Genomic DNA, 115343 nt, shown 5'->3' with positions numbered 1-115343 from the left:
CCACCAGGTTCTGGCTGCGGTCCTGATCGGCACGGGATTGATGGCCGGAGCCGATTGGCTGTCCAGGATCGCGTCCTTTCCCTACCAGGTCCCTTTGGGTCTCTTCGCTTCACTCATCGGGGGACCGTACCTGGTCTGGCTCCTGCACCGGAACAGATAGACGGAGCACATATGTCCATGGAACAAATGACGACATCAACCACTCTTCGCGCCAAGGCCTCGGTCACGCTCGCACGCCCCGTTCGGATGATGGACAAGCTCTGCGAGCATTTCGTCGAACATGGACGGGTCGACCGGTCCGCACACTCCGCCAGGGTGGAATTCGAATACGGCACTGCGTTAGTGGAAGCGCGTGACGACGCTCTCTACCTCCTTGCGGAAGGGCCTGATGCAACGGGTCTCGCATATGTCAAATGGAGCCTGGCGGAGCACATCATCGGCTTCGTCGAGGGGGAGAGCCCCCGCATCGCCTGGGAAGGAGATGGTCAGGCCGGAACGCCGCTCCCGTATTTTCGTGAGATGCACGTCGTCAACGCGACCAATGTCACCCCGCGCATGCGCCGGGTGCGTCTCAAGGGGCGCGATCTCGCACGTTTTGCAACGGGCGGCATGCATGTTCGGTTGCTTTTTCCTCCGAGCTCCGGACGTGCTCCCTCATGGCCCGTGATGGGCGAGGATGGGCGGCCCGTCGGGCCGCGCGGCGAGGATCGGCCGGTGATGCGGATTTATACGATCCGCGAGATCGATGTGGAGCGAAACGAGATTGAGATCGACTTTGTCCTGCACGAAGGAGACAACACGCCCGGCTCTACCTGGGCTTTACAGGCTCGTCCCGGCGATACAATCGGAATCATGGGTCCAGGTGGCGGCGAACTGCCCGCGGCCGACTGGTACCTTTTCGCGGGAGATGAGACGGCCCTCCCGGCCATCAGCCGCATCTTGGCGGAACTGCCCTCCGAATGCAGAGCGACCGTGCTTCTCGAAGTGGAGGATGCCAGCGAGGAGCAGCCTCTCTGCTCCAGGGCCGCACTGGACATTCGCTGGATGCACCGGAACGGAGCTCCCGCGGGAACGACGTCCCTCATCGAGGATGCCGTACGCGCGATCGACGTGCCTTCGGACGAGCGCCGCCGCTTCATCTGGGCCGGCTGCGAGCAGAAGAGCTGCCGATGTCTCAAGAGGCTCCTGCGTCAGGAATGGAAGATCCCGACCACGGAGCACCAAGTCGTTGCCTATTGGCGCGCTGGACATTCGGCCGATCAGGTTGAGCATTGACGGAGAGCCGCAACAGATCTTTCTGCTGCGGCTCACCTTGAGGCGAGCGCCAGGGGACTTATGCGGCTTTGACGCCGGACAAGAAGTGATCGACCTCCTGTCCGAGGCTGGCGGAATGCCGCGCCAGTTCCTGGGCAGCCGCGAGAACCTGGGTTGCTGCTGCTCCCGTGTCTCCAGCAGCCTGGCGAACCTCTCCGATGCTGCCCGTGACGACCTCGGTGCCGCGGGCCGCCTCGTGGACATTGCGCGAGATCTCAGCCGTGGCGGCCCCCTGCTCCTCCATGGCGGCCGCGATCGCCACCGAGATCTGGGACATCTCGCCGATCGTGCCTGCGATCGCCTGGATGGCCTGCACGGCCTCGGCGGTGACCTGCTGAACGCTGGCAATCTGGCCCGAAATCTCCTCGGTGGCCCGCGACGTCTGGTTGGCGAGCTCCTTCACCTCGCTTGCCACCACGGCGAAGCCCTTGCCGGCCTCGCCCGCGCGCGCCGCCTCGATGGTCGCGTTCAAGGCCAGTAGATTGGTCTGAGACGCAATGCTGTTGATGAGTTGCACGACGTGACCGATTTTGTCGGCAGAACCCGCGAGCATCTGCACGATTCCGTTGGTACGCTGCGCATCCGTCACGGCTCGTTCCGCAATGCTCGACGACTGAGCGACCTGTGCGGAGATCTCGCGGATCGAGATCGACAACTCCTCCGTTGCGGCTGCGACTGTCTGCACGTTGGCGGAGGTTTGCTGCGACGCCGATGCGACGCCGACGGACTGGTGCGTGGCCTTGTCGGCAACCGCGGTCATGGATTGGGCGGTCGATTCCAGGTCGGATGCGGACACGGACAGGCGACGGGTCAGGGACGAGACCTTCTCCTCGAAGTGCTGCGTGAGTTTGTCCAGCATCTGAGCGCGACGCGTCCTTGCCTCCTGCTCGAGGGCCGCCACTTCAGCTGCCTGCCGCTGTGCGATCAAGCCGCTCCTGAAGACCTGCAGGGACTTGGCCACCGCACCGATCTCGTCGCCGCGATCCTGATAGCCGATGGTGCTTTCGAGATCCCCTTCTGCCAACATCTCGACGCGGAGGGTTATCGCCTTCAGTGGCCGGAAAAGGCGCGTGGCGATCAGCAGAGCGCCAATGCACGCGAGGATAGCAATCGCACCGGCTGCAATCGTCAGCATCGACATTGTTGATGAATAGGCGTCATGGAGATCGGCAACCGGCACGCCGACATAGAGAATGCCATTGACCTTGCCGGTCTTGTCGAAGGTCGGCTGATACGCGGTGTAGAACTGAGTGCCGAAGAGCACGGTCGGGCCGTAATAGGGCTCTCCACGGCGGACATGAGCCTGGGCCGGACTGTCGGGAGCCAGGGCCGTTCCGACCGCCCGTTCGCCGTTTTCCTTCTTCACGGTTGTCACGCGGCGGATGAACGCATCCTGGGTTGCGTCGAAGGTGAAGATCGTGGCGTTCCCGCCGACATAAGACACGGAATCGTCGACGACCGCGAAATCTCTGAATTCAGTCAGCGGGGGGCTCACGATGCGAGCGACCCGTCCTTGCTCGGTCTTGACCTCGGCACCGGACACCCGAGCAGCATAAACCAGAGAAAGGCTGCGCAGATATTGTTCGGCCTTCTGCTGCTGCTGCACTTCCAGATCGGACCAGACCTGTCGGGAGGCCGCAAACCACATGGTTCCGGCCGTCGCGAAAATGATCACGGCGACGAGTGCCATGATCTTCATGGATAACGTAACACTTTTCAGCACTGAGGAGCCCCACTTTATTGTGATTTGCTCCGCGATACATCAGGGCTGGTTAATGCTGACCTACTTTAGTATGAGTATATTTACCTGTTTCTCAGAATGTCGGCGAATTCGCACCATGTTGCTATGAGTGGGCTTTGTAGCGCATCGCTCATGCAGCGTATTTGCTGCGCAGATAGTGAAGGTAAGGGCCTGGATCGAGCGGGCGACCCGTTTCACGCTCCAGCAGTTCGTCACGCGTAAAGCGGCGACCGTGCTGCCAGATCCGGGTGCGCAGTTCGTCTGCCAGGATCCCATAATGTCCGGCCGTGATCGCATCACCGAGAGACGGATTACGACCACACAGGGTGTCCATCACCTGAGCGCCCATAACATTTCCGATGGTATAGGTCGGGAACGAGCCGATATAGCCGGTGGACCAATGCACATCCTGCAGGACGCCGCGGGCATCGTCCGGTACCACAAGGTCGAGATCACGCCTGATCGCCGCGTTCCAGGCTTCTGGTAGATAGTCGACCGCAAGCGAGCCGTCCATGAGCGCGCATTCGATATCCGCGCGCAGCATGATGTGGAAATCATAAGTCAGTTCATCGGCCTCGACGCGAATGAAACCGGGCTCGACGCGCGTGACGGCGCGATAGAACTCGTCTGCGCTGACATCGCCAAGCTGATCCGGAAAATGCTTCCGCAGATCCGAGAAGTGCCTCTGCCAGAACGTCTGGCTTCGAACGATGTGGTTCTCCCAAAGGCGCGACTGGGATTCATGGGCTCCAAAGCTCGTTCCTCCGACTGCATAGAGACCAACGAGGTCAGTCGCCAGTGTCGTCCGGGTATGAGCCGCATCGACCCCCTGCTCGTAGAGACCGTGTCCGGTCTCGTGAGCGGTGCCGAAAATGGAGGCTGGCAGGTAGTTGCGGTTGTAGCGGGTCGTGATCCGCACGTCGTTGCGGGTGAACGACACTTCGAACGGATGGACGGTGGTGTCCAGACGCCCGCGCCGGAAGTCATAGCCAAGCCTCTCCGCGAGGCTCAGGCCAAAGGCTCTCTGCCCTTCCTCCGGAAAATCGCGGAACAGGAAGTCAGAGCGGGGTTGAGGACGAGCCCTTGCGGCATCCAGGATGGGCTGAAGCCCGGCCCGCAATGTCGTGAACAGCTCTTTCAGGCTCGCTGCGGTCTCGCCAGGCTCGTAGATAGACACCATGGCGTCATAGGGGTGCTCATTCCAGCCGATGCAATCGGCATAGGCCCGGGATAGCGCAATGGTCCTGGCAAGATAGGGCGAGAAAACAGCGAAGTCGCTCTTCGATCGGGCGTCGATCCAGGCCGCCTGCGCGACTGTGCGAAGAGCCGCCCGCTCCTGGATCAGAGAGACCGGAACACGCTTATGGTGCTCCACCGCCTGACGGGTCTGCTGCACCATGCGTCGTTCGGCAGCGTCCTGCCCGAAGCCTTCCGTCGCCCGCTCGGCCTCCTCTAAGGCTTTCTCTGTTTCGGGCGCAAGGAGCAGATCGCGAGCAAGCCGGGTCAGCGTCGCGATCTGGAGGCCTCGGGTTTCCGCTCCATCTGTGGGCATCATCGTGCGGGAATCCCACGTGAGCACCGATACGGCATTGAGCACATCGTTAACGGCGGCAACGCGTTCCTGGAGCGCTGCGAGAGAAGCTTGCTGGGTCATGTCTGTCGAACTTCTCGATTATTCCGTGCCGCCGGTGTTGAGATGACAGGCGGAGAACCGGCCAGGAGCGATCGCGGCCAGCGCGGGCGCCTCGCGCTTGCACCGGGGCCCCGCAAGGGGGCACCGCGGATGGAAATGGCATCCGCTCGGTGGGTGAAGCGGGGATGGAATTTCGCCGGCGATCGGGCGAAAATCCTTCCGACCCACGCCGATGCGGGGCACGCTCTCGAAGAGTGCGCGCGTATAGGGATGGTTCGGGCTGGCATAGAGTTCGGCAGTCGGCGCCAGCTCGACGATGCGGCCGAGATACATGATCGCGACCCGGTCCGAGACATGACGCACGACGCCGAGATCGTGGCTGATGAAGATTCCCGTCAGATCCAAATCTCGACGCAGGTCCATGAACAGATTGAGCACCTGCGCCTGGATGGAAACGTCGAGGGACGCCACGGGCTCGTCAAGCACCAGAAGGTCGGGCTTCATGGCAAGCGCACGGGCGATGGCAATGCGCTGGCGCTGACCACCGGAGAACTGATGCGGGAACCGCCTGCGGTAACCGGGATCGAGTCCAACGCGCCCGAGCAGATCCGCCACGTAGTCATCCGCCTCGCGGGACTTCACGATGCCGTGCGCCACCGGGCCTTCTGCCACCGTATCGCCGATCCGGATACGCGGATTGAGGCTCGCGAAGGGATCCTGGTGGATCATCTGGACACGCGTCGTCAGCTTCTGCGTGCGCCGTCCCTGCGCCTTCGCGACAGGCGTCCTATCGAACAGGATCTTGCCGTCGCTCGGCGTGTAGATCCCGGCGATCATCCGACCAAGCGTGGATTTCCCGCAGCCGGACTCCCCGACGAGGCCCACGACCTCGCCCTTGGCAACCGTGAGACTGACATCGGTCACCGCGCGCACGGTCTCGGCTTTCGGCCCGGCACCGAGAAGTCCGGCGATGCGCTCCCCGAGATTCGGATGCTTTACGAAGCGCTTCGATACGTGTGCGACGTCAAGGAGTGCGGCTGGCATGAAATGGGCTCGATCGGGTAATGACAGAGGGCGGTACGTCCGTCCTCGAAGGTCTGAACAGGCGGTGTCGTCGTGCAGGCGGGTCCCGCCTTGGCGCACCGAGGCGCAAAGGCGCAACCGGGTGGCAGGTTAGCCAGCGAGGGCGTCGATCCGGGAACCTGAGGAAGCTTGGTTCCAGGCTTATGCTCCGCGGGCACGGACGCCAGAAGACCGGCCGTATAGGGATGGCGCGGCGACGCGATTACCTCGGCGGCCGGCCCGCTTTCCACCACCTTCCCGGCATACATGACACAGATGTCGTCCGCGAGGCTCGACACCACTGCGAGGTCATGGGTGACCCAGACGAAAGCCGTTCCGGTCTGGTCGGCGAGGCGTCGCACTTCCGCCAGGATTTGACCTTGGATGGAGACGTCGAGCGCTGTCGTCGGCTCGTCCGCAATGATGACCGCGGGGCTATGCAGGAGCGCGATGGCGATGGCCACCCGTTGACGCATGCCGCCGGAGAGCTGGTGCGGATAGGAGTCGAGACGCTCCTCGGGGCTCGGAATGCCCACTTTGGCGAGGGCGTCGCGTGCTCTCGCGCGTGCCGCCTTGCGTGAGGCCCTGTCGTGAGCCCTCACTGCCGCGATCATCTGCGTTCCGATCTTGAGGACCGGATTGAGCGTCATCATCGGGTCCTGGAAGACCATGGCGATCTGGGCGCCGCGAACTTGACGCATGGCCTCGCCTCTCAGGCGCGTGAGGTCCTTTCCGTTCAGGAGAACCTCGCCGCCCGCGATCCTGCCGGGCGGCTCGACCAGGCCGAGAATGGAGTAGCCCGTGACGCTTTTGCCCGATCCCGACTCGCCGACAAGCCCAAGAATGCGGCCACGCCCGACTTCGAAGCTGACGCCGTCGACGGCCTTCAGCACCCCAGCACGGGTCTGGAACTGGGTCTGAAGGTCTTTGACACGAAGAACCGCGTCGCTCATCGGCTGCGCCTCGGATTCAGAACGTTGCGGACCTGATCGCCCACCAGATTGATCGCCACGACGGTCAGCATGAGGGCAATTCCCGGATAAATCGAGATCCAGTAGCGCCCCGACAGCAGGAACTGGAATCCGTTGGAGATCAGCGAGCCCAACGACGGCTGCGTGATGGGAAGCCCGAGTCCCAGGAAGGACAGCGTCGCTTCGAGGGCGATGGAGTTCGCCACCTGGACGGTTGCGACTACGATTAGAGGTGGCAAGGCATTGGGCAGGAGGTGGCGGAAAAGGACGTGGCGGGCTGGCAGCGGGGTCGAGAGCGCTGCCTCGATGTAGTCCTTGCGCCTCTCCGCGCTGGCCGCACCGTGAGTCGTGCGGGCGAAATAGGCATACTGCGCGGCGACCAGTGCAGCGACGAGCTGCATCAGCCCCTGCCCTAACATTGCCACGAGAACCAGTGCAAGCAGGATCGCCGGCAGCGAGAGCTGAAGGTCGATAACGCGCATGATGAGCGCCTCGATGCGGCCGCCGTAATAGGCTGCAATGAGACCGACCGTCGTGCCGAGAACGAGCGCCAACGTACCGGCCATGACACCGACGATCAAACTCGTGCGCAGCCCGTACAGGATCGCAGAAAAGATGTCGCGGCCCGCGGCATCCGTGCCAAGCCAGTGGACATAACCGCCGGACCCGACTTCCCCGGGCTCGAGACGAGCATCGAAGAGATCGAGGGCCTCCTGGTTGTAGGGATCCTGCGGCGTCACGAACGGCGCAAGAACAGCCATGAGAACCACGACGACGACCACGATCAAGGCCGCGACGGCGACCGGGCTTTGCCGGAAATCCGACCAGAAGTTGGAGATCCGGCTCCAGCCGGTCTCGGCGGGTAACGGGAGAGCGGAAGAACTGCTCATGACGCCGCCTTTACACGAATGCGCGGGTCTAGCTGGCCATAGACTAGATCGACGACGAGATTGATCATCACGAAGAGGAACACGACGAGAATGAGGTATGCAACCATGACAGGACGGTCGAGCACGGTGATCGAATCGATGATCAGTTTGCCCATGCCAGGCCAGTTGAAAACCGTTTCCGTCACCACCGCGAAGGCAAGTGTGGAGCCAAGCTCCAGACCGAAGACGGTCACAATGGGGATCGAGATGTTCTTGAGCACGTGAAGGCCGACGACCTTGCTCTCGGACAATCCCTGGGCCCGGGCGAAGCGCACGTAGTCGGAGCTCATCACTTCGGCCGTGCCTGCCCGTGTCAGTCGGATCAGGAGACCCAGCTTGAACAGCGCCAGATTGAAGGCTGGCAGGATGATGTAACTCCAACCTTCCAAAGAGGTGATCGACAGGTTCATGCCGAGCACGTGGGTGGTCGGGCCGCGCCCGCCCGACGGAAACCAACCGAGTTCGACCGCAAAGGCCATGATCAGCAGAAGCCCGACCCAGAAGCTCGGAACGCTAAAACCGAGGACCGAGAATGCCATGATCGCCTTGGCGGAGAGCGACTCCGGCTTGTAGCCTGCCCATAAGCCCAGCGGAATGCCGAGACAGGTGGCGATCAGCATCGCGGTCAGCGCAAGCTCCAGCGTCGCCGGAAATCGCGACCATATCAGGTTCAGAACGGGCAGCCGGTAGATGAACGATTCCCCCAGATCCCCATGCAACATGTTGCTCATGAAGACGAAGTATTGCTCGTACAGGGGCAGATCGAGGCCGTAGCGCTGGATCAGGGCCTCACGCAACGCCTGGTCGGATGCAGGATCGATCATGACGTCGATCGGGTTGCCGATGGCATAGACGCCCAGGAACACGATGATCGACATGGCAATCACGACCATGAGCGCCTGAAGGACCCGCTGAATAAGAAAACCAATCATGCTGTCTCGTGCATGGTGCCAGGATGTTGTGAAGTCAGGGACGAGGTGCTCAATGCTCCGGGGTGAGCATCAATCTAAAATACAAGGAGGTTAGAGTTACCTCGGGAGAAGGCGGCCGGCTGATGCCGACCGCCTGTGGATGCGATCAGCTCTTCGGCTTGATCTCATAGGCCAGGGTCTCCTGGTCGACGCGCGGAGGAATGGCGAGCATGCCCTTCTTGGCGGCCCAGACAGTCTGGATCTGAACTGTCGGGATCAACGCGCGATCGTTCATGGAAACTTCCGTCACCTTCTCGAAAAGTGCGCGGCGCTTCGGATCATCCATGGTGCGCGCGCCCTCCTCCAGCAGCTTGTCAACCTCCGGATTGGAGTAACCCTGCTTGTTGAACGCGCCGAGGCCGAGTTGGGGATCCGCCGTATGAACGAGCGATCCATACGTATAGCTCGCCTCGCCGGTCAGCGTGCCCCAGCCACTCATCCATAGGGAGAATTCGCCCTTTTGTTGCGCCGGGAAGAACACGGTTCCATTGAGCGCATTGGCATTCACCTTCAGGCCGGCGCGGGCCCACATCTGCGAGAGCGCCTCGCACACCGCGCCGTCGCCCGGGAGACGATTGTTGGTGCAGTGGAAATCGATCTCGAAGCCTTTCGGATAGCCGGCATCGGCAAGAAGCTGCTTGGCCTTTGCCAGATCGTAAGGACGCTCCGGCAGATTCTTGTTGCCGCCGAAGAAGCTGGCGGGCATCAACTGGTTGGCCGGGCGCCCCAGGCCTTCCAGCACGACGCGAACCAAAGTCTTGCGGTCGATTGCAAGGTCCATGGCCTCACGCACCTTGGGATCGCGCAACGGGTTTGCATCGATCTCCTTACCGTCGACCTTCACCTTCCTCGGCAGCGTCTCTTTCACATTCGGCGTGAGATTCAGGAAATAGACTGAATCGGCCACGAACGTATCGACGGACTTGTCCTTTTGCATCGCAGCATAATCGGTGGCCGGCACGTAGTTCACTAAGTCGACCTGACCCGACTTCAGGGCAGCCATGCGGGCAGGATCGCTTGGGATTTCCTTGCGAACAACCTTCTGCCAGGGCTGCTTCTCGCCCCAGTAGCCGTCGAAGCGCTCCAGGACGAGATCGCCCTTCGGCTCCCATGAGACGAACTTGTAGGGACCTGTCCCGATGGCGGCCTTGCCCGAATTGAACTGCTCGTTGCGAGCCTCCATCCCGACATTCTTCGATACCACGAAGAGGCGTATGAAATCGTTCGGCAGGGTCGGCGCCGGAGCTTTGGTCTTCACGTGCAAGGTATACTTGTCGGCGACTTTCGCCTCCGCAACCTGCTTCGTGTAGATCGTCATGCTCATGGGGCCGGTGACGACCGGAATGCGATCAATTGAGAACTTCACGTCCTCAGCGGTTAGCTCCGATCCATCATGGAATTTCACGCCTTCGCGGATCTTGAACTCCCAGGTCGTGTCGTCAATCGGCTTCCACGACGTCGCCAGACCGGGTTTCAGACCCAAGTTCTCGTCCGACATGACGAGCGTATCGAAGATATGGCGCAGCGCTTCTGCCTGACTGCCGAGAGTCGACCAATGCGGGTCGATCGAGTCCGGCCCAGCCCGCAGGCCCATGGTCAGCGTTTGAGCGGAAACCGAGCCGCAAAGAACGGTCCCGAGGACGAGAGCGGCAACGAGCGATCCACCAAGCTTGAAGTTTTGTTTCACTTCACTTCCCCTCTTGCTAAGACCCTGGCTTTTCGTCCAAGGTGTTCTTATCGATTAGAACGGTAGGTCACTCGATTAAGAAAAGTCAACAGCGCCTTGCCCAAACCTCAAGCAACATCTGACGCTTGTGAGAGCATCCGTTATAGCGACACGGAACGCACACCTGATGAGCGGATCCTTGCCGACCTCGCGGGAGCCCTCGACCGTACCCTGCCCGTGCCGCTCGGCATTCAGCTACGTGGGCTGATTGAGTTCGGCATTGCTCTCGGCGAACTTCCTACGGGACAGCGATTGCCTTCGGTCCGGGAGTTGGCGGAGCGGGCCGGGATCGCACATATGACCGTGGCGACGGTTTACCGCGAGCTACGCGAGGCGGGGCTCATTGAGGCGAAGCCTGGGGCAGGCACCTATGTAGGCGACGGACACAATAGCGACGGCCTCCGGTCGAGTGCAGTCCGGAAGATTCAGCGCCGGATCGAGGGCCTCTTCCACGAGGCGGAGCAACTCGGTCTGGCTCCCTCCGTCGTTTCGTCGCTAGTCAACGCCCGCGCCGCGCGAGGTCCAACGCCTTCCAGGGCATTGCGCCTCGTCATGGTGGGCAACTTCGTCGAGACGACACAGCAATACGCCAACTGCATCCAGGACTATCTTGGTCCAGGCGATACGATCGCGGTGACGACGGTCGATGCACTGCACACGGGTGAGTCCTTCCCCTCTCCCTGCGATATTTGCGTGACGCTCGCCCATCGGCGCGGCGAGGTCGAGCATCTCGTTCCGAAAGGCGTTCCAGTTGTCGGCTTGAGCTTTATCCCGGCCGAAGAGACGCGCGCACAGCTGGCCATGATCGACCCTATGGCGCGCGTCGGTATCGTGTCGATCTTCCCTGAGTTCACTGCGCTGATGAAACCGGGCGTCCTGCGCTTCGCGCCTCACGTTTCCGATGTGGATGTGCGTCTGATCACGGCACCCGATCTGGAAACGTTCCTGTCTCAGGTCGATGTGGCGATCTATGCCAGCGGGGCGGAAGTGGCCGTCAGGCAAGTGTTGCCGCCGGATCGTCGGGCCATGGAGTTCCGCTACGTGCCGGACCCCCACGCCATCCGTGCGACCCTGCTTCCCGCAATCGAGCGGTTGCGCTCGTCGATCGTTTCGCAAGAGGAAACCTTTCATGAAAATCAGTGAGATGAACTGGCTTCAGGTCGAAGAATACCTGAAGACGGATGATCGCGCGGTCGTTCCCCTCGGCTGCACGGAGCAGCATGCCTATCTGAGCCTGTCCGTCGACAGCATTCTGGCGGAGCGCGTGGCTCTGGAAGCCGCGGAACCGACAGGTGTTCCGGTGTTCCCCGTCCAGGCCTATGGTATCACGCCATACTTCATGGCCTATCCTGGGACCGTTTCACTGAGGGCAGAAACCTATCTTCGCATTATCACCGACATCCTCGATTCGCTGAAGCGCACGGGCTTCCGGCGCATTCTCTTCGTCAATGGTCATGGCGGGAACGCGCCTGGCCAAACGGCTGCCATCGAATGGATGGGCGAGAACCGGGAGTGTCGGGTGAAGTTCCACAACTGGTGGAATGCACCCCGCACGTTCGAGAAAGTGAAGCAGATCGATCCGATAGCTTCCCATGCCTCCTGGATGGAGAACTTCCCCTGGACACGTCTGGACGGTGTCGAGCAGCCGGCGCATCAAAAGCCGATGGTCGATCTTGAGCGGATGCGGACGTTCGGTCCGCAAGGAGTCCGCGAGATCCTGCAGGACGGAAACTTCGGCGGTTACTTCCAGCGATCGGACGACGACATGAACGCCATCTGGGCTGTGGCGATCGAGGAAACCCGCGCACTTATCGAGACTTGGTAGATGAACCGGAACACCATTCTTATCTGGGGCGCCGGCGCCATTGGCGGTACGCTCGGGGCATACCTCTCCCGCGCTGGCGAGGACGTGCTGCTCGTGGATATCGTCGAGCCGCATGTGGAGGCCATGAACACGGACGGACTACTCATCGAGGGCCCCGTCGAAACGTTTCGACAATCGGTCAAAGCCGCAAGGCCCAGCGACGTCGAAGGTCAGTTCAGCCGCATCATCCTGGCAGTCAAGGCTCATCATACACGCGATGCCGTCCGCTCGCTGAAGCCCTATCTTGCGGAGAGCGGCACCGTTCTCTCTGCGCAGAACGGATTGAACGAAATCATCATCGCCGAGGAGATCGGCGCCGAACGGACCATCGGCTGTTTCGTCAATTTCGGCGCGGACTGGCTGGAGCCGGGACGTATTCTTTTTGGTAATCGGGCAGCCGTCGCGGTCGGCGGGCTCGACGGCCAGACCAGCGACGCCGTGCGCGAATACCATCGTCTGCTGTCGATCTTCGAGCCGAAGGCCGTGCTCACCGACAACATCTGGGGCTATCTGTGGGGCAAGCTGGGCTACGGCTCCCTGCTCTTTGCGACGGCCCTGACCAACGCCTCGATGTCGGAGAACCTTGCCTCTGAGCGTCACTTTCCAGTCTACCGTCGACTCGGTCAGGAGGTGATGGCGGTGGCGAAGGCGCGCGGCGTTAAGCCTTTGGGCTTCAACGGGTTCAACCCGGATGCCTTCATGCCGGGGGCTGATGAAGATGCTGCCCGCCGCTCGGTCGCCGACATGGCGGAGTTCAACCGGCATACGGCCAAGACCCATTCCGGTATCTGGCGCGATCTCGCCGTGCGCAAGCGCAAGACCGAGGTGGACGCCCAGATCGCCATCATCGCAACCCTCGGCCACGAAGCCGGGATCGCGACCCCTGCCATCAGCAGGCTCGTCGAACTGATCCATCACATCGAGGATGTGCGGCGAGAACAATCCTGGTCCACTCTGGACGAAATGCTGAAGTTATGAATCTGGATTTCACTAGCCGTCGGGTCGCAGTCACTGGGGCCGCACAGGGCATCGGACGGAGCATCGTGCAATGCCTCGCATCGGAAGGCGCCCACGTCTGGGCTCTCGACCTGGACGAGGCCGGATTGCGCATCGCTTCGGAAGCAGGCGCGGTGGCAACGCGCGCCCTCGACTTGGCCGATCGTGGCGCTGTCGGTCACGTGTTCGAAGAGATGGCGGAGAGCCTGGGGGGCATCGACATCCTGGTCAATTGCGCGGGCGGGGTCCGCGGCCAGGTGGCGAAACCGATCGACGAGGTGAGCGAGCACGAGTGGCTTGTGCTCTTCGAGGCCAATGTGCATGGCGCGTTCTGGTGCTCGCAGGCCGTCGCTCCCCACATGAAGCGCCAGAAGTTCGGCCGCATCGTCAATATCTCGTCCGGAGCGGGCCTGCGCCCGAGCCTGACCGGGATTCAGGCCTACACGGCGTCGAAACATGCTCTAGTGGGTTTGACGAAGCAACTCAGCTTCGAACTTGGTCCCCATGGAATTACCGTCAACAGTGTCGCTCCGGGCTTAGTGCTGTCCAATCCGGCGACCCAGCGCCAATGGGAGAGCTATGGCTCTGAGGGCCAGTCTCGGTTGGTGGAGAGCATTCACACGCGCCGGCTTGGTCACCCTCAGGATATCGCCAATGCCGTCATGTTCCTGGCATCCGATGCTGCATCCTGGATATCCGGCCAGATCATCTCGGCGGACGGTGGGCGCTCCTGAGACCCGGGCGGAATAACCAGGTTTCAAATAACGAAATCGAGGAAGAATCATGGATGATATCGGCGGCCAACCCTGGGCTTGGGACGAGCAGACCTGGCGGAGTAAGGTCGAGCACGTGCGCGCTGGACGGCCCATGAAACCGGCGAAATGGAAGAATGGAGCCCGCTGCGCTGTCGCCCTGTCTTTCGATTCCGATCACGAAACGAACGAGTTGCGGGACGGAGGCAGATCCGTGGGCCGCATGTCGCAGGGGCAGTACGGCAATCGCCAGGGTGTTCCGCGAATTCTCAGCGCGCTTGCCCGGTTCGACGCCAAGGCGACGTTCTTCGTCCCGGCCGTGGCCGCCCTTCTCTACGAGGATGAGCAACGGCGGGTCGTCGCAGAAGGTCATGAAATCGGCATTCATGGCTGGATCCACGAATTAAACAGTCAACTTCCCTATGAGATTGAACGTGATCTCATGTTCCGCGCGGCTGATACCCTGGAGCGGATTACCGGAGTCCGACCTGTAGGCTTACGCACACCCTCCTGGGACTTCAGCCCAAGCACCCTGCAAATCGAACGGGAGCTCGGTCTTCTCTACGACTCGTCCTTGATGGCCGACGACGACCCTTATGAGTTGCTGGAAAACAGCGAGCCTACGGGCATCGTGGAGCTTCCCGTCGAGTGGATTCGCGACGATGCGGTATATTTCAACATGCATCGCTTCAACGGCCTGCGCCCGCATACCCCGCCGACGGCTGTCTACGACATCTTCTTCCGCGAATTCGACCGCGCCTATGAGGAGGGCGGCCTCTTCCTTTTGACCATGCATCCGCACGTGACGGGATACCGTTCGCGCATCTGGATCCTTGAGAAGCTCCTGGAGGAAATCACCCAGCGGTCGGATGTGTGGATTGCCACTCATGCGGAGATTGCCGCCTTTGTTAAAGCGGAATGCCCCTGATGGATCGCGCCCGTCGCGCCCAGGATGCTGGTCTCGCCTGTGGCAGCCTGCAACCAGGCAGGTTCAACAGCATCACCGATATCCCGGGTGTCAGGGTCGGCCATCGCACCCTCAATGATGGCGACATCCGAACCGGCGTGACGGCCATCATCCCGCATGGCGGCAACCTCTATCGCGAGAAGCCAGTCGCTGCCGTGCATGTCCTGAACGGCTTCGGCAAGAGCGCAGGTCTGATGCAGATCGAGGAGCTGGGTACCCTTGAAACACCTATTCTCCTCACGAACACCCTTTCGGTCGGGACCTGCTGCACGGCGCTTGTGCGCCACGCGATCTCAAGCAATCCGGATATCGGCAGAGAGACATCAACGGTCAACCCGGTCGTACTCGAGTGCAACGACGGCTATCTGAACGATATCCAGGCTCTCGTCGTTGCAGAGGACGATGCGCGAGCCGCTCTGGACATCGCTTCATCGGACGTCGCGGTCGGATCGGTCGGCGCCGGCTGCGGGATGAGCACATTCGGGTTCAAAGGCGGTATTGGCACAGCCTCCCGCCGTCTCGAGATCGACGGACAGAGCTTTCATCTTGGTGTTCTCGTTCTGTCAAACTTCGGTCGGTCAGGTGACCTGCGCCTGCCCGATGGCAGGATCATCTCGCCTGTCACACCCAGTTCTGAACCCGATCGTACCGAGAAAGGCTCGATCATCATCGTGGCAGCTACCGACATCCCGCTCAGCGATCGACAGCTCAGGCGCGTCCTGCGGCGCTCGGGGGTAGGGTTGGCCCGGCTCGGCTCGTTCTGGGGCCATGGCAGCGGCGACATCGCAATCGGCTTCACCACAGGCAATATTCTGGCTCACGACGGGAATGCGGATCTTGTCGAGATTCGGATCCTGAGCGAGCAGCGCATCGACCTTCTCTTCCAAGCCGTGGCGGACTCCACGCAGGAGGCCGTCCTTGATGCGCTGGTCGCCGCAAACTCCATGACGGGCCGCACGGGCCATCACCGTCCGAGCCTGCTCGACACTCTCGCGACACTCTCTGGGGACGTGAGCCAATGACAAGCAATCCGACCACGCAGAACGACTTTTCCTTGGCAGTTCATGGAGGTGCAGGCACCATTTTGCGCAGCAGGATGACGCCTGAACGCGAGGCCGCTTATCACGCAGGCCTGCGCCGGGCGTTGAATGCCGGCCGCGTTGTGCTGGCCGATGGCGGCAGTGCGCTTGATGCAGTCTCGGCTTCGGTCATGGCGCTCGAGGATGAGCCTCTCTTCAATGCTGGGCGCGGCGCGGTTTATACCTCGGCCGGCAAACAGGAGATGGACGCTGCCGTCATGGATGGACGTGACCGCTCCGCAGGAGCCGTGGCAGGTATCTGCGGGCCGCGCAATCCGGTCCTCGCCGCACGCGCCGTCATGGAGCATTCCGGCCATGTCATTCTCATCGGCGAAAGCGCCCTGGAATTCTGTCGGAGGCAGGGCCTTCCGTTCGAGGATCCGTCCTACTTCTACACTGAGCAACGTTGGAACGCCCTGCAGGAAACTCTGGCGATGCGCAAGAGCGGAGCCGACGACCAAGACGAGTCGCGCAAGCATGGGACGGTTGGCGCAGTCGCCCGCGACCGCAATGGAAATCTTGCCGCGGCGACATCCACCGGCGGCATGACGGCGAAGTCACCCGGACGTGTCGGCGACAGTCCCGTCATTGGAGCCGGAACATGGGCCGACAACGAAACCTGCGCCATCTCGGCCACCGGCCATGGAGAGATCTTCATCCGCTATGCGGCGGCTCACGAGATTGCCTCCCGGATGCGCTATGCGGCTCAGTCTCTCGAAGAGGCTTCGCGGGCTGTCGTAATCGACACGCTGGCACCGGCTGGCGGATCTGGTGGCATCATCGCCGTCGATCATGCTGGCAATCTGTCCCTACCCTTCAACTGCTCGGGAATGTATCGCGGCATCGTCAGGAGCGACGGCAAGCTTCTTACAGCGATCTATGACGAGCCGCTCGTTGAGTTCTCTGATCCGAATGACCAGCGGAACTGAGGCATTGAATTCGGACGCTCGTGGATGAATGATGGCGAGGCATAGCCAAGGGAGAGTCTGACGTGATCTCGCACTACGCATCGGCCGCCGTCTTCGTCACAAGCACGCTGATCTCATCCATCGCCTTCGCGCAGCAGACCACCGGGCAGACAGGGCTCTGGCCGGTCTACGAACAAAGTATCAAGAGCGCCAAGCACATCGATCTCACTCATGCTTTCGCGCCATCCCAGCCCGTCTGGCCGGGATTCGGCCATGCAGAATTCAAGGCGACAACGGCGGGCGCCGACATCCCGAACTATGTTCAGAAGGGCGAGGAATACACCTACGCCAAGCACGGATTCGTCGCCACCAGCTACATGCTCACGACAGATCAGTACGGAACACAGCTCGACCCGCCGGCTCACTGGGATGAGTACGGCGCAACGATCAGCGACCTGCCGCCGACTTATGCGCTCCGCCCGCTGGTGGTGATTCCGATCCACGAAAAGGTAGCCGCCGACCCCGGGTATCACTTGAGTGTGGAGGACATTCGCAGTTGGGAGAGCCGGAACGGCCGCATCCCCGAAGGTGCCGTCGTCATGGTCCGGTCCGATTGGTACAAGGGCTGGAGCGACCCTATCCGCTTCGCGAGCAAGCCCCATCCAGGTGTCAGCCTCGACGCTCTCAAGTTTCTGCACCTGGAGCGCAAGATCCTGTTTCATGGACACGAGCCTCTCGACACGGATACGACACCGACGTTGGAGGGCGAGTCCTGGCTTCTGCACAACCATTTCACACAGGCGGAAGGGGTCGCCAACCTGGACAAGGTTCCCGAGACGGGAGCGCTGATCTCGATCGGCTTCGCCAAGCCTCTTGGCGGCACGGGCGGTTATGCCCGCTACGTGGCTATCGCTCCAGCCGACTGGCCCTACGGGGTGACAGTGGCGGATGCACCCGGGGCTCCATTGCCGAAGCAGGCGGCACCTCTGCGTCGCGATGAGAGAGGTGTGATGCGCCCACAGGCAGGAGGCAAGTGAGGTCCATCGGCAGGAATGACCCGGCTGCCCCATGACGGCCCATTGCGTCCTGCCTATTCTCCATCCTGTGAGGGCGCCTATATTCCACCCATTCGATCCGATTCCAGAAGGAATGATCCATGCCACTCAACGAGAACCCTGTTTGGTTCATCACCGGCTGCTCCACCGGGTTCGGGCGGGAACTCGCCCAATTGGTGCTGAAGCGGGGCTGGCGTGCCGTGGTGACCGCGCGGGACATCGCGCGGGTCGAGGACCTGACCCGCGGTTATGAAGCCAAGGCTCTCGCCGTATCGCTTGACGTCACCAGGGATGATGACATTGCGGCCGCCGTGAGCGAGGCTGAGGCTCGGTTCGGTTCGATTGACGTGCTCGTGAACAACGCCGGCTATGGGTATCAGGCCTCTATCGAAGAAGGCAATGATGAGGAAATCCGTGCCCAGTTCGAGACCAATGTCTTCGGTCTCGCGGCGATGACCCGTGCCGTGCTGCCCGGCATGCGCGCCCGCCGCCACGGGCACATCGTCAACATCTCGTCCCAGGCCGGATTCATCGGCTATCCCGGCTCCGGCTATTATGCTGCGACAAAGCATGCGGTGGAAGGCCTTTCGGACGCCCTTTCCAAGGAGGTCGCTCCGCTCGGGATCAGAGTGACCTGCGTCGAGCCCGGGCCCTTTCGTACCGATTGGGCGGGGCGTTCCCTGCAGCAGCGGCGTCCGGCCATCGAGGATTACCGGGATACCGTTGGGGCCCGCCTGGAAACGACGGCAAATTATAGCGGAAAGCAGCCGGGTGATCCCGTTCGAGCGGCGGAGGCGATCATCAAGGCTGTCGAAGCGAGCAATCCGCCCAAGCACCTGGTGTTAGGTGCGATTGCACTCGATGGCATTCGGGAGAAGCTGAAGGAAACGCTTGCGGAGGTCGAGGCTTGGTCGGAGACAAGCCGTTCAGCCGACTACCCGGATGGAAACCAGTAGAGAGATCGTTACGCGTTGGGTCGAGCGTCCATTGCTCTGGCATTACCTGGCCGATCTCTCATTGTGGCATGCTCGACCCCTCACCTTCCTTCAACGGAGTACCCTGTCCATGAGCCTCGAGTCCGTTCGCGCCTTTCTGGCTCATCACGCACCGGATCTCCGAATCATCGAAATGCAGACCAGCACCGCCACCGTGGCTCAGGCGGCTGAAGCGCACGGTGTCCGACCTGAGAGAATTGCCAAGACCCTGTCCCTGAGAGTGGGAGAGAGAAGTTTCCTGGTGGTCACGAGCGGCACGGCTCGATTGGATAACCGCAAGGTCAAGGCGACTTTTGGCGGCAAGGCGTCGATGCTGGACTCCGAACAGGTTCAGGCTCTCACGGGTCACCCGGTTGGCGGAGTCTGCCCTTTCGGGTTGGCAACACCGCTGCCGGTGTATTGCGACATTTCCTTGAAGACATTCGAAGAAGTGGTTCCGGCAGCCGGCTCAATCCATACCGCCGTACGTATCAATCCGCTGAGAATGGCTGAGCTTGTCGGCGCAGATTGGGTGGATGTCTGCCAAGCGAGCGAATGACGAATTGGTTCGTCTGATAACACCACGAGCGGCCCCTCGATTCGGAGCCTTGACTAGATAATGAAGAAATCCTTCTCCGTGATGGCAAGACCAGGTTTCAGCTTGAAGAAAAGGACAGGCTTGTACTTGGATCCCGCTCCGTCCGCATCATAGGACAGGTAGCCGTTTTTCCTGTTATAGACCAAGTAATCATTTGCGTCCTGCGACTTGCCCCCGATTATCAGGTAGTCCGAGTGTAGTTTCCCTGTCTTGCGCAATTTTTTGAAGACGCCGTTCTCCAGGCGAATCGTATCGTCCTTCACGTTGAAGTCCGTGATCGTATCAACGTTGGCCCTGGCATTCAGCGCGTTCCTGAATACGAAGGTATCTCGGCCCCAACCGCCGGCGAGCGTGTCATTGCCGAAGCCACCATCGAGAGAATCATTGCCGGTGTCACCGTAAAGCCGATCAAACCCTTCTCCACCCTGCAGTGTATCGGCGTGCACTCCTCCGTAGAGCGTATCGTCCCCGCTCTGCCCGATGAGCCAATTGCTCTCCGTGCCACCATAGAGACGGTCATAACCCGCACCGCCGTCGATAGTGTCTTTGCCCATATCACCGTAGAGCACGTCGTTTCCGTCCTCACCTGAAAGCAGGTCGTTGCCGATGCCACCGTAGAGAAAGTCCTGCCCTGTGCCTCCATCGAGGATGTCGTCGCCACCATCGCCATAAAGCCGATCGTCGCCATCGAGGCCTCGGATGATGTTGGCGCCGATATTGCCGAAGATCTCATTCGAATGTTCATTGCCGACAAGATCGACCGGAGAAAAACCGCCAGCCGCTTTCAGCACTTCAACATTGTCACTCAGCGTGAACGAGACTTGCGTGATGATCGTGTCGTATCCCTGTCCGGTCTCTTCACGGACCACGTCCCAGAGACTATCGACGATATACAGATCGTTTCCATTCTGCCCGATCAAGACGTCGGCGCCGCCTTTGCCGTCGATTTCATCGTCACCGGGAGTGCCGACGATCAGGTTCGCGAAGTCGTTGCCGATGAGAGAGAGGGAATTCACCCCTTCGGCCGCCCACAGCTCCTCGATCTCTGCATCCGCGGCCATGGCGAAACTGACGGTGGTCGACACGATGTCGTGGCCGCCTGCGGGAGCCTCGAGAATGCGATCGTCTCGGCTGTCGACGAAGTAGGTGTCATTGCCGGATCCCCCGTTCAGCGTATCTGCGCCCGGGCCGCCATACAGCCGATCATCGCCGCCCGATCCTTCAAGATAGTCGGCGTTTGATGAACCGTTGAGCTGGTCGGCCCCTGTCATGATTGCATCGACACTGGCAGAGCTTTGCTCCTGAAAGCTGGAAAGCCCGCGATATGCGAACAGAGGCGATCCGCCCCATTCTCCATAGGTCAGATAGGGGACGCCATTCAGCTTGAACTCGATATAGGCTATCTGCCCCCACGCGTCTGACACGACGGGTCCTCCATAGAGAACGTCAATCATCATATGATCCACGTTCACCTGGAAGCGCGCGGTCTCCCATCCTGGCGCTGTTGCTATGCTGATTTCGCTGGTAATCGGCGTAAAAAAATCCTTCAACCGAAGTCCTGGACGCGTAGAGTTGTGAAACGTGACGACCGCCATTGTCTGTTACCAGGAGGCTTTCAGGTTGGAGAGCAGGACGACGCAGCCTGTAGCCGACTCTGTCTATTCAGGGAGCGAACGTCTTCCCTGGGGATGATCGCTCATCACCGAAGCAGCAATTCGGGTCAACGGCGTCCACATATTTAGTCCTAGTATCTCACAATCGCAATCCATGCCCCAGGTCACTTTCACGAGGCATAGGTGTCCCCGCGTCCGCGAAGTATGGTCGCACCGCTCCCGGCATCATGCTTCCGGATTGCGTTGTGCTCGCCATCAGGATCGCTGCGGGAGCGGCGGCCGGGCTGGTGACGGGTTGCCTCTCCTTGCGATCTCCTGGGTCTTGAGCTTAGGAGATTCACGAGCGGCGTCGCAAGCATCACGAGGAACGCAGACAGCCCGAAACAGGCGCCATAACCGTAATGTTGCGCGATCCAGCCTGCTCCAATGCCACCGATCATGCTGACGAGCGCATCCATGCATTGCAGCAGCGTAAAGTCGATCCCTGCCTGACGGGGATCTGAGAGCGTCATGAACTGTGCGTAAAGCGCCACAAAGCCCAGCGCCATGACAGCGGACGAACTTGCGAGCGCGAGGCAGAGCAGAAGAAAATGCGAGCCGCCCCCTGTCGATGCGACTGTGGCAAGACCAGAGAGGGTGATAGCTTGGAGGACGAGTGCAATGATCATGACGGGCCGCGAGCCCCAGAGTCGGACCAAGCCGCCGCCCAGCACCGCACAACCAAACCCGATGATCATTCCCCCGGCTCCATTGACGATCCCGAGGGCGTCCAGACCGAGGCCGGAATCGATCAGGAATGGCCCAAGCATCGCCAAGCCCCACTTTTGTGAGATAGCATAAAGGGCGGCGAGCCCTAGACCTTTGCGCATCCCGGCGCGGTTGAGTGCATCGCGGAGAGATGGGCGATGGGATCTCACATCGTCTCGAATGGCTGCAGGCGACAGGATGAAGGGTAGACCGAGCAGCACGAGAAGCGCCGCCATGACGATCATGGCCAAGGGCCAATCGAACCGCGCCACAAGGACAAGGAAAAGACCCGAACCAACCGCGGAGCCGAGATAGGCACCCCCCACCTGAGCGGCGTTGCCCCAGCCATGATATTGCGTGGAAAGGCTTTCCACAGCATGACCGTCGCATGCGATGTCCACCGTCGAGGCGGCAAAGGCAATGACCACGAACAAGGTCATCAAAGGCAACAAGCTGCTCGGGCCGACGAGTGCCGCTAGGAGGAAACAAGTTCCGGAGACCATCCCTCCGATCAGAACGATCGATCGCGATCGGCTTGGCCCTGTGGGCGGCAGACGATACCGCTCGACCGCTGAAGCCCAGAGGAACTTCAGCACCCATGGAAGAACCGCGAGATAGGTCAGCCCAATCTGATCGAGAGGCAGCCCGCGGTCACGAAGCACGCTCGGAAGAGCACTGAAGGTCACGCCTCCGATGATGCTCTGTCCGACATAGAGCCCTCCGACCGCAAGGACGACGGCAAGCGGGGAGCCGAAGCCCCGGGTGGGAGGCACGCCTGTCGCAGCCATCGTCACCACCGGTAGCGCAGGCTAGCGATCACTTTGCGGCCCTCATCCCAGTAACAGTAATTGGATGTACAGACCTGACCGTCCTCATCAAGTAGATTCGTCGCATTCACTTGGAAGCGCAGGCCCTTAAGGCTCGGGTCGAGATTTTCCAGATCGTAACGGATCGCGGCGTCGAGATAGGCGCGAGGCGCATTCTCGATGATGGGGCGGTTGAGGTTGTCTCCGGCACTTGAGCCGACATAGCGAACCCCACCGGCAATGCCGAGGCCCCTCGCCGACCCGCCCTGGACCGTATAGTCGAGCCATAGTGCGGCCGTGTGATAGGGAACGCTCGTCAGCCGATTGCCTACGGTTTCGGGGGTTAGCTTCTCAATGCGAGCATCGATGTACGAGTAGGATGCCTGGACATTCAACCCATCTGTGAGAGAAGCGACGCCCTCGAGTTCAAAGCCCTGGGAACGCAAGTCGAGTTGAACCTGCTGGTTGGTGGCGTCGATGACCTGATACACTACGGCATTCTCCTGCCGGATATCAAACACGGCCGCCCGAAGCGATGCATTGATCCCCGGCAGGTCGTACTTCACGCCAAGCTCGATCTGTTCTCCCGTCGTCGGTTCCGCAACCGTGCCGCCGAGGACCGTACCCGGATTGGGCGTGAACGATGTTCCCCAACTCACATAGGGGGCGAGACCGAAATCGGTCACATAGCCCAGGGCGGCGCGCCCCGTGAACTTGCTATCGTCCTGGTCGAATTGGAGTCCTGCGGTGTCGAATTCACTCGACAGCCAATCATGACGTCCGCCGAGAGTCAGCCGCCAGTTTCGCCATTTGAGTTGATCCTGGATGTATATCCCCGTGAGTGTCTGCGTTTGCTCCTCGCGATAATTGAGCAAAGGATCTGCCCCAACGGGGACGACACCGAACCCCTGCTTCGAGACATAGCTCAGACGGCTGACGTCCAAGCCCGACAAGATCGTGTGATCGACAGCGCCAGCTTTCAGGCGGGTCTCGAGGTGCGTGTCGGACACGATGCCCCAGTTGTTCTCTCGCGTGAGACCTGAGCCACCGAAGTAATATTCCTGGTTGGTGCCGAGCGAGGAGAACCGGGTGCGCTGACGCAGGGTGAACATATCATTGATGCGGTGCTCGAACTCGTAGCCGATCCGGCCCTGTTGCTGCCGAAAGTCGTTGTAACGCCTGTCACCAGCAAATGTGCGGGTCGCACCGATCGAAAGACTGGTGGGATTTCCGGCAGCGTCGGTCGCATAGTCGTTGAGATAGGCCGCCGTGCCACCCGTCGTCGAATCCATGAATTCGCCAAGGACGGTCAACGTCGTGGCATCGTTTGGCCTCCATGTGACGGCCGGTGCGATGAAGATCCGGTCGTCTTTGACGGCGTCGATCTCGGTTCCAGCCTCCCGCAGGAGGCCAGTCAGTCGATAAAAGACCGTATTATCGGCACTGATGGGACCCGAGAGATCGAAGTTGCCCTGCAAGCGTCCATAAGAGCCGGTTTGGATTTCGATCTCGCGAAATGGAAAAAACGTGGGACGCTTCGAAATGAGATCAACAATCCCCCCGGTGCTGCTTGCGCCATAGATCGAAGCTGCTGGCCCCCTCAGGATCGTTATTCCCTCTAGTCCGTAGGGCTCGAGGCGAAACAAGCCATTTGGACTGTTCACCTGACGCAGACCATCGCGGAAAACACCCGTATAGGTGACATCGATGCCGCGGATGGAAAACGCATCGTAGCGGGGATCGAAGCCATAGCCTCCGGTCCTGACGCCGGGCGTGTAGGATACTGCATCGAGCAAAGTCTGAGGTTTACGGTCCTCGAGCTGCTCATGCGTAACCGTCGATATCGACTGCGGTGTTTCGAGGATCAGCGTGTCCGTCTTTGTGGCGCTGCGGGTCGATGTAGCGACATAGCCGTTCGCGGTGAGGTCCCCTTCCTGCCCGCTTCTGCTCCCTTCGACCGTGACTTCCTCGAGCTGAACGGCACGTTCCTCTAGCGGTTGGGCGAAGACATCACTTGAAGTCAGCATAAGGGCCGAGGACGCCAGCAAGGCAAGGGAGAACTTCACGGCAGAAACTTTCAAAGCATGAGAATAGTTTTCGCCTAGCAGAGCTGTCCCGAACGAGTCAAATACTTTAGTTTTTAATTATTTCAATGCGAATGACCACTCAATTGAATAATTCTAAACTTAAAAATACATGTTGGCGGGCGATACACAGGCTTGCGCACAACGGCTTGCGGACTAGGTGCCGCTTAGCATCGTGCTGACCGGTTCGGCTTGGTTCACGTGCACCTGGCGCTTTCCTGTTACGGATTATTGGCAAGGATCTTCTGCACTCGTCCGTCGGATGCGACATGAAAGACACAGCTTAGAAACCGATTGCATCTAAATACTCCTATTCCTTAGAGTAACCGACTATTTAATCTTGACACTTCTTTTGTCGACTGTTGCCATACCCCGTCGCGTAGACATTCACGCCAAGTCTTCACTGCGGAATCGGAGGGACCCATGGGCCGCATCATGAAAGAGGATGACATCTTCATCTCGGGATTATTCGACCTCATGAACCTTCGATTTGGACCATCGCAGGGTCCAAAAGAAGCCTTTGGCGGTATTGAGGAAATGGCCGAACTGCAGAGAGAATTCCAAATTTTCCAGCGCGGCCGCTCCTTCCGGGACTGCGTTGCAGTTCTCAACCTCGGTGGGTTTTGGAATCCCCGGGCGCGGAACAGATGGCTGCAGTTGATCGGTGATCTCGGGGCATACGAATCGGATCTGCCCGGTGTCAACGGCAACGACCGCATCATGGATATGATGGTCGAGAACTTGGCGTCGCGCAGGCCACTCCCTGTCCTCTTTCAAGCGCATGATTCCCGCAGCGAGGACGGACGGAGAGTCATTGTGAGGAATGCTCCGACGGGTCGCTTCTATATCGAGCAGAACTATATCATCGTGTCGATCCCGATGCTTCCAAAGACAGCTCCCCGAATCGCACGGCAAAGCACGGCAGCCGCGCGGAAAGTAGCCACCAAATCAAGCAAGGCGTCGTCCAAGGGAGCGGCCAAGACTAGCCGTACGACGCCCCGGCGGAAGTAGGAGCCCGCGCTGCATGACAGCCACGGCACCCACGGAGCTTGAGAAGACTTACCGACAGATCGCAGAGTATTACTCGCGGAGACTTCGTCGCTTCGGGCCGACGCCTTTCGGTGTCGACTGGAGCTGCGTTCCCACTCAGGCCCTGCGCTTTCGGAAACTTCTCAAGATCTGTGATTTCGACAGGCCGATCTCAATCAATGACGTCGGCTGCGGGTACGGGGCTCTTCTCGGTTACATGGCGCTCTACCATTCCGGCGGTACCGTCGACTACCTTGGCGTCGACGTGTCTCTTGCGATGGTTCGCAGGGCAAGAAAGCTCTGGTCCGGAGGTATGATCCGGTTCTATCACGGGTGGGAAAGCCCTCGTTCAGCAGACTACAGCATCGCGAGCGGGATTTTCAACGTGATGCTCGATCAGCCGCGCCCAAGATGGGAGAACTTCATCGAAAGGACATTGGTTCATCTCGGTGCGACGAGCCGCAAAGCCTTTGCAGTCAACTTTGTGCACGAACCTGAGCAGGGGCGGGAAGCAACGCCCGGTCTTTACTGCGCAAGTCCTGCCCAATGGATTGATTTCTGTGAGGTGCGCCTCGGTGCAGAGGTGTCTCTCATCGAAGGCTATGGAATGAGTGAGTTCACCCTTCTCGTTTCACCCAAGGGTTCCGCCTCGAACTTATGACCTAGGCTGCACTGCGTGTTGGAGACTATGGTCGGCGGGTGGTCAAAGTTCGATCGCTCAGGCGGGGCTACGGGCATCTGGCCAAAAGCTTTTTTCGAGCGGCCCTCAAACGCGGCTTGAGGACTGTGGCGCCTGTGGTCTTAATCAACATTTCAGCCTCCGCCAACATCCTTAAGGCATCCTGACAGCGCTCACTTCCGAACTGCTCTATCAATGTGGTACTGGCAACGATCAGTGCTCGGCATTCGGTCAGTCGGGTTGCGCGGTCTCGGGATAGGCTGATCGTCCTCTCCGCCGTCAGAAGTGCTTCTCCGTAATATTGCGCATTGGCTTGGCATTCAGCCAAGCTGGCCATCATATCGGGCTCATAATCCAGCGCCGCCCGCGCCGAATGCATGAAGTTCAGCCCGTCTTCGAAGCCTTGGATTGCTGACCGAGTGTTTCCTTCCAGTTCGTGAGCCATGGCCGTGCATGCGTACGCAAAGACCTTGAGGTAGGGCGTACCATGACGCTCAGCGAGCTGACTGACTCGTAACGCGTGCTGTCTCGCCAATGTCGGATTTCCTGACAGCCAAGCCAAGTCAACATAGCCAAGATGGCTGATGAACTGGACTGTCGGATCGATCAGCCCGTCCTCGATCCCAAGCATATGGTCGAGCCAAGCCCTTCCCTCGTCGATGCGGTTGAGATGGATCAGGACTCGCGCTCTGAGGCTGAGCGTCCAATGCTCGACGCTGTAGCCGAGAAAGCGGTTTTCGAACGCCTGCACATGCTGGAGTAACGACAAGGCACGGTCGTTGGCTTCGAGAGCCTCGTTGAAGAGGCCTGCCCAGCCATAGGCTTGGCTCAGGGACGCATAGAGAGTAGCAGCCCGGCTCTGATCTGATGCTCCATCCAGTATAGCTAATGCGTCCCTGACACGGGTCACGTAATGGTCGGCGGCTCCACCACTTGCTCCGCTGATCCGTGCCTCCACGAACAGAAGCAGGGGGATCATCGAATCGTCCGTCTCCTTGGCAACAGCCAACGCCTCCTGGATAAAGGGGGCAGCATCCTTGGCGCCCATCCCCTCGCGCCATCCGAGCCATGCGATCTGGGCGCTCGACAGGATGAGCAAGGCATTGTCCCTTATGGACGGACTTTGTGCATGGACAAGGCGGTGTACGACCTGCCACTGTCTGATGGCTTGGGCGGGGTGCATCGATCCGATCCACTCGGCCGCTCTGCAAGCGTACTCGGCGGCTTTAGAGAGAATCCCAGCCATTTCGTAGTGGAAGCTGATAAGTCCGGCGACCTCCTCCTGACGTTCGGCATAGTGGCTGGCCAAGGCGGGAGCGACGAATGCATGAAGTCTGCTCCTGCGGGCTTTCAGTTGGCTTGAATAGGCGACTTCCTGGATGAGCGGGTGACGAAAGGAGTAGTAGCGACTCTCTGGCCTGTTCCGCTCCTGAAGAAGTTCGGCGACACATAGCCGGAGGAGTGCAGCCTCAATCCCGGTATCCGATTCCTGCGCACTCACGGCCTTCAATACCTCATACGGGAATTCCTTTCCGATGACTGACGCCATCTGCAGAATCGTCCGATCGAAGGAGGGCAACCTATCTATGCGCTCGCCAATGACAGCCTGAAGTGTCACGGGAAGTGGATTATCGCTGATGTCCCCGCCAAGCCGGTAATCGCCAGGCTTTCCGATGAGGACTTGGCTTTCAATAAGCGAGTGGATGATCTCTTCGGCGAAGAACGGATTGCCGTCCGAACGTTCAGCGATTCGCTCCCGAACGTCTGCCAAGTCCACATGCGAGCCAATTACGGAGGTGATCAGCCCGTCGATCTCCGTGCGGTCAAGATCCTTCAACTCCAGGATCTGGAATCTGTCCTGGTCGACCCAGGATGCCCGGTACGAGGGCCGAAAGTTGACGACCATCAACGCATGAGAATTGGCAATAGAGCCCATCAAGGTTTCCAGAATGGCCTCACTCGCTTCGTCAAGCCAATGTAGATCTTCAAGAATGATGACATGCGGTTTGGAGGCATACCTGGCTACTATCCACGAGATCGAATCCAGAAGTGCAGCGTGACGCATCTTCGGAGTCACTGCTGGCATGGGAGCGCTTTGGGCGATGCCGAGAAACTCGAAGAGAGAGGACAGCGCGTTCTCCGGTGGAGTGCCCAACCGCCCTAACTGATCCATGACATGGTGGCGCATCCGGGCCGGATCGTCGCTCGCAGAAACTCCGAGCAGCAGCCTGACAACTTCGAGGACGGGCTGCATTGGCGCAGCCTTCCCATATGGCTGAACCCTTACTTCAACGACTGGAATCTGTTCTCCCCGGCATCGGCTCGCAAACTCGAAGCAAAGCCTCGATTTGCCACTTCCGGCAGAACCGCATATCCCGACGACATGACTTTGACCGCGGAGGGCTGCCTGTAAGGAGAATTCCAGTGCAGCCATTTCCCTCTCGCGGGCTTGGAACAAGGTGAGGTTGGAATTCTTGAAGAGCTCTCCGGACGAGGCTTGCTGAAGACCGAGGAGTTCGTAAACGGTGATGTCGTAGGGCAGACCGCGGATACTCCTGCGCCCAACCAGCCTTGCGGAGCAATCTCGCTCAACGAGGTGATAACAGTCTTCGCTGAGGTAGATGGCTCCGGGCTCGGCCAACGATTGCACCCGGTTGGCGATATGGATGGCGACTCCGTAAGCCTCCCGTTCGTTGATCGCACCTGCAAACTTCGTCTCAGAAACGATCAGGCCGGAGTGCAGGCCGATTCGGACGGCCGTCGTACCGAGCGCCTGATTGATATCCGAATGAATGGCCAAAGCTGCATGACATGCCAGAAGTGCATGGCCTTCCTGAACCTGTGGCGCACCGAAGAGTGCCATGATTCCGTCACCCAGCGTGTGAATAAGCGTCCCGCCGAAGCGCTCCACAGCCTGCCGCATCAGCGACACCGGCGGCGCGAGACGCCTCATCGCCTGTTCCGGGTCCAAAGTCGAAACAAGTTCGGTCGATGCAACAATATCCGCGAACAGGATGGTGACTGGCTTGAATTCCTCCGTGCTTCCAAGCTCTGGCGGCTCAACCTCCCTGGCTGCCATGGTCGGGACGAGTGGTGCGCCGCATTGGCTACAAAACCGGGAGTTGTCCGGACTGGATTGCGCGCAACGTGGACAAATCATTACGGCCTCAGCTTGCACCGATCACTGACGGAAGCACCTCATCATTTAACGGGATGTCCCGGCAACAATGCAAGCTGCGTGTTAGGACAAGGTACCTTCAGCGAGCGCCATAACACTCAACCAAGGGCGTCTTTATGCTTTGTTGTTACAATTGCGTTTTCAATCGATTGCTTCTTGTCGCGCGTCGATGGAAGACAAGGTGTCAGTCTCGATTGAGACGGGATCCTGTATAGGTCCTCGGCCACGGTTCCTTATCCACCGACGATGAGCCTGCCCGCCGGGAATGACGAGGCACACTCGGCCTGTTCTGAACGCAAGCAGGCTGATTGCTCTCGCCTCGGACTATTGCCCCGGGGTCTTGCATCTGCCAGATTCTGCCCCCACATTGCCTAAGCCTAGGGCTCCGGGACCCTCTGGCGAGCGGGTCGCCGCTCGCGATGTCGGACGCCTCTCTTGCTACTGAGCCAACGAGCGCTCCCGCAATTGGAGGATCCATCTTGGACAACACATATTTTCGCACAGGAACGCCTGGGCTCCGCAACGGCGGCGTCCTCTCCGTTCTGGTGCGCGCATTGGCTGCAGCGGCAGCCGTTTTCGCCCTTTTGACAATAATGCTGATCGGTCTGTTCGTCCTCCTCCCGCTTCTGCTCGCTGGCGGGACAGCGTTGTATCTGTATCTTCGCCGTCGCGCCCGTCAGAATCGAGGCCGTCCTGCGGACGGCATCATCGACGCAGAGTACACGATCATCGACCGGTGATAGCCTCCGATAATCGGCTTGATCCCGGGTCGGGGACTTGGTTCAGGACGACGCCCGGGTAGGTAACTCGGATTAGCCGTCCGAGACTGTACGGCGATAAGCGGATGTTAAGGACACGTGGCGACAGTTCTCGGGCGGACTGACCCCGCGTCAGTCCTGATCATTCCGGTTCTCGCCCATCATGAAGCCCCCAACCGACGTCAAAGACCGGCACCTTGCCAGCCGGCAAGGTGCCGTCTTCGCCTTGGCCGATATGGTGCTCGTCGTCACATCGATGGGCGTCATCAAGCAGGCCGGCGCCACGTTTCCCGCCATCCAGCTCGTCTTCTTCCGCGCCGTCATTGGGCTCCTGCTCATTGCGCCCCTTATCTGGCGGTACCGAGCCGACATCTTCAACAGCCGGCAATTGAGGGGGCATTTCGGGCGCGTTCTGTGCAGCACGCTCGCGCTGACCTGCAACTACGCGGCCACCACTGCCCTTCCTCTGACTCTCGTGAACGTGATCGGCTTCACGCGCCCCTTCGTGATCATGGGACTTGCCGCCGCCATGCTCGGTGAGAGGATACTGCCGCGGCACTGGATCTCGTCCCTCATCTGCTTCGTCAGTGTGCTGTTCATCCTGAAACCCGGCTCAATGAGCTGGGACTGGGGGCTTGTGGCAGCTTTGGGCATGGTTCTGTTCGGCTCTCTGAGCGTCATCGAGACGCGCCGCCTGACCGGTGAGCATGCGGTGGTCCTGATGGTGTTCTACACCATCGGTCTCGCCGTTCTGACGGCTGTTCCGGCTGCTCTCGTCTGGGTCACTCCGCGGCTGAGCGACCTCCCCGGGTTCCTCGTGATCGGCTTGCTTGCCCAAGTAGGTCAATTCTGCTTCCTGCGCTCCCATCAACTGGCCCAGGCGAGCATCCTGGCTCCGCTGAGCTATGTGGTGATCGTCTTCTCCGCCATGGCCGATTATCTGTATTTCGGCATCGTCCCGACGTTGCCTCTTGTGATTGGCGGCACTGTGATCATCGCAGCCGCTCTCGCCGGCACGCAGGTTGGCGGATCGCGGCGCTGAACCGCCGCCGCGCTTTCGCGAGGTCTCGCTTGTTTGTTGGTGGAAGCCCGACCATGTCGCCTCCAGATAGCGCAAAAATTTGCATTTGCACCAGGATTGCAAGTTCCGCTGCGTTGCGCAAAAAATCCTTGCAACGAACAAGTGGTGAGAGGACATGACGAGAGCGAGCCTCAGCCGTCGACCACGCCAGACGGACATCGCCCGTTTTGCCGGTGTCTCGGTCAGCACCGTATCGCGCGTTCTCGCGAACGAGCCCGGGATCAGCACGAACGTGCGGGACCAGGTGATCCGGATCGCGTCCGAACTCGGCTACAACGTCCGTCCGGTACCGAGCCCTCAGCCGCAGAACCAGCGCTCGGTCGCCCTCATCCCGGTCGACCAAGCGACGGGCGGTCTGGGCGTGTTCTATGAGGGAATTCTCAGCGGCCTTCGGGGAGCCGCAGCCCGTTCCGGCGGCACCCTCCTGCCGCGGCTCGTCCGTTCCGCATCTTTAAAGGTTTCCGAGTTGAAGCAGACCCTGTCCGAGACCGAGGCGGCGGGTGTCTTCCTGGTCGGAATCGATCCGCCGGACGACCTGTGCGACTGGCTTTCGGATTCCGGGCTTCCGACCGTGTGGGTCAACGGCAACGATCCCAGCCTGCAGTTCGATTGCGTGTCGCCGGCCAATTTCTACGGGGCGCGGCTTGCGACCCAGCACCTCATCGCCGCCGGGCACCGGCGTATCCTTCATTTCACCATGTCGCACCGGCATACGATCCGGGAGCGCGTCCGTGGCTTCGAGGCGGCCACCGCGAAGGCCGGCGTGGCCACGCGGATCGTTCAGCTGCCGGCGACCGCCCCGCGGACCAGCACGGCGGCGTGCGAGGCCATGGAGGCGATTCTCCTGGAAGATGAAGGATTTACCGCCGCTTTCTGCATGAACGACATGATGGCGGTCGGCATCATGGAAGCTGTCACCAATCACCATCTCTCGATCCCTCAGGATTTCGCCGTGATGGGATTTGACGACCTGCCCTGCGCGTCCATGACCACCCCGCGCCTGACCACCATGCAGGTGGACCGGGAGGCGATCGGCCAGGAGGCCTATTACCTCATGCAGCGGCGCATCGCTGATCCGGGAGCCGATCCGCGCAAGGTCGAGCTGGCCGTCCGGCTCGTGGAGGGCGCGACGGTGCAGGCTCTTTCCAAGACGTCCGCGGACGGGGAGCTTCCCGCATGACCTATACGCCCGCCTATGCCAATCCTCTGGCGGCCAACCCTCTCAGGACGAGAGCCGATGTCGAGCAGGCGCTCCTGGACCTCTTCGACCCGCTTCTCCCTGCGTTTTCGGAAGGCGGCGCCCGGGTGAGCCTGAGCGCCACGGCGGCCCATTTCGACCAGGCGGCCGCCGATCTGGAAGGCTTTGCCCGGCCGCTCTGGGGCCTGGCTCCCTATGCCGCCGGCGGCGGAGCCTTCCCGCATTGGCCCCTCTTCGCGAAAGGCCTCGCCAACGGGACGGATCCAGAGCATCCCGAATACTGGGGCAAGGTCACCGACCGCGACCAGAGGATGGTCGAGCTGGCGGCGCTCGGATTCGCGCTCCGGCTCATCCCCCAGCACCTGTGGGATCCCCTGGACGAGCGGGCGCGGAGAAACGTGGCGACCTACCTGCTCGAGGCGCGTCCTCTCCTTTTCGCCGACAATAACTGGAAGTTCTTCCGGGTGATGATCGACCTCGGTCTCGAGCGCGTCGGGGTCGATTTCGACCGGAGCCTGACCGAGCAATACCTCCAGGAGCTTGAGGCCTTCTATCTCGGCGACGGCTGGTACCGGGACGGCAACGTCCCCAGGGTCGACCATTACATCCCCTTCGCGATGCATTTCTACGGGCTGATCTACGCGGCTCTGGCGACCACCGACGGGGAGCGCAAGCAGCGGTTCCGCGACTGGGCGCGCCTGTTCGCGCCGAATATCCGGCACTGGTTCGCGGACGATGGCGGCACGCTCGTCTTCGGCCGCAGCATGACCTATCGCTTCGCCTGCGCGGGGTTCTGGGCCGCCCTGGCCTTCGCCGACGAGGAGGCCCTGCCCTGGGGCGAGGTGAAGGGCTACTACCTCCGTCATCTGCGCTGGTGGGGCCAGTACCCGATCACGGACCGGAGCGGCGTGCTCACGGTCGGGTTCGGCTATGCCAATCTGCTGATGTCGGAGAACTACAATTCGGCCGGCTCCCCCTACTGGGCCTTCAAGGCCTTCCTGCCGCTGGCCCTGCCCGCTTCGCACCCGTTCTGGACCGCCGAGGAGGCGCCCGCTCCCGCCTTTTCGGAGCCTTCGCCGCAGCCGGAGCCCGGCATGGTGATGATGCACACGCCCGGCAATGTGGTCGCCCTGTCGTCCGGCCAGGAAAACCTGCAGATGCGGTTCGGCAGCGAGAAATACGCCAAGTTCGCCTATTCGTCCCGCTATGCCTTCAGCGTCGAGAGCGACGAGCGGATCTTCGAGGGCGCGGCGCTCGACGGGATGCTCGGCTTCAGCGACGACGGCCGGCATTTCCGGGTGCGCGAGACCAACGAGGAGGCCCTGATCGCCGGGACGATCCTCTATGCCCGCTGGCGGCCCTGGGCCGACGTTGAGGTCGAGACCTGGCTCCTGCCGGCCGCTCCATGGCACATCCGGGTCCACCGGATCCGGACGCCGCGTCCGCTCGCCACCGCCGAGGGCGGCTTCGCGCTTCCCCGGGCCGACGCCTACCGGAAGCTGGAGACGATCGAGGAGCGCACGGGCGCCGCGCGGGTGGTCGGGGCGGCCGATATGAGCGGCATCGCGGATCTTGGATCATCGATTGAGAGACGAGGAGTCGCGCTGAAAGCGCCTCCCAACACCAATCTGCTCCACCCGAAGACCTTCGTGCCCCAGTTGCGCGGCGAAATCCCAAACGGGGAAACGATTCTGGCGACCGCCGCCCTGGCATTGACCGATCGGTTCGATGCCGGCCGATTCTGGCAGGAGATACCAACCGCACCGACAATCGCGGAACTGGAAGCTCTCATCGCCCGGGACGGCCGCCGGGTCGGCGCCATCGCCTGGAGGACGACGCCATGAACGGCCGCCCCCGCGTCGCCTTCGCCATGGATCCTGTCCGTACGGAAGGTGTCCTTACGTCACCTTTGCTGGACCGGCTGGCCCGGTCCTGCACGATCCTCGACCCGAGCCCGCTCCGGTCCGTGACCGAAGGGCAGGCCCCGGCTCTGCTCCGGCAGGCGGAGATCCTCGTGACCGGCTGGGGCTGCCCGGCCATCGGGCGCGACATCCTCGAGCTGGCGCCGAACCTCAGGCTGATCGCCCATGCGGCCGGCACGGTCAAAGGCTTCCTGTCGCCGGACGTGCTCGAGGCCGGCATCGCGGTCACCCATGCGGCGGAGGCGAATGCGATCCCGGTCGCCGAGTTCACCCTCGCGGCGATCCTGTTCGCCAACAAGCAGGTGTTCCGCTTCCGCGACCTCTACCGGGCGGATCGGAACCGCTCGCGGACGTTCCCGCTGACCGCGCAGCCGGTGGGGAATTTCCGGCGCACGATCGGCATCATCGGGGCGTCGCGGATCGGCCGCCGCGTCATCGAGTATCTCGAGCCCTTCAGCTTCCGGGTCCTTCTGCACGATCCCTATGTGAGCGCGCGCGAAGCGGCCGCGCTCGGCGCCGAGCGCGTGTCGCTCGACGATCTCATGCGGCTCTCGGATGTGGTGTCGATCCACGCGCCCGCCCTGCCCTCGACCCAGGGCATGATCGCGCGCCGGCACCTGGCGCTCATGCGCGACGGGACCACGCTCATCAACACGGCGCGCGGCATCATCGTCGATCAGGACGATCTCATCGACGAGCTCAGCACCGGCCGCATCGACGCGATCATCGACGTGACCTATCCGGAGGTGCCGGAGGAATCGTCTCCGCTCTACGATCTGCCGAACGTCTTTCTCACGCCGCACATCGCGGGCGCCATCGGCAACGAGCGCGAGATGCTCGGCGAGTTCACCGTCGAGGAGATCGAGCGCTTCGTCGAGGGACGTCCCCTGCTCTCCGCCATTACCCCGGCCGCCCTGGAGACGATGGCATGACGAGGTTCCGGCCCGGCCTGTGCTCGGTCACGTTCCGCACGCTTGCGCCGAGGACCGTCGTCAGGCTCGCGGCCGAATGCGGCATCGCGGGGATCGAATGGGGCGGCGACGTGCATGTTCCTCCCGGGCAACCCGACTTCGCGCGCCACGTCCGGCGCCTGACGGAAGATGCCGGCCTCTCGGTGATCTCCTACGGATCCTACATCGCGCCGCCGAGCGACGACGAGCAGGCCTTCGCGACCGTGCTCGAAACCGCGCAGGCGCTCGGCGCTCCCAACATCCGCATCTGGCCCGGATCGCGCAACCGCGATTCCGCCACCTATTCCCCGGACGAGCGCGCCCACGCGGCCGCGCTGATCCGGCGCATGGCGCGGCTCGCCGACGCGGTGTCCGTGACCCTCGGGCTCGAGTACCATCCCAATTCGCTCACCGATGAACGCGCCTCGGCGCAAAGGCTCATGGCGGAGATCGACGACCCGAACGTGTTTCTCTACTGGCAGCCGCGCCCGGGCCTTCCCCTCGACGAGGCGCTCGACGAATTCCGCGCGGTCGGCTCCGACACGTCGCATGTCCATGTCTTCGCCTGGGACCGCGAGAAGACGCGCTATCCGCTGGCGGACCAACGCGATTACTGGACCGAGATTCTGACCAACGCTCCCGCCACACGCTGGCCGGGCGAGCGTTTCGCCATCCTGGAATTCGTCCGGGACGACAGCCCCGAACAGTTCCGGGCCGATGCGGCCGTGTTCCGTCAAGTGTTGGAAGAAGTGCAATTGTCGGAAGAAGACAAGGCGCGCCCGCCTGGCGCCGCCTGACTTCTATAACGACACTCCGGGGGGCGCGCTTCTCGCCACCTCGCGAAGAATAGATCCAGAAGCGACCGGGAGGAAACCATGAAGAATGATGTCAATCGTCGTACGTTGTTGAAATCCGCCCTCGCGCTCGGCGGCGCTGCTGCCGTCGGCGCGCCGGGCCTGAGCTGGGCGCAGGGCGAAGGCGGCCGGCTGCGCTGCACCTGGTGGGGATCGCCGGACCGCGCGCGGCGCACAACGGAGGTGGGCAAGCTGTTCCAGGAGCGCACCGGGATCGAGATCGCGGGCGAGCCCGTCGGGGCCGATTACTGGGCCAAGATCGGCACCCAGATGGCGGGCCGCAACATCGCGGACGTGTTCCAGCTCGAGCCGAGCAGCCTCGCCGACTATGCCGGGCGCGGCGCCGCCAAGCCCATGGACGAGTTCGTCGGCAAGCAGCTCGACATCTCGAGCTTCGGCGACAAGATGGTCGATCTGTGCCGGGCCAACGGCAAGATCTACGGCGTGGCGCTCGGCCTCAACTCGTTCTCGCTCTTCTACGACCAGACGGTGTTCGAGAAGGCCGGCATCAAGCCGCCGACCCACGAGACCACCTGGAAGGAATTCGCCGACATGGCGGTCGACGTCACCAAGGCGGTGGGCCGGCCGGACTATTGGGGCGCGCCCTACGGGGCCCGCTATCACTACGTGTTCGACGTGTGGCTGCGCCAGCGCGGCAAGCGCCTCTACACGGAAGACGCCAAGCTCGGTTGCACGGTCGACGACGCGAAGGAGTGGTTCGCCTATTGGGAGGACCTGCGCAAGCGCAACGGCTGCGTACCGGCCGACGTGCAGACCCTCGACCAGAACCAGATCGAGCGCAACTCGCTGGCGCTCGGCAAGTCGGCCATGGGCCTCACCTATTCGAACCAGCTCATCGGCTACCAGCTCCTGACCAAGAACAAGCTCGGGATCACCATGGTGCCGCAGGCGGGCGGAGGCGCGAAATCCGGCCACTACTACCGGCCGGCGCTGATCTGGAGCATCGGCTCGACGACCAAGCAGGCCGACAAGGCCGCGGCCTTCATCAGCTTCTTCGTCAACGATGTCGAGGCCGGCAAGATTCTCGGCGTCGAGCGCGGCGTGCCCATGTCGCCGAAGGTGCGCGAGGCGATCCTGCCGAGCCTGAACGAGGTCGAGCGCGCCACCGTCGACTACGTCAACCTCCTGGCCGACAAGGTGAGCGACTACCCGCCGCCCGTCCCGATCGGCGCCGTCGAGTTCGACAACAACGTCATGCGCAAGGTCGCCGACCAAGTGGCCTTCGGCCAGATGTCGATCGCGGACGCGGCCCAGCGCATCGTCGAGGACGGCAACGCCGTGCTGCGCAAGGTGAACTGAGGCGTCTGCCACTGCGCGCCCCACCTCTCCCCGTCATCACCGGGACAAGCCCGGTGATGACGTCGCGGGTGGTCGAGGCCGGTGACCACGTGGCGGGGTCCGGGGCCACCCTCGGCTGACACCGACGCCCGACCGTGGCACACTGACGGCGGGTGGAGACACGTCCGATGGCGCAGACCGTGACGGTGTATTTCGCGACCAACCGCATGCCGCTCACCGAGGGGAGCCCCGACAACATCGTCGGTTTCGGCTCGGAGCTCGGGCCCATCGACGGCACGGCGGTGCGGTTCGGCAGCGCGCAGGCGAGCGTTACGACGACGGGATCGCGCTTCGTGCCGGGGTCGCTCTACGTGGCGCCGGAGCAGCTCATCGGGCCGGTGATCCGGCGCGGCAGCCGCGACATCTTCGAGAAGCTGCGGCAGGACATGCAGGAGGGCGGACGGCCGACCCTGGTGGTGATCCACGGCTTCTCGAACACCTTCCAGGAGGCCATCGAGCGCGCCGCGTCGATCCTGACCTTCTACGGCATCGACGCCAACGTGTTCGCGTTCTCGTGGCCGTCCATCGGGACGCTCCTGCCGACGCCCCTGCCCTATACCGACTACTTCCACGACCGCGGCACCGCCCGGGCCTCGGGGGTCGCCATCGCGCGCACCATGCGCATCCTCTACGACTTCATCGATTCCCTGCCGCGCCGGGACCTGTGCCGCCAGCCGCTGCACCTCATCTGCCACAGCATGGGCAATTACGCGTTCCGCTACGCGGTGCAGGCCCTGATGCTGGTGCCCCAGGGCGAGCCGCGCGAATACGTGCGCACGGTCGATGCGCCGGCGACGGACATAGAGGAGCGTCCGCTTCCGGCCCTGGTGGCGCTCCCGACGGAAGCGCCCGATCCCAACCGCCTGCGCCGGACCTTCGACCAGATCGTCCTGGCGGCGGCCGACGAGGACGAGGACGCGTTCGACGATCCCAAGGAGCTGCGCTACCTGCCCCGGCTCGGCAGCCGCGTGACGGTCTACCACACGCAGAAGGACTGGATCCTCTCGACCCTTAGCTCCGTGACCAAGTTCAACGGGCCGCGCCTGGGCGTGGACGGGCCGGACAACATGGCGATGATCAGCGACAAGGTCACGGCAGTGGACGTGAGCGACGCCATCGATCCGGGCCACGATTTCCAGAGCCATCAATATTACCGGCTCTTCCCGGCCGTGCGCGACGACATCGTGGCGGTGCTCGCCGGCGAGCGGCAGGACACCATCGCCAACCGCGAACGCACCGACACCCAGCGCTACCGCCTGAAGGCCCCGTCCCGAACCACGCGGCGGCGGGGGCGGTAGGCGACGGTGCGCAACAGCGCACCCGACGACAACCCACTCACGTCATGGCCGGCCTTGTGCCGGCCATCCCGATCCTGAAAGGCGCGACGCCTCGGACCATCGAGATCACCGGGACAAGCCCGGTGATGACGTGGAGGGTTGGGTTGATCCGGTGATGACATGAGGAGGCGGCTCGCGCCTCACCGGTTCAGGCGGCGTCCATGGACGAGAAATTGCCACGCTTGCCCGCCACCGCCGCAAGTTTGGCCATATGTCGCTCTAGCGTTTCACCTCTCGCCGCCGGACCGCGCCACGGGTCGGCGGCGTCCTCAGGGAGCGACACGGCCATGACCGGGTTTACCGTCAGATGCCTCGGGCTGCTCGGGTGCTGGCTGGCCCTGTCGGTCGCCGTTCCGGCGAAGGCCGATCCCTTCTTCGTCCGGGTCTATGGCCGCACCTACAAGATCGATCCCCGCTATCCGTCCGAGGAGCCCAAGGGCCCCAAGCCCCAGGACGCCATGAAGGCCCTGCCCTCCGACCTCGGCAAGGGGCCGGGCTTCAGGCCGTCGCACGAGGAGGTTCTGGCCGAGGTGGAGGAGCGGGTCTGGATCGCCCGGAACCAGCTCGACACCAAGCTCGACGCCGCCGCCGGCGGGCGCGGCGGGCGCAACGGGGCTTCGGACCCGAAGACGGCCCGGCAGGAGATCACCGGGTCGCTGGCCGAGGGCAACGGCCAGGGCCGCTCGCCGGAACTCCAGACGCTCTACGACCGCCACCGGGCCCTCAACCTCCTGGTGCGGGAATTGCGGCGCTCCCTCGACCTGCCGGTCCGCACGCCGGATTCGGGCTTCTCCCGGCCGAAGCTGACCCCGGAGATCGAGGCGAGCTTCCGGGCCCAGAACTTCGACCCCTACGCGGCCTATATCGGCTTCCGGCGCGTGAAGGCGGCGTTCCGGTCGAACGATCCCGAGCTTCTCGCCCGCACGGCGCATTACCCGGTGACGGTGACAGGAAAGGTGCGGCGCACGATCCGCACCCGGGAGCAGCTGATCGCCGCGAGGGAGACGGTCCTGAACCAGGGCGTGCGCGACGCGGTGGCGAAAACCACGTTCGAGACCGTGTTCGTGCGCGACAAGGGCATGATGCTCGGCGACGGCGCGGTGTGGATCACGAACGACAAGACCGGCTTCGGCCTCGGCGCCGTCCAGGTGGAGTGAGGGCCGCGTCGGCGACGAGCGGGTCCCCTTTCGGGTCCGATACCCTAGATAATGCACAGGTCTGTGGATCCGATGGTCCAGCTTGGCCGTTATGCCTCAACTTGGCCGGGTTGCTCCGGCACCGTTACCCATGACGACAGACGACCAGTAAGGAGATCGGAATGACAAGGGGCTGGCACTTTGGGATCGCGGCCGTCACGGCCCTGGTGACGCTCGCCGGAACCGCCCACACGGCCAATGCCGCGCAATGCGGCAATTCCGCAGCCGGCTTCGAGCAGTGGAAGCAGGATTTCGCCCCGGAGGCCCGGGCCCGCGGCATCGGACCGACGGCCATCTCGGCCCTCATGGACACCGATTACGCGACCGCCACGATCCGGGCCGACCGCGGCCAGAAGAGCTTCCGGCTCTCCCTCGACCAGTTCATGGCCAAGCGCGGCGCGAACGTGATCGTGTCGCGCGGGCGCTCGCTCAAGCAATCGAACGCGGCCCTGTTCGCGTCCCTCGAGCAGCGCTACGGCGTGCCGCCGGGACCGCTCATCGCCATCTGGGGCATGGAGACCGCCTTCGGCACCCAGCGCGGCAACCAGCACACGCTCTCGGCCGTGGCGACGCTCGCCTACGATTGCCGCCGGTCGGAGTTCTTCACCGACCAGCTCTATGCGGCGCTCACCCTGATCGACCGCGGCATCCTCGCGAGCAATGCGCGCGGCTCCATGCACGGAGAGATCGGCCAGACCCAGTTCATGCCCAAGAACATCCTGGCCTATGCCAATGGCGGCAACCTCGACCGAACGGCCGACGCCCTGGAGGCGACCGCCAACTTCCTCAAGGCCCATGGCTGGCGGGCCGGCGCGGGTTATCAGCCCGGCGAGCCCAACTTCCGGGCCATCCAGGCCTGGAACGCCGCCTCCGTGTACCAGCAGGCCATCGCGCTGATCGGCCAGCAGATCGACGGCGGAAGCCGCCGGTCGGCGGAGCGCTAGGGCCGACGCACGCGTTCAGAGAAGCGGCAACCTTTCCACGTCATGGCCGGGCTCGTCCCGGCCATCTCGATTCGAAAAGCTCCGCGCCTCACGAAAACGGGATCACCGGGACGTGCCCGGTGATGACGTGGCGGGTGTCGGATCCGCGCCCTATTGCTTCGCCGCCGGCGGGGTCGGCTCGCCGAGCGACAGCATGAGCCGGTTGGCCCAGTTGAAGAAGGCCGCGCCGTTGATCACGTCGATGATCTCGCCGTCGTCGAGGCCGGCATTGCGCAGGGCCCCGATCTGCCGCTCGCCGAACGCGATCGGCGTATCGGTCAACGCCACGGACGCCTCGACGATGGCGTTCCAGCGCGGGTCGATGTCCGCCTCCACGCCCTCGTCGAGCAGGCGCTGGATGTCGGCGCCGCGCTTCGAGTACTGGGTGGCGAAGCGCGAATGCACGGACGCGCAGAAGATGCAGCCGTTGGAGCGGGACGTGGCCGTGGCGGCGAGCTCGCGCTCGGCGCGGGGCAGGCCGTCGCGCGTGTTGTAGAAGATGTCCTTGTCGGTCTTGGTGCGGGCCTGCAGCACGTCCGGATCGCGGGCGAGCAGGAGGAAGTACGGCGACTTCGCCCGCGAGGCGTCCACGAGCCCGGCCCAGTGCCGCTCGGTGAGCTGGTCGGCCGGGAACGGCTCGAGCCACGGCAGCCAGCCGAGCTCGTCCTGGGTGAAGGCGACGGGCTCCCGGTTGTCGGGATGCGACAGCGTTGTCTCGGTCATGGATGGCCCCCTCTCAAACGGCGCCGGACGCCAGGACGCCCGTGAAGATCTGCGTGTATTCCGTATCCGTGCTCTCGACCGCCGACGCGCCCGCGAGCGCCCGCAGGCCCGCCACGACGCGGATCTGGAACGACAGGAAGGCCACGAGCTGCGACAGGGTCACGATGTCGGTGGTCGACCAGCCGGCATCGAGAAGCGCCTGCAGGGCGGCGGGATTCGCGTCGCGCGGGTGGAACACGAGGAGATGCGCGTGCTCCAGGCCGGCCGACAGGCGCGCGCCCAGGCTCTCCCGGTTGTCGGCCGAAACCCGGTAGACCGGCCCGTCCTTGTCCTCGACGGAATGCGGGCCTTCCGGATAGCGCCCGTAGGGACCTTCCACGGCCCCGCGGGCGATCTCCGCGTCGATGATCTCGGAGAGCCGCGGATGCCCGAGCGTCTGCAGGGAGGCGGCGTAGAAATCACCCACATGGGGCTGGCGGTGGAGCCCGGCCACGAAGGTGGCGAGCGCGTAGCGCTCGAGCGCCGTGACGGTGCCGGGAACCTCCGGCTCGAACAGGGCGAGATAGCTCTTCTGCGCGTTCTCGCGCGCCTGCGGCCGCTGATCGCGCAAGCGGTCGAGGCTGGATCCCGGCCGGATCCCGGCCAGGTGATCGATGACGTCCGTCGGGGTGGTGCTCATGGGTGTCTCACGGTCCGGTGGATGGATGATGGGAGAGCATCGGACCCAAAAGTGGAAACCACTTTTGGGATCCATCCGATGCTTCTTCTCTTGGCTGGCGCATCGTTCGTCGCGGACCCGGAGGGCCGCACGATGCGCTAGCGCGGGGTTCAGCGCACCAGGGCGACGCGCTTCTCGGGCTTCGACAAAGGCGATTGCCAGCCCAGCGCCGGCGCCACGTCGCTGGCGATCAGCTCGATCGAGCGCAGGATGTCCTCGTGCGGCGGATCGACCGAATGGACCTGGAACACCAGGTCGGTCACCCGCGGCAGGGTGGTGTCGCGGCTCAACGATTCGAGCACGTCCTCGGGGGTGCCCACATGGGTGTCGAGGGCCGTGAGGATGTCGGCGAGGCTGTCGCCCGGGATCACGTGCCCCTTGGCGGCGAAGTCGGCCACCACGCGGCGCAGCCCCTTCTCGGCGAGGCGCAGGGCCTCCTCGCGGCTGTCGGCCACGAAGAGCGAGCGCGACGCCACGATGCGCGGCTCGCGGCCGTCGGGCAGCGCCTCGAGATAGGCGTCGATGATCGGATGCTGGAGATCGGGCAGCGTGGCGTGCGGCGCGTCCTTCGGCCGGGGCTGCGTGCGCGACAGCATGAGCCCGTCCCCGGCCTTGCCCGCCCGGATGCCGCCGCCGGCCGAGAAGGTCGCCTGCCAGACCCGGTCGTCGAGATCGGGCGCCACCGGATAGAGCGAATCCCCGCCCTCGAGGCTCCCGCCCGTCCAGGCGTTGCGCAGCACCGCGAGGTGCCGGTCGTAGATCTCCGACCGGCTCGCGCTCTCGAGCCCGAAGGCCGTGAAGGACGACGGGGTGCCGCCCGTGCCGACGCCGATTTCGAGGCGTCCGCCGGACAGGAGGTCGAGCACCACCGCGTCCTCGGCGACCCGGATCGGGTTCTCGAGCGGCAGGGTGATGATGCCCGTGCCGAGGCGGATCGTCGAGGTGCGCGCCGCCACGTGGGACAGGAACACCAGCGGGGCCGGAAGCCCGCCCTCCGCGGCGTGGAAATGGTGCTGCGCCACCCAGGCGGAATCGAACCCGTTGCGCTCCGCATGGATGATCTGCTCGGCCGCGAGGCGGTAGCGCTCGCCGGCGCTCGCGTCGTCGAGAAGCCGGGTGAAGAACCCGAGCCTCTTGCGCTTCGAGGATGCTGTCATGGCTTTGCTCCACTTGTCCTAAGAGAATGAGTGCGGGCCGGGATTGCGCTGGCCGGGGATCGCCTCGATGAGCTCGCGCGTGTAGGCGCTGCCCGGGCGCTGGAACACGTCCTCGACCGCACCGCCATCGACCAGGCGGCCGTTGTGCAGGACCGAGACCGTGTCGGAGATCTGGCGGACCACCGCGAGATCGTGGGAGATGAAAAGGTAGGTCAGCCCGAGCGCCTGCTGCAGCTCGTCGAGGAGCGACAGGATCTGCGCCTGCACGGTCACGTCGAGGGCCGACACCGCCTCGTCGAGCACCAGCACCTGCGGGTCGAGCACCAGGGCGCGCGCGATGGCGACGCGCTGCCGCTGCCCGCCCGAGAGCGCATGGGGCCGGCGCGTCAGGACCGACGGCGGCAGGCCGACGCGCTCGAGGATGGCCTCGACCTTGCGTGCCCTGTCCTCGCGCGGCCCGGGGTCGAAGTTCAGGAGCGGCTCCTCGACGATCTGGAAGATCGTCTGCCGCGGATCGAGGGACGCGAACGGGTTCTGGTAGACGAGCTGGATCGTCTTGCGGAAGCGGCGCAGGTTCTCCCCGCGCAGGGACGTCACATCGATCCCGTCCACCAGGATGCGGCCCGCACTCGGCTTCTGGAAGCCCACGATGCTGCGCGCGGTCGTCGTCTTGCCCGAGCCGGACTCGCCCACGATGGCGTGCGTCGTGCCCCGCCTGACCCTGAAGGACACGCCGGCCAGCGCACGGAAAACCTCTCGGCCGCCGATGGCGAAGTCCTGCACGAGGTTCTCGACCACGATGGCATCCCGGCGCGCCCCGATATGCACGGGCTTCGACCGGGCGACCGAACGCGTCTTGCCGAGCGAGGGCGCGTCGGCCAGGAGCTTGCGCGTATACTCGCTGCGCGGCGCGGCGAGCACTTCGGCGGTCGGGCCCTGCTCCTGGATGCGCCCGCCCTTGAGCACGACGATGTGGTTCGCCCGGTCGGCCGCCACGCCCAGGTCGTGCGTCACCAGGAGGACCGCCGTGCCGTATTCCCGGCGCAGCTCGTCGATCAGGTCGAGGATGCGCTTCTGCACCGTCACGTCGAGGGCGCTGGTGGGCTCGTCGGCGATGATGAGCGCCGGACGCAGGGCAATCGCGATGGCGATCAGCACGCGCTGGCGCATCCCGCCCGAGAGTTCGTGCGGATACTGCTTCGCGCGCAGCTCGGGCTGGGACAGGCCGACCCGCGCCAGAAGCTCGATCACCCGAGCGTCGATCTCGGCCCGGCTTCCCTGCCGGTGGATCTCCAGCACCTCGGCTACCTGAGCCCCGATGGTCTTGACGGGATTGAGCGAGCTCGTCGGATCCTGCGGGATCAGGCTGATCTTCTGGCCGCGGATGGTGTCGAGCCGCTTCTGCGACCAGCCCGCGATGTCGGTTCCGTTGAGCCGGATCGCGCCGCCTTCCAGGCGGCCGTTCTCGGCCAGGAGCCCGATCACCGCCTGCGCCGTGGTGGTCTTGCCGGATCCCGATTCACCGACGAGCGCCACGACCTCGCCGGGGCGAACGCGCAGCGACACCTCGTGGACGACGCGCTGGAAGCCCTCGGGGCCGCGATAGCCGACCGCGAGATCGCTGATCTCGAGAACCGGCACGTTCGCGACGTCCGCGGCCGTGGGCCTGATGGAGATGGCGCTCGTCATGGGCGGGCCTTTCCGAAGGACTGGCTGATGCGGTTCGCCGACAGGACGACGAGGATCACCACGATGCCCGGCACCGTCGTCAGCCACCAGGCGCGCGCCAGGTAGTTGCGCCCCTCGGCGATCAGCAGGCCCCATTCCGGTGTGGGCGGCGGCGCCCCGTAGCCGAGGAAGCCCAGGGTGGAGATGGTCAGGATGGCCCAGCCGAGCTGCAGGGCCGCGAAGGCGATCACCGAGGTCAGCGAGTTCGGTAGGATGTGGCGCAGCAGCACGCGGCCGAAGGTTCCGCCGCTGCCGAACGCCGCCTCGACGTAGTCGCTGGCGCGCACCCGCACCACCTCGGAGCGGGCGAGCCGCGCGAAGCTGGCGATGGACGTGATGCCGACCGCGATGGCCGCGTTGACGATGCCGAAGCCGAGCAGGATGACGATGCTGAGCGACAGGAGCAGCTGCGGGATCGACAGGAGCACGTCGACGCCGCGCATGATGGCGCCGTCGATCCGGCCGCGCGCCGATCCGGCCACGATGCCGAGCGTCGTGCCCACCAGAAGGCCGACGCCCACGGCCACGAGCGCTCCAGACAGCGAGTTGCCGGCCCCGTGGATGATGCGCGCGAGGAGATCGCGGCCCAGCGCGTCGGTGCCGAGCCAATGCTCGGCGCTCGGCGCGCGAAGCTGCTGGCGGGCCACGCCGACGGTCGGGTTGTAGCCAGTGAACCATTGCGGGAACAGAGCCCACAGGACGACGACCGCCATGACGAACCAGGCCAGGACGAGGCCGGGCTGGATGCTCCGGACGGCCTTCAGCCAACCGGCGCCCGAAGACGCGCCCGTCGAAGGGCTGTCGAGGACATCCGCCTCGTCGCGCAGGAGGCTGCGTCCGATCGTGTTCAGGCCGGTCATGCGACGGCTCCCTGTTTCACCCTGAGGCGCGGATCGAAGACGGGGTAGAGCAGGTCTACCGTGAGATTGATGAGCACGAAGGCCGCCGCCGAGAACACCACGATCGCCTGGAGCACCGCGATGTCCTGGTCGTTGACGGAGCGCTGCGTGAGCCCGCCGAGGCCGTTGAGGCCGAACACCGCCTCGGTGACGACCGCGCCGGCCAGAAGCTCCCCGAACAGGATGCCCCCGATGGTGAGCGTCGGAAGGACGGCGTTCTTCGCCACGTGCTTCCACAGGACCCAGCGATGGGACGCGCCCTTGGCGCGGGCGACCGCCACGAAGGGCTCCGTGAGCACGTGGTCGATGTTGCGCATGAGGATCTGGGCGAGCGGCGCCGAGATCGGGACGGCGAGCGTCAGCACGGGCAGGACCAGCGCCTGCCAGGGCCCGGGATTGATGACCGGGATGAGCCTGAGCTGGAACGAGAAGATCTGGATCAGCAGGATCCCGAGCCAGAACACCGGCGTGGAGATGAAGAGCGCCGGGATCGACTGGACGAACGCGCGCAGCCACGAGAACGGCGCCAGGGCCGAGAGCGCCGCGAGCGCGACCGCCACGATGACCGACAGGAGAAAGCCGAGCGACGCCAGCCACAGGGTCTGCGGCAGGTTGGCGAGGATCAGATCGCCCACAGGAACGCCCGCATGGATCGAGTAGCCGAAATTCCCGGTGAGGAAATTCGCCACCGTGTGGAGATACTGCACCGGCAGCGGACTGTCGGCCGCGTAGGCGGCCCGGATGTCAGCGATCTGCTCAGGCCCGAGGCCGAGTTCGGGATTGAGGAACTTGATCAGGATGGCGTCGCCGGGCAGGGCCTGCAGCAGGATGAAGGAGACGGTGAACGCAGCCCACAGCACGAGGGCCGCCTGCCCGATCCTTCCGATCACGTATCGCGACATGAGAGATCCCGTCTGGGTGGTGGATGAGATCGGCCCGCCGGGTCGCGCTCGGTTGCACGGCCCGGCCGGACCTCGGGTTCGTCAGCGGCGGGGCGCCAGCCAGGTGTTGTAGAAGCTGGGGCGGCCAACCGCCTCGAAGGACACGCCCTTCACGTAAGGGGCGGCCGCGAAGGCCTGCGGCTCCTCGAAGATCGGAATGGCGTAGGCCTGATCGACCACGTAGTTCTGCACGTCGCCCGCCACCGCGAGGCGCTTGGCGCGGTCCGGCTCGGAGGCGAGCCGGTCGAGGAGCTGGTTCAGCTTCTCGTCGACGAAGGCCTGCACCTTGTCGCTGTTGCCGCCCTTCTGCAGCAGCACGTTGCGGTTGGTCGGATAGTACTGGCTCTTGATCACGTCGGGATCGGCCCGGCCGACCATGGCGGGCGAGACCGGCGCCTTGGCGGGATCGAGATTGTTCACGACCGCGCTGCCCGAGTCGGCCGTGAGCACGTTCAGCTTCACGCCGATCTTCTCCCATTGCTGCGCGACGAGCTGCAGCGTCTCCTTGTTCTGCGGCTGCGGCAGGGACTCGTAGGCGGAGAGTTCGAGAACCTGTCCGTCCTTCTGGCGCCGTCCGTTCGCCCCGACCTTCCAGCCGGCCTCGTCGAGCAGGGCCTTGGCTTTCTCGAGGTCGTAGGACAGCCTCTGTGAGAGATCGACATAGCCCGACGCCGTCTTGGCGATGATCGAGGTCGCCTTCGGGTAATTGGCCGAGAACAGGGTCGAGACGATCTCGTCCGTGTTGGTGGCGTGCAGGAGCCCGCGGCGGACCCGGACGTCGGCGACGAGCGGGTTGTCGGGACGGAACACGACGGAGTTGTTCACGCCGCGGGTCGAGGGCGCGTAGATCAGGTAGCCCTCGTCCTCGACCTGCTTCTCGTCATAGGCCTGGATCTGGCGGATCACGTCGGCCTGGCCGGCCAGAAGGGCGCCGATGCGCACGCTGTCCTCGGGGGTGACGATGTACTTGATCTCGTCGAGATAGGCACGGCCCTGGTGCTCCAGCTTCGCCGGGCCCCATTTGTAGTCCGCGCGCACCTTCAGGGTGAGCTCGCGTCCGAGCGTTTCGCTCGCGACCACGAACGGGCCCGACCCGATGATCTTGGTGGCGTCGCCGAGCGCTTCATAAGGCAGCGCGAGAGTCTTCAGGGATACGAGGCCGGAGCCGATCACGGACGTGCCCTGCAGGAAGCCGGGCGACGGCTTCTTGAACGTGAACTTCACCGTCTGCGGGTCGATGACCTCGCTACGGTCGTAGTTGTTGATGACCTCCGAGACCGGCAGCTTGAGGTCCTTGTTGCCGCGTCCGAACGTGTCGTAGTTCTTGGCCACGGCGGCTGCATCGAGCGGCGTTCCGTCTGAGAAGGTCACGCCCGGGCGGATCTTGAAGGTGTATTCCGTCGCGTCGGCGTTCACCGTCCACGATTCGGCGATCCAGGGTTCGATCTCCAGGGTCTTGGGGTTCTGGTAGGTCAGCTTGTCGGTGATCTGGTTGAGGATCCCGCCATTGGGATAGAAGCCGCCCGCCGGCGGATACAGGTTGGTGTGGGCCTGCTGCTCGAGATAGACCAGCGTGCCGCCCTTCGCGGGCGCACCTTCGGCGCCCGCCGCGAGGGCGCCGGCGCTCCAGAGCGCCGCGCCGGTCAGGAACGTGGCTCCCACCAGGGCCGCAAGGCCCGCTTTGGTTCCGAAGCGCGAATTCAGTGTCACGGTCAATCCCCTTCCCGGCTGGATATCGAGCCGATCGATGCAGGAATTATCGCGACGGAACGTCCGGAAAATCAACGGGAATGTTCTTTTTTTAGAACAGGCCGGACGAGTAAAATCTTCTCTTCCAGGGCTGATCCAGGAAGGAATGTTCTTTTTGTCCTGAAATCGAGGCCCCGAAGGGCCCGCTAACGCGTCTCGGCCCGTCAGATTCTCTGCGTGATGTTCGTTTTACAGAACGAACCGGATGGTGCCGCCCCTGCCCCAGCACCCTGTTGCCGGTTCCGCTTCGGAAGCTCAGAATACCCTCGCGGTGTCCTGGGCGCACAGGCCGGCCTTCCAGGAGTTCCTGACGCCGACACCGTCATCCGCTGCTGGGAGGAGCTTGTCCCATGGTCACATCGAAGTGGATCGGAAGCGCCAGGATCACGGGCTTGCCGTCCGTCCTGATTCTCGCGGCGGCCTTTGCCGCCCCGGCCGCCCAAGCGGGTCCCTGCGGGGCGGAGATCGACCGGGTTCAGGCGGCGGTCGACGCGCGCATCGACGCCACCGCGGGCGCCGGCCGGACGGGCGCTGAGAGCACCGCCGCAACGGACCATCGCGAGCCCACCCCGGGCTCCATCGCCACGGCCGAGGCGCGGCTCGGAGACGGGGCCTCGAACGAGAAGGCCCTGGCGGCCCTGACCCAGGCGCGCGCCGCCGATCAGGCCGGCGACGGGGCCGCGTGCGAGCGGGCTCTCACGGCCGCCCGCGCGGCCATCGGGCGCTGAACCGACCGCCGCGTTAGCCGGGGCTGCGCCAGGTCCCGAGGAGCATTTCGAGAAAGCGTTCGGCGGCGGGCGCCAGGCGTGCGCCGCGGCGCCTCACGACCCCGATGGTGCGCGACACCTCCGGGTCCCCGATGGCCCGCGTCACGATGATCGGATGCTCGGCCTGCGGGGTGGCGAGGCGCGGCAGCACCGAGATGCCGAGCCCGGCCTCGACCAGCCCGAGCGACGTGGACAGGTGGGTCACCTCGTAGGACCAGCTCAGGCGCACGCCGGCCCGCACCAGGGCGGCGTCGAGCAGGATGCGGTTGCCGCTGCTCCGGCTCACCGCCACGAGGGGCTGCCCTTCCAGGTCGGACCAGGTCAGGGTCTGCCTGGCCGCCAGGGGATGGTCGCGCCGGCAGGCGAGCACGAAGGGGTCCTCCAGCAGGGGCTCGAAGGACAGCTCCGGATCGGACCCGCCCAGGAGGTTGATGCCGAACTCCACCTCGCCGCGGGCCACGCTCTCCAGCCCCTCGTTGGCCGACAGGTCGAGGATCCGGAACCGGATGTTCGGGTACTGCTCCTTGAAGCGGGCGATGACCCCGGGCAGGAAGTAGAACGCCGCCGTGGGCACGCAGGCGAGCGTGATCTGCCCGCCCCGCTGCTGGCCGATCTCCCGCATGGCGAACAGGCTCGAATCGAACTCGTCGAGCATGCGCCGCACCAGCGGCAGGAATTCCCTCCCGACGTTCGTGAGCGCCACCCGCCGCGTGGTGCGCTCGAGGAGCGCCGCCCCGACGGCGGCCTCGAGCCTCTGGATCCGGCGGCTGAGCGCCGGCTGGGACAGGTTCAGCGCCTCGGCGGCGCGGTGGAATCCTTCGAGATCGACGACCGCCACGAAGGCCCGTAGGTCCAAGGCTTCGAAATTGATGCTCATGGAGCATCAATAGCACCGATCTTTGCATTTCACAGCAGTTTCCGGATTTGAGATGTGTGGATGGCCAACCCACAAACCCGGATCTCGCTGTGTCACTTCCGTTCGCCACATCGAAGAAGAACGCCCTCGAAGTCCCCTGCGTGCTCATGCGGGGCGGGACCTCGCGGGGGCCGTTCTTCCTGGAAGCGGACCTGCCGGCCAACCCGGCCGAGCGCGACCGCTTCCTCCTCGCCGCCATGGGATCCCCCCATGGGCTCCAGGTGAACGGGATCGGCGGCGGCAACCCGATGACCAGCAAGGTGGCGATCATCGCCCCGGGGTCCCGGCCGGACGCCGACGTGGATTACCTGTTCGCCCAGGTGGCCACCGACCGGGAGCTCGTCGATTTCAGCCCGAACTGCGGCAACATGCTGTCTGCGGTCGGCCCCTTCGCCATCGAGGCCGGCCTGGTGCCGGCGCAGGCGGGCGAGACCCTGGTCAGGATCTTCAACCGCAACACGGCCACCACCGTCGAGGCCGTGGTCCAGACACCTCATGGGGCCGTGGAATACGAGGGCGAGACGGTGATCGACGGCGTGCCCGGCACCGCCGCCCCGGTCCGGCTCACCTTCCTCGACGCCCTCGGGTCCAAGACCGGCGCGCTCCTGCCGACCGGGCAGGAGCGCGAGTTCATCGACAACACTCCGGTGACCCTCGTCGATTATGCGATGCCCATGGTGCTCCTGTCGGCGGGCGATCTCGGCCTTTCCGGCGACGAGACGCCGGACGCGATCGAGGCGGACGCCGACCTGCTCGCCCGCCTCGAAACGATCCGCCGCGAGGCCGGCCTGCGCATGGGCCTCGGCGACGTGTCCGGCAGCGTCGTGCCCAAGGTCGGCATCCTGTCCCGAGCCCGCCACGGCGGCACGATCACGTCGCGCTACCTCATGAACGCGAGCCGCTGCCACAAGGGCCACGCGGTCACGGGCGCCCTCTGCGTCGCCGCCGCCTGCCGGCTGCCGGGCAGCGTCGCGCACGATCTTGCGGCGCCCGCCCTCTCGTCCCTGGTGACGGTCGAGCACCCGAGCGGCCGCATCGAGGTCGATCTGAGCATCGACCCGTCCGGCCGGATCGCGCGGGCGAGCCTCGTCCGCACCGCCCGCCGCATCTTCGAAGGCAGGATCATCGTCCCGGCAAGCGCTGTCCTTGCGCCCCCGGAAGGTCTACAACAAAGAGGAGAAAACGCTCATGACACCCACACGCCGCCTCGTCTGCTCCGCCGCCCTGGCCACGCTGGCCACGATCACGCTGCCCTTTAGCGGCGCCTTCGCGCAGGACGCCTTCCCGACCCGTCCCATGAAGCTCGTCGTCCCCTATGCGGCCGGCGGCGGCACGGACGCCATCGCGCGCCTCGTCGCCCAGGGAGTGAGCGAGAAGCTGGGGCAGAACCTGACCGTCGAGAACAACGGATCCGCCGGCGGCAACATCGCCACGCAGCAGGCCGCCAGCGCCGCCCCGGACGGCTACACGGTCCTGATGGCCAACCAGGGCCCGATGGTGGTCAACCCGCACCTGTTCAAGAGCGTCAAGATCGATCCGCTCACCGCCTTCGATCCCCTGACCCTGATCACCGCCGCCCCGCTGGTCGTGGTCGTGCCGAAGAACTCCCCGTACAAGACGGTCAAGGAGCTGATCGAGTACGGCCAGAAGAACCCGGGCAAGCTGACCTACGGGTCCGCCGGCAACGGCTCGGCGAGCCACCTCGCCACGGTGCTCCTGGCCCAGGAGGCCAAGTTCGACGCGGTCCACGTGCCCTACAAGGGGGCCGGCCCGGCGCTGAACGACTTCCTCGGCGGCCGCATGGACTTCATGGTCACCACGGTCCCGTCCGTCCTCGGCCTGATCGAGAGCCATGACGCCCGCGTCCTCGCCGTGACGTCGAAGACCCGGGCCAAGAAATTCCCGGACGTGCCCTCCGTGGCCGAGAGCGGCTGGCCGGCCTACGAGGCCACCGCCTGGTACGGCTTCGCGGTGCCGAAGGGAACGCCCAAGGACATCGCCGACAAGATCCGGACCGCAACGGTCGAGACGATCAAGAACGGCGTGGTGCGCGAGCGGCTCGAGAACGAAGGCGCGGAGCCGATCGGCAACAGCCCGGAGGAATTCGCCGCCATGATGAAGGCCGAATCCGCCCGCTGGGCCGAGATCATCGGCAAGTCGTCCATCGCCATGAACTGATCGAGAACCTGAGCGGCGGCCGCGACCGCGCGGCCGCCCGCATTGCCTGTTCACACTGGTTCCGGCATCCTGCAAGGCTCCATGGCGAGAACCGTCATGGAGCCTTTTCTGCAAGGGGCCCTTTTCCTCGCCGCAGGGCCCATCGACGGGAACGCAGCATGACGCCGGAAGAGTTGCACGCACGCCTGCCGGTCATCCGCACCATCGCCATGCCGTCCGACACCAACCCGGCCGGCGACATCTTCGGCGGCTGGCTGATGTCCCAGATGGATCTGGCCGCCGGCAACGCGGCCGCCAGACGGGCGCGAGGGCGCTGCGTCACCGTGGCGGTCGACGGCATGGCGTTCCATTCGCCCGTCCATGTGGGCGACGAGGTCTCGGTCTATGCGGACCTGATCTCCACCGGGCGGACCTCCATGAAGTTCCAGGTCGAGGCCTGGCGGCGCTCGCGCGACGGCGACGAGCAGATCAAGGTCACCGAGGCCATCTTCACGTTCGTCGCGATCGACAGCGGATCGCGCCCGCGTCCCCTGCCGCCGGGGTAGAGCCTCATCCGGAAAGGGCGTTCACCCTCCACGTCATCCCAGGGCTTGTCCCGGTGATCCCTATTGGAAGGGCACCGCGCTCGAAACAATCGGGATGGCCGGGACAAGCCCGGCCATGACGAGAAAAGGTCGGCGTGAACAGGTCGCCGCCCTCGCCTATTCCTTCACGGCGCCCGTCATCGACGACACGTAGTAATCGACGAAGAACGAGTAGAGCAGCACGACCGGGAGCGAGCCCAGAAGCGCCCCCGCCATGAGGGCTCCCCATTCGTAGACGTCGCCGCGCACGAGCTCGGTCAGCACGCCCACCGGCACGGTCTTGTTCTCCGACGACTGGATGAAGGTGAGTGCGTAGATGAACTCGTTCCAGGAGAGCGTGAAGGCGAAGATGCCGGCCGAGATGAGGCCCGGCACCGCGAGCGGCAGCATGATCCGGGTCAGGATCTGCCAGCGCGAGGCCCCGTCGACCAGCGCGCATTCCTCCAGCTCGTAGGGAATCGACCGGAAATAGCCCATCAGCAGCCAGGTGCAGAACGGGATCAGGAAGGTCGGATAAGTGAAGATCAGGGCAAGCTTCGAATCGTAGATCCCGAACTTGAAGATCATCACGGCGAGCGGAATGAACAGGATCGAGGGCGGCACCAGATAGGCCAGGAAGATCGCAAGGCCGGTCCAGCGCGAGCCGGGAAAGCGCACGCGCTCGATCGCATAGGCGGCGAACACCGACGCGGCGAGCGACAGGATGGTCGACCCGATGGCCACCACCATCGTGTTGACGAGCCAGCCCGGATAGGAGGTCTCGAACAGGAGATACTTGATGTTCTGCAGGGTCGGGCTGGCCGGCCAGAACGGATTGTAGTCGCGGAAGTTGTTCAGCTCCTCGTTGGGCTTCAGGGCCGTGATCGTCATCCAGTAGAACGGGAACAGGAGGACGATCACGAAGATGCCCAGGGGCAGGTAAACCGTGAGCAGCCTTTGCGGCGTGCGGTTCAGATAGCTCATGCCGACGGTATCGTCGGCGGCGGCAGGGCTGACGGGTCTGGCGCTCGAGGTCATGCGTCGGTTCCTCCCTGCTGCCAGCGGCGGCGCTGCAGCCCGAAATAACTGAACAGAATGGCAGAGAGAAGGAACGGCACCATGGCCACGGCGATGGCCGCGCCCTCGCCGAGCTGGCCGCCGGGGATGGCCCGCTGGAAGCTCAGGGTCGCCATGAGATGCGTCGCGTTGAGCGGCCCACCGCGGGTCAGCACGTAGATGAGCTGGAAATCCGTGAAGGTGAACAGCACCGAGAAGGTCATCACCACGGCGATCAGCGGCGAGAGCATGGGCAGGGTGATGAATCGGAACCGCTGCCAGGAGGTGGCGCCGTCCAGCGTCGCCGCCTCATGGAGCGAGGGCGAGATCGTCTGAAGGCCCGCCAGCAGCGTGATCGCCACGAACGGGATGCCGCGCCAGACATTGGTGAAGATCACCGTTGCGCGGGCGTTGTTCGGAGAGCCCAGGAAGTTGATCGGCGAATCGATCAATCCGATCTTCATGAGCGCCCAGGAGATGATCGAGAACTGGGCGTCGTAGATCCACCAGAAGGCGATGGCCGACAGCACGGTCGGAACCACCCAGGGCAGGAGCACGATGGCGCGGATGAAGGCCTTGAACGGCAGATGCTCGTTGAGGAGAAGCGCAAGCCAGAGGCCCAGCATGAACTTCAGGATCGACGCCACCACGGTGTACAGGATCGTGTTGAACACCGAGAGCCAGAAGATGCTGTCTTCCCAGAGCAGCTGGTAGTTCTCCAGCCCGACGAAGACGCCCGAGCGACCGATGCGCGTGTCGGTGAAGCCGAGCCAGACGCCGAGCCCCAGCGGGTACGACAGGAAGACGACAAGAAAAAGCGCCGCCGGGAGCATGAAGAGCAGGCCGAGAAAAGCCTTGTTCTGCATGAGCGGCGTGCGGGCGGACGCAGTCGTCGCGCCGGCGCGGGTAAGGGCGGCATCGACCATGGTGCGCCTCCAACATCATCAACAGGAAAAAGGGACGGCGCTCGCACGCCGTCCCTTCAGGTTCGTCAGACGCGGTAGTAGCGGTTCGCCCGCTGCTCGGCGCGCTTGGCCGCTTCCTCGGGCGTACGCTGCCCGGTGGCAGCCTCGGCCACCATGTCCACCATGACGTAATCCGCCATCGTGGCCGCCGAGGCATAGCCGAGCGGACCGGCGTAACCGTTGGGCCGCAGGGTCGACGACGCCCGCTTGTAGGGCTCGTGGACCGGATCCGAGGTCCAGACCGGATTGTCGATCAGGCCCTTCAGAGGCGGGCAGCAATAGGCGCTCGAACCGGTGATCCACGCGTCCATCTGCGGCTTGTCGAGCATGAACTGCAGATAGGCGCGCGCCGCGTTCGGGAACTTCGTGTACTTGAAGATCACCGCCGAGGTGGTCTGGTGCAGCTCGACGGGCTGGCCGACCGGGCCGACCGGCAGGGTCGTCGAGCGGATGTCCTGCGCCATCTCGGCCATCTTCGGGTCGTTCTTGGCCGAGTAGTAGAGCGAGACGCCGTTCGCCGTCACGGACACGTCGCCGGCCAGGAAGACGCGGTTGTTGTTGATGTCGAGCCAGCTCTCCGTGCCCGGAATGAAGGTCTGGTAGAGCTCGCGGGCATATTGCAGCGCCTTGATCGTCTCGGGCGAGTTGATGACCACCTTGCCGCTCTCGTCGACCATCTTGCCGCCGTGGCTCCAGACGATCCAATGGGCGAAGTTGTTGCCGTCGCCGACCGCCTTGCCGAGCGCGAACCCGGCCGGCTTGCTCTTCGCCTTGAGCGCCTTGCACAGTTCAAGGAACTCGTCCGACTTCTCGGGGAATTTCGAGAAGCCCGCCTGCTTGATCATGCTCTCGCGGTAGAGAATGCCGTTGCCGATCGCCGCAAGCGGAAGCGCGATGAACTTGTCGCCCTGCTTGGCATAGCCCTCGGGACCCGGATAATAGCCGCCATATTTGCTGGCGAAGCTGTTGCCGATGTCCGTGACGTCGAGGAGCTTGTCCGGATACTGGAACGGATCGTCGAACCAGACGAGCATCACGTCCGGCCCCGAGCCGACATTCGCCGCGACCGCCGCCTTCGGCCGGATGTCCTCCCAGCTCTCCTTGTCGACGCGCACCTCGACGCCGGTCGCCTCGGTGAACTTCTTCGTGTTGGCGAGCCAGGAATCCTCGTCGCCCTTCACGAAGGGGGTCCAGCGCAGCACGCGCAGGGTCGCGCCCTGCTCCGGCTTGTATTGCGGGGCGGCCGCCTGCGCGAAGGCCGGCCCGGCATTCAGAAGCCCGGTTCCCGCCGCGCCCGCAAGGCCGGCGGTCCCAAGAAGCAGATCACGTCTAGACAGGGTCATCGTTCGTATCCTCCGTAGTCCGGGATCTCTGGTGGCATGCGCAGCCGCCCCGGTTGGGCCGCGCATTTGAGGTTGATCGATCCCCGGCGCCGCCCTCCTCTCGGCATGGACGTGCGCCGTTTCGAATGGGATGAGGATTCATGCACCGGTCCGCGTCATTGCCAGGGCGCCGGGCCGGATCTTCCAGGAAGGCGTGGGCGAGAAATCATGGGCACGAACTCGCGGGACAAGGTCTCATAGGACATCCGCGATGAGCCGGCCGAACGGCGGCGAGTCGGCAGGATGGTTCGTCCGGATGGATCCATCCGGATCGGCCACCGACCGATGATACGTCCGCGTCGCGCGCTCGCCTTCAAGCATGCGCTTCCTCCAGGCCCCGTTCATTCGTCCTGCCCGTCTGGTGCGGGCTTGCGATGTTCTTGGAATGAATATTCTAGGAAGAACTCCTCCATATCAAGCAGTGAAGTCGCGGGCTTTCACAGCCGATGGATCATCAATGCGTATAGGTCAATGAACCTGACCCTTGTCGGCGCCGTCACCGGCTCGCGCTGTCGCGAACTTCGGTATCACGAGCACCGCTCAGGTCCCGACGAGCGGGATCGGGGACTTGATCTCGAGCTCGGCCACCAGCCATTCGGTGAAGGCCCGCAAAGGGCGGCGCTGCCGGACATAGCGCGGGAACACCAGGTTGTGGCCGACATACCGGACCGCGTTCGACCGGCCCTCCAGGGGCATGACCAGCCGTCCCGAGGCGAGTTCCCGCTCGGCCAGGCGGGTGGATTCGAGCGCGACGCCGAGTCCCTCCGCGGCCGCCGCGATGGCCAGGAAGCTGCGGTCGAACCGGCTCCCGTTCGGCGAGGGTCCGGAGAGCCCGTTCGCGGAAAACCAGTCGGCCCATTGGATCTGCTTGCTGTCGGTCTGGATCAGGACATGGTGGTACAGGTCCTCCGGCGTGCCGATCGTCGCGGCGAGGTCGGGCGCGCAGAGCGGCGTGATCGTTTCCTCCCCGAGAGGCACGACGATCAGCCCTTCCGTGCGCGGCGCCCCGTAGACGATGTCGGCGTCGAACTCGTCCGACGTGAAGCGCGTGTAGTCGGTTCCGGCGGCAAGCCGCACGTCCACGCCCGGATGCTGTTTCAGGAACGCCGCCAGGCGCGGCGTCAGCCACTGCGCGGCGAAGCTCGGCGCCGAGTGCAGGCGCAGGAGCATGGGGCCGCGGGTGGACACGACCTCCATGCCGCGCCGCAGTTCCTCGAAGGCCCGGCCGACATGGCGCATCAGCGCCTCGCCCTCGTAGCTCAGCCGCACGTTGCGCGTCTCGCGGTCGAACAGCGGGATGCCGAGCGCCTGCTCGAGCTTGCGGATCGCGTGGCTGACCGCGCTCGGGGTCAGGTTGAGCTCCGCGGAGGCCGCCCGGAACGACCCGGTCCGGCCAGCCGCCTCGAAGATCCGGAGGAAGGAGAGCGGAACCTGCTGAAGCATCGGATGAGTGAATCAGATTCACCAGAGGGTGTAAACGGCGCGTTTGTCCTCCCGCGCAATGCGGAAAATAATTCCTCCAACACGAACAAGAACGACCCTTCCCCTGGAGGAAACGATGCTACTCGAAGGAAAGACCGCGGTCATTTCCGGCGCGGCGAGCCCGCGCGGGATCGGCCTCGCCACCGCCCGCCTCTTCGCGCGCCACGGCGCCAGGGTGGCGATTCTCGACATCGACGGATCGGGCGCCAGGGAGGCGGCTGCCTCCCTCGGGCCGCAGCACGTCGGGATCGGCTGCAACGTCACGGACCTCGACGATTGCCGGCGCGCCGCCGACGAGGCCATCACGGCCTTCGGGCAGGTCGACATCCTGCTCAACAATGCCGGCGTCACCCAGCCGGTGAAGACCATGGAGATCGACGGGGCGAGCTGGCGCCGCATCGTCGACGTGAACCTCACCGGCGTCCTCTACCTGAGCCAGGCGTTCATTCCGCACATGCGCTCCCGCGGCCGCGGGTCGATCGCCTGCATGTCGTCGGTCTCGGCACAGCGCGGCGGCGGAATCTTCGGCGGGCCGCACTACTCGGCCGCCAAGGCCGGCGTGCTCGGCCTCGCGAAGGCGATGGCGCGGGAGCTGGGGCCGGACGGCATCCGGGTCAACTGCGTCACGCCCGGGCTGATCCAGACCGACATCACGGGCGGCAAGCTCACCGACGAGATGCGCCGGGACATCCTGAAGGGCATTCCCCTCAACCGCCTCGGCGACGCCGAGGACGTGGCCGGAGCCTACCTGTTCCTCGCGTCCGACCTGTCCGCCTACGTCACCGGCGCCGTCATCGACGTGAACGGCGGCATGCTGATCCACTGATCCGCCAACGGGAGAGATTCATGACCACGAGCCACGCGGCGCCACGGGCTCCGCAGCCGTCCCTGTCCAACGTGTCCCTGGCGGACCGCGCCTACCGCATCCGCCGCAACGCGCTTCGCATGGGCGAGGTCCAGGGCCAGGGCTACATCGCCCAGGCGCTCGGCATCGCGGACGTGCTGGCGGTGTCGTATTTCCACGCCATGCGCTACCGGCCCGAGGATCCGGAATGGGAGGAGCGCGACCGCTTCCTGCTCTCCATCGGCCACTACGCGATCGCCCTCTACGCGGCCCTGATCGAGGCCGGGATCATCCCGGAGGACGAGCTCGAGAGCTACGGCACCGACGACAGCCGCCTGCCCATGTCCGGCATGGCCGCCTACACGCCCGGCATGGAGATCACCGGCGGGTCGCTCGGGCACGGCCTCGGCCTCGCGGTGGGCTTCTCCCTGGGCCTGAAGCGCAAGCAGTCGAAGTCCTTCGTCTATTGCCTGTTCTCCGACGGCGAGCTCGGCGAGGGGTCGATCTGGGAGGGCGCCTGGTCGGCGAGCCACTGGAAGCTCGACAACCTGATCGGCCTCGTCGACGTGAACAACCAGCAGGCGGACGGCCCGGCCTCCCAGGTCACGGGCTTCGAGCCGCTGGCCGAGCGCTTCGCATCCTTCGGCTGGCATGTGCAGCGCGTCGACGGCAACGACATCGACGCCCTCGTGGCGGCCTTCGACGAGGCCAGGAACCTGGCCGAGCAGAAGCCGCGCATCATCATCTGCGACACCAAGATGGCCAAGGGCGTGCCGTTCCTCGAGGAGCGCGAGCGCAACCACTTCCTGCGGGTGGAGCCGAACGAGTGGCGAAAGGCCATCGAACTCTTGGACGCCGGGAGGACATCATGAGGCGCTCGAAATACACCCGTCCCGCCTGGCTGGGCGAACAGGCGGAAGGCGGACAGGGCACGGCGGACAGCCCGCGGCTCACCACCTCGGCGATGATCGCGTCGCTCGCCGGGCCCGACCAGCGCACCAAGCCCGCCCCGTTCGGCCACGCCCTCGCGGCGCTCGCCGAGACCCGGCCGGAGATCGTCGGCCTGACGGCGGACCTCGCCAAGTACACGGACCTGCACGTCTTCGCCAAGGCGCATCCGGAGCGCTTCTACCAGATGGGCATGGCCGAGCAGCTCCTGATCAGCGCGGCCGCCGGCATGGCCCGGGAAGGCTTCATGCCGTTCGCCACCACCTACGCGGTGTTCGCCGCGCGCCGGGCCTACGACTTCATCTGCATGGCGATCGCCGAGGAAAACCTCAACGTGAAGATCGTCTGCGCCCTCCCCGGCCTGACCACCGGCTACGGGCCGAGCCATCAGGCCACCGAGGACATCGCGATCTTCCGCGGCATGCCGAACATCGCCATCATCGATCCGTGCGACGCCCACGAGATCGAGCAGGCCGTGCCCGCCATGGCGGCCCATGACGGCCCGGTCTACATGCGGCTCCTGCGCGGCAACGTCCCGCTCGTCCTCGACGAGTACGGCTACACGTTCGAGTTCGGCAAGGCCAAGACCCTGCGCGACGGCAACGACGTGCTGATCGTCTCGTCCGGCCTGATGACCATGCGGGCCCTCGAAGCCGCCGAGGCGCTCGCGAACGACAATGTCGACGTCGCTGTGCTGCACGTGCCGACCATCAAGCCCCTGGACGAGGCGACGATCCTGAAGGAGACCTCGCGCACCGGCCGCATGGTGGTCGTGGCGGAGAACCACACGATCGTCGGCGGCCTCGGCGAGGCGGTGGCCGGCCTTCTGATGCGCTCGGGCGTGTTCCCGACGGCCTTCCGCCAGATCGCCCTGCCGGATGAATTCCTGGACGCCGGTGCCCTGCCGACCCTGCACGACCGCTACGGCCTGTCGGTCGCCGCCATGACGCGCAGCATCAAGGGCTGGCTCTAGGACGATCGTCCCCGGAGCGGACGATCCGCTCCGGGGTGCGGCCGCCTCTCCGCGCGCCGCCGTCATCACAATCGTCGACAAGCCCGGCCAACGGGCGGGACATTCAGAGGAGAACGCACATGAAGAGCACGATTTCACGCCGGACGCTGATCGCCGGAGCCTTCGCGGCACCGGCCGTCCTGACGCTGCCCCGCGGCGCCCAGGCGGCCACCAACCTGACCCTCGGCCACAACGCGGCGCCCGGCAATCCGCGAAGCATCGCCACCGAGCGCTTCGGCGAACTGGTCAAGGAGCGCACCGGCGGACGCATCAGCGTGCGCGTCGCCGGATCCGAGCAGCTCGGCAACGAGCAGTCCCTGCTCACGAGCCTGCGCACCGGCGCGGTCGACATGACCGTCAACAGCCAGGGCTCCACCTCGGCGCTCGTGCCGGAGCTCGCCGCGCTCGGCCTGCCGTTCCTGTTCGAGGACAGCGCCGCGGCCTTCAAGGTGCTGGAAGGCCCGATCGGCGAGGAGCTCGCCCAGCGCTTCTCCAAGGTCCAGATGGTTCCCCTCGGCTGGTGGGACAACGGCATCCGCCACATCACCAACAGCAAGCGGCCCGTCGCCAAGCCGGCCGACCTGAAGGGCCTGAAGATCCGCACGCCCCCTGACCCGATGACCATCGACATCTTCCAGGCGCTCGGGGCGGGAACGGAACAGATCAGCTTCGGCGAACTCTATGTGGCTCTCCAGCAGGGCGTCGTGGACGGGCAGGAGAACCCGCTGACGAATATCGCCAGCTCCAAGCTGTTCGAGGTGAACAAGTTCATCAGCCTCTCGGGCCACAAATGGGAGAGCTCGCCGTTCCTCATGTCGCAGATCACCTGGACGCGGCTGCCCGCCGCCGACCGGGAGATCATCAAGGCGGCCGCCAAGGAGGCGGGCGACCTGCAGCGCAAGCTGTTCGCCGAGAACGAGGCCAAGTTCAACAGCGAGTTCCGGGCCAATCCGAAGCTCGCCGTCAACGAAGTCGACAAGCCGGCCTTCCGCGAGGCCTCCGCCAAGGTGGTCGACACCTGGCGCGCGAAGCCCTTCGGCGAGTTCGTCGACCGGCTCGCGAAAACCGCCCGGAGCTGACGCCATGACGCGCGTCGCCCCTCTCCCCCACCACGAGCGTGAGCTGGCCACGGGGAGCGGCGCGCTCGCCCTGGCCAGGATCATCGACCGCGCGGTGGCCTTCGCCTGCCAGGCGGTGATCCTGCTCACCGGAATCGCCCTGCTGGCGATCCTCACGGCGAATGTCGTCGCCCGCTACGTCCTGGAAAGCGGCGGCTTCCGCTTCGCCCAGGAACTGCCCGAGCGCCTCTTCCCGTGGTTCATCATGGCCGGCGTGGCGCTCGCCGTTCAGAAGGGCGGCCACATGGCGGTCGAGTCCGTCCTGTCCCGCCTGAACAGGAACGGCGCCCGCCTCATGCTCCTCGTCGGCCACGCCATCATCATGGCGTCCTATGCCGTCCTGGCCTGGGAGGCGTTCGGCGTCGCCGACATCGTGTCCATCGAGACGAGCCCCGTGCTCGGCCTGTCGAGCAGCTACAGCTATTACGCTCTGGCGCTGGGCTGCATCGCCGTCATCCTGACCACCTTCGCGCTTGCCCTGCGGGTCGCCGTGCTCGGCCCCGAGGCCATGCCGACCCCCGATCCGGAGGAGACCGGCATATGAGCATCGTTCTCATCATCGTCTTCACGATCCTCATGCTGCTGGCGATCCCCGTGGGCCACGCGCTGGTGATCGCCGCCGGAGCGACGCTTGCCTGGCAGGGCGAGCTGCCCCTGATGATCGTCGCGCAGCAGATGTACCAGCAGACGCAGTCCTTCCCGATGCTGGCCCTGCCCTTCTTCATGATGGCCGGCAGCCTGATGCTCGGCGGCAAGCTGGGGCACGAGCTTCTGTCCTTCGCCACCAAGTCGATGCAGCGCTGGCGCGGCGGTCCACTCTCGACAACCGTCGTCGCCTCCGTGGTGTTCGGCGGCGTCTCCGGAAGCGCGGTCGCCAATGCCAGCGCGCTGGGCTCGGTGCTGATTCCCTGGCAGAAGAAGCAGGGCTACCCGGCCGGGCTGTGCGCGGCCAACAACGCGACGTCGGCGGTGATCGACATCCTCATTCCGCCGTCGATCCCGCTGATCCTCTACTCCCTCGTCAGCGGCGTCAGCATCGCGGATCTGTTCACGGCGGGCATTCTGCCGGGCATCCTGATGGCCGGCGGCTTCGTCCTGACCTGCAGCTGGATCGCGCGGCGGCGCGGCATCCACTCGGAGGACCCGGCCGTCAGCCGGATGGAGCTTCTCAAGCTGGCGGTGCTGAGCGGTCCCGCCCTCCTGATGCCGATCCTCATCTTGCTCGGTCTGCGCTTCGGCATCGCCACGCCGACCGAGATCTCCGTCTTGGCCGTCGTCTATGCACTGGCCCTCAGCGCCCTCTTCTACCGCGACCTCACCTGGAAGCGCTTCTATCACAGCCTGATCGAGTCCGGCATCGCGACCGGGGTCGTCATGCTGGTGATCATGGGCAGCGCCATCGTGGGCTGGATCCTGACCTTCGACGAGGTTCCGATCCGCTTCGCCGAGTGGGTCACGGCCACGATCAGCAATCCCCTGCTGGTGATCCTGGCCATGAACATCCTGCTGCTGGTCGTCGGCATGCCGCTGGACCTGCCGCCGGCGATCCTGCTCCTCGGGCCGATCTTCGTGCCCCTGGCGGCGACGATCGGGCTCGATCCGGTGCAGCTCGGCATCATCATGGTGCTCAATCTCGGCATCGGGCTCTACACGCCCCCGATCGGCACGACGCTGTTCATCTCCTCGTCGATCGCGCGATCGTCCCTGGCGGACACGACCCGAGAGCTGTGGCCGTTCTTCGGCGTGGCCATGCTGGTGCTTCTCGCCGTCAGCTACATTCCCACCCTGACGATCTACTGAAGCCAGAGCATCGCGCGAAAACTGGATCCGGTCTTTCGCGCGATGCTCTCATGAGAGAAGAAGCATCGGGGCGTCCTACTTTAGAACGAGCGGGACGCTCTCCCCTTGTCAGCTCTCCGGCCGGCACAGTACCGATAGGCACGAAGCGAGGGATCAGGAACATGACTCGGATTGCTTTTGTCGGCCTTGGCGCCATGGGACTGCCGATGGCCTCGAACCTCGTGCGAAAGGGCTTCGACGTCACCGGGTTCGATCTGAACGCCAACGCCCTCGCGACGCTCGAAGGGGCCGGTGGCCGGCGCGCGGGCAGCGCGCGTGACGCGGCCCATGACGCGGATGTCTTGATCCTGATGGTGGTGAACGCCGCCCAGGCCGAGGCCGTGCTGTTCGAGGGCGGAGCCCTGGAGTCGCTCCGCGACGGCGGCGTGGTCGCCCTCATGGCGACCTGCCCTCCTTCGGCCGTGGAAGCCATCGAAGCACGAGTCCAGCGCGCCGGAAGGCGCCTGGTCGACGCTCCCGTGTCGGGCGGGGTGGCTGGCGCCAAGGGAGCGACGCTGACCATCATGGCGGCCGGACCCCGCGACACGTTCGATCTCGCAAAGCCCGTCTTCGACGCCATGGGCGACAAGGTCTTCCATGTGGGCGAGCGCCCGGGACAGGGCGCCATGGTCAAGACCGTCAACCAGCTTCTGTGCGGCGTTCACATCGCGGTCGTCGCCGAGGCGTTCGCTCTTGCGTCCAAAGTCGGCGTCGATCTCGACATCCTGCTGCAAATCATGAGCGGGTCCGCGGCCTCGAGCTGGATGCTCAAGGACCGGGGGCCGCGCATGCTCCAAGAGCAGCCCGAGGTCACCAGCGCGGTCGACATCTTCGTCAAGGATCTCGGCATCGTGCTCGATGCGGGCCGGGACACCAGGGCGGCTCTGCCCCTGGCCGCAGCGGCCCATCAGATGTTCCTGGCGGCCTCCGGGCGCGGGGACGGCCATGAGGACGACAGTCAGGTCATCCGCACCTATCTCGCCTTGAACGGCGTTCGATGATCGGCTGCATGAGCGCGCTCGTCGGGCCATCGGATCGAGTGGCGATAGAGGATCCGTGCAGTCGCGCCGACAACACCTAGGATTGTGCTCAACAAGACCATCTCCCCCAATCGAGCCTCCCGCTTCGAGTATCGCGCGTCCTGCAGGGCGATCGGCTTGATCAACAGGTTCGCCCCGACCACGCTCTGTCTCCCGCCGGGATCGCACATCTCGTTCGATGATCGGGCTGCCCGGCATTTGCCAGGATGGAAGCTCCCCGGATGGGCCGCATTAACGTATGAGAAGCTTGGCTTTTCGCGCGACGCCTTTTCCGGATTGCGGCATGCGGCAGGGAACACGCCGTCTGCCGGAGTTGTTCGAAGCATTCGGGTTTCTTCTCTCACAGGAACTGGAACAAGTCGCCAAGCCCATTGTTGGTAGCCGGGTTGCAGCTCAGTCAACTTGTTTGCGTGAGCAGGAACAGTCCGGCTGTCTTCAGCCGGCCAGCTTCTTTCAATGTCCGAGCCGATCAGGCTAACCCCTCCTTGTGCAGGGTTGGAGCGTTCGTCCGTATGATCTCACCTGATAACGCTTCCCCATTTGGAAGCTTCTTTCTCGGCGGATTCGAGTGTTCAAGCCACCGGCGCTGGGACGGTCGACGCCTCGATCTTCTCGCCAGCACCGATCATGACCGGCTCGCGGCCCAGGATTACGAACTTCTCTCCGAGCACGGCATTCATGCGGCGCGCGACGGATTGCGGTGGCACCTCATCGAAACGGCGCCCGGCCGCTACGACTGGAGCAGCTTCCTGCCGATGCTACGGGCCGCGGAAGGCACCGGGACGCGCGTTATCTGGGATCTGTGCCATTACGGCTATCCCGATGATTTGGACATCTGGTCGCCGACCTTCATCGACCGCTTCGCGCGCTTCGCGTCTGCGGCAGCCCGGCTGATCAAGGAGGAGAGCCGGCAGGTGCCGGTCTACTGTCCCGTCAACGAAATATCCTACTGGGCGTGGGCGGGGGGCGAGGTCGGCCGCTTCAACCCTTGCGGTCATGGCCGGGGTGCCGAGCTCAAACGCCAGCTCGTGCGTGCGACGATTGCCGCCATAGCGGCGATCCGCGCCGTCGATCCGAGGGCGCGCTTCATCACGGCGGAACCGCTGATCAATGTGGAAGCGGGCCTCGGAGACGACGAGCATGCCAGAAGCGCGCATGTCTATCAGCAGTCCCAGTTCGAAGCGCTCGACATCCTCTGCGGCGCGAAGGAGCCCGAGCTGGGTGGAGCACCTGACTGTCTCGATATGGTCGGGCTCAATTATTATCCCGAGAACCAATGGTATCTCGGTGGCTCGACGATCCCGATGGGGCACCACTCCTACCGGCCGTTGCACATCCTGTTGAAGGAGGCCTATCGGCGTTATCGGCGCCCGCTCCTCATCGCCGAGACCGGCGCCGAAGGATGCGGCCGGTCGTCCTGGTTTCACTATGTCTGCTCCGAAGTGCATGCCGCCATGGATGTCGGCGTGCCGGTCACGGGTATATGCCTTTACCCGGTCGCGGATTATCCGGGCTGGGATAACGGACGGACCTGCAGCGTCGGTCTGCTGACCACCGCGGACTCGCAGGGCTGCCGCACGGTGTTCCCACGGCTTGCCCGCGAGCTCCAGCAGCAGCAGGCCCTGTTCGCCGCGTTCGACGGAGGCGAGGACGCGCCCGTGCCCTCCATCGCGGCGGAGTAGGATCGATGTGGCGTGAGGACAATCCCTTGATCAGCCTCTCCAAGTCTGGCGCGGCCCATCAGGCGCCCCCGATGCTGGCGCCGTCCACCTTCCTCCAGGGTCCGTACCGGTTCGTTCTTCACTACATCGTCGGCCGTCCATGGCAGTTCGGCGCCTTGCTTCTGACGGTCGTCGCAGCGGCAGGCTGCGCGGTTGCCGTGCAATACGTCATGAAGCTCCTCGTGGACGGGATGGCGGGGCCGCGCGAGGCGAGCGCGGCGGTCTGGTCCGCTCTCGTCCTGTTCGTGACCCTCATCGCGTGCGAGAGCATCCTGTGGCGCATCACGGCCTGGCTCGTCTGCCGCACAACCCTCAGCGTCGGCGTGGAGATGCGCCTCGACCTGTTCGGCTTCCTGAACGGGCAGCCCATGCGCTACTTCGCGGATAATCTCGCGGGCTCGCTCGGGCAGCGGCTGACCGCGACCGCGGGGAATTTCGGCGCGCTGACGAACACCGTCGCGTGGCGCATCCTTCCGCCGTGCATCGAGTTCGTCGGCGCTCTGGTCGTGTTCCTGACGGTGGACTGGCGCATGATGGTCGTCCTCGCCGTGTTCGTCACGGCGGTAACGGGAGGGCTCATTTGGTTCGGCGAGCGCGGGCGGCCGCTGCATCGGACCTATGCCGGCCACGCCGGCACCGTGGCGGGCGACCTCGTGGACGTCATCACCAACATGTGGGCGGTAAAATCCTTCTCGGCCCGCACCCGCGAGGCGCAGCGCCTCGCTCGAGGGTTCCGCGAGGAGGCTCGCGCGCAGGGGCGCAGCTGGCTCTATCTCGAGAAGGCGCGCGCACTGCACGACGTCGCCCTGTGCGCCATGGCCGGGAGCATGCTGTCCTGGGCGGTGTACCTTTGGAGTCTCGGCGACATCACCCCGGGCGACGTGGTGGTCCTGTCGGCCCTGACTTTCCGCATTCTCAACAGCTCCCGGGACCTCGCGCTCTCGCTCGTCGAGACGACGCAGTTCGTGGGCTACATCGAGGACACGTTGCGGGTGATCGCGCAACCGCAATCCGTCGTCGACGTGCCTGACGCCAGACCCCTCGCGCCTCGTGGCGGATCGGTGGAATTCCGGGATGTGAGCTTCTCCTACGGTGATACGCGGTCCGACACCGTGCACCGACTGAACCTTCTGATTCCCGCGGGTCAGAAAGTCGGGATCGTCGGGCCGTCGGGGGCCGGCAAGTCCACGCTGATCCATCTGCTGCAGCGATTGTACGATGTGCACTCCGGAGAAATCCTGATCGACGGGCAGCATCTCACGGGGGTCGGGCAGGACTCTCTTCGCGCGGCCCTGGCCGTGGTGCCTCAGGAGATCACGCTCTTTCATCGGACGCTGATGGAGAACATCCGCTTCGCCTGTCCGGAGGCCAGCGACGAGGAGGTCTACGCGGCCGCCCGTGCGGCCTGCTGCGACAGTTTCATCCGGGCGACGCCCGATGGCTACGACACGCTCGTGGGCGAGCGGGGCATGAAGCTGTCCGGCGGCCAGCGCCAGCGCATCGGCATCGCGCGCGCGTTCCTGAAGGATGCCCCGATCATCATCCTGGACGAGGCGACCTCGGCGCTGGACACCGAATCCGAAATGGAGATTCAGCGCTCCCTCGTGCGGCTCATGCGCGGCCGGACCGTGATCGCGGTCGCCCATCGCCTCTCCACGCTGACGGCGTTCGACCGCATCGTCGTGGTCAAGGGCGGCGAGATCGTCGAGGACGGAACCGCCGCGGAGCTGCGCCAGCGCGGCGGCCTGTTCGACACCATGTGGCGCCTCCAGGCGGAAGGCCTCTCCGTCGATGAAGCGGCCGAGACCGTACCCTAGCGGCCACGCGCTGCCCCGACCGGCGCGCGACCGCCCGCGATCCGATTGAACGCGGCGGATGATCTTCTACGGACCCGCTCCGGCTCGCCCCCGGGATCCATGACGCGGCATCCCGCCCAGGTCGGCGCGAATCCGGCAGGCGCCTGAAGCCCGGCGATCCTGGCGCCTCGGCGACATGACGGCAGTCATGGCCGCAACCCTGGACCACCATCCCGCGCATCCCGATGGCCGGCTCGGAAGCCCCACCCCTTCTGGCCTATTGACGGCAATCCTTTGCTCGCTCACTATGACATAACTAAAGCAAATAATCCATAATTATAGAGGAAGAGGGTGACCATGAGGATCAGGGAAGCATTGTTGTCCGGTCTGGCGATCATCGTATCCGGCCCGGTTCTGGCTCAGGCAGGCGGAGGCGTCGTCAACGTGGCGACCATCGGCGAACCGCCGACGCTCGACCCCATGGTCTCCACCGCCGATCTGGTCGGCATCGTCACCCAGCACTTCTTCGAGACGCTGTTCACCTTCGACAAGGACTGGAAGGTCACGCCGCTTCTCGCAGCCTCGCTTCCCGAGGTCACCGAGGGCGGCAAGGTCTATACGATCAAGCTGCGGGACGGCATCAAATTCCACGACGGATCCGACATGACGTCGGAAGACGTCGTGGCCTCCCTCAAGCGCTGGATGGAGCAGGCCTCCCGCGGCAAGCAGGTCGCCGGCAATGTCGACAAGCTCGAGGCCGTCGACCCGTCGACGGTGCGCATCACCCTGAAGACGCCATATGCGCCGCTCCTGGCGCTCCTGTCGTTCAACAATTCCGCGGCCGTGATCATGCCGTCGGAGAAGATGGACGTGCCCATGAAGGATCCGGTCGGCACCGGTCCCTACAAGCTCAAGGAGCGCAAGCCCGACCAGTACATCCAGCTTGTGCGCAACGAAGCCTACAAGCCGCTCGACGGCGCCGGCAACGGCTATGGCGGCGCGCGCAAGCCGATCCTCGACGAGATCCGCTTCGTTCCGGTGCCGGATCCCAACACCCGCGTCGAGGGCGCGATCTCGGGACAGTTCGACTACGTGGATTCGATCCCGGTCGAATCCTACGACCGCATCAAGAACATTCAGACGTCGAAGCCGGTCATCCTCAAGCCGTTCGGCTGGCCGGTCTTCGTGATGAACACGAAGCAGGGCGTGATGGCCAACACGGACGCCCGCATGGCCGTGCGCCTGTCGCTGAGCATGGAGGACATGCTGGCCGCCGCCTTCGGCAATCCCGAGTTCTACTCCCTCGACGGAGCCATGTATCCCAGGGGCTATGTCTGGAACACGGATGCCGGCGTCGAAGGCCGGTACAACGTCGCCGATCCGGACAAGGCCAAGGCGCTCCTGAAGAAGGCGAGCTACGGCGGCGCGCCGCTGCGCATCCTCACCAGCCGCCAATACGAGTTCCATTACAAGTTGGCCCAAGTAGCGGCCGAGTACCTGAAGCAGGCGGGCTTCACAGTCGACCTGCAGGTGGTCGACTGGGCGACCCTGACCCAGCGGCGCGGCGATCCGGCCCTGTGGGACATCTACATCACCCACAGCCCGTTCTTGCCGGAGCCCGCGCTCATCGGCCAGTTGTCGGAGAGTTCGCCGGGCTGGTGGTCGAGCCCCGCCCGCAAGAAGGCCGTCGACGCCTTCAACACGGAGAGTGACGCGGCGAAGCGCCCTGCCCTGTGGGCCGAGGTCCAGAAGGTCATCTACGACGAGACCCCGAGCATCAAGATCGGCGACTTCAACGCCCTCTCGGCGCAGTCTCCGAAGCTCGAAGGCGTGGTGCCCGCACCGTGGCCCTACTTCTGGAACGTCTCGGTCAAGAAGTAAGCACCGGCAAGCCGGGGAGCGCACGGAGAGGCGCTCCCCGCACATTCCTCAACGCAGATCGACCCATGAGCCGCTACATCCTTCAACGCCTTCTCGGCATGCTGGCCGTGATGTTCGTGGTCGTCACGATCGTGTTCATCATCGTGCGCATCGCGCCGGGCGATCCGGCCGCCGTGATGCTCGGACCCGACGCGACAGCCCAGGACGTGGCGAGCCTGCGCGCCCGCCTCGGCCTCGACCAGCCGCTCATCGTCCAGTACGGCATCTTCTTCGGGCAATTGCTCCGGGGCGATCTCGGCGAATCGATCTTCCTGAACCGCCCGGTCCTGTCCGCCCTGGCGGAGCGCGCCGAGCCGACCTTCTTCCTCACTCTCTTCTCCATTCTTATCGCGGGGCTGATCGCGATCCCGGTCGGCATCCTGTCGGCCTATTGGCGGGGCTCGCTCTTCGACCAGGTCGCCACCACGCTCGCCATGCTGGCAGCCTCGGTTCCGAGTTTCTGGCTCGGCCTGCTGCTGATCCAGTTCTTCGCCGTGCGCCTCGGCCTGTTCCCGGTCTCCGGCTACGGCGGGCCCGGCGCCGGGATCGTCACGCGGCTGTCCCATCTCGTGCTTCCCGCCCTATCGCTCGGCATCGTGTCGTCGGCCCTGATCCTGCGCTTCACGCGCGCCAGCATGCTCGACGTGCTCAACGACGACTACGTGCGCACCGCCCGCTCCAAGGGCATGGGCGAGGTCCGGGTCGTCATGAAGCACGCCTTCAAGAACGCGCTCATTCCGGTCCTGACCGTGATCGGCCTGACGGCCGCGCTCCTCGTGTCGGGCGCCGTCGTGACGGAAACCGTGTTCGGTCTTCCCGGCGTTGGCAATCTCGTGGTCTCGGCCGTGCTGCGGCGCGACTACCCGGTCATCCAGGGCGCGCTCCTGATCGTGGCGGCGCTCTACGTGCTCATCAACTTCCTGATCGACATGCTCTACCTGCTCGTCGACCCGCGGGTGCGCTACTGATGGCCGCCGTCGGATCCCCCGCCATCGTCGAGGCGAGCTTCGTCTCGCGTCTGGTGACCCGCAAGACCGTCATGATCGGTCTCCTGATCCTCGTCGTCATCGCCGCGCTGGCCATCCTGGCGCCGTGGATCGCCCCCTACTCGCCAAGCCGTCTCTCCGTGGTGAACCGGCTCAAGCCGCCGAGCGGAATCTACTGGTTCGGGACGGACGAGTTCGGCCGCGACGTGTTCAGTCGGACGATCTATGCCGGCCGGCTGTCGCTGCTCGTGGGCGCTTCGGTGGTCGCCTTCGCGGCGGTGTTCGGCGTGACGCTCGGCCTCGTGGCGGGCTTCTTCCGCCGCCTCGACACGCCGATCGCCCGCATCATCGACGCCATGATGGCCTTCCCGGACATTCTGCTCGCCATCGCGCTCGTCGCGGCGCTGGGCCCGTCGCTGGTCACCGTCATCGTGGCTCTGGGGATCGTCTATACGCCGCGCCTCGCCCGCATCGTGCGCGCCTCCACGCTGGTCATCCGCGAGCTTCCCTACGTGGAGGCGGCCCGCGCGCTCGGGGTACCGACCTGGCGCATCATGTCCCGGCACGTGCTGCGCAACCTCGTGTCGCCCATCCTCGTGCAGGGCACCTTCATCTTCGCCTACGCCATGCTGGCCGAGGCCGGCCTGTCGTTCCTGGGCCTCGGCGTGAGCCCCGAGATCCCCACCTGGGGCACCATGATCGCGGCCGGTCGCCAGTATATCGGGCAGGCCGACTGGATGACCCTGTTTCCAGGAATCGCGATCATCCTGTCGGTTCTCTCGCTTCAAATGGTCGGCGACGGTTTCCGGGATCTTCTCGATCCTCGCCTGAGAAAGGATCTTTGATCACATGACTTTTCAAGACGACTCGTCACCCCTGCTGATTTCCGGCGTGAAGCCGGTCGGCTTCGGCCGCGGCGTGCCGCAGGAGGCGACCGACATCCTGATCGGCGGCGACGGACGGATCGCCGGAATCGGCCACTCCCTCCAGGCGCCGGACGGCGCCCGTCGCATCGACGCCAAGGGCGCCTACGTGTCGCCCGGCTGGGTCGATCTCCACGCCCATGTCTGGCACGGCGGCACCGACATCTCGATCAAGCCGCAGGTCTGCGGCATCGAGCGCGGCGTCACGACCATCGTGGATGCCGGGTCGGCCGGCGAAGCCAATTTCCACGGCTTCCGCGAGTACATCATCGAACCGGCCAAGGAGCGCATCAAGGCCTTCCTCAACATCGGGTCGATCGGGCTCGTCGCCTGCAACCGCGTGAGCGAGCTCATCGACATGCGGTCCATCGATATCGACCGCACCATCGCGTGCGTCGAAGCCAACCGGGACATCATCATCGGCATCAAGGTGCGGGCGAGCGGCGTCATCGTGGGCGCCTGGGGGATCACGCCGGTCAAGATTGCCAAGAAGGTGGCCAAGATCCTCAAGCTGCCGCTGATGGTGCATGTGGGCGAGCCGCCGCCGGTCTTCGACGAGGTGCTTGAGGTCCTCGGCCCGGGCGACGTGGTGACCCACTGCTTCAACGGCAAGGCGGCGGCGAATATCATGGAGGATGAGGACCTGTTCCAGCTGGCGCAGCGCTGCGCCAACGACGGCATTCGCCTCGACGTGGGCCATGGCGGCGCGTCCTTCTCGTTCAAGGTGGCCGAACTCGCCATCGAGCGCGGCCTCCTGCCCTTCTCGATCTCGACGGATCTGCACGCCCGCTCCCTCGACAACCCGGTCTGGGACATGGGCACGACCATGTCGAAGCTGCTGTCCGTCGGCATGCCGTTCGAGGCCGTCATCGACGCCTCGACCAGGGCCCCGATGGAAGTGATCGGCCTTCCGACCGAGAACCTGCTGTCGCCCGGCACCCGGGCCGAGTTCACATTGTTCGAAGTCAACGACAGCGACCTCCGCATCGTCGATTCCATGGGCTACAACGCGCATCTGCCACGCCTGATCGAACCCATCTGGACGATCCTCGGGCAGGAGGCCGTCAAGGCGAGCCGCTATGTCCCGCCGCGCACATCCGCCCTGGAGAGCTCGGCGTGCCCGCATTGCGGATGGATCAACGCCCGATGACGGAGCTTCCCGACGATATCGTGCTCAGGGTCTCGGACCTGCGCACTCACTTCGAGCTCGGCAGCCGGGTCGCCAAGTCGGTCGATGGCGTGAGCTTCGACGTGAGGCGCGGCGAGACCCTCGCGGTCGTCGGGGAATCCGGCTCGGGGAAATCCGTCACCAGCCTGTCGATCATGCGCCTTCTGTCGTCGCCCGGACGGATCGTGGGCGGCAACATCCTCTACCGCACGAGCCAGGGCCAGGTGATCGACGTCGCGGCGCTTCCGGAGCGCAAGATGCGGGCGATCCGCGGCCGGGAGATCGCCATGATCTTCCAGGAGCCGATGACGAGCCTCAACCCGCTCTACACGGTCGGCGACCAAATCGTCGAGATGATCCGGCTGCACGAGCCGCTCTCGATGGCGGAGGCCCGTCAACGGGCCAGGCGGATGCTGGAACTCGTCGAGATTCCGGCGGCCGACCGCAGGCTCGACGAGTATCCGCACCAGATGTCGGGCGGCATGCGTCAGCGCGTCATGATCGCGCTCGCCCTGTCGTGCAATCCCAACCTCCTGATCGCCGACGAGCCGACCACGGCCCTCGACGTGACCATCCAGGCGCAGATCCTCGATCTGCTCCGCAGGCTGCAGCGCGAGATCGGCATGAGCATCCTGTTCATCACGCACAATCTCGGCGTGGTGGCGGAAATCGCCCATGACGTCGTGGTGATGTATACCGGCCGGGTGGTCGAGAAGAGCCCGGTCGCGAGCCTCTTCGCGCACCAGAAGCATCCCTACACACGCGGTCTTCTCGCCTGCATCCCGAACGCCTCGCGCGACCGGGGCGCCGCCGGCGAGCGGCTGCGCCTCAACCCGATCCCGGGCAACGTGCCGCCCGTGACGGCGCTTCCTCCGGGATGCAGTTTCGCTCCGCGCTGCTCCTACCGGATCCCGCAATGCGAAGAGGCGCCGCCGCTCATGGCCGCGGGCCCGTCCCATCTGAGCCGATGCTGGAGGCACGAGGATCTATGAGCAGCGAAACCCTCCTGAGCGTCCAGGGGCTCACCAAACGGTTCCAGACCCGCAGCGGCACCGTCAAGGCCGTCGACGGCGTCAGCTTCGACGTGAAGCGCGGGACGATCGTCGGCCTCGTGGGCGAATCCGGATCGGGAAAGACCACCGCCGGCCGCTGCGCCCTGCGGCTCGTCGAGCCCAATGACGGGAAGATCGTGTTCGACGGCGTCGATTTGCGCACGCTGCCCGAGCGGGAGATGCGGGCCTATCGCAGCAGGCTCCAGATCATCTTCCAGGACCCCTATTCCAGCCTCAATCCGCGCCTTCGCGTCGATCAGATCATCGGAGAAGCCCTCGACATCCACCGGCCTGTCAGGGGCAGCGCGCGCCGGGACCGGATCGCCGAACTTCTGCAACGGGTGGGCCTCAACCCGGATGCGGCGCGGCGCTACCCGCACGAGTTCTCGGGCGGCCAGCGCCAGCGCATCGGCATCGCCCGCGCCCTGGCGGTGGAGCCCGACTTCATCGTGGCGGACGAGCCGGTCTCGGCCCTCGACGTGTCGGTTCAGGCCCAGGTCCTCAACCTGATCCAGGACCTGCAGCAGGATTTCGGCCTGACGATGCTCTTCATCGCGCATGACCTGTCGGTGGTGGAATATCTCTGCGACGAGGTCGTGGTGATGTATCTCGGGCGGGTCATGGAACGCGGCCCGAGCCGCGAGATCTACGCGATGCCGCGCCATCCCTACACCCAGGCGCTGCTCTCGGCCGCTCCGTTGCCTGATCCGGCGGCAAGCCGCCAGAGGATTGTCCTGAAGGGCGACATTCCGAGCCCTCTCAATCCCCCGTCCGGCTGCGTGTTCCGCACACGCTGCCGCTATGCCGTCGAGGCCTGCGCCGAGATCGTCCCGCCTTTGGAGGACGTCGGCTCAAACCATCACGTCGCCTGCATCCGCCACGGCGATCCTGAAGTGATTTCCCAAGGACTGACATTGTGAACCGAGTGCAATATCTGACTGCGTCCAACCCTTACGAGCGCCTGAAGGAACTTGGCATTGCGCTGCCCAAGGCTCCGAACCCGATCGCCAATTTCGTGACGCATGTCCAGGAAGGCAATCTCCTGTTCCTGTCGGGCCAGGGTCCACAGGAAGCGAACGGGTATCTCCATACCGGCAAGGTCGGCCTCGACGTCGGCGCGGAAGAGGCCTATGAGCACGCCAAGCTCACGGGCATCAATCTGCTCGCCGTCATGCAGGACGCTCTGGGCGACCTGTCGCGGGTCAAGCGCGTGGTGAAGCTCCTCGGCATGGTGAACGCGGCGCCCGATTTCGGCGAACACCCTAAGGTGATCAATGGATGCTCCGACCTGATGATGGCCGTGTTCGGAGAGGCCGGGCGTCACGCCCGCTCCGCCGTGGGCTTCGGGTCGCTGCCCAACAACATCACGGTCGAGATCGAAGCCATCGTCGCGATCGAGGGATGAGGCGATCCGTCATGCCGCGGTCAGCGCCAGCCCAGCGTCGCCTCGATCTTCTCGGCCGCCTTACGCACGGCGTTGGTGTAGCGGTCGCGGTCCTGCACGACCCGGTGCTCGGGCAGCACGATGGAGATCGTCGCGATGCATTCTCCCGACGGCTGGCAGATCGGCGACGCGATGCAGGCGACCGAGAAGTCGGATTCGTTGATCTGGATCGACAAGCGCTCCCGCAGGGCCGCCGCCGAGGCGTCGGACAAGGCCTCCGGGTTCGTGTTGGCGCGCCCGGTGGGCGACACCTTGGAGGCATGGCGGAAGACCTCCAGCCGCTCCCCGTCCGGCAGGTGACCGAGGAGAAGGCGTCCGGACGCCGTCCAGTTCAGGGGCACGCGCGAGCCGACCTTGGACGTGACCCGGAAGTGCCCGGGACCGTCCGCCATGGCCATGACGACCATGTGGTCTCCGTCCCGGCCGCAGATCTGGATGGTTTCCTCCACCTCCCGGCACAGGTCCTGCATCTCGTGCGTGGCGACGTTCAGAAAATCGAGGGATTCCGCGTAAGCCAGGCCGTAGTGATAGAGGCGCGGTCCGAGCCAGACCGTGCCGTCGCTGCGCCGCTGCAGGAGCCGCTTCTCGACCAGGTCCTCGATGATCACGTAGACCGTCGAGAGCGGGGCTCCGACCGCCTTGGCGACCGCATAGGCGCCGGCGGGCTTCATCTCGGCCTGCAGGAAGTCGAGGATCTGCAGGGCACGATCGATGCCGCTGACGCGGGCGCCGCGGCTGCGCTTCTCGGGCGCGGCGGCGTTCGCCGCTTCAGGAAACTTGGTGTCCACTGGATCTTCTCCCGGATCTTCGGAAATTGCGGCCCACCTTCACGACCGGCCATGTTCTTCAACATAATTCCTCAATAATGGAATATACCCCAGTTTCACAACATAAAATATCGAGACAATGAGCCCCATGACCCAGAAAGACATCCGCGCCGATTTCGGCCTCCGCCCCATCATCAACGTGTCGGGCACCATGACATCCCTCGGAGCGTCCATCGTCGTGCCCGAAGCGGTCGCGGCCGTTTCGGCAATTCTTCCGCAATTCGTCGAGATCGGCGACCTCCAGAAGAAGGCGAGCCGCGTGATCGCGCGCCTGTGCGGCACGGAGGCCGGCTTCGTGACCGCATCCTGTTCGGCGGCGATCACGCTCGCCGTCGCGGGCGCCATGACCGGCTGCGATCTGGCGGCCGTCGAGCGGCTTCCCGACACGCAGGGGCTCAAGAACGAAGTGCTGCTGATGACCGGCCACATGGTCAGCTACGGGGCGCCCGTCGAGCAGGGCATCCGCCTTGCGGGCGCGAAGGTCGTCCCGGTGGGTCAGGCGACCTCGGCCTACGGCTACCAGCTCGACGGGGCCATCAACGAGCGGACGGCCGCGGCGGTCTACGTCATCTCGCACCATACGGTGCAGTACGGTCTGATCCCGCTGAAGGAGTTCGTCGAGGTGTGCCATGCGCGGGGCGTGCCGGTGATCGTCGACGCGGCGTCCGAATACGACCTGAAGGGGTTCCTGGCCACCGGAGCCGACATCGCGCTCTACTCCTCGCACAAGTTCCTCGGCGGCCTGACCGGCGGCATCGTCGCCGGCCGCACCGAGCTCGTACGCGCCACCTACATGCAGAACATGGGCATCGGCCGCGGCATGAAGGTCGGCAAGGAAGGCATTCTCGGCACCATCGCGGCGCTCGAGGCCTGGGAGACGCGCGACCATGCGGGCATCCGCGAGCGCGAGACGCGGTATCTGGAGCTCTGGGAGCAGACCCTCGCCGGGCGCCCGGGCGTGACGCCGATCCGCGAGGCCGACCCGACCAACAACCCGCTCGACCGCCTGAAAGTCGCCATCGAGCCCAAGGGGGCCCACATCACCGCATGGGATCTCGCCGATGCCCTCGCGTCGGGCCGCACGCCGATCATCGTCCGCGACCATGAGGTCGAGCACGGCTACTTCTATCTCGATCCGTGCAACCTTCACCCGGGCCAGGAAACCGTCGTCGCCGAGCGTCTCGTCGAGGAGCTGGAGAAGGCCCGTCAGTCGAACGAGATCATCGCGACGTCTCTCGACGGACGTCGGAACCGGTCCACGCAGGCGATCATGCGCTGGCCCGACTGATCATACGGCTGACACTTGGCCGGCGAGCCCGCATCCGGGCTCGCGCTCCTGAGCCTTCAGACTTGAGGGTCGCTCCGGCCCGGTCTCAGGCCGCCTGCCGGGTGAAGTGGTTCGGCCCGACTTCGACCACGCGATCCTGCAGATTCCGCGCCTCTCGGCGGATGGCCTCCACGGCGCGCGGATTGAGCCGCGCGTCCGGATCGTCGAAACGCACCTCCGGATCGGGCACCGCCGACAGGAGAAGGCGCGTATAGGGATGCTGCGGATGGGTCAGCACCCGGTGGACATCGCCCCATTCGACGATCTGGCCCGCATACATCACAAGGATGTCTTCGGCGACATATCGTGCCGTCGCCAGGTCGTGCGTGATGTAGAGCAGCGCGACGCCGAGCTCCCGCTTCATCTCGTTGAGAAGGTTGAGAACGCCCAGGCGCACGGACACGTCCAGCATCGAGGTCGGCTCGTCGGCGACGATCACCCGGGCGCCCATCGCAAGCGTCCGGGCGATGTTGATGCGCTGGCGCTGCCCGCCGGAGAGCTCATGCGGGTGCTTGCGTGTGACGGTGCCGGGATCGAGCTCCACGCGGCGCAGAAGATCGGCGATGGCGTCATCCGCCGCCCTGCCCTTGAGGTGCGGCTGGCCCAGAGCAAGCGGACGACGGAGGATGAAGTCCACCGTGTGGGCCGGATTGAGCGACGCGAAGGGGTCCTGAAAGATCATCTGGACGGCGCGCCGGTATTCCTTGAGGCCGACCGCCTCGGAATCGTTCAGGTCACGGCCGTGGAACAGGATCCTTCCGCCATCCGGCTCATATTCGCGCATGACGAGACGGGCACAGGTGGTCTTGCCGCTGCCGGACTCGCCCACCAGCGCGACGGTTCTGCCGGGATGGAGCGCGAACGAGATGTCGTGCGCGGCCCGCACGGTCTTCTCGCCGTGGCCGAAGCTCTTGCTGACCCGCTCCAGTGCGATGATCGGCTCTTGGTCCATCATCCCGATGCCCTTTCCCGCTTGATCGGATCGCCATGCAGCGACGGGAACGAGGCCCAGAGCTGCTGTGTGTAGTCGTGCTGCGGCCGGTGATAGATCTGCTCGGCCGGACCCTGCTCGACCAGCTTCCCGCGCAGCATGATGCCGATCCGGTCGCAGAACTGCACCATCAGGCCCAGATCGTGGGTGATGAAGAGCACCGAGAATCCGCGGCTGCGCCGCAGCTCGTCGATCCTCTGCAGGATCTCGCGCTGGACGACCACGTCAAGGGCGGTCGTCGGCTCGTCCATCACGACGAGGCTCGGATCGAGCGCCATGCAGATGGCGATGACGATGCGCTGGCGCATGCCGCCCGAGAACTGATGCGGGTAGTCGCGCATGCGCTCGGGCGGAATGTCGACGAGCCGCAGCATCTCGGCCGCGCGCTCCCGCGACTGCGCCTTCGTGTAGCCGCGATGCCGCTTGAGCAGGTCGTGAAACTGCGCCTCCACCCTCAGGACGGGATTGAGGGAGTTCATGGCGCTCTGGAACACCATGGCGACCTTGTGCCAGCGGAACTCCCTCAGGGCCCGGTCGTCGAGGTCGAGCACGTCCTGCCCCTCGAAGAGGATCCTGCCCTGACGGATGAGCGCGGGCGGCTTGTGCAGGCGGTTGACCGCATAGGCGATCGTGCTTTTGCCGCAGCCGGATTCGCCCGCGAGGCCGAAGACCTCTCCGGGAGCGATGTCGAAGCTGACATCGTCGACCGCCCGGAAATCGCTCTGCGCGCCGACGTAGTCGATGGTGAGGTTCTGCACCGAAAGCAGGGGATTGGCGGTCATAGACGGCCCTCCCCGCGCCGCATGAGCAGCGACCAGCGCGACAGGGTGTTGCCTGTGCGCAGGCGCGGGTTGGCGATCTCGTCGACGGCGAAGTTCAGGAGCGACAGGCCAGCTCCCAGAGCGATCAGGGCGAAGCACGGGCTCAGGATGTCCCACCAGGCGCCCACCTGCAGGGCGGAGGCGTTCTGCGCGTTGAACAGCATCATGCCCCAGGAGACCGTCTTGGGATCGCCGAGCCCGAGGAACTCGAGCGTGGCTTCCGTGATGACCGCGAAGATCACGCTGCCCACGAAGTTGATCCCCACGATGGAGATCACGTTCGGGAAAATCTCGAACAGCATGATGCGCCAGGACGGCTCGCCCAGCATCTCGGCCGATTTCACGAAGTCCTTCTGCTTCACCGACAGGGTCTCGGCGCGCGTGACGCGCGCGCCCCAGGCCCAGGACGTGGCTCCGAGAATAAGCGCGATCACCCAGGGGCTCGCCTGTCCGATGAAGGCCGCGAGCACCAGGAGCAGCGGCAGGTTCGGCACCACGAGCACCATGTTGGTGAAGAAGCTGATCACCTCGTCGGTGCGCCCTCCCCGGTATCCCGCCACGATGCCGAGGATCGTTCCCACCGCCGTGATCAGGAGGCCGGCCCCGAAGCCGACGGCGAGAGACGTGCGGGCGCCGTAGAGAAGGCGCGCGAACACATCCTGGCCGATGCGCGTCGTGCCGAGCCAATGGTCCCAGCTCGGCGGCTGGTGCGGCCGCCCGACGCGCCGGGTCGGATCGTACTCGGTCAGCCAGGGCGCGGCGATTGCGAGCGCCACGATGATGGTAACGATGACGAGGCCGGTCAGGGCCTTCCTGTTGTGCGAAAAGCTTCTCAGAACCGCTCCCATGTCAGGCCCTCCGCAGCCGCGGATCGAGCAGCACGTAGCTGACATCCACGATGAAGTTGGCCGCGAGCATGGCGAGCGTCATGATCAGCAGCTGGCCCTGGATCACCGGATAGTCCCGTGCCAGGATCGCCTGATAGAGCGTATTGCCGAGCCCCGGATAGTTGAACACGACCTCCGTCACGAGGGAGCCGCCGAGCACGGTTCCGATCGCGATGGCGAGGCTGCTCACCGTCGGCAGAAGCGCGTTGCGCGCGGCGTACCAGAACATCACGTGCCGGTCCGACAGGCCCTTGGCCCGGGCCATGACGATGTAGTCCTCACCCAGCAGATTGATCATGTTGTTGCGCATGGTCACCAGAAACCCGCCGGTCAGCACGATCGACAGCGTCAGGACCGGCAGGATGCCATGTCGGATGACACTCGAGACGTAGGCCCAGGTGAAACTCGGATCGAGCGCCGGGTCGGCCGCGTAGCCGGTCGGGAACCAGTTGAGCTCGAAGCCGAAGAAGAACAGGGCCACCAGGGCGAGCACCATGGCGGGCATCGAGGTGGCCATGATGGCGCCGACCGAGAAGACCACGTCGAAGGTGCTCCCGCGCCTCCAGGCCGCCATGATGCCGAGCACCGTGCCCAGGGTGAAGCTGATGAGCGTCGCGGTCCCCATGAGACCGACGGTCCAGATAAGGGCGCGGCCCAGCAGCTCCGTCACGGGCAGCGGAAAATACTTGATCGACCGGCCGAGATCGCCGGTGAAGACGCTGTGCAGGTAGGTCAGGTATTGCTGCCAGAGCGGCCCCTCGACGAAGCCGAAGGTGAGCTTCAGGGCCTCGAGGTTCTCGGCCGAGAGATCGCTGCCCGCGCTCGAGAACATGATCTCGATCGGGTTGCCGGGCATGAGCCGGGGCAGGAAGAAGTTGACGGTCGCCGCGGCGAGAAAGGCCGCGAGATAGAATCCCAGGCGCCTGAAAAGAAATGCCATCGAAACCTCAGGACGGGGAAGCGGACGGACCACTTCCCCATTGTGCCGGATTACTTGACCGGCTTGAGCGCCAGGAGATGAAGCAGCCGTGCGGGGTTCTGGCGTGAGATCGTCGGATTGACGAACGGGTTCTCGCCGCTGGCCCAGCCCGTGAAGCGCTTGGTGTTGTACTGGTACCAGGTCGCGCTGTTGTAGACCGGGAAGATCGGGAGGTTCTCCGCGACGATCCGCTGGGCGCTGTTCATGATGGTCTTCTGCTGAGCCTGATCGGGCGTCTGGGCGAACTTCGCCAGCAGACCTTCGAGATCGTCGTTGAACCAACGCTGCGCCGTGAAGCGGGTCTTTCCGGCATCCGACTTGGTGAAGGCGCGCTGATAGAGATAATAGGGCGAGGCCGCCACCGAAATGCTGTTGATGGCGGCGTCGAAGGAACCGCTGATCAGGTTCTGCGACCAGACCGCTTCCTCTGGCGTTCCCATGCTGGCGTTGATGCCGGCCTCGCGCATCCCCTCGATGGCGATCTGCACCGTGTCGATCCAGTCGCTCCAGGAATTCGGCACGATGATGTTGAAAGCGATGGGCGTCCCGTCCGGATTGTCGCGGAAGCCGTCCTTGTTCTTGTCGACGTAACCTGCCTTGTCGAGAAGCGCCTTGGCGCCGTCCAGATCATAGGTCGTGTACTTGCCGAACTCGGCCTTCACCTTGGGATCGAGCCACATCTTGTAGACGTCCCCGAAGGCGGTCGGATCCTCGTTCAGCGTCGGGTAGCCATAGCCCGCCACGTCGACCATGGCCTTGCGGTCCAGCGTCATGCTGACCGCGCGACGGAAGTTGAGGTCCTTGAACGCCTTGCGGTTGTTCTCGTTGGACGTCTCCTGGTTGAACAGGAACTCCACCATGCTGCCGGCCACGTACCAATATTTGTGATGCTGCGGGTCCTTGGCCACGAACGTCTTCTCCACGTCCGGCAGGAAGGCCACGCCCCAGTCGAGCTGTCCGCCGGCGGAGGCCGCCAGGATCTGGTTGTTGTCCGCAAGCTGCGGGAAGCGCATGCAATCGACGGACAGGTGTGCGGCATCCCAATAATGCGGATTGCGGCATTGATCGTAGGTCTGCGGCGTGAACCGCGTCACCTCGGTCATCGGACCGCTGCCGACCGGATTCTCGTTGGCGAAGGTGACCGGCTCGGTGATGCCCTTCCACACATGCTCCGGCACAATCGGCAGCGCGATGAGCCGGTCGACCGCCAGCGCGCTCGGCTGGCGAAGGGTGAAGCGCACGGTCTGCTTGTCGACCTGCTCGACACCGCTGATGAACTGCCAAATCGACACGAAGTCGAGCGCCGGATATTGCTTGATGTAATTGTAGGTGAAGACCACGTCGGCCGCCGTCAGCGGCTGCCCGTCCGACCATTTCAGGCCGTCGCGCAGCTTGAACTCGATGCTCTTCAGATCCTCGGCGAGCTTGTAGCTCTCCGCCAGGCGGTAGTTGGGCTTGTTGTCGTCGAGCCGGTTGAAGACGATCAGCGGCTCGTAGATGAAGTCGAGCGTGCTCTGCCGCGCTGACGTCTGGTTGAACGGGTTGAAGTTGCGCACCCAGGTCGTCGCGGGCTCGATATTGACCGTAAGCACGGACTGCGCAGCAGCGGGCAGGGTCATGGCACCCAGCATGGTCATTGCCAGGAGTGCTGAAGATCGTTTCATTGAAGTTCCCTCTTTTTATTAAACCGTTTACACGCGAAAAGCTCTATTGCGGAAGGCGGGCGAATATACCTTCTACCTCCGCATGAAGCTCGCGAACGTCTACCTTCAGCGAACCGAGCCGTCGTTTTCCGGCCTCTATCCGCTCAAGCGATTGTTGTGAAAGCGGCCGGGCGGCTCTCGCGGCCGCCAGGCTTTCTGCGGTCGTGCCGTGGCTGTGCAGGGCAATGTCGCATCCGGCGTCGAGCGTCTGGCGCACGCGCTCCGGCAAAGGCCCGCGCAGCGATTCCATGAACAGGCAATCGGAGATGAGCACGCCGCGGTAGCCGAGCTCGCCTCGGATCACGTCATTGCAGATGACGGGCGAGATCGATGCGGGTTGCTCTTCGTCATAGGCTGAATAGACCACATGGGACACCATGGCCCAGGGCGTGTCGATCAGGTCCACGAACGGCTTGAAGTCCGTCGCGACAAGGACGTCGCGGCTCTCGCGCACCACCGGCCGCTCCTTGTGGCTGTCGGTCGTGGCCCGTCCGTGGCCGGGAATGTGCTTCATGATGGGCAGGTTGCCGACCTCGAGGAGGCTGTCGACCACGACGCGCCCGAGCGAAGCCACCCGCTCGGGATCCGGACCGAAGGAGCGCGCGCCGATCACCGCGCTCGTCGTGTCGAAGACGAGGTCGAGGACCGGTGAGCACCCGCTCGCCAGTCCGAGCTCCGTCATCATGGCTCCCATGGCATGCGACGAGAGGCGCAGAGCGTGCTTGGCGAGGTCCATGTCGTGGTCGGCGAGGCGCGAGAAGTCGCGGAAGGAACGGAACGACGGCCACGGGCCGGCGTCGAGATGCTGCACGCGGCCACCCTCCTGATCCGTGAAGACCGGCGCATCATCCCGTCCGACCGCCTCGCGGAACTGGGCCACCAGGGCCTTGACCTGATCGGGCGTCTTCAGGTTGCGCCGTCCCACAAAGAGACCGTACGGATTCGTTTCGCGAAACAGGGCGACCTCGTTGGCGTCGAGAACGGGATTCGGAATGCCGACGAAGAGGGCAAGTGGAACGTTTTGGGACATCGGACTCTATGGTGTGGGAGTGAAGGGTCGTTTTGGGGACGGCGACTAGACGAGAGCGGCCGGCTTCGGCGTTCGCAGCATGTCGCTGTAGATCCCCTTGCCGGAGACCGGGATCTCGATGGCGCCGACGGTCTCGATATAGAACCGGGCCGGGCCGGGATCGCCGATGATGGCATAGGCGTAACCCATGTCCTTCATGGCCTGGAGCGTCCGGTGCAGCAGGGCTGCGCCGATCCCCTGCCCCCTCGACGCTTCCGCAACGCCCGTGGGCCCGAAGAAGCCGCGCGCGATCGCGTCGTAGCACGCGAAGCCGACGAGCTCGCCGTTGCTCAAGGCGATCAGGCAGGAGGAAGGCTGCCGCCCGATGGCGACCGCGGCTTCGCTCGCCCAGTTCTCGCTGAAATGGCGCTGAATCCAGGACAGGACCACGTGTCGCTCAGGAGCGAGAACCGGCCGGATCGTCATGTCCGTTCGTTCAGTTCGCTGCTCCAAGGCTCTGAAGCCTGAAGCATATAGACTGACAAGCAGGTCGCCCATGCCTATTCCATAATTGGGATATATCTGGTTTTATAGTAGATTATATTTGGGTCAACTTGGCTTGCTCCGTCAAGCATGTTCTCCAGGCACGCGGAAGCGGCCGGACTCGCGGTCGCGCGGAACTGTCACGAAAACTCTGATGAGAGTGCTCGTCGAGGACCACAGAAGCCGGAGCGTTGCGCGTCCGACAACGGCCGCTCACGTCCGCACGATGACGGCGCCAGAGACGCACTCTGTAACAGAGGGGCGCGAGATGACAGCGTGGCGGATCACACGGACAGAGATTACCCGTTCGTGCTCTTGCCGAAGCGCTGCAACAGTTCCTGTGACTGGCGAAGGTTCTCCTGAGCCATTTTGATCTGCCGGGTCACGTCGGCGGTCAGTCGCATCATCCGCTCACCCTGCTCTTTTGCCGTCCTGACGGATCTGGACAGCTTCGCCGGCCGTCGCCCGGCCTGATGGTCGAGAACCTCGGAAAATGGCAGTTCCAGGACCAGCTCTCCGGCGTCGTTCCTGACCTCGAAGGCGTAGCGTCTCGGATTGCGGCCCTCACGAAGCCATTCCTGCGCCATGTCCCTGGCGGCATGAAAGGCCTCCAGATAGGCGGCCTCCGAGTCGGGCAGGACCACGCCGCTCTCATCCGGGCTGACGCCCTCCGGCCCCCCTGTCAGATGAAAATAGAACCGCGGCATCGATCTCTCGTCATTCATTCGTGTGCCCGCCATGCTCAAGGATCCATCGTCGGGCGGCATCCAGATCGGCGAAGGTGGGATGATTGGGACCATCCAGCCGATCGAAGCCGGCCTCCAGAAACCAATGCCCGGGGGCAATCGGGTTCTCCGGCGAAAGATGGACCAGGACGGCCAGGAGCCTCTGGTCACGGTCGAAGACCAGCATGCCCTCCTCTTCAGCTCCCGTCGCGACGCGCACCGGCTGAAGCGTGAGGGTCATGCCGCAGCTCCGCCTTGCTTGATCAGATGAAGGTAAGTCTCGTCGAAATCGCCAACTTCCTTCAGTCTTTCCCAATTGAGAACGATCAACCGGGTGCCCCGGGTCTCGATCAAGCCGTCCGCCCTCATCTGCTGGAAGACCCGGTTGGCATGGACGGCCGTGATGCCGAGCGCATCGGCGAATTCGATCTGGGTGATCGGCAGGTCGCAGGCATGATCCTCGGCCAGTCCAACCGCCTTCAGGCGTACCAGCAGCTCGCACAGGATATGGGCCATCCGGGGGTAAGCTTCACGGCGCCCGACATTGAGGATCCATTCGCGGAAGGACGCCCCCTCCACGAGGGTTTCGCGCCAGAAGGCTGCCGCGATCCTGGGAAAGCGCAGGCAGAGATCCCATAGATCCTCATGGGTGATAAAGCCGAGGCTGCACTGCGTCAGGGTCGTCACGGTGATGTCCAGAACCTTCAGGTGCAGGCTCTGGACGTCGGGCATGTCACCGGGGATGCCAAAGGCGACGATCTGGCGCTTGCCGTCTCCCGTCACCTTGTTGGTGCAGGTCATGCCGCTGAGGATCGCGAAGGATCGGGCCGGGCGGTCGCCCTCGCGCACCACGTCCTGGTCTTCCTTGATGACCGTCACCTGGAGCGGCAGCTCAAGAAGGGCCTGCCGCTCGTCCTCCGTCAACGGAAAGATGCTCTCCAGCTTGCGAATGAGCGGATTGTGATCGGATGGGAAAGGTGCAGGCAACATCGTGTTCCCTGTTCATCGGACAGGAGTATCTTATGGCTTCGCTCGCAGCAGCAGGTCAATGCTGATGACCGCCCACCCTACAGGCCGGTGAGCACCTGTCTTTGACCCATGTTAATTTTGCATCGTCTTTCGCCCGTCGCTCTTCGAATGGCGGCATGGGGCATCACGCCGACCGGGTGGTCGGCCGTGTCGGCTCAGGGGTTGGTGGACCAGCCGTGATCGGCCGGCGCGCGTGCGGCGGACCGGCGCTCCTGCGGGCCGTGGCCGGAGGCCGGGCGCGGCAGCAGCCGGCGCGGCCCCCCGGCGCGGGCCGGGATCGCGGTGCGCACCGCCTGCTGGAGCAGCCGCAGCTCCTCCTGCAGGGCCGCCAGGCGCGCGAGCAGCTCGCCATCGCTGAGCGGCCCGGCCGGGCATTCCTCGCATTGCCCGACCGCCCGGATCTTGCGCAGCAGGGCCGGGCCGATCGCCGGGGTGGTGAGCCAGCGGGCATCCGGGATCGCCGCCACCTCCTGAAGGCTCGGGCAGCGGCCGCCGAACTCGCCGCAGATCACCGCTTGCAGCCGGGGGGAGAAGTGGCTCAGGGGAAAAGGCTCATCCCGCGACATGGGCATCGATCCTTGGGTTCTGATCGTTGGGCTTTGATCCTGGGGTGCTGATCCTGGCTCGAACGCCCCCTATCGCAGAGCCCGATCGTGTCTGCCCCGGGGCTGAATCAAGGCCAAGCCTGGGCATTCCCAACCGGCTATCCTTTTGCGCCCACGGCAGCCGTCCTGATTTGGATGTAAGAACGGTGACGTCCGCAGACCCATCGCGATGCAGGTGTGCTATCATGGCGACGTGCAATCCGTCGGGACATTCCTGGAAGAGGGAGTCGGTCATGGCACACCGGGAGCAGCACGGGAATCGGGAATCCAAGAAGCCGAAAAAGGAGAAGCCCAAGGGCGGGACGCAGCAGCCGACTAAATGGGCCGTGAGCGAGATCGTGGAGGCCCGGTCGGATTCCAAGCACTGATCGCAGCCTCACGATCCGCAGGATCGGCCCGCACCGGGATCGTGCATGCCCGGGAACGGAATCTCGGCGAGACCGCCGAAAGGATCGTCGCGACCCATCCGTTGGGGCGCCCTGCGCGAGGCCCTGTGGAGCACGCGAGCAGGCCTCAAGGAAAACACCTCATCGGGACCGGAATCGAACCTGGCCCGGCTTCGGCATTTCCTCTGTCTGGCCCGGGTTTTCCCCGATGGTTCGCCGGCATGAGACGGGCTAAGCTCCGATCAGAGCCACCAGCGGAGAGAGCCCGGCCCGCCTGCGCGCTCTATCGAATGTGGAGCCCCGTATGAGTTCGCAGACCGGGCCGGTTGCCACGACGAGGTCGGGACGTGCGAGAACAGGGGAACGCAATGTCTGTCTTCACGGCGACTGCCAGCCCGGTCCCCCGATTGTTCAGGCGGCTTCTGACGGCGGCAATCCTGTGCGTCGCGATCGGTCCGGCGGACGCGGCCGAGCTTGACGCGGCGGCCCCGTCCGGCCCTGCGGCAACGCTCATCGAGAACGTGCGCATCTTCGACGGCAGGAACTCCGTGCTGTCGGCGCCCAGCCATGTCCTCGTGAAAGGCAATGTCATCGCGCAGGTCTCGACCGCCGCGATCGACGTCCCGCGGGACGCCGCCGTCCGGGTCGTTCCCGGGAACGGGCGCGTGCTGATGCCGGGGCTGATCGACATGCATTGGCACGCGATGATGGTACGTCCGACACCCGTGACGCTTCTCTCGAGCGGGATCGGCTATTCGAATCTGCTGGCGGGGGTCGAGGCCACGGCGACGCTAATGCGCGGGTTCACCACCGTCCGGGACATGGGCGGTCCAGCCTTCGACCTCAAACGCGCCATCGACGAAGGCCTCTTGCCGGGCCCGCGCATCTATCCTTCTGGCGCCGTCATCACGATCACCGGCGGCCATGGCGACTTTCGCCCGCTCTCCGACCTGCCGAGAACCATCGGCGGAATGCTCGCACGCGTCGAGCAGCTCGGCGGTAGCATGATCGCCGATAGCCCGGACGAAGTGCGCCTGCGGGCGCGGGAGCAACTCATGCAGGGTGCGTCCCAGATCAAGCTGACGGCCGGCGGCGGCGTGGCCTCCCCGTTCAGCCCGCTCGACGTATCCACCTTCACCGAGGCGGAACTTCGTGCGGCGGTCGAGGCCGCCGAGAACTGGGGAACCTACGTCTGCACCCATGCCTACACGTCCGTCTCCATCCAGCGGTCGATTGCGGCCGGCGTCCGGTGCATCGAGCACGGGCACCTGATGGACGAAGCCACGGCCCGGCTGATGGCCGAAAGGGGGATCTGGCTGAGCACGCAGCCGTTCCTCGACCTCGGCGGCGCCGACGCTCTGGGCCCGGCGGAGCAGGCAAAGATGAAGCAGGTTTTGGCGGGAACCGAGAGGGTCTATGCGCTGGCGAAGACGCACAATATCAAGACCGCCTTCGGGACGGACATCCTTTTCTCGCAGGAGCTGGCCGAACGTCAGGGAGCCATGCTCGCGACGCTCGCCCGCTGGTACACGCCGGCCGAGGCACTCACCATGGCGACGTCGACGAATGCCGAACTCCTCGCCCTGTCCGGACTGCGCAATCCCTATCCGGGGAAGCTCGGGGTCGTGGAAGAGGGAGCGCTGGCCGACCTGCTGCTCGTCGACGGCAACCCGCTCGAGAACCTCGACCTCGTCGCCGACCCGGCCAAGAACTTCGTCGTCATCATGAAAGACGGTCGGCTCTACAAGGACACCCTGCCGAGGTGACGCCCAGTCCTCCAGGTGTTCCAGGATGGGAAACCGTGTCATCATCATAGGCGGGGTCTAGGGCTCAGATGATGCCCTCGGGGCGTTGAAGTCATCGGGACCGGAGAAGGTCCGAGCGGTCGAACGCTCATGGATTCCGGTCTCTCGAGCAACAACCGGGTTCCGCCATGATGAGGAAGCCACCGTCCGAGCAGCCGACAGGGATGATGCAGGACCCGATCGCGGATCCTCCCATTCCCTTACTCATCGACCCGCGCGGCGGCGACATCGAGGATGACATCGCAAGTCCCAAGAGCCGGTCCTTGATCGCGATTGGTGGACGACTCCTCGCGGAAATCAGCGTCGCGAAGCTCATTGTGGCTTGGATCATGCTGATCGGCCTTCCTGCGCTTCTCCTCGGACTTGCCCCACTGGTCATCCTGGGATGGGCCACCACCATATCCGGGCAACTCGCGACCGCGCTCGCAGGATTCTGGTCGCTGCTGATCGTCGGGGGCCTCGTGGCGCTTGCGTGGATCGGCGGCAGGCCCGTCCTGCGCGCGGCGGAGCAAAGCCTCTGGTCGCTCAATGCACTGGCCGTTCAGCCGGTTTATGCTCTGTTCCGGGAAGGCCTGCGCCACATCGGCGGCAAACTCGCCCCCGATCTCGAACCGCAGCGGCGTACACGTCTCTACGCTGCCGCGGCTCTGGGCGGAGGCCTGCTGCTGAGCGGCCTGTCGCTCTGGTTCGTCCTCCTCGCCTGGCCTTCATCGCGATGGATCGGGCACGCAGGCGACGTTTTCACGCCGCTCCAGCTGATCGCTCCCGCTCTCGCCAACGCGGTGGTCATCGTCGGATGCTACGTCATGGGGGCAGCTCTCGTTTGGGCGGTGGCCGATGGTTCCCTGGGACGGCCTGCCGACCTCATGACGTTCGCGGAGATCCCGTCGGGGCTCCGGACATGGCGGATCGCGCACCTGTCCGATCTCCACATGGTCGGGGAGCGATATGGATTCCGGATCGAAAGCGGCCGGACTGGACCCCAGGGCAACGGACGAATGCACCGTGTCCTCGATCGTCTCGAGTCGCTCCACCGTCACCACCCGGTCGATCTCGTCCTGATCACGGGCGACATGACCGATGCCGGGCGATCCGCCGAGTGGGCGGAGTTCCTGGACGCCGTCGGCGCTTATCCCGATCTGGCTCGGCGTTTGCTGATCCTGCCCGGCAACCATGACGTGAACGTGGTCGACCGCGCGAATCCGGCTCGGCTCGAGCTGCCGACCAGCCCGGGAAAGCGCCTGCGCCAACTCAGGACCCTCTCAGCGATCGAAGCTCTGCACGGAGGCAGGGTCTTCTGCTTCGATTCCAAGGCGGGGCGCCTCGGCCCCACTCTTTCGGAGAGACTTGCCCCGTACAGGAACGACATCGAGGCTTTTGCCGAAACGGGAGGGATCCGTCAGTCGCTGCGAGTGGCGCAGATCTGGGACGACGCATTTCCCCTGATCGTTCCGCCGACGACGGATGAAGGCATCGGCGTGGCGCTTCTCAATTCGAACGCGGAGACCCACTTTTCCTTCACGAACGCCCTTGGAATCATGTCGGCGCTTCAAGCGCAGGATCTGGTGGCCGCCATTGAGCGCTATCCCCGCGCCGGCTGGATCATCGCCCTTCATCACCACATGGTAGAATACCCCACACCAGCGCAGGCCTTCTCGGAACGGATCGGCACAGCCCTCATCAATGGATCGTGGATCGTCCGGCAGATTCGGCCCTTCGCCCGTCGCCTCGTGGTGTTCCACGGACATCGGCACACGGAGTGGATTGGTGAATGCGGAGGCGTCCGGATCGTTTCCGCCTCATCACAGGTCATGCATGCCGCGCAGAGCGAGGGCGCTTCCTTCCTGGTGCATACCCTCGCGATGGTCGATGACGGGCTTCAGCTCGCCAGGCCTGAACGGGTCGAAGTCACGTTTTCGGATGAGGATGATCGGGAAGTGGTTCATCCGCCTCGTCCGGCGGTCCCAGCTGAACGGCCAGCCATCGCGTCGCTGGATCCTGGGCACAGAAGGTGAGAAAGGCAATCGTGATCGGAAGCCCGATGAACGTTCCTGGCAGCCCCCACAGGAAGGTCCAGAGGAAGATCGAGAACAACACGACGAACGGAGACATGGCGAGCACGCTCCCGGAAAGACGAGGCTCGATGTAGCTTCCAACCACGAACTGGATCACGTTCAGGCAGGCGAAAACCGTGATGACCGCCTGCCAGGTGTCGAACTGCACCATCGCGAGCAATGTGGGGAACAGGGTAGCAATGAAGGGACCGATGAAAGGGATGTAGTTCAACGTGAAGGCAATCACCCCCCATTCCTGCGCAAGAGGCAACCCGAAGAGTTCCGCGAAGAGCCAGACGAGCGCGCCGGTCAGAGCGCTCATCACGGTGCGAACCACCATGTAGCGACGGATCTTCACAGCCCCTTCCGCGGCGCCGACAAGCAGGACTCGTGCCATGCGCTGATCCGGCAAGGTTCCGATTTTCCGCGCTGTTCCTTCGACTTCGAGCAACCCGAGGATGACGTAGACGAGAACGACGAGCCAGAAGCTCAGGGTGGTGTTCACCTGACCCGTGAACTTCTGCATGAGTCCCACGACCCAACTGATGTTGAAGTGATCCGCCCAGAGGCTCGCCACGACGATTCCCTGCTCCTCGAGCCAGGCCGCCATCTGATTGTAGATTGCCTGGAAGCGTCCCAGATTGATGAGGATCCAGCGTCCGACCCGGCTGAAGGCCCAGACCACCAGCGAGGCGAACCCGCTGAACGCAATCACCAGCAACAGGACGCTGATCGCCAGGGCGACGAGACGAGGAACGAAGGCCTGTAGACGGGCCTGCAACGGCCAGACGAGCGCGATCAGGAACAGCGAGAAGGCAACCGGCGCAATGACCGCCTCGGCAATGTAGACGGCGCCGAGGACGATGAGGGTCGCCATCGTCATCAAAGCCCAGTTCGTCGAGGCAAGGTGGGAGGGGCCACGATGCGTCTCGTCCAAGGGAACATGAGGTTGATCCACGTCGTCCCTCCCGGTCCATCGCGGCCATGACGATCAACCCTACCGTCCTTGCGGGCCGGTGCCATCGAACCAGTTCGCAGTCCAGAGCCGCTCGTCGGCGCTTCCGCAGCGCGTATTCAAGCAAGATCACGCAACAGGATACCGACAGTCCGCATCAGGAGCAAATGGCCCGACGCCGGACGTCGAGACCCCATGCGACGCAAGGGCTACGAGGGACTCGCGCACCCCCGGCGGCTGAATGCCGATCCACAATTGAGCCCGAAGGAGACAAGCCTGCGAGATCGTCGAGGAACCCGGATACCGGATCCGTGCATGTTGGCGAAGCACGACGCTTCCATCGCGATCCCAGGATTTATTGCTTGTCACCGTCTCGGAAAGAGACCATAATCCGTCGCTAAGTGACCTGTAGAATGGGCATTTTGCTCAAGAGAGTCCATGTCTCCGTCTCGGATCTCGAAGACGATTGTCACGAGCCAGCGGATTGAGTGTCGCGAGTCCCGCTCATTGCTGAGCAACTAGCCTGGTCATAGCACAGCTGTGTGTCGTGCCTCCTGTCGCGGGGCCCTCGATCTGAAGGGCGAGAAATGACAACCAGCACGGAAGTCGCATCGAAGACCTCGATGCAGCGTTTTCTCGACGGCGTTGAACGCGTGGGGAACATGGTTCCCCATCCCGTCGTCATTTTCCTGATTCTTATCGGCATCGTCATCGTGCTCTCGGCCGTGCTCAGTCTGTTCGGCGCGGCCGTCACCTTCGAGCGCATCAACCCGGACACGCACCTGGTCGAGACCGCCACCACGGAGATCCGCAGCCTCCTGACCGCCGACGGCATCCGCTTCATGTACGCGTCGCTGATCCCGAACTTCATGGGGTTCACGGCGGTGGGCCTCATGATCGTCGCAATGATCGGCGCCGGGGTGGCCGAAGAATCCGGACTCGTCACCGCTCTGATCCGCAAGCTCGTGATCGTCTCGCCGGCCTGGGCGCTCACCTACATCCTGTCCTTCGTCGGCATCATCGCGAGCATCGCGGCCGATGCGGGCTATCTGGTCCTGATCCCGCTTGCGGGCATCGCCTATCTGGCTGTCGGGCGCCATCCCCTGGCCGGGCTCGCGCTGGGCTTTGCTGCCGTGGCCGGTGCCTTCACGGTCAACATGCTGATCAAGCCGCTCGATGCCGTGCTGGTGGAGTTCACCAATGACGCGGCTCATCTCGTCGATCCGAACCGCTCCATCGGCCTTGCCTCGAATGTCTGGTTCTCCTTCGCGTCCGTGCTGTTCCTCACCGTCGTCGTCGCCTTCATCACCGACCGCATAGTCGCACCCCGCCTGGGCGCCTACGACCCGAGGCTGGCCGCGGAGGGAACCACGACGGAGCAAAGCGCCGAACTGTCGGAGCAGGAGTCGCGCGGCCTGCGCTACGCCGGTCTCGGGCTGCTCGGACTGATCGCCGTCTTCTGCCTGCTGACCCTTCCATCCGGCGCGCCTCTCCGGAACCCCGAAACGCGCGAGTTGATCGGCGACTCGCCCTTCATGAGCGGCCTGATCGCGCTGATCATGCTGATGTTCCTCGTGACGGGCTGGGCCTACGGCATCGGTGCCGGGACGCTCAGGACACTGCCCGAGGTCATCGCAGCGATCGAGAAGTCGATCAAGAGCCTCGGCGGCACGATCTTCCTGTTCTTCGTGCTGAGCCAGTTCGTGGCTTATTTCACCTATACCAACATGGGCACCGTGATGGCGCTCAGCCTGTCGGGCGCGTTGCAGGCGGCCAACATCGGCGCGCTGCCGCTGCTGCTCGGCTTCATCGTGGTGGTCGCGATCATCGACCTGCTGCTGACCGGCGCCATCGCCAAATGGGCGATCTTCGCTCCTGTGTTCGTACCCTTGCTCATGAAGCTCGGGGTCGAGCCGGAAGCTGTGCTCGCTGCCTATCGCGTCGGCGACTCGCCCATGAATGCGATCACGCCCCTGAACGCCTATTTCGCCCTCGTCGTGGGATTCGCCCAGAGATACGACCGGACGGCTGGCGTCGGCACAGTCGTGTCGCTCATGCTTCCCTATGTCGTGTGGATGTTCGTTCTCTGGACCGCCCTCTTCGCCCTCTGGAAGATGCTCGGGCTTCCGTGGGGATTGTGAACCTATCAGGCAACCGCAAACATTGGATCGAACGATGGACAGCTTTGCGCCACCCCTCGATGTCGCCGCCGCCGAGGATCACCTGATGCGGTTTCTCTCGGTCGAAGGCGTCACGGGGAGCGAAGCCCGGATCGCTGCGGCCGTTTCCGACGCCCTCAGGAAGGCGGGCGTTCCGGCCTCCGCGATCCGCTTCGATACCGCGCACAAGCGCATTCCCGTCCCGACGGAAACGGGAAACCTGATCGTCGATCTACCCGGAACCCGGCCCGGGCCGCGGCTGCTGTTCGCGACCCATCTCGACACGGTGCCGCTTTGCGCCGGCGCCAAGCCTAGACGGGAGGGCGACCGTATCGTCTCGGATGGCACGACGGCCCTCGGCGGAGACAATCGTACGGGATGCGCCATCCTCGTCGTGCTCGCAGAGACGCTGCTGAAGCACAACCTGCCGCACCCGCCGATCACGCTGCTCTTCACGGTGCGTGAGGAAAGCGGCCTTCACGGCGCGCGCGAGCTCGACCCGGTTGATCTCGGCGGGGCCGTCATGTGCATCAATGTGGACGGCCAGGATCCGAACGATCTGATCATCGGGGCGGTCGGGCAGGAAAACTGGGAGGTCGAGATCATCGGCAAGGCCTCGCATGCGGGCGTGGCGCCCGAGAAGGGCATCTCGGCGTCGCTGGTCGGCGCCATCGGGCTTGCCGAGGCGCAGCGGGAGGGCTGGTTCGGCAAGGTGGTGAAGGCCGACGGCAAGGGCACCAGCAATGTCGGCATCTTCGGCGGAAAGGACGGCAAGGCCGCCGGGGACGCGACGAACGTGGTCACCGACTATGCGTTCATCAAGGGAGAGGCGCGGAGCCCAACCTCCGCGTTTGCGACGGCGATCGCGCAGGGCTTTGAAGGGGCTTTCCGGAGAGGTCGGGAAGCGGTGAAGGACGATCAAGGCGAAATGGCCGAAATGACCTTCACCCACACACCATCCTATCCACCCTTCAACCTGGATGAGACTGCACCCGTCGTACGCCGCGCGACCCGGGCGATGACCATGCTCGGCCTCACACCCAATTACGTGTTCTCGAACGGCGGCCTTGATGCCAACTGGCTCGACAAGCATGGTGTCCCGACCGTCACCATCGGGGCCGGACAGGCGGAGATCCACACGATCAAGGAATACGTGAACCTGCCGGAATTCGCGACCGGCTGCCGCTTGGCGCTGCTCTTGGCCACGATCGAGGACGAGTGAGCGATTGAGCCCGATCACTTACATCGCCGTCATCATCGCGGCGGCCGTCGTCCTGTTCGTCTGGAACAGGCTGCCGGTCGTTGTCGTCGCGATGGCGACCGCATTGGCTCTGTGGGCCACGCAGGTTCTGACGCTGGAGCAGGCGCTCGGCGGTTTCGGCGACCCTGCCGTCATCTTCATCACCTGTCTCTTCGTGGTCAGTGCAGCTCTTGAGGCAACCGGCGTGACCGCTTGGGCTGGTCAGCTCCTGATCCAGGGAGCGGGACAGGAGAGCCGGACCCGTCTGCTGCTCCTCACGATGAGCCTCGTAGCCCTGCTCACGGCCATGATCAGCGTCAACGGTGCCGTTGCCGCCCTGCTTCCGGTCGTCATGGTCATGGCCATGCGCCTCAGGAGGAAGTCCTCCCAACTGCTGATGCCCCTTGTCTTCTCGGCCCACGCGGGATCGATGCTCGCACTCACCGGAACGCCGGTGAACGTCCTCGTCTCGGAGGCTGGGCTCGACGCCGGGGTCGGTGGGTTCGCCTTCCTCGAATTCGCCCTCGTGGGTGCCCCCCTTCTCCTTGGCACCATGGCCATCATCATCCTCTTCGGCGAACGGCTCCTGCCGCAGCGCAACGGCGCCAAGATGCCAGCCGACCTCAGTCACCATGCCAGGACCCTGGTGGAGCAGTACGGCCTCGCCGACGGCGTCTTCCGGATGCGCGTGCGCGCCACCTCGTCCTATGTCGGCCTGTCTCCGTCGCAGGTCGATCTCTCGGCCTTCCCCGGCCTGCAACTCGTCGCCGTGCATGAGGGCGAGAGCGCCGCCCCGCTGCGCCGGCCCGTGGGGGACGGCGACCACATGCTCGTGCGCGGGACGGCCGAGGCGGCGGCATCGCTCGCCAGGCGGATGCACCTCGCGTTCCGCGAGGACGGTGCGTCGGGGCAAGGTGAGGAAACGCTGTTCAACCGCCGGTCAGGCCTAGCCGAGGTGGTGATCCCACCGCGCTCTAGCCTCATCGGGCAGATCGTGTTCCCCGGCATGGTCACCGACAGCGGTGACCTCATCGTGCTTGCGGTGCAACGGGCCGGAGCTGAGACCGGCACTGGCAATCCGAACTCCGGCCGCCGCGACGTCGCCCTGCAGGCGGGCGACACCATGCTGCTCCAAGGAACCTGGAAGGCGCTCGATGTTCACCTCAGCGATCCGGACGTGCTGGTGGTGAACTCGCCCGAGTTGATCCGGCGTCAGGCGGTGCCTCTCGGACCGGGAGCCTACCAGGCGATCGCCGTCCTGGTTGCGATGGTGGTCCTGCTCGCGACCAGCCTCGTGCCGCCCGCCGTCGCAGGCCTGCTTGCGGCCGGGGCCATCGTCCTGTCACGGATCCTCACCGTCGATCAGTCTTTCCGGTCCATCGACTGGACGACCGTGATCCTGGTCGGCGCGTTGATGCCGCTGTCCACCGCGATGGTCGAGACGGGAGCGGCCGGGCTCATGGCCGTGGGACTGGTCCGTCTCGTCGGCGATGCCGGTCCCTACGCGCTGCTCGCCGGCCTCTTCGTGCTCACCGCCATCATGGGCCAGTTGATCAGCAACACCGCCACCGCCCTGATCGTCATTCCCATCGGGGCCGCGGCCGCGACCAGCATGGGCATCTCGCCCCGCCCCGTTCTGATGAGCACCGCGGTTGCGGCGGCAGGGGCTTTCCTGACCCCCATCGCGACGCCGACCAACCTGATGGTCATGGGGCCGGGAGGCTATGTTTTCGGTGATTACTGGAAGCTGGGATTACCCCTTCTCGTGTGGTTTTTCGTCATCGCGGTCTTCGTCGTGCCGCTGATCTGGCGGTTCTGACGAGCCGGATCAGCTGACCCGCACCTGCCAGGCCAGATAGGCAATGGCCGAACCGATGCTGATCAGATTCATGCCGAGCAGAACGCCTAAGAGCCAGACGGACGTCACCGGCAGATTGGCCCACAGGATCAACGAAAGCGCGATGCCCACGACACCACTGGCCAGAACCCAGCCCCAATTGGGGAAGGGACGGATCGTCAACGCGAAGACGACTTTGGAAATACCCTCCATCATGAAGAAAACGATGAGGAGGAGCGAGATTGTCGTCAGTCCTTGAGCCGGGTCGCGCAGGAACAGAAAGCCGATCAGCATGGCAAGCCCGATCGAGATCAGCTGCAGCCAGAAATGCGGCACGTGGCGCGCGCTGATGAGACTGAGCGTCTGCAGCAAGCCACTGATCACCAGAAGCCAGCCGAGGAGAACGATGACTGCGGTCGACGAGAACACAGGGTAGACGATCGCCAGGATGCCCGCGACGATCAAGAGCGATCCCTCCGCCAAGTACCACAGCGCATAGCGCTTGACGGAATGCCGCATCGCTTCACGGAACACTTCCGCCGCGGCGTCCAGCGATATCGCCATCCTATCCTCCTGCCTCATGACGCGGGTGCTGTCGAACGGTCGGTTGAACGCACTCGATGCGAGGTAGGCCGCATAGCCCGAGAACGGACAGGCATCATTCCCAATGCCTTCATCGAAACTCTCAGAGCGCCTGCGCTGGAATCGAGCCCGCCGCTGCAACCCCTTCGCTTGGACTTGGCGCATGCACCTTCGACAGGGCGGCCTGCAGTTTCGATTCCTGCTCCGGCGAAAGCGAGGATCGGATGACGCGCCCGTTGAAACCGGAGAGTTCGGCCAGCACCTTCTCGGGCTGTGACTTTCGAATGAGAAGGAACAAGGCGGATGAATCGGGCTTCAGGGTCGCACCGATGGACTTGATGAAGTCGTCGTTGATGCCGTAGTCGATCATGCTTCCGGACAACGCACCGGACCCTGCTCCCACGGCGCCTCCGATCGCAAGTCCGGCAAGGGGATTGAGGAACAGCAATCCGATGAGGCTGCCCCACATCGCACCGGAGAGACCTCCGGACGTCGCTCCGAGTCTGACGAGGTTGACGCTCTGCTTAACACGGACGGCGCCATCCGCCCCACGGATGGCCACGACGGCATCTTCCAGGTCGATGAGGTATTCCTTTTGCAGTCGGGTCAGTTCGGTCAGGACACGATCAGCATCATTCGGGTTGTCGAACCCGACGACCACCAGTTCAGCCATGGGATCCACTCCTGTAGCGCCAACAATGTGGGTCGTACCAAGACCCAAACTACCATCAAGCGGCTGCAGTGGTCTATCAGGTATTACCCTAGGATCATGACTACAAAAGCTCCGGCGTCGGGCTTGCGGCTTCTGGACAGAACTCCTCGATGCCGCTGCGGCCACCAGGCAGGAGATCGCGCCGTGAACCGAGCCTTGATGCGGCGCATTCAGCCAAATTCTGGCGGGAGAGCTGAGAGAATCCGCCTCGCAGTCGACGTGGCCAAGGTGCCGCCTGGTCGCTCTGCCCCGCCCTCTCCTTCCGGCACCCCTGAAGGTCGCTGGCAGAGGCTCTGTCACTGGGCGAACCATCCGCGCCCGTCGGCTCGTCCCGACGAGACTTGAAACGAGACTTCGGCAGAGGACTCACCAACCGAACGTGAACGATCCGGCTCTTCGTGCCGACACTATCATAAGTGAATGGCAAAGCTTTGATGCTGCACTAATGGCAATAAAGTTCTCTGTGAGAACATTCCAGGATTGATGTAGCGGTGTGGAGGCGAGAGTGGTTGCGAGCAATCCCAAGAACGGCGCAGCCCTGATCGAGCCGAATGCCATCGAGGAGATCCCCGATGGTGAGAATGTTCTGGAGGCCGAACCGACCCTGCCGCCTCATGTTGCCTCCCTTTTGGGAGAGCAGCTTCAGGCCCTGTACTCTCACCTGATGAGCGAGCCCGTTCCCAACCGGTTCATCCAGCTCCTTGCGCAACTGGATCAGGGGGTAAAGCAAACTGATGGCGAATGAGAATTCCGTCCATCAAGCAATGTTGGCCGCGATCCCTCACCTGCGCGCCTTCGCCATTTCCTTGTCCGGCAGCATCGAGCGCGCGGATGACCTCGTTCAAGTCGCTCTCCTGCGGGGACTCGAGAACCTCGATAAGTTCCAGCCCGGCACGAGCATGCAGGCTTGGCTGTTCACCATCCTGCGAAATCAGTTTCATACCGACTATCGCAGGCGTCGCCGGGAGGTGGAGGATCCGGACGGAGCCATGGCGCAGCAACTGGCTGTCATGCCCGAGCAAGGTCCGCACCTCGACTTCCGGGACCTGCAGGTCGCCCTGACGAAGCTCTCTGTCGAGCAACGCGAAGCGCTTCTGCTCGTCTCGGCTGAGGGAGTATCATATGAGGAAGCGGCCCAGATCTGCGGGGTCAATATCGGCACCATCAAGAGCCGGGTGAGCCGCGCCCGAACGCGCTTGGCAGAGCTCCTGGCGCTCGACGGCGACGATGATCTTGGCCCTGACCGTCTGGTCAGAGCTGCCCTGTTCAAACACGTACCCTAAAGTTTTCCGGGCCGAGCGCTGCGGACGATGGTGCGCGGGACGATTGAATACGGCCGGATCCGGGGACGACGCTGAGAAATTTCGTGCATCGCAGGTCACTGCGCCAGCGTGCTACAGCGGTGCGTCGGATTGTGACATGGCCGCGAGTTGAGCAAAGCGCGCAGGGTCAGCGTTAGCGGAAGAAGCCAAGGGAATCCGGTTAAGCCATGACCGGGTGAAATGGGGTTCCTCGAGCGCAGCGGACGGGAGTACGCCATGGACAGCAGGGAATCCGGGAGCAGCGATCGGGATGTGAGGCTCAAGGCGCCTGCCGACGCTCCGTTTCCCTTCGAGGCTCGGATCTCGGCCAGCGCCGAAGTTCGAACCTTCGAGCTGACGGGGCAGGACCCCGTGACGGGATCGATGACAACGCAACGGCACGATATCGTCGGTCGCGAGCAGGACCACTACCTCGACCTGTTCGAATGGATTGCGAACAGCTTCGGCTCACGCCTCCCCCGCAATCGGAGCGACGGAGAGGTGTCTTCCCACGTGTTGCCTTGCCGGGTGTTGCTCGACCGCAATATCGCGCCGGAGATCTGGTACGGGTACGGCGATCCTGCCGTCACCAAAGTCCCGGCTGCACGCACCGGCGACGGCGATTGGTACTATCTGTTCGTAACGTCCAACGACGCTCCGAACTCTTTTCCCATACTTCGCTCCCGGACACTCGATCACTGGGAGCTGTCCGGCTTTGCCTTTCCAAGCGGGAGAAAGCCATCCTGGGCGGAGGATGGGCTGAACGTCAGCGATTTCTGGGCCCCCGAAATGCACATGGTCGGCGACCAGTTCTTCTTGTGTTTCACCGCACGCGAGCACGGCGGTTCCCTGGCGATCGGATTAGCCCGCTCGTCGCGCCCGGAGGGGCCGTATGAGAGCGACCCTGCCCCTCTCGTCAGCGGCGGCGTGATCGATCCTCATTTCCTGGTCGACAGAATGGGGCGGACAATCCTGTTCTGGAAGGAAGACACCAACGACGTCTGGCCAAGCTTGCTGAGCGAATTCCTGCATTGCCGCGCGGATATGGTGGAGCGGCTTTTTCCCTTGCCCGAGGATCGCCGTGCGGCCTCGCTTGCGTCAATGCTCTGGCCCTGGGTGCGCACGCTCGAACCCATGGAGCGTTTTCTTGCACAGCAGGTCCTGATCCAGGCCGTCGTGTCGGACTTCACGGGATTCCGGCAACGACTTCAATCGCTGCCGGACGGCCGGCATCCGGACCAGACGCGGCAGGCCGTCGAGGCTATTCTCACCGCCCTGCGTACACCCATCTACGCGCAGGAATTCGATCCGGAGACCCGCTGCCTCACCGGCGACAGGGTGGTCGCACTCGAGAATGATCGTGATTGGGAAGCTCACCTCATCGAAGGTATTTGGGTCGAAGAGCACGGAGATCGGTTCTACATGTTCTATTCCGGCAACGACTTCTCGACCCCGGAATATGGAACGGGTGTCGCTGTTGCCTCCTCCCCGCTGGGCCCCTATCGCAAAATGGAGCGTCCGTTGCTGCGCTCGACGCAAGAGTGGGTGGGCCCTGGCCATCCCTCGCTTGCACAGGGACCGGATGGAGATCCGTGGCTTTTCCTGCACGCCTTCATGCCTGGGCAGGCTGGGTACAGAAAATTTCGAGCGCTCCTGGCCGTGCCGATATGCTTCGAACCCGAGACTGTGAGACTTCGCTGAGGAGTGTCGCGGAACGGGCCGCGCGTTCGCAACTGGTTGCACACGACCGATGGGATTTTGCGGATTACGCGGCGTCGACGGTAGAGCTGTGTAAACGCCGCTCCTGTCGTGGCCTCGTATTCAGTCGGACAGAGATGCATCGAATGAAACGACATTGCGAATTCGGGATATTCAATTGACCGGTCCGCATCCCACCGCTAGCCTTCAGAAAAAATACCCATGCTATCGGAGGGAATCGTGTCCAAGTGGAAAGTTGCTCTATCGGCCGCCGCGTTGCTGACTCTGGGCACCGCGCAGGCACTCGCGCAGCAGGCCTTTCCCAGCCGCTACATCACGATGATCGTTCCCTTCGCTCCGGGAGGGCCGACGGACATCGTCGGCCGTATCGTGGCCGAGCATATGTCGCGCACGCTTGGGCAGCAGGTGGTGATCGAGAATGTCGCGGGCGTGGCAGGAACGATCGGAGCAGGCCGTGTCGCCAAGGCCGCGCCGGACGGCCATACCATCCTGGTGGGGCCGATGAGCACGATGAGCTTCTCGCCGGCTCTCTATCCGAAGCTCGCCTTCAATCCGCTCTCCGATTTCGAACCGATCGGCATTGCCGCCTCCGCGCCGATCATGCTCGTCACCAACAACGCCATTCCTGCGACAAAGCTCTCGGAATTCGCCGATCACGTGAAAGCGAACGCCGGTGCGCTGACCAATGGAAATGCCGGGGTCGGCTCGACGTCCCATCTCGCCTGCCTGCTGTTGAACAATCGTGTCGGCGTCTCGGTCACGCTCGTTCCCTATCGCGGCACGGGACCAGCGTTGCAGGACGTCGTGTCTGGTCAGGTCGGCTACCTCTGTGACCAGGTGACAAGCCTGATGTCACAGGTCCAGGCCAAGACGGTCAAGCCGCTTGCGGTGCTGGCCCCGACCCGATCGCCGGTCCTGCCGGATGTGCCCACAGCAAGCGAGGCTGGCATGAGCGGCATCGACATGGTGGTCTGGAATGCCCTGTTCGCGCCGAAAGGTACACCGCCCGAGGTCATCGAAAAGCTGAACTCCGCCCTGATCAAGGCCATTACCGACCCGGCATCGCGCGAAAGGTTCCTGCAGCTGGGAGCCGAACCCCCGCCGGACACCCAGCGCTCGCCGCAGGCCTTGCGCGAGATTCATGCCGCGGACGTCGCCAAATGGGGCGAGGTGATCCGGAGCGCCAACGTTTCGGTGGAATGAAGGCTCCTTATGGAGCCTGCCTTGTCGCCCGACAGGGGGCCGGCAAGGGCGCCGGATTCGATCAGCATTCTCACGCGGGCGCTTGGTCGCGTGAGATCCATCTTGGACAGCCGGGTATAGCGTCTTTCCACAAATGCCTGTTGCAGCAGGACTCGAAACCGATACTCTGTCAGCGCGCCATAAAGCCCTGCCGTCCGCAACCAACCCGACCCGAGAGCCTCGATTTGATCATTTCACCGAGCACGATGGCCGACCAGCTGGCTGCCGAACACCGAAACGGAGTGAAATTCCACCAACTCCAGGGGATCAGGGGTCTTTCGGATGCCTATCGCGTGCAGGATGCCTATGTGGCATCGATCATCGCGGACGATACCCAGGCCGGCTACAAGATCGGCCTGACCTCCAAACGCATGCAAGACATGTGCGGCATCGATCAGCCGATCAGCGGCACGATCTTCGGCAGAAAGGTCGCGAGGAGCGGCATCCGCCTATCGTTGGCGGACTATAACCACCTCGGATTGGAATTCGAGATCTGCTGCCGCCTCGGCCGGGATCTGGTTCCAGCCGACAGTCCGGTCACCCCCGAGCAGGCTGGCGACGCGATCGATGCTGTTGCTGCGGCGATCGAACTTGTCGATGATCGCCATGCCGACTACAGCGTTCTCGATATCAACACGCTCGTCGCCGACAATTCCTGGAATGCGGGCGTCGTACTGGGAGACTTTGTGCCACCTCCCGCCCGCCTGGATGAGACGGAAGGGATTGCCTATCAGGACGGGGAGGAGATCGGACGCGGACACGGGGCGGATGCGCTCGGACATCCCTTCATACCCCTGGCATGGTTGGCAAACCACCTCGCGGCCTCGGGCCGCACCCTGCGAAAGGGCGACATCGTCATGACCGGCAGCATCGTCACGACGCGTTTCCCAAGCGGCCCCTTCACTTTCCGCTTCGACATCGGCGGGCTCGGAAGCGTTGAGGTTTACGGCGAATAGAGTGCAGCGGACCGGGGCCCTTTGGAGACGGGACAGGCAGGCGCTGCGGCGGGTCCGATTTCCGATCCCGCCGCGTCAGCCTTGTTCCGGCGCCTATTGTTTCTGAACACCCAGCCGGATGACGTTCCAGGAAGCCGGCGCGAGCTTGACCTTCACCGTCTCGTCCCAGATCTCGACCCCCTCGAGCGGAGTCGGCGCGATCGTATCCGGCGCATCCTTCGTGTTGACGGCCATCAGATCGTCATTGCGCATTTGATGTGCCTCCTTGACCGTCAAGCCGTCAAAGCCGCGGACGAGGGCTTCCACCGACAGGCTCGCGTCGAGGCTTCGGTTGAGCGCAAAGATGGTGACGCAATCGTCCTCGTGATTGTGCACGACCGACACCTTGAGATACGGCACTGCCGAGATCGGGAACCGGAGGTCGGACGTGCCGCGCGGATCGTAGTAGGTCGTCTCGTAGGTGGGCGAGCTCACCTTCGTTTGCAGCACGGTGCCGCGGCCGAAAGTGCTCATGTCCTTGAACGGATAGAAGATCGTCTGCCGCCAGGCAGGCCCGCCGGTCTCCGTCATGATGGGCGCGATGGCGTTCACCAGCTGCGCGAGGCAGGCCGACTTGACCCGGTCCGCATGGTTGAGAAGCGATATGCAGGCTCCCCCGAAGGCAAGTGCATCCTGCATGTTGTAGATTTCCTCGAGGATCTGTGGCGCGACCGGCCATCCGAGCTTCACCCGCCCCTCATTCTTGCGCCGAGTACGATACCAGACGTTCCATTCGTCGAAACTCAGCATGATGCGCTTGGGTGAACGACGACGGGCGGCGACCGCGTCGGCAATCGCCACGACCTCTTCGATGAAGCTGTCCATCAGATCCGGACTTGCGAGAAAGGCTGCAGTATCATCCGCATAGTTGTTCAGGTACGTGTGCAGGGAGATGTACTCGACGTGCTCGAACGAGTGGTCGAGCACTGTGTCCTCCCAACTTCCGAAGGTCGGCATGTTGCGCGAAGAGGAGCCGCAGGCCGCCAGTTCGATCGTTGGATCGATCCATTTCATGAGCTTGGCCGCCTCGGCGGCAATTCGCCCATATTCCCATGCGGTCTTGGTCTCCATCTGCCATGGGCCGTCCATCTCGTTGCCCAGGCACCAGAATTTCACGTTGTGCGGCTTCTCCCAGCCATGGGCACGGCGCAGATCCGACAGTTCCGTCCCGCCAGGAAAGTTGCAGTACTCCAGAAGGCGGCGAGCATCATCGGGGCCGCGGGTGCCGAGATTCACCGCCATCATGGGCTCGACGCCGGCTGCCTGACACCAGTCCATGAACTCGTTGGTCCCGAACGTGTTCGGCTCGGTGGACATCCAGGCGAGATCGAGCCTGCGCGGGCGGTTCTCCACCGGGCCGACCCCATCTTCCCAGTTGTATCCTGAAACGAAATTTCCACCGGGATAGCGGATGATGGTCGGGGCAAGCTCACGGACGAGTTCGAGCACGTCCTGCCGGAACCCGCGCTCGTCAGCGGTCGGATGCCCGGGCTCGTAGATTCCCCCGTAGACGCACCGCCCCAGATGCTCGACGAATGCGCCGAAGAGACGGGGATCCGTTTCCGCAATGGAGAAATCGCGGTCGATGGTGACTTTGGCTTCTTTCATGGAGAGACTCCGATCAGTGAGGAGGCTGCAAGCTCACTGCCGTGAGCCATCGTTGAGAGTGGGAATGGGTCAGGTTGCGACGGCAGGCACGCCACCCGTGAACCTGTCGTCCCGCCAAGCGTCATCGACCGACAGAACTGCCTGGCGAAGCTTGATCGAATAAGGATGCTGCGGGGCTGCCAGCACGGTCCGGGCATCGCCGCCCTCCACCACCCGGCCCTTCTGCATGATGATCAAGCGGTCGCTGATGTAATAGGCCGTGGCGAGATCATGCGTGATGTAGATGATCGACACTCCGAACTCGTCGCGGAGCTTCTTGAACAGGTTGATCACCGTCATGCGCAGCGACGCGTCGATCATCGAGACCGGTTCGTCAGCGACGATGAGGGACGGGTTGGACACGAGCGCACGAGCGATGGCAACACGCTGGAGTTGGCCGCCCGACATCTCGTGCGGGTAACGCCCCTGGACCTCGGCAAGCGACAGGCCGACTTTGTGCAGCGCCTCGTCCGCTCGCTCGGCCGATGCCGTGGGCGTCCGGCACTCCGTGAATCGCTGCGCCGCACTGAACAGATAGCGATCGACGCGCTTCAATGGATTGAACGCATCGAACGGGTTCTGGAAGATTGCCTGCACATGACTCATGAAGTCGAGCCGTGCGCTCCGGCTGCGGAGGTCGCGAAGATCCCGCCCTTGGAAGCGGATTCGTCCCGTGGTGGGAGCAATGCTGTTCAGGATCATGCCTGCGAGGGTCGTCTTGCCGCTGCCCGATTCACCGATGATGGTGAACACCTCAGGCTTGTCTGCCGTGAGCGAAAAGCTGACATCGTGCACGGCATGGTTCACCCTCCGCGACACGAAGCCACCTCGTGTGAAGATCTTGTTGACGTGCTCGACGTCCAGAAGGTTCGGCCTCATGCGCTCGCCTCCTTATGCGACCGTCCGGACCCTGGCAGGGTCGGCTTGAGCAACGTGGCAGGCCGTCCGATGCCCGGGCAGGATTTCGACCATGGGCGGAGCCTCGCGGCGGCAGACCTCGATGGCGAGGGGGCAGCGGGGGTGGAAGCGGCACCCCGGCGGAGGGTCGGCCAAACTCGGAGGAGAACCTTCGAGAGCCTTTTTCGGCGCCTCGTCCCCGATGCGCGGCAGGCTGGAGATCAGATGCGCCGTGTAGGGGTGCAGCGGTTTCTTGAATACGTCCCTGGTACGACCCTCCTCGACCAACCGGCCCGCGTACATGATGCCGAGGCGGTCGGTCAGGTTGGCGTGAACCGCCATATCGTGGGTCACGAACAGGACAGAAGATCCGAATTCCTGCTGGATCTCCCTTATCATGGAGAGGACGCCTTTCTGCACGATCACGTCCAGAGCCGTCGTCGGCTCGTCGGCGATGATGAACTCCGGATTGCAGACCGTCGCGAGGGCAATGGTCACCCTCTGCCGCATGCCGCCGGACAGTTCGTGCGGATAGGCCTGGAGAACCGCGGGATCAAGGTGGAGTCGGCTCAGGTGCCGCTCCACGAGACGGGTAAAGTCCGCGCCCTTCGCGCTCACGTGCGGCAGCGCGAAGTCTTCGAAGGCGTGCCTGATCCGCCGCACCGGATTCAGCACGCTCATGGACCCCTGCATGATATAGGACAGGCGGCTCCAGCGAATTGCCGACAGTTCCTGCGGCGAAAGCTTGTAGATGTCCCGTTCCCCGTCGCTGAACGCGAAGCGCACCGAGCCTTCGACCACCCTGAGCGGGGGGCGGATTGCCCCCGCGATGGTCTTGATGAGAGAGCTCTTGCCGGAACTCGACTCGCCGGCCAGACCGTAGATCTCGTTGCGGTTGATCATCAGGCTGATGTCATCGACCGCACGGACTTCACGATCGACCCCGAACAGCTTCACCTTGTAATAAGCCTTCAGCCGGTCGACCGTGAGCAGCGGCACGGTCTGCGGCGTACTCAGTTCGTTGGGCGAAGAAATCGCTCGAAGTTCTGCGATCATGCCTGCCCTCCAAGACGGCTTAGGCGGCTGCGGGGATCGATATACTCGTTCATTGATATGGCCAGCAGGAACAGCCCGATGAACAGCATGATCACGAGAAGGACCGGGAACGTGACCCACCACCAAATTCCGGAAACCAAGGCAGTGTGCTGGTTCGCCCAATAGATCATACCGCCGATGGTGGGAGTGTTGATGTCCGTGAAACCCAGAACCGACAGCGTCACCTCGATGCCGATCGACCAGTTGATATTGTTCATGGTCGTCGAGAACACGATCGGCAGGACGAACGGCAGGTGTTCCTGGAGAACGATCTTGCCTGTACTCATGCCGGAGAACACGGCCTGGCGGGTGAACTCGCGGGTCCGCAGGCTCATCGCGACGGACCGGATCAGCCGCGCATCGTAGGCCCATCCCAGCAACGCCGTGATGATCGCCAGCATCGCCCATGTCATCTGATCCCGCATGATGAAGTAGAACAGAACCAGGATGGGAAAGAGCGGCACGACGACGAACGTATCGTTGATCGACATCAGGATCCGATCCACCCAACCGCCCTTGTACCCTGAGATGAGTCCGACCGCGAGGGATATGATCCGGCTGAGGAACGCCACCACGATGCCGAACAGAAGCGTGTTCCGGATTGCGAAGGTGAGCTGCCAGAACACGTCCTGACCCCGCGAGGTCGTTCCTAGCGGATGCTCCCAGGACGGCGGCACGTCGGGCGGCACGACATAGACGTCCATCGGCGGATAGGGCGAGAAGAAGGAGCAGAGCGCAATGGCCGCCACGATGAGCACCAGGAACAGTCCGATGGCGAACTCGGCGTTGTAGCGCAGGAGGTCGCGCAGGATTCTCAGCGTGTTCATCAGCGTGCCTCCACGCGCGGGTCGATCAACGGATAGAGAAGATCGATCAGAAGAACAGCCGCGGAGACGGCCACGATCGAAACGGTGGTAATGCCGAGAACCAAGCTGTAGTCACCGGAATGCACCGCGCTGATCAGGAGCGATCCGACGCCCGGGTAACCGAAGACCTGCTCGGTGATGATCGCACCGTTGAAGATCGCACCAAGCTGCAAGGCCAAACCCGTGACCTGAGGGCCAAGCGCATTGCGCATCACATAGGACCGCATGATCTTGCTGCGCTTGACGCCGGCCAGTTCAGCGTAAACCACGTAATCTTCTGTCACAATGTTGGACACGAGCGAGCGCATGCCCATGAACCAGCCTCCGATGCCGACGGCCATCAGCGAGAGGACGGGCAGGATCGAGTGCACGGTGACATCAAGGGCAAATGCCAAGGTATTGGACCGGTCTGACGCCATCGTGGCGCCTCCGCTGATCGGCAGAACCGGCCAGAGGAAGCCGAAGATGATGAGAAGAACAAAGGCGACCACGTAGTACGGGATGGGGTGAAGCCCCATGCTGAGGACGCCGAATGCCCGAAGGATGCGGCTGTTCCGATAGTATCCCGCGAGGCCGCCAAGCAAGTTGCCGAGAAACCAGGTCAGGAGCGTCGAGACCAGCAGGAGCCCGACAGTCCAGGGAAGGGCCCGCAGGATGAGCTGCGAGACCGGAGTTGGGAAGGCCGACAAGGAGGGCCCGAAGTCGCCGACCAGAACCCGCTTCCAGAAGCTGACGTACTGCTCCCAGGGCGTGCCCTCGAGACCATAGAGCTGACGCAGGGACTGCCGCATCATCTCGATGGCTTCCGGACTGGTTGCCCCGTAGGACGTCGCGGCCGAGATCGACTGCTCGACCGGATTGATCGGGGTCATATGGGTCACCAGGTAGGTGATGTTGATCCCGACGAAGACGACGACCGCGAACTGCACGAGCCGCTTGGACAGATAGGCCAGGTAAGCCTTCATGAACCGCTCCTTGTCTTCATGGATGAAGGAGATGTCGGAGCGCTACTGCTGCTTGGGCTTCAGCCTCACCATCATCGAGCGGGAGTTGCCCCAGTTCGGCACGGGGTTGGCATAGGGATTCTCTGCCGTCGGATATCCCGTCCAGTAGGTCTCATCCATGGCCGTGAAGACATTGTAGGCCATCAGCGGAATGATCGGCATCTCGCGAACGATGAGCTTCGCGTAATCGCGGCCGAGTTCGACCGTCCTCTTGTCGTCGAAGGAGATCCGGCGCACCTCCTCGATGATCTTGTCGAGGTCCGGATTGCTCCAGCGCTGCCAGTTGCGAGGAGATTGCGTCTTGCCCGGCGCTGCGACGAACTGGGAGTGCCAGCTATCGAGGAAAAACGACAGGTCAGGATGGCCGCCGTAGGTTTCGACGCTCCAGGAAATCAGCGTCTCGAAGTCGCCGGCGATACGTCGGTCGAGCATCGTGGTGCCCTGGGCGACCTCCGTCTTCGCATCGATGCCGAATTGACGCCACTGCTGCACGATCATGGTCCCGGCTCGGGTCAGGATCGGGCGGGAATCGCCCTCGACCATGAGCTTGATGGAGAACGGCTTGCCATCGGGCGTGTACCAGGCATTGCCGCGTTTCGTGTAACCGGCCTTTTCGAGGAGCTCGGTGGCCGCCTGCGGGTTCGGCTTCCACCAGCCGTAGCCGAAGGCTTTTCTGATCTCCGCAGGATCGGTCGGGATCTGCTCCTTCATCGTGGGACGCAGCATATCGGCGATTTGGTTCCCGATGTTCGGATCGTACGGCTTGACCTTGCTTTTGCCCGTGTCGATCTCGTACGACGCAAGCCACTCCTGGAGGGGGATGTGGTAATCGTCCGGATGAGTTCCGGTCGGCGGAATTCCGATCGGGGAAAGCGTTGCCGCTCCGCGATAGGACGCCATCGAGACTGCCTTGATATCGATCAGGAGAGCCAGAGCCCACCGCACGTCCTTGTTCTGGAACGCAGGGTTCTGCATGTTGAAGATCACGGACGGAAGGGTCGGGTCAGGGTGGGCGAACGGGAAGTTCGGGAACCACGTCTTGAGGCTTGGTGACTGCTTGGTCAGGGTGAACATGCCCTCGGGCGCGATGTCATGCACGACGTCCAGGTTATGGTTGAGCTGAGCGATCACGCGTTTGTCAGGAGGACCCGGATCGATATAGGCCGCATATTTCGGCCCAGGCTCGCCGTAACGACCGAGCGTGGTGCGCTGCCAGTCGTCGCGCTTCTGCCAGATGTACCATTTCCCATCGGGGTCGAAGCTGTGAAGCTTATAGGCGCCGAGTGAAACCGGTGGATTGAAATCGAACCTCTGGGGATCGGCCGCCTTCTCGAAGACATGCTTCGGCATCATCCAGATTGCATTGAACCTGACAGTGAAGAGCGAGTGGAATCGCGAGTTCGGCTTCTTCAGCTTGAACCGAACCGTCCACGGCTCGGGCGACGACACGCTCTCGACATTCAGCCCCAGCAGAGCACTCCAGCGCATGCCGGGATTCTTGATTTGGGTCTCGACCGTGTAGATGAGATCGTCGGCCGTGAACTCTACGCCGTCGCTCCAGTAGATTCCCGGACGCAGCTTGACCGTCATCTCGGTGAAATCTGCATTGTAGATCGGCTTCTCGGCGGCAAGGGAATTCTCCCAGACCCCGTCCAGCCCCCGCTCGGGATCGATGTACCAGAGCGTATCAAGCGCGAGTTGATGCAGTCCGGTGTATTGCCCGCCGGCATTGATGGTCCAGATGTTAAACCATCCAGGGTTCTTGATCGTCCCCTCGGGATTCTCGAGGATGATCGTCTCGTTTCGCGGTACACCCGGGACGTTGGTTTGGGACAGTGCGGTGGTCGCTGCCAGGGCCAGACCAGTGGCAACGGTAAGCATGCGCAGAATTCGCATTGGCGCTCCTCCAGGTTTGATTATTATCTTTTTTCTTAGTTAGCCCCGAGTTTCTGGCATCGGTCAACAGTAGCATTGATACATATCGAAACTTTCGATACATATGAGGCTCACTGAGAGGGCGAAACGCCGTCTATAACCCTTGAGCTGAGCGACCGCATGTCGGCATTCAAACGAAAATTCCTGACCCTGGTCGCCGAGGAGAGCTCTGAGACATTGCGGGGGATCGCCTCACCGGGCCGGATTCGGATCCTCAAGCTCTTGCGGGCACGAGGGCCACTGAATGTGAACGAGATCAGCGATGCTCTGGATCTACCTCAATCCACGATCGCAACCCACGTTCAAGTTCTCGAGCGTGCCGGGCTTATCGAAACGGAGACGATCAAGGCGTCCAAAGGCCAGCAGAAAATCTGCTCGATCCGTTATGACGAGATCATCATCCGGTTTGACGATCAGGATCCACTCAAGAGCAAGGACCACATCGAGGTTTCCATGCCCATCGGGCTTTATACAAGCTGCGATGTGAGCGCTCCCTGTGGGCTCTGCTCGACGGAGAGCGTTCTCGGCGTCCTTGATGTGCCCGACCTCTTCCTCGACCCACACCGCATGAATGCGTCGCTGATCTGGTTCAGACGAGGCTTCGTCGAGTACAAGTTTCCCAACAACGGCAAGGTTCTTGGCGCCAAGATCGACAGGCTTGAGTTCGTCATGGAACTATCGTCCGAAGTTCCGGGCACGAGTCTGGACTGGCCCTCGGACATCAGTCTCTGGATCAACAATGTGAAGGTGGGAAGCTGGATCTCGCCGAGTGATTTCGGCGACAAACGCGGGCTCTACACGCCGCAATGGTGGAAGCTGGAAGGCTCGCAATACGGCAAGCTGGTCACCTGGCAGATCAGCCGAAGCGGGACATCGGTCAACGATGTTCAGATATCCGACGTGACGCTCGACAAGCTGGAACTCGATAAGCACCATGGAATTCGCCTTCGGATCGGGATCGATGATACGGCTCGGCACCCTGGCGGCATCAACATCTTCGGTCGTGGGTTCGGGAACTACGACCAGGATATCGTTATGCGAATTCACCTGAAAGAGAAGCCTGGCGCTTTGCCGTAATTTGCCAACCGCAGAGAGGCGGACGGACTAAGGTGGATCGTGGTGGGGGCCTAAATGTTGCAACGCACCATTGCTGTGTCCTGAGAAGGCGCTAGAAAGGATGCAAGCCTCTCCATTCGAAGCGATCATTCAAGCCCATGCTCTCGCCGTCACCCCAACGCGTAGGCCTCAGGCCGGACTACGCAACATCCGCTCCCATTGGCACGGAGCTTGCTTGTTGTCTGACCGTTAGCGCCGATCTCTCCCGAGGCTCTGATCACTCTCAGCACCAACGTTGGGAGCGCAAGGCTTCGGGGATCCCGGAGCGGCACAATGGATAGCAGGACACCGCAACAGTTCGACTTCCTCCAGGATGGAGGTGAGACAGGGGCCTTGATCCGCAGCTATGACTGGTCCGAGACGTCGCTCGGGCCGATTCCCAGCTGGCCGCAAAGCCTGAAGACCACGGTCGCGCTGATGCTTCGGTCGCCCGTCCCGATGGTGCTTCTCTGGGGGCCGGATGGCATCATGATCTACAACGACGCCTATACCGTGTTCGCCGCCAGCCGGCACCCGCGCCTGCTCGGTTCGAAGGTTCTCGAAGGCTGGGCGGAAGTGGCGGACTTCAACGCCAATGTGATGCGGGTCGGGATGGCCGGCGGCACACTCTCCTATCGGGACCAGGAGCTGACCCTCTACCGCAAGGGCGTCCCCGAGCGGGTTTGGATGAACCTCGACTATAGCCCTGTGATCGATGAGAGCGGCAGGCCTGGAGGCGTGCTCGCGGTCGTGGTGGAAACAAGCGACCGGGTGAAGACGGAGGCCGCCCTTCGCGACAGCGAAACGCGGCTTCGGGGCGTGCTCGACGGCATGGGTGAAAGTCTGGCGCTTCTCGACAAGGATTTCCGGATCATCGACATGAACGCCGAGGCGTTGCGCCTGGAGGGCCGACCGCGCGACGAGGTGATCGGCAAGACCCACTGGGAGGCCCATCCGGATGCCGACCCCGCCTTGGGCGATATGTTCCGGCGCGCGATGGCAACCCGGGAGCCCGTGAACATGAGGCATCGCTATGTCTGGCCTCACGGTCGGGTGAGCTGGATCTCCATGCATGCCTACCCTGTCGGCGACGGTCTGGCGGTGTTCTATGGTGACATCACGGAACAGGTGGAGTCCGAAGAGCGCCTTCGTGAGAGCGAGGAGCGGCTGCGGCTGATGGCCGACGCAGTGCCGCAGATCATCTGGATCACCGACGCCGAAGGCAATGCTGAGTTCTTCAATCGGCAATGGTTTCTCTACACCGGAGCAGTCAACGGGCCGACGACCGCAGCTCAGACTGCCCTGGACTTCGTGCATGCGGATGACGAAGCCGTAACGATGCAAGCCTACGAGGAAGCGAGACGCACGGGTGGTGTGTTCGAGGTCGAGCATCGGATCCGCTCGAAGGAGGGTGAATATCGCTGGTTCCTCGTTCGGGCCGAGCCCTACCGGGATCTCCGAACCGGTGAGATCGTCCGCTGGTTCGGGGTGTCCATCGACATTCACGGCCGTCGGGTCGCGGAAGAGCACCAGAGCCTGCTCATCAACGAGCTGAACCACCGGGTGAAGAACACGCTGGCAACGGTCCAGTCGGTTGCCTCACAGACGCTGCGCAACGCCGAGAGTACGGATCAGGCCAAGGAGGCGCTCGAGGCGCGCCTGTTTGCCCTGTCGCGCGCCCATGACGTTCTCACCCGCGAGAATTGGGAGGGGGCGGATCTGTACGATATCGTCGAGCAGGCCGTCGCCCCCTATTCCAGCCGTGGAGAGGACCGTTTGCACCTGGCAGGCTCACGGGTTCGCGTTCCGCCCCGCACGGCGCTGGCGCTGGCGATGGCTCTGCAGGAGCTGGCCACCAATGCGGTCAAGTACGGGGCTCTGTCGAATGAAACGGGAGCGATCAGGATCGCCTGGAGCGTGCAGGCAACCGGGTCTGAGCCACGCCTCCATCTGAGATGGGAGGAGCGCGGAGGGCCTGCCGTTCGGCCTCCGTCGCGGCGTGGGTTCGGCTCCCGCCTGATC

At 63.9% G+C, this 115343-nt stretch carries 102 protein-coding genes (2 of these 102 only partly in view); 58 read left to right on the top strand and 44 right to left on the bottom strand.

Going from position 1 to position 115343, the window contains the following annotated elements:
- Both fhuB and HPT29_RS11650 read left to right on the top strand, forming a co-directional pair.
- Positions 1-160 carry the end of a Fe(3+)-hydroxamate ABC transporter permease FhuB gene (gene fhuB / locus HPT29_RS11655; RefSeq protein WP_259060578.1) on the top strand. It extends 1796 nt beyond the left edge of the window, so 160 of the gene's 1956 nt are visible here — the last part of the coding sequence; its start codon lies off the left edge, out of view; the stop codon is at positions 158-160.
- A 26-nt stretch (positions 161-186) separates the two neighbouring features.
- The gene (locus tag HPT29_RS11650; RefSeq protein WP_173950299.1) at positions 187-1275 is read left to right on the top strand and encodes a siderophore-interacting protein; all 1089 of its coding nucleotides are present in this window, start codon (positions 187-189) and stop codon (positions 1273-1275) included.
- Positions 1276-1333: 58 nt separating this feature from the next.
- On the opposite strand, the gene HPT29_RS11645 is transcribed toward HPT29_RS11650, so the two are convergent.
- The 7 genes from HPT29_RS11645 to HPT29_RS11615 form a co-directional block, all read right to left on the bottom strand.
- A complete protein-coding gene (locus tag HPT29_RS11645) occupies positions 1334-3004 on the bottom strand; it encodes a methyl-accepting chemotaxis protein (RefSeq protein WP_259060577.1) in 1671 nt (556 codons plus the stop codon).
- A 181-nt stretch (positions 3005-3185) separates the two neighbouring features.
- On the bottom strand, positions 3186-4709 hold the full coding sequence (locus tag HPT29_RS11640; protein WP_173950297.1) for a carboxypeptidase M32: 1524 nt from the start codon (positions 4707-4709) through the stop codon (positions 3186-3188).
- A gap of 18 nt (positions 4710-4727) precedes the next feature.
- A complete protein-coding gene (locus HPT29_RS11635; protein WP_173950296.1) occupies positions 4728-5732 on the bottom strand; it encodes an ABC transporter ATP-binding protein in 1005 nt (334 codons plus the stop codon).
- Complete coding sequence (locus HPT29_RS11630; protein WP_173950295.1) at positions 5684-6703, bottom strand: ABC transporter ATP-binding protein; 1020 nt, start codon at positions 6701-6703, stop codon at positions 5684-5686. The genes HPT29_RS11635 and HPT29_RS11630 overlap by 49 nt, the downstream gene beginning before the upstream one ends.
- Complete coding sequence (locus HPT29_RS11625; protein WP_173950294.1) at positions 6700-7611, bottom strand: ABC transporter permease; 912 nt, start codon at positions 7609-7611, stop codon at positions 6700-6702. The genes HPT29_RS11630 and HPT29_RS11625 overlap by 4 nt, the downstream gene beginning before the upstream one ends.
- Positions 7608-8582, bottom strand: a complete 975-nt coding sequence (locus tag HPT29_RS11620; RefSeq protein ID WP_173950293.1) for an ABC transporter permease — start codon at positions 8580-8582, stop codon at positions 7608-7610. Before HPT29_RS11620 ends, HPT29_RS11625 begins: the two co-directional genes overlap by 4 nt.
- 145 nt (positions 8583-8727) lie before the next feature.
- Entirely contained in the window at positions 8728-10308 is a 1581-nt protein-coding gene (locus HPT29_RS11615) for an ABC transporter substrate-binding protein (RefSeq protein ID WP_173950292.1), read from the bottom strand.
- 96 nt (positions 10309-10404) lie between these two features.
- Between HPT29_RS11615 and HPT29_RS11610 the strand changes: the two genes are divergently transcribed.
- From HPT29_RS11610 to HPT29_RS11565, 10 genes are all read left to right on the top strand, one after another.
- Positions 10405-11490 carry a GntR family transcriptional regulator gene (locus tag HPT29_RS11610; protein ID WP_173950291.1) on the top strand — a complete coding sequence of 362 codons (1086 nt, stop codon included), beginning with the start codon at positions 10405-10407 and terminating at the stop codon, positions 11488-11490.
- Entirely contained in the window at positions 11477-12172 is a 696-nt protein-coding gene (locus tag HPT29_RS11605; protein WP_173950290.1) for a creatininase family protein, read from the top strand. Before HPT29_RS11610 ends, HPT29_RS11605 begins: the two co-directional genes overlap by 14 nt.
- Positions 12173-13189 (top strand): ketopantoate reductase family protein, encoded by a 1017-nt coding sequence (locus HPT29_RS11600; RefSeq protein ID WP_173950289.1) that lies wholly within the window; start codon positions 12173-12175, stop codon positions 13187-13189. It begins immediately after the preceding gene.
- Positions 13186-13941: an SDR family NAD(P)-dependent oxidoreductase gene (locus tag HPT29_RS11595; protein ID WP_173950288.1), complete on the top strand. Its 756-nt coding sequence runs from the start codon at positions 13186-13188 to the stop codon at positions 13939-13941. Before HPT29_RS11600 ends, HPT29_RS11595 begins: the two co-directional genes overlap by 4 nt.
- Before the next feature lie 49 nt (positions 13942-13990).
- On the top strand, positions 13991-14887 hold the full coding sequence (locus tag HPT29_RS11590) for a polysaccharide deacetylase family protein (RefSeq protein ID WP_173950287.1): 897 nt from the start codon (positions 13991-13993) through the stop codon (positions 14885-14887).
- On the top strand, positions 14887-15948 hold the full coding sequence (locus HPT29_RS11585) for a DmpA family aminopeptidase (protein WP_173950286.1): 1062 nt from the start codon (positions 14887-14889) through the stop codon (positions 15946-15948). The genes HPT29_RS11590 and HPT29_RS11585 overlap by 1 nt, the downstream gene beginning before the upstream one ends.
- Positions 15945-16934: an isoaspartyl peptidase/L-asparaginase family protein gene (locus HPT29_RS11580; protein WP_173950285.1), complete on the top strand. Its 990-nt coding sequence runs from the start codon at positions 15945-15947 to the stop codon at positions 16932-16934. The genes HPT29_RS11585 and HPT29_RS11580 overlap by 4 nt, the downstream gene beginning before the upstream one ends.
- Positions 16935-17041: 107 nt before the next feature.
- Positions 17042-17950, top strand: coding sequence for a cyclase family protein (locus HPT29_RS11575; RefSeq protein WP_210272496.1), 909 nt, complete (start codon positions 17042-17044; stop codon positions 17948-17950).
- A gap of 119 nt (positions 17951-18069) precedes the next feature.
- Entirely contained in the window at positions 18070-18924 is an 855-nt protein-coding gene (locus HPT29_RS11570) for an oxidoreductase (protein WP_173950283.1), read from the top strand.
- Positions 18925-19033: 109 nt separating this feature from the next.
- The gene (locus tag HPT29_RS11565) at positions 19034-19501 is read left to right on the top strand and encodes a YbaK/EbsC family protein (protein WP_173950282.1); all 468 of its coding nucleotides are present in this window, start codon (positions 19034-19036) and stop codon (positions 19499-19501) included.
- Positions 19502-19554: 53 nt separating this feature from the next.
- Here HPT29_RS11565 and HPT29_RS28620 read toward each other — a convergent pair whose 3' ends face one another.
- The 3 genes from HPT29_RS28620 to HPT29_RS11540 form a co-directional block, all read right to left on the bottom strand.
- Positions 19555-21135 (bottom strand): calcium-binding protein, encoded by a 1581-nt coding sequence (locus HPT29_RS28620; RefSeq protein WP_173950281.1) that lies wholly within the window; start codon positions 21133-21135, stop codon positions 19555-19557.
- 188 nt (positions 21136-21323) lie between these two features.
- Positions 21324-22562: an MFS transporter gene (locus tag HPT29_RS11545; RefSeq protein ID WP_349774725.1), complete on the bottom strand. Its 1239-nt coding sequence runs from the start codon at positions 22560-22562 to the stop codon at positions 21324-21326.
- Between the two features lie 128 nt (positions 22563-22690).
- The gene (locus tag HPT29_RS11540) at positions 22691-24772 is read right to left on the bottom strand and encodes a TonB-dependent siderophore receptor (RefSeq protein WP_259060571.1); all 2082 of its coding nucleotides are present in this window, start codon (positions 24770-24772) and stop codon (positions 22691-22693) included.
- A 441-nt stretch (positions 24773-25213) separates the two neighbouring features.
- On the opposite strand from HPT29_RS11540, the gene HPT29_RS11535 reads away from it, so the two are divergent.
- Both HPT29_RS11535 and HPT29_RS11530 read left to right on the top strand, forming a co-directional pair.
- On the top strand, positions 25214-25801 hold the full coding sequence (locus HPT29_RS11535; protein WP_173950279.1) for a hypothetical protein: 588 nt from the start codon (positions 25214-25216) through the stop codon (positions 25799-25801).
- 13 nt (positions 25802-25814) lie between these two features.
- Complete coding sequence (locus HPT29_RS11530; RefSeq protein ID WP_173950278.1) at positions 25815-26480, top strand: class I SAM-dependent methyltransferase; 666 nt, start codon at positions 25815-25817, stop codon at positions 26478-26480.
- Positions 26481-26547: 67 nt separating this feature from the next.
- Here the strand turns inward: HPT29_RS11530 and HPT29_RS11525 are convergent, their stop codons facing one another.
- On the bottom strand, positions 26548-29577 hold the full coding sequence (locus HPT29_RS11525) for an ATP-binding protein (protein ID WP_173950277.1): 3030 nt from the start codon (positions 29575-29577) through the stop codon (positions 26548-26550).
- Between the two features lie 578 nt (positions 29578-30155).
- Here HPT29_RS11525 and HPT29_RS11520 point away from each other — a divergent pair.
- The 10 genes from HPT29_RS11520 (at position 30156) to HPT29_RS11475 (ending at position 41275) form a co-directional block, all read left to right on the top strand.
- Complete coding sequence (locus HPT29_RS11520; RefSeq protein ID WP_173950276.1) at positions 30156-30416, top strand: hypothetical protein; 261 nt, start codon at positions 30156-30158, stop codon at positions 30414-30416.
- Positions 30417-30597: 181 nt separating this feature from the next.
- Positions 30598-31476 (top strand): DMT family transporter, encoded by an 879-nt coding sequence (locus HPT29_RS11515; protein WP_173950275.1) that lies wholly within the window; start codon positions 30598-30600, stop codon positions 31474-31476.
- Positions 31477-31630: 154 nt separating this feature from the next.
- On the top strand, positions 31631-32695 hold the full coding sequence (locus tag HPT29_RS11510) for a LacI family DNA-binding transcriptional regulator (protein WP_173950274.1): 1065 nt from the start codon (positions 31631-31633) through the stop codon (positions 32693-32695).
- A complete protein-coding gene (locus HPT29_RS11505) occupies positions 32692-34557 on the top strand; it encodes a DUF2264 domain-containing protein (RefSeq protein ID WP_173950273.1) in 1866 nt (621 codons plus the stop codon). Before HPT29_RS11510 ends, HPT29_RS11505 begins: the two co-directional genes overlap by 4 nt.
- On the top strand, positions 34554-35567 hold the full coding sequence (locus HPT29_RS11500) for a hydroxyacid dehydrogenase (RefSeq protein ID WP_173950272.1): 1014 nt from the start codon (positions 34554-34556) through the stop codon (positions 35565-35567). Before HPT29_RS11505 ends, HPT29_RS11500 begins: the two co-directional genes overlap by 4 nt.
- Positions 35564-36382 (top strand): sugar phosphate isomerase/epimerase family protein, encoded by an 819-nt coding sequence (locus HPT29_RS11495; RefSeq protein WP_173950271.1) that lies wholly within the window; start codon positions 35564-35566, stop codon positions 36380-36382. The genes HPT29_RS11500 and HPT29_RS11495 overlap by 4 nt, the downstream gene beginning before the upstream one ends.
- Before the next feature lie 78 nt (positions 36383-36460).
- Complete coding sequence (locus HPT29_RS11490; protein ID WP_173950270.1) at positions 36461-37759, top strand: ABC transporter substrate-binding protein; 1299 nt, start codon at positions 36461-36463, stop codon at positions 37757-37759.
- Between the two features lie 167 nt (positions 37760-37926).
- Complete coding sequence (locus HPT29_RS11485) at positions 37927-39096, top strand: alpha/beta hydrolase (RefSeq protein ID WP_173950269.1); 1170 nt, start codon at positions 37927-37929, stop codon at positions 39094-39096.
- Positions 39097-39422: 326 nt separating this feature from the next.
- Positions 39423-40292, top strand: a complete 870-nt coding sequence (locus tag HPT29_RS11480; protein WP_173950268.1) for a hypothetical protein — start codon at positions 39423-39425, stop codon at positions 40290-40292.
- Positions 40293-40453: 161 nt separating this feature from the next.
- The gene (locus HPT29_RS11475) at positions 40454-41275 is read left to right on the top strand and encodes a lytic murein transglycosylase (RefSeq protein ID WP_173950267.1); all 822 of its coding nucleotides are present in this window, start codon (positions 40454-40456) and stop codon (positions 41273-41275) included.
- 150 nt (positions 41276-41425) lie between these two features.
- Here HPT29_RS11475 and HPT29_RS11470 read toward each other — a convergent pair whose 3' ends face one another.
- The 7 genes from HPT29_RS11470 to HPT29_RS11440 all read right to left on the bottom strand — a co-directional run bounded on the left by HPT29_RS11470 (position 41426) and on the right by HPT29_RS11440 (position 49190).
- Positions 41426-42037: an alkylhydroperoxidase domain protein gene (locus HPT29_RS11470; protein ID WP_173950266.1), complete on the bottom strand. Its 612-nt coding sequence runs from the start codon at positions 42035-42037 to the stop codon at positions 41426-41428.
- A 13-nt stretch (positions 42038-42050) separates the two neighbouring features.
- The gene (locus tag HPT29_RS11465) at positions 42051-42716 is read right to left on the bottom strand and encodes a CMD domain protein (RefSeq protein ID WP_173950265.1); all 666 of its coding nucleotides are present in this window, start codon (positions 42714-42716) and stop codon (positions 42051-42053) included.
- 149 nt (positions 42717-42865) lie between these two features.
- Positions 42866-43912: a putative FMN-dependent luciferase-like monooxygenase gene (locus HPT29_RS11460; RefSeq protein WP_173950264.1), complete on the bottom strand. Its 1047-nt coding sequence runs from the start codon at positions 43910-43912 to the stop codon at positions 42866-42868.
- An 18-nt stretch (positions 43913-43930) separates the two neighbouring features.
- The gene (locus tag HPT29_RS11455) at positions 43931-45601 is read right to left on the bottom strand and encodes a dipeptide ABC transporter ATP-binding protein (protein ID WP_173950263.1); all 1671 of its coding nucleotides are present in this window, start codon (positions 45599-45601) and stop codon (positions 43931-43933) included.
- Positions 45598-46500, bottom strand: coding sequence for an ABC transporter permease (locus HPT29_RS11450; RefSeq protein WP_173950262.1), 903 nt, complete (start codon positions 46498-46500; stop codon positions 45598-45600). Before HPT29_RS11450 ends, HPT29_RS11455 begins: the two co-directional genes overlap by 4 nt.
- Complete coding sequence (locus HPT29_RS11445; protein WP_173950261.1) at positions 46497-47441, bottom strand: ABC transporter permease; 945 nt, start codon at positions 47439-47441, stop codon at positions 46497-46499. The genes HPT29_RS11450 and HPT29_RS11445 overlap by 4 nt, the downstream gene beginning before the upstream one ends.
- 81 nt (positions 47442-47522) lie before the next feature.
- Positions 47523-49190, bottom strand: coding sequence for a TIGR04028 family ABC transporter substrate-binding protein (locus tag HPT29_RS11440; protein WP_173950260.1), 1668 nt, complete (start codon positions 49188-49190; stop codon positions 47523-47525).
- Positions 49191-49579: 389 nt separating this feature from the next.
- Between HPT29_RS11440 and HPT29_RS11435 the strand changes: the two genes are divergently transcribed.
- Positions 49580-49957, top strand: a complete 378-nt coding sequence (locus HPT29_RS11435; RefSeq protein ID WP_259060561.1) for a hypothetical protein — start codon at positions 49580-49582, stop codon at positions 49955-49957.
- A gap of 13 nt (positions 49958-49970) precedes the next feature.
- On the opposite strand, the gene HPT29_RS11430 is transcribed toward HPT29_RS11435, so the two are convergent.
- Positions 49971-50873, bottom strand: coding sequence for a LysR family transcriptional regulator (locus HPT29_RS11430; RefSeq protein ID WP_173950259.1), 903 nt, complete (start codon positions 50871-50873; stop codon positions 49971-49973).
- A gap of 146 nt (positions 50874-51019) precedes the next feature.
- On the opposite strand from HPT29_RS11430, the gene HPT29_RS11425 reads away from it, so the two are divergent.
- The 3 genes from HPT29_RS11425 to HPT29_RS11415 all read left to right on the top strand — a co-directional run bounded on the left by HPT29_RS11425 (position 51020) and on the right by HPT29_RS11415 (position 53635).
- Positions 51020-52171, top strand: coding sequence for a 4-oxalomesaconate tautomerase (locus HPT29_RS11425; RefSeq protein WP_173950549.1), 1152 nt, complete (start codon positions 51020-51022; stop codon positions 52169-52171).
- Positions 52101-53090, top strand: coding sequence for a Bug family tripartite tricarboxylate transporter substrate binding protein (locus HPT29_RS11420; protein ID WP_173950258.1), 990 nt, complete (start codon positions 52101-52103; stop codon positions 53088-53090). The genes HPT29_RS11425 and HPT29_RS11420 overlap by 71 nt, the downstream gene beginning before the upstream one ends.
- Positions 53091-53248: 158 nt before the next feature.
- On the top strand, positions 53249-53635 hold the full coding sequence (locus HPT29_RS11415; protein ID WP_173950257.1) for an acyl-CoA thioesterase: 387 nt from the start codon (positions 53249-53251) through the stop codon (positions 53633-53635).
- A 156-nt stretch (positions 53636-53791) separates the two neighbouring features.
- Here the strand turns inward: HPT29_RS11415 and HPT29_RS11410 are convergent, their stop codons facing one another.
- From HPT29_RS11410 to HPT29_RS11395, 4 genes are all read right to left on the bottom strand, one after another.
- A complete protein-coding gene (locus tag HPT29_RS11410; RefSeq protein ID WP_173950256.1) occupies positions 53792-54691 on the bottom strand; it encodes a carbohydrate ABC transporter permease in 900 nt (299 codons plus the stop codon).
- Positions 54688-55635 carry a carbohydrate ABC transporter permease gene (locus HPT29_RS11405; protein WP_173950255.1) on the bottom strand — a complete coding sequence of 316 codons (948 nt, stop codon included), beginning with the start codon at positions 55633-55635 and terminating at the stop codon, positions 54688-54690. The genes HPT29_RS11410 and HPT29_RS11405 overlap by 4 nt, the downstream gene beginning before the upstream one ends.
- Before the next feature lie 65 nt (positions 55636-55700).
- A complete protein-coding gene (locus HPT29_RS11400) occupies positions 55701-57017 on the bottom strand; it encodes an ABC transporter substrate-binding protein (RefSeq protein ID WP_173950254.1) in 1317 nt (438 codons plus the stop codon).
- Between the two features lie 579 nt (positions 57018-57596).
- Positions 57597-58499, bottom strand: coding sequence for a LysR substrate-binding domain-containing protein (locus HPT29_RS11395; RefSeq protein WP_173950253.1), 903 nt, complete (start codon positions 58497-58499; stop codon positions 57597-57599).
- 115 nt (positions 58500-58614) lie between these two features.
- Here HPT29_RS11395 and HPT29_RS11390 point away from each other — a divergent pair, with 115 nt between their 5' ends.
- From HPT29_RS11390 to HPT29_RS11315, 16 genes are all read left to right on the top strand, one after another.
- Positions 58615-59364: an SDR family NAD(P)-dependent oxidoreductase gene (locus HPT29_RS11390; RefSeq protein ID WP_173950252.1), complete on the top strand. Its 750-nt coding sequence runs from the start codon at positions 58615-58617 to the stop codon at positions 59362-59364.
- A gap of 20 nt (positions 59365-59384) precedes the next feature.
- Positions 59385-60254 carry a transketolase gene (locus tag HPT29_RS11385; protein WP_173950251.1) on the top strand — a complete coding sequence of 290 codons (870 nt, stop codon included), beginning with the start codon at positions 59385-59387 and terminating at the stop codon, positions 60252-60254.
- Positions 60251-61303: a transketolase family protein gene (locus tag HPT29_RS11380; RefSeq protein WP_173950250.1), complete on the top strand. Its 1053-nt coding sequence runs from the start codon at positions 60251-60253 to the stop codon at positions 61301-61303. The genes HPT29_RS11385 and HPT29_RS11380 overlap by 4 nt, the downstream gene beginning before the upstream one ends.
- Positions 61304-61422: 119 nt before the next feature.
- Positions 61423-62421, top strand: coding sequence for a TRAP transporter substrate-binding protein (locus HPT29_RS11375; protein ID WP_173950249.1), 999 nt, complete (start codon positions 61423-61425; stop codon positions 62419-62421).
- Between the two features lie 4 nt (positions 62422-62425).
- Positions 62426-63004 (top strand): TRAP transporter small permease, encoded by a 579-nt coding sequence (locus HPT29_RS11370; RefSeq protein ID WP_173950248.1) that lies wholly within the window; start codon positions 62426-62428, stop codon positions 63002-63004.
- Positions 63001-64260 carry a TRAP transporter large permease gene (locus HPT29_RS11365; RefSeq protein WP_173950247.1) on the top strand — a complete coding sequence of 420 codons (1260 nt, stop codon included), beginning with the start codon at positions 63001-63003 and terminating at the stop codon, positions 64258-64260. The genes HPT29_RS11370 and HPT29_RS11365 overlap by 4 nt, the downstream gene beginning before the upstream one ends.
- Before the next feature lie 152 nt (positions 64261-64412).
- A complete protein-coding gene (locus HPT29_RS11360; RefSeq protein WP_210808332.1) occupies positions 64413-65300 on the top strand; it encodes an NAD(P)-dependent oxidoreductase in 888 nt (295 codons plus the stop codon).
- Between the two features lie 551 nt (positions 65301-65851).
- Positions 65852-67021: a beta-glucosidase gene (locus HPT29_RS11355; protein WP_173950245.1), complete on the top strand. Its 1170-nt coding sequence runs from the start codon at positions 65852-65854 to the stop codon at positions 67019-67021.
- Between the two features lie 5 nt (positions 67022-67026).
- Complete coding sequence (locus tag HPT29_RS11350; RefSeq protein WP_259060553.1) at positions 67027-68877, top strand: ABC transporter ATP-binding protein; 1851 nt, start codon at positions 67027-67029, stop codon at positions 68875-68877.
- Between the two features lie 336 nt (positions 68878-69213).
- Positions 69214-70737 carry an ABC transporter substrate-binding protein gene (locus HPT29_RS11345; protein ID WP_173950244.1) on the top strand — a complete coding sequence of 508 codons (1524 nt, stop codon included), beginning with the start codon at positions 69214-69216 and terminating at the stop codon, positions 70735-70737.
- 65 nt (positions 70738-70802) lie between these two features.
- Positions 70803-71744 carry an ABC transporter permease gene (locus tag HPT29_RS11340; protein ID WP_173950243.1) on the top strand — a complete coding sequence of 314 codons (942 nt, stop codon included), beginning with the start codon at positions 70803-70805 and terminating at the stop codon, positions 71742-71744.
- The gene (locus HPT29_RS11335) at positions 71744-72607 is read left to right on the top strand and encodes an ABC transporter permease (protein WP_173950242.1); all 864 of its coding nucleotides are present in this window, start codon (positions 71744-71746) and stop codon (positions 72605-72607) included. Before HPT29_RS11340 ends, HPT29_RS11335 begins: the two co-directional genes overlap by 1 nt.
- Positions 72608-72611: 4 nt before the next feature.
- Positions 72612-73835, top strand: coding sequence for an amidohydrolase/deacetylase family metallohydrolase (locus HPT29_RS11330; RefSeq protein WP_173950241.1), 1224 nt, complete (start codon positions 72612-72614; stop codon positions 73833-73835).
- Positions 73832-74845 (top strand): ABC transporter ATP-binding protein, encoded by a 1014-nt coding sequence (locus HPT29_RS11325; RefSeq protein WP_173950240.1) that lies wholly within the window; start codon positions 73832-73834, stop codon positions 74843-74845. Before HPT29_RS11330 ends, HPT29_RS11325 begins: the two co-directional genes overlap by 4 nt.
- Positions 74842-75825, top strand: coding sequence for an ABC transporter ATP-binding protein (locus HPT29_RS11320; RefSeq protein ID WP_173950239.1), 984 nt, complete (start codon positions 74842-74844; stop codon positions 75823-75825). Before HPT29_RS11325 ends, HPT29_RS11320 begins: the two co-directional genes overlap by 4 nt.
- Positions 75822-76310 (top strand): RidA family protein, encoded by a 489-nt coding sequence (locus HPT29_RS11315; RefSeq protein ID WP_173950238.1) that lies wholly within the window; start codon positions 75822-75824, stop codon positions 76308-76310. Before HPT29_RS11320 ends, HPT29_RS11315 begins: the two co-directional genes overlap by 4 nt.
- A 20-nt stretch (positions 76311-76330) precedes the next feature.
- Here HPT29_RS11315 and HPT29_RS11310 read toward each other — a convergent pair whose 3' ends face one another.
- Positions 76331-77137: an IclR family transcriptional regulator gene (locus tag HPT29_RS11310; RefSeq protein ID WP_173950237.1), complete on the bottom strand. Its 807-nt coding sequence runs from the start codon at positions 77135-77137 to the stop codon at positions 76331-76333.
- A gap of 127 nt (positions 77138-77264) precedes the next feature.
- Here HPT29_RS11310 and HPT29_RS11305 point away from each other — a divergent pair, with 127 nt between their 5' ends.
- Complete coding sequence (locus HPT29_RS11305; protein WP_173950236.1) at positions 77265-78464, top strand: aminotransferase class V-fold PLP-dependent enzyme; 1200 nt, start codon at positions 77265-77267, stop codon at positions 78462-78464.
- Positions 78465-78549: 85 nt separating this feature from the next.
- Here the strand turns inward: HPT29_RS11305 and HPT29_RS11300 are convergent, their stop codons facing one another.
- The 11 genes from HPT29_RS11300 to HPT29_RS11250 all read right to left on the bottom strand — a co-directional run bounded on the left by HPT29_RS11300 (position 78550) and on the right by HPT29_RS11250 (position 87756).
- A complete protein-coding gene (locus tag HPT29_RS11300) occupies positions 78550-79458 on the bottom strand; it encodes an ABC transporter ATP-binding protein (protein ID WP_173950235.1) in 909 nt (302 codons plus the stop codon).
- Positions 79455-80276 (bottom strand): ABC transporter ATP-binding protein, encoded by an 822-nt coding sequence (locus HPT29_RS11295; RefSeq protein ID WP_173950234.1) that lies wholly within the window; start codon positions 80274-80276, stop codon positions 79455-79457. The genes HPT29_RS11300 and HPT29_RS11295 overlap by 4 nt, the downstream gene beginning before the upstream one ends.
- Positions 80273-81163: an ABC transporter permease gene (locus HPT29_RS11290; RefSeq protein ID WP_432807290.1), complete on the bottom strand. Its 891-nt coding sequence runs from the start codon at positions 81161-81163 to the stop codon at positions 80273-80275. The genes HPT29_RS11295 and HPT29_RS11290 overlap by 4 nt, the downstream gene beginning before the upstream one ends.
- 1 nt (position 81164) lies before the next feature.
- Entirely contained in the window at positions 81165-82142 is a 978-nt protein-coding gene (locus tag HPT29_RS11285) for an ABC transporter permease (RefSeq protein ID WP_173950233.1), read from the bottom strand.
- A 50-nt stretch (positions 82143-82192) separates the two neighbouring features.
- Positions 82193-83845, bottom strand: coding sequence for an ABC transporter substrate-binding protein (locus HPT29_RS11280; RefSeq protein ID WP_371823132.1), 1653 nt, complete (start codon positions 83843-83845; stop codon positions 82193-82195).
- A gap of 43 nt (positions 83846-83888) precedes the next feature.
- Positions 83889-84914: a glycoside hydrolase family 3 protein gene (locus tag HPT29_RS11275; protein WP_173950232.1), complete on the bottom strand. Its 1026-nt coding sequence runs from the start codon at positions 84912-84914 to the stop codon at positions 83889-83891.
- Positions 84915-84959: 45 nt separating this feature from the next.
- On the bottom strand, positions 84960-85451 hold the full coding sequence (locus tag HPT29_RS11270) for a GNAT family N-acetyltransferase (protein WP_173950231.1): 492 nt from the start codon (positions 85449-85451) through the stop codon (positions 84960-84962).
- A 284-nt stretch (positions 85452-85735) separates the two neighbouring features.
- Positions 85736-86143, bottom strand: coding sequence for a DUF6894 family protein (locus HPT29_RS11265; RefSeq protein ID WP_173950230.1), 408 nt, complete (start codon positions 86141-86143; stop codon positions 85736-85738).
- Between the two features lie 10 nt (positions 86144-86153).
- Entirely contained in the window at positions 86154-86402 is a 249-nt protein-coding gene (locus HPT29_RS11260) for a hypothetical protein (protein WP_173950229.1), read from the bottom strand.
- Positions 86399-87151: a Crp/Fnr family transcriptional regulator gene (locus tag HPT29_RS11255; protein ID WP_173950228.1), complete on the bottom strand. Its 753-nt coding sequence runs from the start codon at positions 87149-87151 to the stop codon at positions 86399-86401. The genes HPT29_RS11260 and HPT29_RS11255 overlap by 4 nt, the downstream gene beginning before the upstream one ends.
- 194 nt (positions 87152-87345) lie before the next feature.
- The gene (locus HPT29_RS11250) at positions 87346-87756 is read right to left on the bottom strand and encodes a MerR family transcriptional regulator (protein WP_210804795.1); all 411 of its coding nucleotides are present in this window, start codon (positions 87754-87756) and stop codon (positions 87346-87348) included.
- A 272-nt stretch (positions 87757-88028) separates the two neighbouring features.
- Between HPT29_RS11250 and HPT29_RS11245 the strand changes: the two genes are divergently transcribed.
- From HPT29_RS11245 to HPT29_RS11235, 3 genes are all read left to right on the top strand, one after another.
- On the top strand, positions 88029-88163 hold the full coding sequence (locus tag HPT29_RS11245) for a hypothetical protein (protein WP_256439500.1): 135 nt from the start codon (positions 88029-88031) through the stop codon (positions 88161-88163).
- A gap of 386 nt (positions 88164-88549) precedes the next feature.
- Positions 88550-89947 (top strand): metal-dependent hydrolase family protein, encoded by a 1398-nt coding sequence (locus HPT29_RS11240; RefSeq protein ID WP_173947348.1) that lies wholly within the window; start codon positions 88550-88552, stop codon positions 89945-89947.
- A gap of 167 nt (positions 89948-90114) precedes the next feature.
- Entirely contained in the window at positions 90115-92001 is a 1887-nt protein-coding gene (locus HPT29_RS11235) for a metallophosphoesterase family protein (protein WP_173947347.1), read from the top strand.
- Here the strand turns inward: HPT29_RS11235 and HPT29_RS11230 are convergent.
- The gene (locus HPT29_RS11230; RefSeq protein WP_173947353.1) at positions 91895-92923 is read right to left on the bottom strand and encodes an AI-2E family transporter; all 1029 of its coding nucleotides are present in this window, start codon (positions 92921-92923) and stop codon (positions 91895-91897) included. The two genes, HPT29_RS11235 and HPT29_RS11230, sit on opposite strands and share 107 nt — an antisense overlap.
- Positions 92924-93582: 659 nt before the next feature.
- On the opposite strand from HPT29_RS11230, the gene HPT29_RS11225 reads away from it, so the two are divergent.
- From HPT29_RS11225 to HPT29_RS11215, 3 genes are read left to right on the top strand one after another with little or no spacing between them, the layout of a single operon-like run.
- Complete coding sequence (locus HPT29_RS11225; RefSeq protein WP_173947346.1) at positions 93583-95136, top strand: AbgT family transporter; 1554 nt, start codon at positions 93583-93585, stop codon at positions 95134-95136.
- A gap of 34 nt (positions 95137-95170) precedes the next feature.
- A complete protein-coding gene (locus tag HPT29_RS11220) occupies positions 95171-96376 on the top strand; it encodes a M20/M25/M40 family metallo-hydrolase (protein ID WP_173947345.1) in 1206 nt (401 codons plus the stop codon).
- 4 nt (positions 96377-96380) lie between these two features.
- On the top strand, positions 96381-98213 hold the full coding sequence (locus HPT29_RS11215) for an SLC13 family permease (protein WP_173947344.1): 1833 nt from the start codon (positions 96381-96383) through the stop codon (positions 98211-98213).
- Between the two features lie 9 nt (positions 98214-98222).
- Here HPT29_RS11215 and HPT29_RS11210 read toward each other — a convergent pair whose 3' ends face one another.
- Together HPT29_RS11210 and HPT29_RS11205 are read right to left on the bottom strand one after the other, a co-directional pair.
- A complete protein-coding gene (locus HPT29_RS11210; protein ID WP_173947343.1) occupies positions 98223-98795 on the bottom strand; it encodes an HdeD family acid-resistance protein in 573 nt (190 codons plus the stop codon).
- A 121-nt stretch (positions 98796-98916) separates the two neighbouring features.
- Positions 98917-99486 (bottom strand): DUF1269 domain-containing protein, encoded by a 570-nt coding sequence (locus HPT29_RS11205; RefSeq protein WP_173947342.1) that lies wholly within the window; start codon positions 99484-99486, stop codon positions 98917-98919.
- A 544-nt stretch (positions 99487-100030) separates the two neighbouring features.
- On the opposite strand from HPT29_RS11205, the gene HPT29_RS11200 reads away from it, so the two are divergent.
- From HPT29_RS11200 to HPT29_RS11180, 5 genes are all read left to right on the top strand, one after another.
- On the top strand, positions 100031-100270 hold the full coding sequence (locus HPT29_RS11200; RefSeq protein ID WP_173947341.1) for a NepR family anti-sigma factor: 240 nt from the start codon (positions 100031-100033) through the stop codon (positions 100268-100270).
- Positions 100260-100808 (top strand): sigma-70 family RNA polymerase sigma factor, encoded by a 549-nt coding sequence (locus tag HPT29_RS11195; RefSeq protein WP_173947340.1) that lies wholly within the window; start codon positions 100260-100262, stop codon positions 100806-100808. Before HPT29_RS11200 ends, HPT29_RS11195 begins: the two co-directional genes overlap by 11 nt.
- 402 nt (positions 100809-101210) lie before the next feature.
- The gene (locus HPT29_RS11190; protein WP_173947352.1) at positions 101211-102527 is read left to right on the top strand and encodes a family 43 glycosylhydrolase; all 1317 of its coding nucleotides are present in this window, start codon (positions 101211-101213) and stop codon (positions 102525-102527) included.
- Between the two features lie 237 nt (positions 102528-102764).
- Positions 102765-103748 carry a Bug family tripartite tricarboxylate transporter substrate binding protein gene (locus tag HPT29_RS11185; protein WP_173947339.1) on the top strand — a complete coding sequence of 328 codons (984 nt, stop codon included), beginning with the start codon at positions 102765-102767 and terminating at the stop codon, positions 103746-103748.
- Between the two features lie 140 nt (positions 103749-103888).
- Entirely contained in the window at positions 103889-104743 is an 855-nt protein-coding gene (locus tag HPT29_RS11180; RefSeq protein ID WP_259060552.1) for a 2-keto-4-pentenoate hydratase, read from the top strand.
- A gap of 93 nt (positions 104744-104836) precedes the next feature.
- On the opposite strand, the gene arfA is transcribed toward HPT29_RS11180, so the two are convergent.
- The 6 genes from arfA to HPT29_RS11150 form a co-directional block, all read right to left on the bottom strand.
- Positions 104837-106390 carry an arabinosylfuranosidase ArfA gene (arfA, locus tag HPT29_RS11175; RefSeq protein ID WP_173947337.1) on the bottom strand — a complete coding sequence of 518 codons (1554 nt, stop codon included), beginning with the start codon at positions 106388-106390 and terminating at the stop codon, positions 104837-104839.
- Between the two features lie 69 nt (positions 106391-106459).
- A complete protein-coding gene (locus tag HPT29_RS11170) occupies positions 106460-107308 on the bottom strand; it encodes an ABC transporter ATP-binding protein (RefSeq protein WP_173947336.1) in 849 nt (282 codons plus the stop codon).
- A gap of 12 nt (positions 107309-107320) precedes the next feature.
- Positions 107321-108382 carry an ABC transporter ATP-binding protein gene (locus HPT29_RS11165; RefSeq protein ID WP_173947335.1) on the bottom strand — a complete coding sequence of 354 codons (1062 nt, stop codon included), beginning with the start codon at positions 108380-108382 and terminating at the stop codon, positions 107321-107323.
- Positions 108379-109248 carry an ABC transporter permease gene (locus tag HPT29_RS11160; RefSeq protein ID WP_173947334.1) on the bottom strand — a complete coding sequence of 290 codons (870 nt, stop codon included), beginning with the start codon at positions 109246-109248 and terminating at the stop codon, positions 108379-108381. The genes HPT29_RS11165 and HPT29_RS11160 overlap by 4 nt, the downstream gene beginning before the upstream one ends.
- On the bottom strand, positions 109248-110252 hold the full coding sequence (locus tag HPT29_RS11155) for an ABC transporter permease (RefSeq protein ID WP_173947333.1): 1005 nt from the start codon (positions 110250-110252) through the stop codon (positions 109248-109250). The genes HPT29_RS11160 and HPT29_RS11155 overlap by 1 nt, the downstream gene beginning before the upstream one ends.
- A gap of 42 nt (positions 110253-110294) precedes the next feature.
- Positions 110295-112187, bottom strand: a complete 1893-nt coding sequence (locus HPT29_RS11150) for an ABC transporter substrate-binding protein (RefSeq protein WP_173947332.1) — start codon at positions 112185-112187, stop codon at positions 110295-110297.
- A gap of 159 nt (positions 112188-112346) precedes the next feature.
- Here HPT29_RS11150 and HPT29_RS11145 point away from each other — a divergent pair, with 159 nt between their 5' ends.
- Positions 112347-113303, top strand: a complete 957-nt coding sequence (locus tag HPT29_RS11145; RefSeq protein WP_173947331.1) for an ArsR/SmtB family transcription factor — start codon at positions 112347-112349, stop codon at positions 113301-113303.
- A 312-nt stretch (positions 113304-113615) separates the two neighbouring features.
- Positions 113616-115343, top strand: the 5' portion of a protein-coding gene (locus tag HPT29_RS11140) for a PAS domain-containing sensor histidine kinase (RefSeq protein WP_173947330.1). The gene runs 93 nt beyond the window's last position; the window shows 1728 of its 1821 coding nt (coding positions 1-1728); it begins with the start codon at positions 113616-113618; the stop codon falls past the right edge of the window.

It is taken from the genome of Microvirga terrae (assembly GCF_013307435.2).
GTDB classification, from domain to species: domain Bacteria; phylum Pseudomonadota; class Alphaproteobacteria; order Rhizobiales; family Beijerinckiaceae; genus Microvirga; species Microvirga terrae.
Note: the sequence above shows the minus strand (reverse complement) of the source record. Positions and strands in the feature narration are given on the sequence as shown.

What these genes read in the sequence shown, in the direction of transcription:
- HPT29_RS11390 (WP_173950252.1), top strand. Translation starts at nt 58,615, where the DNA reads ATGCTACTCGAAGGAAAGACCGCGGTCATTTCCGGCGCGGCGAGCCCG.
- HPT29_RS11590 (WP_173950287.1), top strand. Translation starts at nt 13,991, where the DNA reads ATGGATGATATCGGCGGCCAACCCTGGGCTTGGGACGAGCAGACCTGG.
- HPT29_RS11415 (WP_173950257.1), top strand. Translation starts at nt 53,249, where the DNA reads ATGACGCCGGAAGAGTTGCACGCACGCCTGCCGGTCATCCGCACCATC.
- HPT29_RS11535 (WP_173950279.1), top strand. Translation starts at nt 25,214, where the DNA reads ATGGGCCGCATCATGAAAGAGGATGACATCTTCATCTCGGGATTATTC.
- HPT29_RS11210 (WP_173947343.1), bottom strand. Translation starts at nt 98,795, where the DNA reads ATGGCGATATCGCTGGACGCCGCGGCGGAAGTGTTCCGTGAAGCGATG.
- HPT29_RS11625 (WP_173950294.1), bottom strand. Translation starts at nt 7,611, where the DNA reads ATGAGCAGTTCTTCCGCTCTCCCGTTACCCGCCGAGACCGGCTGGAGC.
- HPT29_RS11245 (WP_256439500.1), top strand. Translation starts at nt 88,029, where the DNA reads ATGGCACACCGGGAGCAGCACGGGAATCGGGAATCCAAGAAGCCGAAA.
- HPT29_RS11195 (WP_173947340.1), top strand. Translation starts at nt 100,260, where the DNA reads ATGGCGAATGAGAATTCCGTCCATCAAGCAATGTTGGCCGCGATCCCT.
- HPT29_RS28620 (WP_173950281.1), bottom strand. Translation starts at nt 21,135, where the DNA reads ATGGCGGTCGTCACGTTTCACAACTCTACGCGTCCAGGACTTCGGTTG.
- HPT29_RS11435 (WP_259060561.1), top strand. Translation starts at nt 49,580, where the DNA reads ATGGTCACATCGAAGTGGATCGGAAGCGCCAGGATCACGGGCTTGCCG.
- HPT29_RS11480 (WP_173950268.1), top strand. Translation starts at nt 39,423, where the DNA reads ATGACCGGGTTTACCGTCAGATGCCTCGGGCTGCTCGGGTGCTGGCTG.
- HPT29_RS11305 (WP_173950236.1), top strand. Translation starts at nt 77,265, where the DNA reads ATGACCCAGAAAGACATCCGCGCCGATTTCGGCCTCCGCCCCATCATC.
- HPT29_RS11500 (WP_173950272.1), top strand. Translation starts at nt 34,554, where the DNA reads ATGAACGGCCGCCCCCGCGTCGCCTTCGCCATGGATCCTGTCCGTACG.
- HPT29_RS11570 (WP_173950283.1), top strand. Translation starts at nt 18,070, where the DNA reads ATGCCACTCAACGAGAACCCTGTTTGGTTCATCACCGGCTGCTCCACC.
- HPT29_RS11240 (WP_173947348.1), top strand. Translation starts at nt 88,550, where the DNA reads ATGTCTGTCTTCACGGCGACTGCCAGCCCGGTCCCCCGATTGTTCAGG.
- HPT29_RS11565 (WP_173950282.1), top strand. Translation starts at nt 19,034, where the DNA reads ATGAGCCTCGAGTCCGTTCGCGCCTTTCTGGCTCATCACGCACCGGAT.
- HPT29_RS11235 (WP_173947347.1), top strand. Translation starts at nt 90,115, where the DNA reads ATGATGAGGAAGCCACCGTCCGAGCAGCCGACAGGGATGATGCAGGAC.
- HPT29_RS11600 (WP_173950289.1), top strand. Translation starts at nt 12,173, where the DNA reads ATGAACCGGAACACCATTCTTATCTGGGGCGCCGGCGCCATTGGCGGT.
- HPT29_RS11455 (WP_173950263.1), bottom strand. Translation starts at nt 45,601, where the DNA reads ATGACGAGCGCCATCTCCATCAGGCCCACGGCCGCGGACGTCGCGAAC.
- HPT29_RS11265 (WP_173950230.1), bottom strand. Translation starts at nt 86,143, where the DNA reads ATGCCGCGGTTCTATTTTCATCTGACAGGGGGGCCGGAGGGCGTCAGC.
- HPT29_RS11495 (WP_173950271.1), top strand. Translation starts at nt 35,564, where the DNA reads ATGACGAGGTTCCGGCCCGGCCTGTGCTCGGTCACGTTCCGCACGCTT.
- HPT29_RS11470 (WP_173950266.1), bottom strand. Translation starts at nt 42,037, where the DNA reads ATGACCGAGACAACGCTGTCGCATCCCGACAACCGGGAGCCCGTCGCC.
- arfA (WP_173947337.1), bottom strand. Translation starts at nt 106,390, where the DNA reads ATGAAAGAAGCCAAAGTCACCATCGACCGCGATTTCTCCATTGCGGAA.
- HPT29_RS11160 (WP_173947334.1), bottom strand. Translation starts at nt 109,248, where the DNA reads ATGAACACGCTGAGAATCCTGCGCGACCTCCTGCGCTACAACGCCGAG.
- HPT29_RS11205 (WP_173947342.1), bottom strand. Translation starts at nt 99,486, where the DNA reads ATGGCTGAACTGGTGGTCGTCGGGTTCGACAACCCGAATGATGCTGAT.
- HPT29_RS11220 (WP_173947345.1), top strand. Translation starts at nt 95,171, where the DNA reads ATGGACAGCTTTGCGCCACCCCTCGATGTCGCCGCCGCCGAGGATCAC.
- HPT29_RS11395 (WP_173950253.1), bottom strand. Translation starts at nt 58,499, where the DNA reads ATGCTTCAGCAGGTTCCGCTCTCCTTCCTCCGGATCTTCGAGGCGGCT.
- HPT29_RS11355 (WP_173950245.1), top strand. Translation starts at nt 65,852, where the DNA reads ATGATCTCACCTGATAACGCTTCCCCATTTGGAAGCTTCTTTCTCGGC.
- HPT29_RS11460 (WP_173950264.1), bottom strand. Translation starts at nt 43,912, where the DNA reads ATGACAGCATCCTCGAAGCGCAAGAGGCTCGGGTTCTTCACCCGGCTT.
- HPT29_RS11400 (WP_173950254.1), bottom strand. Translation starts at nt 57,017, where the DNA reads ATGACCCTGTCTAGACGTGATCTGCTTCTTGGGACCGCCGGCCTTGCG.
- HPT29_RS11225 (WP_173947346.1), top strand. Translation starts at nt 93,583, where the DNA reads ATGACAACCAGCACGGAAGTCGCATCGAAGACCTCGATGCAGCGTTTT.
- HPT29_RS11425 (WP_173950549.1), top strand. Translation starts at nt 51,020, where the DNA reads ATGCGGGGCGGGACCTCGCGGGGGCCGTTCTTCCTGGAAGCGGACCTG.
- HPT29_RS11585 (WP_173950286.1), top strand. Translation starts at nt 14,887, where the DNA reads ATGGATCGCGCCCGTCGCGCCCAGGATGCTGGTCTCGCCTGTGGCAGC.
- HPT29_RS11385 (WP_173950251.1), top strand. Translation starts at nt 59,385, where the DNA reads ATGACCACGAGCCACGCGGCGCCACGGGCTCCGCAGCCGTCCCTGTCC.
- HPT29_RS11165 (WP_173947335.1), bottom strand. Translation starts at nt 108,382, where the DNA reads ATGATCGCAGAACTTCGAGCGATTTCTTCGCCCAACGAACTGAGTACG.
- HPT29_RS11445 (WP_173950261.1), bottom strand. Translation starts at nt 47,441, where the DNA reads ATGTCGCGATACGTGATCGGAAGGATCGGGCAGGCGGCCCTCGTGCTG.
- HPT29_RS11475 (WP_173950267.1), top strand. Translation starts at nt 40,454, where the DNA reads ATGACAAGGGGCTGGCACTTTGGGATCGCGGCCGTCACGGCCCTGGTG.
- HPT29_RS11410 (WP_173950256.1), bottom strand. Translation starts at nt 54,691, where the DNA reads ATGACCTCGAGCGCCAGACCCGTCAGCCCTGCCGCCGCCGACGATACC.
- HPT29_RS11155 (WP_173947333.1), bottom strand. Translation starts at nt 110,252, where the DNA reads ATGAAGGCTTACCTGGCCTATCTGTCCAAGCGGCTCGTGCAGTTCGCG.
- HPT29_RS11620 (WP_173950293.1), bottom strand. Translation starts at nt 8,582, where the DNA reads ATGATTGGTTTTCTTATTCAGCGGGTCCTTCAGGCGCTCATGGTCGTG.
- HPT29_RS11605 (WP_173950290.1), top strand. Translation starts at nt 11,477, where the DNA reads ATGAAAATCAGTGAGATGAACTGGCTTCAGGTCGAAGAATACCTGAAG.
- HPT29_RS11190 (WP_173947352.1), top strand. Translation starts at nt 101,211, where the DNA reads ATGACAACGCAACGGCACGATATCGTCGGTCGCGAGCAGGACCACTAC.
- HPT29_RS11640 (WP_173950297.1), bottom strand. Translation starts at nt 4,709, where the DNA reads ATGACCCAGCAAGCTTCTCTCGCAGCGCTCCAGGAACGCGTTGCCGCC.
- HPT29_RS11580 (WP_173950285.1), top strand. Translation starts at nt 15,945, where the DNA reads ATGACAAGCAATCCGACCACGCAGAACGACTTTTCCTTGGCAGTTCAT.
- HPT29_RS11320 (WP_173950239.1), top strand. Translation starts at nt 74,842, where the DNA reads ATGAGCAGCGAAACCCTCCTGAGCGTCCAGGGGCTCACCAAACGGTTC.
- HPT29_RS11350 (WP_259060553.1), top strand. Translation starts at nt 67,027, where the DNA reads ATGTGGCGTGAGGACAATCCCTTGATCAGCCTCTCCAAGTCTGGCGCG.
- HPT29_RS11595 (WP_173950288.1), top strand. Translation starts at nt 13,186, where the DNA reads ATGAATCTGGATTTCACTAGCCGTCGGGTCGCAGTCACTGGGGCCGCA.
- HPT29_RS11275 (WP_173950232.1), bottom strand. Translation starts at nt 84,914, where the DNA reads ATGTCCCAAAACGTTCCACTTGCCCTCTTCGTCGGCATTCCGAATCCC.
- HPT29_RS11260 (WP_173950229.1), bottom strand. Translation starts at nt 86,402, where the DNA reads ATGACCCTCACGCTTCAGCCGGTGCGCGTCGCGACGGGAGCTGAAGAG.
- HPT29_RS11510 (WP_173950274.1), top strand. Translation starts at nt 31,631, where the DNA reads ATGACGAGAGCGAGCCTCAGCCGTCGACCACGCCAGACGGACATCGCC.
- HPT29_RS11270 (WP_173950231.1), bottom strand. Translation starts at nt 85,451, where the DNA reads ATGGGCGACCTGCTTGTCAGTCTATATGCTTCAGGCTTCAGAGCCTTG.
- HPT29_RS11420 (WP_173950258.1), top strand. Translation starts at nt 52,101, where the DNA reads ATGACACCCACACGCCGCCTCGTCTGCTCCGCCGCCCTGGCCACGCTG.
- HPT29_RS11450 (WP_173950262.1), bottom strand. Translation starts at nt 46,500, where the DNA reads ATGACCGGCCTGAACACGATCGGACGCAGCCTCCTGCGCGACGAGGCG.
- HPT29_RS11145 (WP_173947331.1), top strand. Translation starts at nt 112,347, where the DNA reads ATGTCGGCATTCAAACGAAAATTCCTGACCCTGGTCGCCGAGGAGAGC.
- HPT29_RS11490 (WP_173950270.1), top strand. Translation starts at nt 36,461, where the DNA reads ATGAAGAATGATGTCAATCGTCGTACGTTGTTGAAATCCGCCCTCGCG.
- HPT29_RS11370 (WP_173950248.1), top strand. Translation starts at nt 62,426, where the DNA reads ATGACGCGCGTCGCCCCTCTCCCCCACCACGAGCGTGAGCTGGCCACG.
- HPT29_RS11255 (WP_173950228.1), bottom strand. Translation starts at nt 87,151, where the DNA reads ATGTTGCCTGCACCTTTCCCATCCGATCACAATCCGCTCATTCGCAAG.
- HPT29_RS11430 (WP_173950259.1), bottom strand. Translation starts at nt 50,873, where the DNA reads ATGAGCATCAATTTCGAAGCCTTGGACCTACGGGCCTTCGTGGCGGTC.
- HPT29_RS11325 (WP_173950240.1), top strand. Translation starts at nt 73,832, where the DNA reads ATGACGGAGCTTCCCGACGATATCGTGCTCAGGGTCTCGGACCTGCGC.
- HPT29_RS11515 (WP_173950275.1), top strand. Translation starts at nt 30,598, where the DNA reads ATGAAGCCCCCAACCGACGTCAAAGACCGGCACCTTGCCAGCCGGCAA.
- HPT29_RS11650 (WP_173950299.1), top strand. Translation starts at nt 187, where the DNA reads ATGACGACATCAACCACTCTTCGCGCCAAGGCCTCGGTCACGCTCGCA.
- HPT29_RS11280 (WP_371823132.1), bottom strand. Translation starts at nt 83,845, where the DNA reads ATGAAACGATCTTCAGCACTCCTGGCAATGACCATGCTGGGTGCCATG.
- HPT29_RS11295 (WP_173950234.1), bottom strand. Translation starts at nt 80,276, where the DNA reads ATGACCGCCAATCCCCTGCTTTCGGTGCAGAACCTCACCATCGACTAC.
- HPT29_RS11300 (WP_173950235.1), bottom strand. Translation starts at nt 79,458, where the DNA reads ATGATGGACCAAGAGCCGATCATCGCACTGGAGCGGGTCAGCAAGAGC.
- HPT29_RS11150 (WP_173947332.1), bottom strand. Translation starts at nt 112,187, where the DNA reads ATGCGAATTCTGCGCATGCTTACCGTTGCCACTGGTCTGGCCCTGGCA.
- HPT29_RS11630 (WP_173950295.1), bottom strand. Translation starts at nt 6,703, where the DNA reads ATGAGCGACGCGGTTCTTCGTGTCAAAGACCTTCAGACCCAGTTCCAG.
- HPT29_RS11375 (WP_173950249.1), top strand. Translation starts at nt 61,423, where the DNA reads ATGAAGAGCACGATTTCACGCCGGACGCTGATCGCCGGAGCCTTCGCG.
- HPT29_RS11465 (WP_173950265.1), bottom strand. Translation starts at nt 42,716, where the DNA reads ATGAGCACCACCCCGACGGACGTCATCGATCACCTGGCCGGGATCCGG.
- HPT29_RS11505 (WP_173950273.1), top strand. Translation starts at nt 32,692, where the DNA reads ATGACCTATACGCCCGCCTATGCCAATCCTCTGGCGGCCAACCCTCTC.
- HPT29_RS11335 (WP_173950242.1), top strand. Translation starts at nt 71,744, where the DNA reads ATGGCCGCCGTCGGATCCCCCGCCATCGTCGAGGCGAGCTTCGTCTCG.
- HPT29_RS11485 (WP_173950269.1), top strand. Translation starts at nt 37,927, where the DNA reads ATGGCGCAGACCGTGACGGTGTATTTCGCGACCAACCGCATGCCGCTC.
- HPT29_RS11340 (WP_173950243.1), top strand. Translation starts at nt 70,803, where the DNA reads ATGAGCCGCTACATCCTTCAACGCCTTCTCGGCATGCTGGCCGTGATG.
- HPT29_RS11330 (WP_173950241.1), top strand. Translation starts at nt 72,612, where the DNA reads ATGACTTTTCAAGACGACTCGTCACCCCTGCTGATTTCCGGCGTGAAG.
- HPT29_RS11290 (WP_432807290.1), bottom strand. Translation starts at nt 81,163, where the DNA reads ATGGGAGCGGTTCTGAGAAGCTTTTCGCACAACAGGAAGGCCCTGACC.
- HPT29_RS11230 (WP_173947353.1), bottom strand. Translation starts at nt 92,923, where the DNA reads ATGACGATGGCGACCCTCATCGTCCTCGGCGCCGTCTACATTGCCGAG.
- HPT29_RS11365 (WP_173950247.1), top strand. Translation starts at nt 63,001, where the DNA reads ATGAGCATCGTTCTCATCATCGTCTTCACGATCCTCATGCTGCTGGCG.
- HPT29_RS11645 (WP_259060577.1), bottom strand. Translation starts at nt 3,004, where the DNA reads ATGGCACTCGTCGCCGTGATCATTTTCGCGACGGCCGGAACCATGTGG.
- HPT29_RS11250 (WP_210804795.1), bottom strand. Translation starts at nt 87,756, where the DNA reads ATGTCGCGGGATGAGCCTTTTCCCCTGAGCCACTTCTCCCCCCGGCTG.
- HPT29_RS11285 (WP_173950233.1), bottom strand. Translation starts at nt 82,142, where the DNA reads ATGGCATTTCTTTTCAGGCGCCTGGGATTCTATCTCGCGGCCTTTCTC.
- HPT29_RS11170 (WP_173947336.1), bottom strand. Translation starts at nt 107,308, where the DNA reads ATGAGGCCGAACCTTCTGGACGTCGAGCACGTCAACAAGATCTTCACA.
- HPT29_RS11380 (WP_173950250.1), top strand. Translation starts at nt 60,251, where the DNA reads ATGAGGCGCTCGAAATACACCCGTCCCGCCTGGCTGGGCGAACAGGCG.
- HPT29_RS11530 (WP_173950278.1), top strand. Translation starts at nt 25,815, where the DNA reads ATGACAGCCACGGCACCCACGGAGCTTGAGAAGACTTACCGACAGATC.
- HPT29_RS11635 (WP_173950296.1), bottom strand. Translation starts at nt 5,732, where the DNA reads ATGCCAGCCGCACTCCTTGACGTCGCACACGTATCGAAGCGCTTCGTA.
- HPT29_RS11405 (WP_173950255.1), bottom strand. Translation starts at nt 55,635, where the DNA reads ATGGTCGATGCCGCCCTTACCCGCGCCGGCGCGACGACTGCGTCCGCC.
- HPT29_RS11345 (WP_173950244.1), top strand. Translation starts at nt 69,214, where the DNA reads ATGAGGATCAGGGAAGCATTGTTGTCCGGTCTGGCGATCATCGTATCC.
- HPT29_RS11525 (WP_173950277.1), bottom strand. Translation starts at nt 29,577, where the DNA reads ATGGCAGCCAGGGAGGTTGAGCCGCCAGAGCTTGGAAGCACGGAGGAA.